Below are 115,343 nucleotides of genomic sequence, written 5' to 3'. Positions count from 1 at the left end.
CCGGGCACCGCCCCAGGAAGCGCCACGGAGCGCGGTCCCGGTAGCCCCGTCAGCGTGGCGGGTCTACCGTCGCGGCGGTGACCGCACTCGAACGACTGCCCGACTCCGACGGACGCCCGGAACTGCTCGTCCTCCGTGCCATCAAGCTCGGCGACCTGCTCGTCGCCGTCCCCGCACTGCACGCGCTCCGTCGTGCCTTCCCCGACCACCGCATCACACTGGCCACCACGGCGTGGCTGGCGCCGGTCGTCGAACTCGTCCCGGCGGTGGACGTGCACCTGGCCCAGCACGGTCTCGACCACCCGATCGGGGTGCCGCACGGAGCCGTCGACGTCGCCGTCAACCTGCACGGCGCCGGCCCGGAGTCCTCGGACCTCGTCGCCGCGCTCGGCCCGCGCCGGGTGATCGGACACGCCGACCCCACCCACGACTACGAGGGCCCGGAGTGGCCCGACGGCGTGCACGAGCGCGACCGCTGGGCGGACCTGCTCACGTGGCACGGCATCCCCGCGGACGCGACCGAGGTCCACATCGACCGCCCCGCCGCGCCGCCGGTGGTCGCCGACGCGGCCGTCGTGCACGTGGGGGCCTTCCACGGTGCGCGGCACTGGCCGACGGACCGCTTCGCCGACGTGGTGCGCGGGCTCCGGGCGCGCGGTGCCGACGTGGTCCTGACGGGAGGCTCGGACGACGTCGTGCGCGCCCGTGCCGTCGCCGACGCGGCCGGCCTGGCGCCGGAGGCGGTCCTGGCCGGCACGCTGGACCTGCAGGCGTTCGCCGCGGTGATCGCCGCGGCGCGGCTCGTCGTCACGGTCGACACCGGTGCTGCGCACCTGGCGACCGCGTACGGGGTGCCCTCGGTGGTGCTGTTCGGACCGGCACCGCCCGAGGCGTGGGGTCCGCCGGCAACCGGCCCGCACATCGTGCTCACCGACGCATCGGTGCGCCGCGGCGACGTCTTCGCCGAGGACCCGGACCCGGCCATCCTCGCCGTCACCGCGGACGACGTGCTCGGCGCAGTCGACCGGCTCCGGGTGACCGCTCAGGCGACCGAGCGGTAGCGTCGACCGAGAGCCACCCGGACCTGCCGGTTGCTCGGAGGGAGTCCTTCGTGTTCGAAGCCGCGAACATCCGTGACTGGATCGGTCTGCCCGTCGTCGACGAGGCCGACGACAAGGTCGGCACGCTCGAGAGCATCTACTACGACACCGCCACGTCCGAGCCGGCGTTCGGAGCACTCACGACCGGCATGGTCGGGTTCCACAAGCTCGTCTTCGTCCCGCTGTTCGGCGCGACCGTCGCCCCGAAGCACCTGCGCGTGACGTTCCCGAAGAAGCTCGTCAAGGACGCACCGTCGATCCCGACCGACGGGGAGCTCGACGCCGCCACCGAGCCGGTGCTGTTCCAGCACTACGGGCTGGAGTACCGCACCGGCAGCGGTGGCGAACGCCGACTCGGACGCCGCTGACACCGTCCCGCGCCACCGCCCGACCCGACCGACCGATCCGCCGCACCCGCCCGGAGGCCGCAACTGCTCCGCACCGCCCGTACGACGCTGCTCGCCGCCCTGGCAGCGGTGGCCGTCGTCGGGCTGGTGGTGGCGGGGGTCGCGGCTCCGGGCTCGGTGCAGCCCGCCTCGGCTGCCCCGATGTGGCCCGTCCCGCAGCCCTACCCGGTGCCGGACGACCCCGCCGAATCGCTCGCCGACCTGCCGCCCGGCAGCGAGTACGTCGCGCTCGGTGACTCGTACTCCGCCGGGTACGGGCTCGGCGATCGCACCCGGCTGCCCACGAGCGCGTGCGTGCAGTCGGCCCGCGACTACCCGCACCGGCTCGCGGCACGGTTCGGCCTCGACCTGACCGACGTCACGTGCGCCGGCGCCACGAGCGAGGACGTCACGACCGGGCACCAGTTCAACGGCGTCCCACCGCAGATCGAGTCACTGTCGTCGCGCACCCGGCTCGTGACCCTGACGATCGGCGGCAACGACGCCGACCTGTTCGGCACCGCCGCGTCGTGCCTGGCGATCTCGGCCGACGGCCCGGTGTTCTCCGGACGTGACGCGCCGTCGTGCGAGAGCACGCTCGTGCAGGACGGTGAGGACCAACTCAGCGCCAAGATCCAGTCCCGGGTCGCGCTCGGGATCGCCGACACCCTGGCAGCAGTGAAACGGGCCGCACCGAACGCCGTCGTGGTGTTCCTCGGGTACCCGGCGATCTTCCCGGACACCGAGCACACCCCGGCGAAGGGCTGCTTCCGCTCGGCGCTCGACCTCGGCACCCTCGCCGGGTCCTTCCCGTCGGACACCTTCCCCTTCACCGACGACGACGTCGCGTACCTGCACGGCGTGCAGGAGGAGCTCGACACCGTTTCCGCTTCCGCCGCGGACGCCGCCGGAGTCCGGTTCGTCGACGTCCTCGACCGCACCGAGGCCCATTCGGCCTGTGCCCCGGCGGACGAGCGGTACGTCGCGGGCGTCAGCCTGACCGGCTCGAGCGACCTGCGACGCATCGACCTGCAGGCCGGCGCCCTGCACCCGAACGGCCGCGGTGTCGCCTACCTCACCGACCAGATGGCCGACGCGATCCGGGAACTCGCCGGCTGACCCGTTCCGGCACCGCACTGTCCGGGTGCGCGGCCGGCGGGACGACGCAGACCGGTGCCGCCGTCTCACGCACCACGTCGTGCAGCAGTGCGCCGGACAGCACCCGCACGTGCCCCCTTCCGAGCACCACGAGCGACGCCCGCCGGGTGCGCGATGCGATGGCGTGCCCCGGGTGTCCCTCGACGAGCAGCGGCCGGATCCGCACCGCCGGGAACCGCGCGGTCAGGTCCTCGGTGACGCGCTGCAGCAGTTCGGCGTTCCGGGCGCGCCACCGCAGGGGGTCCTCGGCGAAGTCGGTGAGCCCGGTCCTGGTCAGCACGGGCATCTCCCACGCCCGCAGCAGCGTCAGTCGGCGGTGCAGCCGGACGGCCTCGCCGACGGCGATCGAGACGGCGCGTTCGTCGATCGGTTCCTCGACCGCCAGCACCACGTCGCCGTCGATCGGGTGCGGCCCCTCGGGGACGATCACCGTCGGCACGGCGGCCCGGACCGCCACGCGTGCCGGGTCGCCACCGGCGGTCGAACCCCGTCGGCTCCGGAACGTGCCGATGACCAGGAGGTCGCCCCCGTCCGACTCCTCGACCAGGGCGGTGGCGAACGGCCCCGCGTGCCGGTGCACCTCGACGGTGACCCCGGGCAGGGCGGCGCGGGCGGCCTCGGCCAGACGGTCGGCGACCGGTCGGGGTCCCTCGATCGCCGGGTCCGCACCGATGATCCGGATCCGCTCGATGCCGTTGCCCGCACGCGACGCGATCCACCGCAGGGCCTCGTCGTGCGGCATCGCGGCGTCCGCGGCCAGCGTCACCGTCGTCCATCGTTCGTCCATCCCGATCGGCCTCCTCCATCGCAGGTCCTCCGGGGGCGTCACACGGCGCTCCGTGCGCCACACGGTACTCCCGGCGCGGGCCGGTGAACCGGCGGTGGGCCCGGCCACGTCGGGTGGTGCGCGGCGCGGCGGCGGTGACCCGGGCCTCCCGGCACGTCCTTGCGTAGTCTCGGGCCGTGGTCGTGAGCGCCGGACTGTTGCTGCACCGGACCGGTCCGTCCGGGCCCGAGGTCTTCCTCGCCCACATGGGTGGGCCGTTCTGGCGGAACCGGCCGCGTGCCTGGTCGATCCCGAAGGGCCTGGTCGAGGTCGGTGAGCAGCCCGACGTGACCGCGTTGCGCGAGTTCGCCGAGGAGATCGGCGTGCCCGCACCGGTGGGCGCCGCAGACCTGACCGACCTGGGGGAGTTCCGGCAGGCATCCGGCAAGCGCGTGCGCGTCTTCGCGGCCGCGGCGTCGGGGTTCTCGGTCGACACCGTGCGGAGCAACACCGTGCGGCTCGAACTGCCGCGCGGGTCGGGGCGGTTCGTCGAGGTGCCCGAGGTGGACGACGCGCGGTGGGTCGGTGTCGACCAGGCGCGGGAGCTGGTGGTGGCCGGCCAGGTCGCTGCGCTCGACGCCCTCGTGGAGCTCGGTTCCTGACGCGCCGCTCGTGTTCGTCGAGGGGCCACGAACCGTCGTCCGGCGGGCCTCCAGCCGACACTTCTCGGCCACTCGACGATCGGCGCGCGGCATGTCGTGACCACTCGGCGGGACCTTCTTGCTTGTGTCGTGCCCCGGACACGAGCCGCGCCCGCTGGATAGTCTGAGGGGGTGTCGGGTTCTCCGGCGCCACAGCGGGGGAGCACACATGCGGCGCTGGCGCGCGGTCACGGCAGGGCTGACGGCCCTCGCACTCGGAGCAGGACTCGCGATCGGCGGCGCGACCAGTGCGTCGGCGGAGCCGGTCGGCAACTGGGGGACCTTCACCCTCAGCGGAGCGAGCCGGGCCTACACCGGCACGATGACGCTCGATGGGTTCCCGGAGACGACCTTCACGTCGGACTCCCGGCAGTCGACCGTCGTCAGCGGGGCATCGACCTGGCAGTCGGCGTCGACCCCGTCGGGCGCGGTCTACGGGACGAGCCGCGGCACGACCTACATGAACCAGCGGCCGAACGTCGACTCGCCCACGACCGGGGCATCGACGACCACCTACACGTTCGCCGAGCCGACGCCGGGTGCCCAGAGCTGGTCGTTCGTGCTCGGCGACGTCGACGCCGACCGGGCGACCATCTCGGCCACCGTCTCCGGGGGTGGCGCCGCGACCGCGGAGCAGCTCGGCTACGTGAGCTCCTACAACTCGTGCTCGGCCGCCGTCGCCGGAGGGCCGTCGTGCACCGCCGACCCCGACGGCACGACCGGCCAGGACCGGCCCACCTGGGACCCGGCCACCCGGACCCTGACGGGCAACACCGGCGCGGTCGACACCGCCGGTGCCACGGCCTGGTTCACGCCGACCGTGTCACTCACCAGCCTGACGATCACCTACCAGCAGCGCAGCGGGTTCCCCGTCTACCAGACCTGGTTCGCCAACCGCACCGCCGCGATCACCGGCACGGTGACCCTCGACGGCGCCCCCATCCCCGGGGCGGTCGTCCGCGTCACCGCTCCGCGCGGCACCGTCTCCACGACGACCACCGACCCCGACGGCACCTACGCGTTCCCGCAGCTGCCGGTCATCGCGAACTACCGCGTCGAGATCACCCCGCCGGACGGCGCCGAGGGCCCGGACCAGCCGACCAGGGTCTCCCTCGCCCAGGCAGGCTCGCCGGGCGGCGTGGACCAGCAGGCCGACTTCGCGTTCACGTCGCCGGAGGACACCGTGTCGGTCATCGGCACCGTGGTCGACGAGGACGGCCGACCGGTCTCGAACCTCGAGGTCGTCATCACCGACCCGGACTCCGGGGACGTCCTCGTCGACACCACGACGAACAGCGACGGCGTCTACACCGGCTCGGACCTGCCGGCGGACACCGACCTCGACGTGTCCGTCGCCGACGAGCCGCCCGTGACCATCACGACCGGCGACGTCGACGCGGCACCGGCAGTCCCCGACGAGATCGATGTGCCGGCCGCCGTCGTCGCGACGGTAGCGGGTGCGGTCTCGCTCGACGGTGCATCCGTGCCCGCCGGCGCGGTGGTCGAGCTCGTCGACGGCACGGGCGCCGTGGTCGCATCGACGGAGACCGATGCCGACGGTCGCTACGTCTTCGCCACCGCAGCGGGCACGTACACCGTCCGGACCGAACGTCCCGAGCCGGGGGCGACCGGGGCGACGTCGAACACCGGTGTGACGGCCGTCGCCGGCGAGCGTGCTTCGTCCGACCTGCCGTTCGCCGCCGCAGCAACCGCAGCCGAGGTCACGACCGACCAGCCCGGCACGGTCGTCGACACGAACGGCGAGCCCGTTCCGGACGTCGAGGTCGTCGCGGCTCCGACGGACACGCAGTCCGGCGATCCCGTGTCGGTCGTCACGGACGACGACGGTGCGTTCGACCTGACCGGCCTGGAGCCCACGACCGAGTACGTCGTCTCGGTCGACGTCGAGGGGGCCGAGGCGGCGACCGTCGTCACCCCGGAGTCCGGGGCCGCGACGCCGCTGGCGTTCGTCGTGCGGGCCGCGGTGGGTCCGGCTCCCGCTCCGTCGCCGTCACCGTCGCCGAGTGGCGCTCCTTCAGCGGCTCCGACCGGCCCCGCTGCCGGATCGGGCTCGGCACCGGTGTCGGGCCAGGGCGACGCGGGGGACGGTGGACCGTTGGCGTACACGGGGGCGGACCTCGGTCCGGGACTCATCGCCGCCGGGGTGCTGGTGCTGCTCGGTGCGGCGCTGCTGGTCTACCGCGCGGTGCGCAACCGCCGCCGCACGGACCACCTGCTGGACTGACCGCGCGGCGGGCGCAGTGGCGGTGGCGGTGGCGGTGGCCGCACAACACGCCGCCGGCGTCCGCCGAGGGGTCACAAACCGTCGCCCGCCGACCCGCCAGACGACAGTTCAAGCACCCCCGACGCCCCACCAACGGCATGTCGTGACCACTCGGCGGGCCGACACGCCGCTCGGGCGCCGACCGCCCGCCGCCCGCGCCAGCCCCTAACGCGTCCGCTGCCGCTGCACCGACCCGGTGACGACGCCGATCGATCCCGTGACCGTCTGGATCGCCCGCCCGACGACCGGCACCGACGTCGTGACGACCGCGAGCGACGACGTGATGGCCTCGATGGACGAGGTCGACAGGTGCTCCTGCGCGTGCGAGTGCACCGGGAACCCACGGCGCGCCAGCACGACGACCCCGAGCGCCCCGACGAGCACCGCGGCGCCGGCGAACGGCAGGTACTGCAGCCCGACGATCCCGAGCGCCTGCCCGCCGAACGCCGCACCACCGGCGATGCCGATGTTGGACGCGCCGTTGACCAGTGCGCCGGCGATGTCGGGGGAGACGCCTCCGGCGCGGATCGCCGCGGCCATGAAGAGCGTGCCCGTGGTGCCGTTCGCGGCCATCCAGACGCCCGCGACGACCATCGTCCCGATCAGGGAGCCGTGCACGAACGGCATCGTCGCGAAGGCCACGGCCATCACGGCGACCGAGGCGATCAGGGTCTGCCGGGGCGCACGGTCCACGAACATGCCGGCGAGCCAGAGCCCGACGACACCGGTGCCACCGAGCACGAGCAGCGCCCCGCTGACCATGCCGGCGTCGAGCCCGGCGTCGATCGCGTACGGCCCGATGTAGGTGTAGACGACGTAGTGCCCGGCGAAGAGCAGCATGTCGGCGATCACGACGGACAGCAGCCCGGTGCGTGCCCAGGCCTTCGGTGATCCGATGTGCGGCGACGAGGCACCGCGGACGGCGGGCAGGAACAGCAGGGCGACGATCGCGAGTGCCGCTGCGGCGACCCCGACGGAGAACACGGCCTGGCGCCAGCCGATGTGCTGCGCGACCCAGGTCGCGAGGGGCACGCCGAGCACGAACCCGAGCGAGCTGCCGGAGTACACGAACGCGATCGCGCGGCCGGCCAGCCGCGGCGGCACGATCCGGGTGGCGTACGCCGAGGCGACCGAGAAGAACAGCGCGTGCGCGATGCCGCCGACGACGCGTCCAGCGCACACCACGGCGAAGGACGGGGCGAGCGCGACCATCAGGTTCGACACCGTGTAGCCGACGAGCGTGGCGACGAGCACGGTCTTGCGCGGCAGCTTCGCGGTGAACGCGGTGAGCGGCAGCGCGAGGATCGCGACGGCGGCGGCGTACACGGTGATGACGATGCCCATGGTGGCCTCGGTGACGCCGAGGTCGGCGCTCATCGTGCCGAGCAGCCCGACGGGCATGAGCTCGGTGGTGATGGCGAAGAACGTGGCCAGTCCGAGGACGGCGATGCCGACGATCGACTGGCTGGTGACGGTGATCGGCCGCGTGTGGGTCGACACGGCCGAGGTGGTGGTGTTGGTGGACACGCTGCTGACCTCCTCCGAGGCACGGTGGAGCGCGCGACGATGCCGATCGTTCTGACGGCGGTGACCTGGAGGGTCTGCGGGGCGCGCTCGCTGGCGGATGTGGATGATGTGGGTACGACTCCACGACGAGTGCGCTCATCCAGTGTTGCACGATGGAACGTCTCTCGCGAGGGCATCCAGCACATTTGTCGGAGCGCTCCAACGAAACACTCAGCTCCCGACCGCTCGCTCAGTACTCGTTCGTCACCCGACCCTGGACCCCACCGCCGCGCAGCTCGATCGTCAGCGTGCCGCTCCTAGACTGCGCCGACATCGACACTGAACCGTGCAACGCCGCCTGTCGCGGGAAGCACGCCGTCGACGACTCGATGCGGTCCGCCGTCGCCACCAGGCAGATCGTCGACCGGTCCGTCCCGATGCCGGCCCAGACGTTCCATGGGGTCTCGGCGGTCCCGCCGTCGAGCGCCCGGTTCGTGAAGACCAGTCGCGTCGTGTGCAGGCTCACGGGCGCCGCGACCGGCCCCGGCAGCTGGTCGGCGTACGTCTGCGGCACGTCGAGCAGCTGCTCGAGCGTCACCGTCCCCGCCGTCGGCGTGACGCTCGGCGCGGCTGCGACGTCGGGCTGCGCGGTCCCGACGAGCGTCCCGGCCGCGAACGCCACGCCCACCGCCGCCGCCGCGCCGCCCGCGATCCAGGCGCGTGGTCGCTCCGTCCACAGCCACCGACGCCACCGGGTGCGAGCGGTCGGCACGGCCTGGAGGCCCGGCTCGCCTCCGCCGTCACCCCGCGCCTCGTCGACGTGGTCGCCCCCACCGCCGTCGGTCGGCTCCGGCGCGTCGGCTGCAGCGGGCACGGCCGCCGCGCCGGCGGGCGCGGGTACAGAAGCCGGCACTGGCCCGGCCACGGGCCCTGGACTCGACCGCGCTGCGGACGGGGCCGACGTGCGGGCCGGTCCCGGGCCTCCCGGCAGTGGATCCCGTGCCGTCGCGACCGGGCGCCTGCGCGGTCGCCGTCCGCGCTCCAGGTCCTGCAGCGCGATCCGGGCGCGCGCCGCGTCCGCCGGGCTCGACCCTGCTCCCCAGGCGACGGCTTCGAGCCGTGCCCGTTCCGCTGCCACGTCGTCGTGGGCCATGCGCACTCCCGCTCTGCCGGTCGCGTGGACAGGTCCATCGTGGCACCGCCCGGCCGTGCGCGCGCACCCAGAACGAGGGAGTAGGCGTGGTGCATGAGCACCGACCCCACGCCGCAGCACGACGCCGACGCCGACGCCGAGACCCTCGAGCCGCTGAGCCACGACACCCAGTCCGGCGAGGCCGACTACGTGGCGACCAGCCCCGGCGGGACCGGCACGGAACGCCACGTGCCGACCGCCGACGAGGAACAGGGTCGCGGCACCGAGTACGACCCGGTCGACCAGGGCCCGCAGCAGGAGGGCCAGGGCGGCTAGCGGACCACCCGGCGCAGCACGGCGCGTTCCCCGTACGTCCAGGCCGCACTCGTCACGACGGAGAGCGCGGCGGCGAGCGGTGCGATCGCCGCGAACACGACCGTGACGAACGGCACGTACCGGCCGACGGCGACCGTCGCGGCGGCCCCGGGCGTGCCGGGCTCCGGCGCCGCCACCGGGTTCCAGTGCAGGTTCGACCGGCGGCTCAGCTCGACGACGACCGCGAGCACCGCCAACAACACCAGCACCACCCAGGCGTGCACCCACAGCGGCGACGTGAGCGTGACGATCAGGGAGTGCCCGAGCGGGACCCCGACGAAGGTGGCGTCCAGCAGGGCGTTCGCGGTGCCGCCGATCGAGGCGTGCGTGAACAGGGCGTAGACGAGCGACACCACGGGTGCCTGCGCGAGGACCGGCAGGCAGCCGGCCAGCGGCGAGACCTTCTCGTCGGTGTAGAGCTGCTGCATCGCCCGCTGCAGGCGCTGGGTGTCGCGGCCGTACCGCTCCCGGAGCGCCGCGAGCTGTGGCGCGAGACGCCGGCGGTCCCGTTCGGCCCGCACCTGCAGCACGGACAGCGGCACGAGCACCAGGCGGGAGGCGAGGGTGAGGAGCACGACGGCGATCGCCGCGGCGAACGAGCCGGCGACGGGGGACAGCGCCGCGGTGAGCGCGGCGACGAGGTCCGCGCCGCCGTGCAGCAGCGGGCCGACGAGGGGCAGGGTGGACAGGTCCATGACGGTTCCGATCGGTGGTGGGTCAGCGGGGTGCGCGTGCGGCCCGGCCACCGGTCGGTGGTCAGGCCGGGGTCGCGACCCCCGGTGCCCGCGAGCGGACGTGTCCGTCGGCGTCGGGGTGGCTCCACCCGATGCGGGTGACCAGGTCGGGCACGGCGGTCGGATCGGACATCGACGTCGATCCGACGCCGATGACGGCCGCCAGCACCGCGACGAGCAGGCGCGCGACCACCACGGTCACGGCGACCGCGGTCAGTCCGAGCGCCGCCACCGCCAGCAGGGGCAGGACCCCCGCGGCGGGGTCACCGAGCACCAGCGCGGCGGTGGCGCGGAGCACGAGCAGGACGGCGGTCATGGTCCGTTCAGCGTAACGCCCGCGTGCCGTCGAGGACCGGAAGGTGCGGCGGGGGAGGATCACGGCATGACCGCAGGTTCGCCGAGCACCCCAGCGACCGTCGCGCTCGAGGCGGCCGGGGTCCCGTACACGCCGCACGTGTACGAGCACCTCGAGAGCGCCACCAACTTCGGCGAAGAGGCTGCCGCCGCCCTCGGCCTCCGCGAGGAGCAGGTCTTCAAGACCCTGGTCGTCTCGGTCGACGGCGCACTGGCGGTGGCGATCGTGCCGGTAGCGAACCGGCTCGACCTCAAGGCCATCGCCGCGGCGGTCGGGGGCAAGAAGGCGACGTTGGCCGATCCCGCCCTCGCCGAGAAGCGCACGGGCTACGTGGTCGGCGGCATCAGTCCGGTCGGCCAGAAGACCCGGCTCCGCACCGTGCTCGACGAGTCAGCACTGTCGTACGCGAGCATCTTCGTGTCCGGCGGACGTCGCGGCTTCGACGTCGAGGTGGCGCCGACGGACCTCGCGCGCATCACCGAGGCGGTCTCCGCACCCATCGCGCGGACCTGAGTCGAGTCGCCGCAAGTTCATTCCGGAACCGGGAATGACACGGTCCCTCCTGCGTTGCATTGAGTCGAAGGCACTCAAGTTCCCAGGAGGTCCCTTTGCCAGAGACGTTCGGCCCGACCGGCGGCAACGACTCGTTCGACGAGTTCCTCGCCCGCCTGCTCGCGGCACAACGCACCGGTGACCAGCAGCGCGTCCGCGCGTTCGGTCGACCGGTCGACATCACCCGGCTGCTCAGCCGCCGGACCCACGAGCTGCTCCAGCACACCGCCGAGTTCGCGCTCGCGCAGGGGCAGCGCGAGATCGACGCACTGCACATCCTGCACGTGCTCGTCCGCACCGAACCGTTCGACGCCGTCGTGCGTTCTGCCGGGGTCGACCCCCAGCGCCTCGCCGACGAGATCGAGCAGCGCCTGCCGATGGCGCACGGACCGCTCGCCGAGCAGACCGGCAGCCCTGCACTCACCGGCACCGCCCAGCGCATCCTCGTCGAGGCGACGCAGGCCGCGCGGGGCTTCGGCAGCACCTACACCGACCCCGAGCACGTCTTCTTCGCGCTCGTGATGGACCAGGAGACCGTGACCGGCCAGCTGCTCGCCAGCGCCGGGATCACCCCGCAGGTCATGCAGGACTACGCCCAGCAGGCCGCGGCAGCAGCACGAGAGGGGCGCTCCATGCCAGGAACCGCTGCGACGACCGGAACGGCCGAGTCCGGTTCCGACAGCGACACCCCGACGCTCGACCGGTTCGGCACCGACCTGACCGAGCGCGCCCGTGACGGGCACGTCGACCCGGTGATCGGCCGCGCCGACGAGATCGAGCAGACCGTCGAGATCCTGCTCCGCCGCACCAAGAACAACCCGGTGCTGATCGGTGCGCCCGGCGTCGGCAAGACCGCGATCGTCGAGGGCCTCGCCCAGCGCATCGTCGACGGCGACGTCCCCGCCCTGCTGCAGGGCAAGCGGGTCGTCGCGCTCGACCTGCCCGGCATGCTCTCCGGCACCCGGTACCGCGGCGACTTCGAGGAGCGCCTCACCACGGCGATGGACGAGATCGCGGCGTACGCCGACGAGCTCATCGTCTTCGTCGACGAACTCCACACCGTCGTCGGCGCCGGTGGCGGCGGCGAGGGCGGCTCGATGGACGCCGGCAACATCCTCAAGCCCCGGCTCGCCCGCGGCGACCTGCACCTGGTCGGCGCGACGACGCTCGACGAGTACCGCCGGATCGAGAAGGACGCCGCGCTCGAGCGCCGGTTCCAGCCCGTCACGGTGGGGGAGCCGAACGTCGAGGACGCCGTCGCGATCCTGACCGGCCTCGCCCCGCGCTACGAGGAGCACCACGGCGTCGCCTACACGCCCGAGGCACTCCGCGCCGCGGTCGAGCTCTCGCACCGCTACGTGACCGACCGGCACCTGCCGGACAAGGCCATCGACCTCGTCGACCAGGCCGGTGCACGCCGCCGCCTCGCCCTGTCGGGCGACGTCGACGTCGAGGCACTGCGGGCCCAGGTCGCCGACCTGACCGCCCGCAAGGACAGCGCGGTCGCGGAGGAGCACTACGAGGAAGCGTCCGACCTGCGTGACGAGATCGTCGGACTGGAGGCCCGGATCACCGCCGCCTCGTCGGCGGACGCCAGCCAGACCTCCCGTCCGGAATCCGCGGACACGTCGATCACGGAAGCCGACATCGCCGCCGTGGTGTCCCGTGCCACCGGGATCCCGGTGACCCGACTCGGCTCGGCCGACAAGACGCGGCTCGCCGCGCTCGAGTCCGAGCTGCACGACCGCGTCGTCGGCCAGGACGACGCCGTGCGGGCGATCGCCAAGGCGGTTCGGCGCAGCCGGACCGGCATGGGCGACCCGCGTCGTCCGGTGGGCAGCTTCCTGTTCCTCGGACCGACCGGCGTCGGCAAGACCGAACTCGCGAAGGCCCTGGCGTCGTCGCTGTTCGGTGACGAGTCCGCCATGCTCCGCTTCGACATGAGCGAGTTCGGCGAACGCCACACCGTGTCGCGCCTGGTCGGTGCCCCTCCCGGGTACGTCGGCCACGACGAGGCCGGCCAGCTCACCGAGCGTGTCCGTCGCAACCCGTACTCGGTGATCCTGCTCGACGAGGTCGAGAAGGCCCACCCGGACGTCTTCAACCTGCTGCTGCAGGTGCTCGACGACGGCCGGCTCACCGACGGGCAGGGACGGACGGTCGACTTCCGGAACACCGTCGTCATCATGACGTCGAACATCGGCTCGGAGTTCCTGGCCTCCCGCTCGGGAGCGCTCGGGTTCTCCCCGGTCGGTGCCACGGACGGCTTCGCCGAGGACGACCTGCGGGCCCGCGTCATGGGCAAGCTGCGCGAGGCGATGCGGCCCGAGTTCATCAACCGCATCGACGAGATCGTGCTGTTCCGCAAGCTCGACCGGTCCCAGATCGCGTCGATCGTGTCCCTGCTGCTGCAGGACACGGCGCTCCGGCTGGTCGCACAGGACATGGTCCTGTCGGTGTCCGACGCCGCGGTCGCCTGGCTCGCCGAGCACGGGTACGAGCCGGAGTACGGCGCCCGTCCGCTCCGTCGGCTCATCCAGCGCGAGGTCGACGACCGCATCGCGACACTCGTGGTCGAGGGCGGGGTGACCGCGGGTGACACCGTGCGGATCGACGTCGAGGGTGACTCCCTGACGGCGAGCGTCGCGGAGCACGCCGCGGTCTAGTCCGCTCGCACGCACGCCGGAGGCCCGGTACCGATTCGGTACCGGGCCTCCGGCGTGCACCGTGCGTGCACCGTGCGTGCTCCGTGCGTGCTCCGTCACACGGTGCGAGGTTGCCCGCACCGTGCAGGCCTGCGATCCCGCACCGAGCGCGCAGGCTGCCACCGGTCCGCCGAAAGCGCACGGTGCAGCCGGCAGGCCCGTCTCCGGTGCACGACGGGAACTCTGCACGCAGCCGGCGAGTCGCCACGAGAACACGAACCTCGCACCGTGATCGGCCTGTTCGGGAATGCAATTCCAGACGTTTTCCGAAAAAGGGGTTGCGCTCCGATTTGCGGTGCCGATAGTGTTCACTCGTCGCGAACGGTCGAACATTCGACCCGGACCACTCCACCAGCTCGAGACCGAAAGGGGGCCGACCATGATGATCGCAACGACCACTCCGTTCCGCGGAATCCGTGGACGCGTCGGTTCCCCGTCCCGCGTCCGCTGACCCGGAGCGTCCCGCTCTCCTGACATCTGTGCCTCCGGGCACCCTGCGCTGAGCCGATCTGGCTCGTGCAGCACCGGTTCGTTCGTCCACCGAACGGCTCGACGGCACGTCGATGCGTCCCGTCCGATCTGTACGGACGACGCCGGAAGAATGTCGGTGGGCAGTGCGACGCTCTCGGTGTCGACGCGCATTCCGCGATCGTTGTCCGAACATTTCCGGACCATCCCGGAGTGCATTCTCACGCATTCAATTCTCGCTGCCCGCGATCCGGGCGGTTTCGTCATGCCCGACACCCGGGCAGCTCTGCCATGCCCTGAAGGGGATCACCGTGTCCACGAAGACCACCACCCGTCCACCCGATACCCGCGCGGTGCGCCGCCGGGTCTCACTCGCCGACCGCATCGCACTCCGCGTCGGGATGTCGCTCATCATCTGGAGCCGACGCACCCGCAAGGAGCGGCCCGAGGTCGACCTCGCCACGCTGGCCCGCCTCGAGCGGGAACGCCGACAGCGCGAGACCGACTGGATCACCCAGGGCGCCGCGATGCGGATGTGGCGCTGACCGCAGGCGCTGTCGCCAGCACTGTCGTCGGCACTGTCGTCGGCCTCACGCACGCACGGTGCGTCCTTCCGGAGCCCGTGCGGCCTGGACGGCTCGGTGCGAGGAAACAACCTCGCACCGAGCCACCTTCGGTGAACCGTCCGACGGAACCCGCACCGTGCAGCGAACGGTGGGGCCCGCACGAGGCGACCAGCCTCGCACCGTGCGCCGACGTGTCGGACGCAGCCCGGGCCTCCCGTACCGTTGGCGGGTGACCGAAACCGCAGCTGCACTCGTCGAACGCCTCACCGCCCTCGTGCCGGACTTCCCGAAGCCGGGGGTGCTTTTCCGCGACGTGACGCCGGTGTTCTCGGACGCCGTCGCCTTCGGTCGGGTGTGTGAAGCACTCGCGGCACCGTTCGCGGTCGGGGCCGGCTTCGACGCCGTCGCCGGCATCGAGGCCCGTGGCTTCGCACTGGCCGGGGGCATCGCCGCCCAGCACCAGGTCGGTGTGCTCACGGTGCGCAAGGCGGGCAAGCTCCCCGGCGAGGTCCTGAGCGAGCAGTACGCGCTCGAGTACGGCGAGGCCGAACTCGAACTGCGACCGGGTCAGCTGCCCGCAGGCACGCGGGTGCTCGTCGTCGACGACGTCCTGGCCACCGGGGGGACCGGAGCCGCGACCATCACGCTGCTCGAGCGCGCCGGCTACCAGGCGATCGGCTTCGCAGCGCTGCTCGAGCTCGACGGCCTGAACGGACGCGAGCGCCTCGAGCCGCGGCTGCCCGTCGCGACGCTCGGCTCCGTCCCGGCCTGAGCGCCGACGACCGAGCAGCGCCCGCGGCCGTCCGCACGCGAGCACGTCTCGCACTAGTCTTGACGCACCATTTCGATCGAGGAGTCCCATCATCGTGACCGAGTCAGTCGCACCCGCGCCCGCCGAGCTTCCCCAGGCACCCGAGCCCCGGACCGCGACGACGACCACGACCGGCACCGAGCTCTTCGACGGTGCGCGCGGCATCGTCGCCATCCGCGTCGACGGCGTCCTGAAGGACCTCGCGGCGGACGTGCAGGCCGGTGAGACCGCTGAGCCCGTCACCCTGCAGGAGCAGGACGGGCTCGACATCCTCCGCCACTCGGCCGCCCACGTGCTGGCGCAGGCCGTGCAGCAGATCAACCCGGACGCCAAGCTCGGCATCGGTCCGCCCGTCACCGACGGCTTCTACTACGACTTCGACGTCGCCGAGCCGTTCACCCCCGAAGACCTCAAGGCGATCGAGAAGGGCATGGACCGCATCGTCAAGCAGGCCCAGCGCTTCCGTCGCGTCGTCGTCACCGACGAGCAGGCACGCGAGCTGATGGCGGGGGAGCCGTACAAGCAGGAGCTCATCGGCCTCAAGGGCGCAGCGAGCGACGGCGACTCCGGCGAGAGCGTCGAGGTCGGTGCCGGCGAGCTGACGGTGTACGAGAACGTCGACCCGAAGTCGGGCGAGGTGCTGTGGCAGGACCTCTGCCGCGGCCCGCACGTCCCGCACACCCGTTGGATCGGCAACGCCGCGAAGCTCATGCGCGTCGCCGCTGCCTACTGGCGCGGCTCCGAGAAGAACCCGCAGCTGCAGCGCATCTACGGCACCGCCTGGCCCGACAAGGACCAGCTCAAGGCGTACCTGGTGCGCCTCGAAGAAGCCGCCAAGCGTGACCACCGCAAGCTCGGCGCCGAACTCGACCTGTTCTCGTTCCCCGACGAGATCGGTTCCGGCCTGGCGATCTTCCACCCGAAGGGCGGCATCATCCGCCGCGAGATGGAGGACTACTCGCGCCGTCGGCACGAGGAGAACGGCTACTCGTTCGTCTACACGCCCCACATCACCAAGGGCGACCTGTTCGAGACCTCCGGGCACCTCGGCTGGTACAAGGACGGCATGTTCCCGGCCATGCACATGGACGAGGCACGCGACGAGGACGGCAACGTCACCCGCCAGGGCGCCGACTACTACCTCAAGCCGATGAACTGCCCGATGCACATCCTGGCGTACCGGTCGCAGCCCCGCTCCTACCGCGACCTGCCGCTCCGGATGTTCGAGTTCGGCACGGTGTACCGCAACGAGAAGTCCGGCGTCATCCACGGCCTCACCCGCGTGCGCGGCCTGACCCAGGACGACGCGCACATCTTCACCACGCAGGAGAAGATGAAGGAGGAGCTGACCACGACCCTCGCGTTCGTGCTCTCGCTCCTGCGCGACTACGGCCTCGACGACTTCTACCTCGAGCTCTCCACGAAGGACCCGGAGAAGTACGTCGGTGACGACGAGGTCTGGGACGTCGCGACGGAGACCCTGCGCCAGGTCGCCGAGGAGTCCGGGCTCGAGCTCGTGCCGGACCCGGCGGGTGCGGCGTTCTACGGCCCGAAGATCTCCGTGCAGGCGCGTGACGCCATCGGCCGCACCTGGCAGATGTCGACCGTGCAGCTCGACTTCAACCTGCCCGAGAGGTTCGGCATCGACTACACCGCCGCCGACGGCTCGCGCCAGCGTCCGGTGATGATCCACCGCGCGCTGTTCGGTTCGATCGAGCGCTTCTTCGGTGTCCTCACCGAGCACTACGCGGGTGCGTTCCCGGCGTGGCTGTCGCCCGTCCAGGTCGTCGGCATCCCGGTCGCGTCCGAGTACGGCGACTACCTCGACGAGGTCATCGCGAAGCTCCGCACGCACGGCGTCCGCGCCGAGGTCGACCACTCGGACGACCGCATGCAGAAGAAGATCCGCACGCACACCAAGGCGAAGGTGCCGTTCCAGCTCATCGCCGGTGGCGACGACCGCGACGCCGGCGCCGTCAGTTTCCGCTTCCGCGACGGTCGCCAGGACAACGCGGTGCCCGTCGACGAGGCCGTGGACCGCATCCTCACCGCGATCCGCGAGCGCTCGCAGGTCTGATGACGGACCAGCGGGACCAGTCGGATCTGCCGGGAGGCCCGGATCGCCTCGCGGGGACCGGTCACGTCGACGACGTGGCCGGCTCCTCGGGCCCGCTCGGGTCCGGTGCCGCGGGTTCCGGTGCCGCGGGTTCCGGGTCCGACGACGATCCGCTCGTCATCCGGGACGCCGCGACCGGCGCGGCCGTCCCGGACGCCTTCCAGCGGCTGTGGAACCCGCACCGGATGGCGTACATCGACGCCGGCCGCGAGGGCCGGGGTCGCGGGCACGACGACGACTGCCCGTTCTGCGAAGCACCACGGAAGTCCGACGAGGACGCCCTGATCGTCGCCCGGGGTGAGCACGCCTACGTGCTGCTCAACCTGTTCCCGTACAACAACGGGCACCTGCTGGTCTGCCCGTACCGGCACGTCCCGCTCTACGACGAGGCGACGCCGGACGAACTGCGCGAGATCGGCGAGCTGACCCAGACCGCGATGCGGGTCCTGCGCGAGGTCTCGCACTGCGACGGCTTCAACATCGGCATGAACCAGGGCGAGGTCGCCGGCGCCGGGGTGGCCGCACACCTGCACCAGCACATCGTTCCGCGGTGGCAGTCCGACGCGAACTTCTTCCCGATCATCGCCCGGACGAAGTCGATGTCGCAGATGCTCGGCGAGACCCGTCGACTCGTCGCCGACGGGTGGCCCGGGGCGCACTAGACTGGTCGGCATCATGAGCGACAGCACCAGCACCTCCGGCACCCCTGGCACCTCGATCACCGGCTCCGACCGCGTCAAGCGCGGCCTGGCCGAGATGCTCAAGGGCGGCGTGATCATGGACGTCGTCGACGCCGAGCAGGCCCGCATCGCGGAAGAAGCCGGTGCGACCGCCGTCATGGCCCTCGAGCGCGTCCCCGCGGACATCCGCGCGCAGGGCGGCGTCGCCCGCATGTCCGACCCCTCGATGATCGAGGAGATCATCGCCGCGGTGTCGATCCCCGTCATGGCGAAGGCCCGCATCGGCCACTTCGTCGAGGCGCAGGTGCTGCAGGAGCTCGGCGTCGACTACATCGACGAGTCCGAGGTGCTGTCCCCGGCCGACTACGTGAACCACATCGACAAGTGGAAGTTCACCACCCCCTTCGTCTGTGGTGCCACCAACCTGGGCGAAGCGCTCCGCCGCATCACCGAGGGCGCAGCCATGATCCGCTCCAAGGGCGAGGCCGGCACGGGTGACGTGTCCGAGGCCACCAAGCACATCCGCACCATCACCAAGGAGATCGCGGCGCTCCGCAACCTGCGCGACGACGAGCTCTACGTCGCCGCCAAGGAGCTCCAGGCCCCGATTGACGTCGTGCAGGAAGTCGCCCGCACCGGCAAGCTCCCCGTCGTCCTGTTCACCGCCGGTGGTGTCGCCACCCCGGCCGACGCCGCGATGATGATGCAGCTCGGCGCCGACGGCGTGTTCGTCGGTTCCGGCATCTTCAAGTCCGGCGACCCGGCGGCCCGTGCCGCTGCGATCGTCAAGGCCACGACCTTCCACGACGACCCGAAGGTCATCGCCGAGGTCTCCCGAGGTCTGGGCGAGGCGATGGTCGGCATCAACGTCGCCGACGTCCCCGCACCGCACCGCCTCGCCGAGCGTGGCTGGTAGTCCGACGAGCGGTGCTCGGCCCCGCGTCGGGGTCCTGGCGCTGCAGGGTGACTTCCGGGAGCACATCGCCTCGCTGACCGAGCTCGGCGCCGACGTGGTGCCACTCCGTCGTCCGGAGGAGATCGAGACCCTCGACGGTGTCGTGATCCCCGGCGGCGAGTCGAGCGTGATGGACAAGCTGTCCCGCGCCTTCGGGGTCGCCGAGCCCCTCGCCGACGCGATCCGTGCCGGGCTTCCCACCTACGGCACCTGCGCCGGGATGATCATGCTGTCGTCGCGGATCACCGACGGCATCAGCGGGCAGCAGACCCTCGACGTGCTCGACACCACGGTGCGGCGCAACGCGTTCGGTGCGCAGAACGACTCGTTCGAGATCGACATCCCGATGCCCGACCTGGGCGAGGCACCGGTGCACGCGGTGTTCATCCGCGCCCCGGTGGTCGAGCAGCGCGGTGACGACGTCCACGTCCTCGGCGCCCTGCCGGACGGCCAGGTCGTCGCGGTGCAGCAGGGCAACGTCATCGCGAGTGCGTTCCACCCCGAGGTCGCTGGCGAGGACCGCTTCCACCGCCGGTTCCTGGACCTGGTCCGCACCGCCTGACCGCGGGAGCACGGCGACGCCGAGCACCGACCACCGAGCGAAGACCCCTGCCCGTCGGTCAGACGACGCCGAGTGCCGTCGCGACCTGCAGGCCGACGGCGCCCACCGCCCCGGTGGCGAACACGCCCGCGAGCACGGCATCCACCACGGCCCGCGGTCGGCGTCGTCCGTCGTCCGCGCGCAGGAGCTCCGCCGAGTACCGGAACACGAACACCCGCGCGGCGAGCAGGAGCGGTACCGACCAGGCTGCCCAGGTGGCGACGGACGGCGCCGACAGTGCGACGTGGAGCCAGGCGGCGAGGGCAGCCAGGCCCCCGAGGAGCGCTCCGGTCCGGTCGCTGTCGTCTTCTCTGCGGCGTCCCCGATCGGCGACCGGTCCGGCCCACAGCCCCGATCGCACCTGCGTCCGCCGCAGGGCGATCGTGATCGCGCTCCGCGCGGCCGACTCGAGCAGGAGGGCGACGGCGAGGACCGCGACGAGCGCGGCGGCAGCGTCGCCGCCCGGTGGCACGGTGCCGGTGAGCAGCACCACCGCGACGACGGTGCCGACGATCCAGGTGACGGCCGTCAGCACGAGGACGACCGGGACGAGCGGGATGCGGCGCACGGTCCGGCGGAGGAGGCCGCGGGGGAACGCCACGAACGAGCCCACCTCGACCACCAGCACCCAGAGGGCCCCGACTCCGGTCACGCCCCAGCCGAGCGTCTTCGTCACGACGTTCGCGCCGCCGCCCGCCGCGACGTGGGCGCCGAGGACCGAGGCGAGCAGCAGCCAGGTGACGACCGCCACCGGGATGGACACGAGGTTCCAGACCCCGTGGTCCACGCGGCGGAGGGCCTCCCACGACCTCGGGTGCTGCGCGAGCACCTGCGCCGCGTTGGCGACCCGCCCCGGCGCAGACAGCACCGATCCCGCCGCGAGCATCACCCACTCGTTGTTCGGATCGAGTTCGAGGGCGCGATCCAGTGCGGCGGTCGCCCGCGCCCGGTAGGTCTCGTCCGTCCAGGCCAGGGCACGGTAACAACCGGCGGCGTCAGCGAGGAGAACGGCGTCGTGCGGGGCCAGTTCGAGTGCCCGGTCGAGGGCGGCCGCGGCCCGCGGCACGTCGGCGAGGGGCCAGATCTGCTCCTCGGTGATGGTGCGCTTGGCCCGGGACCACCGGGCGTACGCGAAGGCCCAGAGCAGGTGCGCCTGCGCCCAGTCGGGGCTGCGTTCGAGCAGGCGGTCGGCGGCGCGCTTGGCCTCGACCCGCTCCTTGGTCTCGAGGAGTGCGTTGATCCGGGTCCACATCGCGCCGGCGTGCTCGGGGTCGATGGCCAGCGCGCGTTCCGCCGCGACCCGGCTGGACGCGTGGTCGTGCCGCGCCCGTTCGGCTCGGGCGAGGCTCGCCCAGAGCCGCACGTCGTCCGGTGCGTCGGCGACCGCCGCCGTGAGCACCGTCCTCGCCTCGTCGGGACGCCCGAACCCGAGCAGGGCGTCCGCGCGTTCGACGACGACGTCGACGGCGTCCACCATCAGAGCTCGCGCTCCTCGCGCAACCACTCGGCCATGTCGTCGTACTCGCCGCTGCTGTTCGAGTACTCGGCCACGTTCCGGGCGGCCTGCACCCAGGGGCCGATGGAGGGCTTGACCTCCTTGAGGGCGTCGCGCAGGTCGGGCATCCGCACCGGTCGCACGGCACCGGACCGGATCGAGTCGGTCATCGCCTTCTCGGCAGCGGTCGTGACGAGGTGCTCGAGGTCGGCGCCGGAGAACCCACGGGTCCGTCGGACGAGGTCCTGGAGGTCGATGCCCTCGATCGGACGCTTCTGCAGGTGTCCTCGGAGGATCGCCTCACGGGCGTCCTCGTCCGGTGGGCGGACCAGGACCATCCGGTCGAACCGGCCCGGGCGCTTCAGCGCGGCGTCGACGTCCCACGGGTGGTTCGTCGCGGCGAGCACGTAGACGCCGTCGTTCTGCGAGTCGACGCCGTCCATCTCGACGAGGAGCTGGTTCACCACGTTCCGGAACGACGACGACGTGTTGCCGCTGCGCTTCCCGCCGATCGCGTCCATCTCGTCGAAGAACAGCACCGCGGGGGCGTGGCGCCGTGCCTCACGGAAGACGCGGTGCACGTTCTTCTCGCTCTCGCCGATGAACTTGTCGAGCACGTCCGTCAGCGTCACGGACAGGAAGTGCGCACCGAGCTCGCCGGCGATCGCGCGGGCCAGGAACGTCTTGCCGCACCCGGGCGGCCCGTACAGGAGCAGGCCCCCGCGGAGCTGCTTGCCGAACGCGGCCGCGATCTCCGGGTGCGCCATCGGCTGCAGGAAGGACTCGTCGATCCGGCGCTTCACGGCCTCGAGGCCACCGACGTCGGCGAGTCGGACGGTCTCGCGCCGGACCTCGACCACGGGGTCGGCGTCCTCGGGCACGGCTGCGACCGTCTCGCCGTCCTCGGTCACCGCCCGCTCGAGGAACGGCGCTTCGGTCGGGTCGGCGATCGACCGCTCCAGCGCCGACCAGTCGATCCCGTCGCCGTGCGTCGGCGTCGCCGGGGCCGCCGTCGGCTCGCCGCTGCCGTCCTCGCCCCCGCCGTCCTCGCCGCTCCCGTCCTCGCCGGGGCTCTGCGGACCGACAGCTGGTGAGGCCGCGGCGGCGAGGGCGGACGCCCGCACGATCCCGGCGGCCTGCTCGTCGTCCGGTGCCTGCTGCAGCACGGTGCTCGCCTGCTCGATCGCCTCGCCGTGCCGCCCGGCGTCGGCGAGCAGTTCGGCGTACCGCAGGCGCAGCGCGCGGTCCTCGGGCAGCGCGGTGACGGCCGCGGCGAGTGCGGACAACGGATCGGTCATGCGTCCCCCCCCTGGTGGTTCGTTCCCTGCCGGACCATCGTAGGGCGGTGGACGCGACCGCCCACCGGATCCGCGCCGGCATGACGGAGCCGCGCCGTGCCTCCAGGCCGGTGGACGGCCCGTGGGCCGCTAAACTGAGCGGGACTTTCCGCAATACGCAAGGAGAACCGTGTCCGGGCATTCCAAGTGGGCAACGACCAAGCACAAGAAGGCCGTCATCGACCAGCGCCGTGCCAAGTCGTTCGCCAAGCTGATCAAGAACATCGAGGTCGCCGCGAAGATGGGCGGTGCCGACATGTCCGGCAACCCGACCCTGGTCGACGCCGTGCAGAAGGCGAAGAAGACCTCGGTCCCCAACGACAACATCGACCGCGCCGTCAAGCGCGGTGCGGGTCTCACGGGCGAGACCATCGAGTACACGACGATCATGTACGAGGGCTACGGCCCGAACGGCGTCGCGATGCTGATCGAGTGCCTCACGGACAACAAGAACCGTGCGGCGGCCGAGGTCCGGACCGCGATGTCGCGCAACGGCGGCACCATGGCCGACCCGGGCAGCGTCGCCTACAACTTCTCGCGCAAGGGCGTCATCTCGGTCACGAAGACCGACGGCCTGGACGAGGACACCGTGATGACCGCGGTGCTGGACGCCGGCGTCGAGGACGTCATCGACCAGGGCGGTGGCTTCGAGATCATCACCGAGGCGAGCGACCTGGTCGCAGCCCGCACGGCGCTGCAGGACGCCGGGATCGACTACGACTCCGCCGACGCCGAGTTCGTGCCCGGCCTGAAGGTCCCGGTCGACGCCGAGACCGCCCGCAAGGTGTTCCGTCTGATCGACGCGCTCGAGGACTCGGACGACGTGCAGAACGTCTACTCGAACTTCGACATCCCCGCGGACGTCCAGGCCGAGCTCGACGAGGACGAGGGCGAGTAGCCGTGCTCCGTGTGCTCGGGGTGGACCCCGGGCTCACCCGGTGCGGCGTCGGCGTCGTCGAGGTCGCACCGAACCGGCGCGCACGACTCGTCCACGTGACGGTCGTGCGCACCCCGCCGGACATGCCGCTCGAGCAGCGGCTGCTCCGGATCGCCGACGGCATCGCCGCCGAGATCGACGAGCACCACCCCGACGCGGTCGCGGTCGAGCGGGTGTTCGCGCAGGCGAACGTCCGCACGGTGATGGGCACCGCGCAGGCGGCCGGCCTGGCGCTGCACGCCGCGGCGGCCCGCGGCCTGCCCGTCGGGCTGCACACCCCGTCCGAGGTCAAGGCCGCCGTCACCGGCTACGGCAACGCCGACAAGCGGCAGGTCCAGACGATGATCGCGCGCGTGCTCGGACTCGACGAGGCCCCGAAGCCGGCCGACGCCGCCGATGCGCTCGCGTTGGCCGTGTGCCATGCCTGGAGGCTCGGATCACCCGACGCCGCCGGCTCGCGTGCCACGAACCTCACCCCGGCACAGCGTGCCTGGCGGGACGCCCAGGGCGGCACCACCGACTCGCCGCTCGCCCGCGCGGCCGCAGCCGCGGCCCGCCCGCAGCGTGGCAGGTCCGCGTCGTCGGTGGGCGGCCCTAGGCTCGGAGCATGATCGCGAGTCTCCGGGGCACCTGCATCGACATCGCCGGCTCGGCCGTGGTGGTCGAGGTCGGGGGAGTCGGGTACGCCGTCACCGTGACCCCTGCGCACGCACTGACCATGCGCCACGGGTCCGAGGTGTTCGTGCGGACCGCGATGATCGTGCGCGAAGACGAGCACCTGCTCTTCGGCTTCGAGTCGACCGACGCGTTGCAGGTGTTCGACCTGCTCCGCGGGGTGTCCGGCGTCGGCCCGAAGTCCGCGATGGGCGTCCTGGCCCACATGGACCCGGCGCAGATCGCGAACGCCGTCGCGAACGAGGACGACGGCGCGTTCCGCAAGGTCTCCGGCATCGGCCCGAAGACCGCCAAGCTCATCATCGTCGCGCTCTCCGGCAAGCTCGTGGCCTTCGAACAGGCCGCCGTCGTCGCCGCGGCGCGAGGGACGGCAGTGCACCCCGCAGCGGTCGACGTCGTCTCGGCGCTCATCGGCCTCGGCTGGCGCGAAGACGCTGCACAGGCCGCCGTCGACGACGCCGTCGCCAACGAGCCAGGCGCCGCCGCGATGGGCACCCAGGCGCTGCTCCGCGCCGCACTCGGCGCCCTGCGACCCGCGGCAGCCGGCCGATGAGCGGCATCACGTCCGCCGGTGCCGAGTCGCAGGAGGAACTCGCGTTCGAAGGCGCGCTCCGTCCGCGCTCGCTCGACGAGTTCGTCGGGCAGCGCAAGGTCCGCGGGCAACTCGACCTGCTCCTCAAGGCCGCCGGCATGCAGGAGCGCACGCCCGACCACATCCTGATGGCGGGTCCTCCCGGCCTCGGCAAGACCACGCTCGCGATGATCGTCGCGCACGAGACGGGGCGCCCGCTGCGGATGTCGAGCGGCCCGGCGATCCAGCACGCCGGTGACCTGGCGGCCGTGCTCTCGTCGCTCGTCCCCGGCGAGGTCCTGTTCATCGACGAGATCCACCGGATGGCCCGCTCGGCAGAAGAGATGCTCTACCTGGCGATGGAGGACTTCCGCATCGACGTGATGGTGGGCAAGGGCGCGGGTGCCACGAGCATCCCGCTCGACCTCGCGCCCTTCACGCTCGTCGGGGCCACCACCCGGGCCGGCCTGCTGCCGAACCCGCTGCGGGACCGCTTCGGGTTCACCGCCCACCTGGAGTTCTACGAGAAGGACGAGCTCGAACAGGTCCTGATCCGCGCGGCGCACCTGCTCGAGCTCGACATCGACCGGACCGCCCTGCGCGAGATCGCCGGGCGTTCCCGCGGCACCCCGCGCATCGCGAACCGCCTGCTCCGTCGAGTGCGCGACTACGCGCTCGTGCACCGCACCACCGACGGCATGGCGGCGGTCAAGGGCGCCCTCGACCTGTACGACGTCGACGAACTCGGGCTCGACCGGCTCGACCGCGCCGTGGTCGAGACCATGCTGACCCGGTTCGACGGCGGACCGGTCGGTCTGAACACCCTCGCCGTCTCCGTCGGCGAGGAGTCCGAGACGATCGAGTCGGTCGTCGAACCGTTCCTGGTCCGGGTCGGTCTCGTGACCCGCACGCCCCGTGGGCGCATCGCCACACCACGTGCCTGGCGGCACCTCGGCCTCACCCCGGGGCAGGCCGACGGCGGGCAGCCGGGGCTCTTCGACGACCCGGACACCGACGACTGAACGCCGATCAGTCGAGTGACATGCCACGGACACCGGCGTGCCCTAGACTGCTACGGCCCGAAACCGAGCAACCAGAGAAGGCAACGCATCATGGGTCAAGAAGTCATCCTCATCGTCATCGTCGTGGCGTTCGCAGCCTTCATGTTCTACAACAGCCGCAAGCGCAAGAAGCAGCAGGCCGAGCTCGTGGACAAGATGGTCCCCGGCGCCAAGGTCATGCTGTCCTTCGGCCTGTACGGCACGCTCCTCTCCGTGAACGAGGAGAAGGTCACCGCTGACGTCGAGATCGCACCGGGGACCGTCGTCACCGTGCACCGTCAGACCCTGTCGCGCGTCGTCGACGACAACGCGTCGGACGTCGAGACCACCACGACCACCGAGGACGAGCCGAAGCCCGTGGCCGAACTCAACGGTGAGCCGGTCTACGGCGAGCGTGCCGACGAGACCGACGCCACGAAGCGCAAGTCCGACGACTGACGCCCTCGGCCGCCGGGTCGTCTGATCCGGCGGCTTCCTCTTGCCGTCGCACGGTGTGCCGACGGTCCTGAACAGAAAGACGAGACGACCGGTGGCACGATCGACACCCGTCAAGAAGGCGCTGCGCTCGCTCACCTGGTTGGTGATCCTGATGGCGATCCTCGCCGGCCTGAACACCGCCGCGTCGATCCTCGCCGGCTCTTCGAAGGACGACACCGACAAGTGGTACCAGGGCGCGAGCTGGGTACCCGAGCTGGCTCTGGACCTGCAGGGCGGCACGCAGCTGACCCTCGCGGCGCAGAACACCGAGGGCGACTCCGTCACCTCGCAGCAGCTGCAGCAGGCGGTGAACATCATCCGCCAGCGCATCGACGCCACCGGTGTCTCCGAGTCGGAGATCAACACGCAGGGCGCGAACAACATCGTCGTCTCGATCCCGGGTCGCCCCGACAAGGCCACCATCGACCGCATCGAGGCCGCGGCCAAGCTGACGTTCCGGCCCGTCCTGTACACCGAGGCTGCGACCAACTCCGCTGTCGGTGACGACGGCAAGGGCACCGCATCGCCGACGCCGTACTCGCCGCCCGCCTCGCTCGCGGCGACGCCCAGCGCGAAGCCCACGAACGCGAGCGACCTGAACTGGGTCACGCCGAAGCTGCAGGACCTTTACACCAACTACAACTGCGCAGCACCGGGCGACGTCACCACCGCGCCCGACGACGAGCCCCTGGTCACCTGCGACCAGGACGGCGCCGGCAAGTACATCCTCGGCCCGGTCGAGGTGTCCGGCGCCGACATCAGCAACGCCACCTCGGGGCTCGCCACCGACTCGCAGGGCACGTCGACCGGCCAGTGGGCCGTCAACCTGACCTTCAACGGCGAGGGCTCGAAGGACTTCCGCACGGTCACCAACCGTCTCGTCTCGCTCCAGCAGCCGCAGAACCAGTTCGCGATCGTGCTCGACGGTTCGGTCATCACCGCACCGACGACGAACTCCGCGATCACGAACGGCAAGGCGCAGATCAGCGGCAACTTCACCGCCGAGTCCGCCAAGACCCTCGCCGACCAGCTCAAGTACGGTGCGCTGCCGATCAACTTCCAGGTGCAGTCGAACGAGAACATCTCGGCGACACTCGGTACCGCGCAGCTCATCGGTGGCCTCGTCGCCGGTCTGATCGGTCTGATCCTCGTGATCATCTACTCCGTGATCCAGTACCGCGCCCTGGCGTTCGTCACCGTGCTGTCGCTCGGGATCGCCGCCGTGATCACGTACCTCGTGATCGCGATCATGTCGTGGCGCGTCGACTACCGTCTGTCGTTGGCAGGTGTGGCGGGCCTGATCGTCGCGATCGGCATCACGGCGGACTCGTTCATCGTCTACTTCGAGCGCATCCGTGACGAACTCCGTGACGGCCGTGCCCTCGAGAGCGCGGTCGAGTCCGGCTGGAAGCGCGCGCTGCGCACGATCCTGGCGTCCGACGCGGTGAACTTCCTCGCCGCCGTCACGCTGTACGTGCTCGCGGTCGCCGACGTGAAGGGCTTCGCGTTCACGCTGCTGCTCACGACCCTCATCGACATCGTGGTGGTCGCACTCTTCACCCACCCGATGATGCAGCTCATCGCCCGGACCCGGTTCTTCGGGGACGGCCACCGGTTCAGCGGGCTCGACCCGGCAGCACTCGGTGCCGTCTACCGGGGGCGTGCGCAGTTCCGCGCACCCGTCGTGGACGGCAAGCGCCAGCGCAGTGCCGGTGAGGCGCAGCGCCGACAGACGATCGCGGAGCGGAAGGCCCAGCAGGCCTCCGGCGACAACGGCTCGACGCCGGACGGGAAGGACGACTGATGGCCAGCTTCAGCCAGTTCGGCAGCGACCTCTACACGGGGAAGCGGTCGTACGACATCATCGGGCGCCGGAAGACCTGGTACCTCATCGCCCTGGCGATGATCGTGATCTCGCTCGTCACGCCGTGGCTGCGTGGCGGGTACCAGCTCGGCATCGAGTTCACCGGCGGCTCGGAGTTCACGATCTCCGACGTCAAGTCGCTCGACCAGAGCATCGCGACCGACACGGTCGAGAGCGTCGTCGCCGACACCATCCCTCGTGTCTCGCAGCTCGGCACGCACGGCATCCGCGTGCAGACCGGGCAGCTCACCGACGCCCAGACGACCGACGTGCAGGACGCCCTGGCCAAGGCCTACGACGTCCCGGAGCGCCAGGTCGCCGCGACCTTCATCGGCGCGACGTGGGGTGCCGACGTCCTCGCGCAGGCCATCCGTGGTCTGGTGATCTTCCTGGCCCTCGCCGCGGTCTTCATGACGCTGTACTTCCGCACCTGGAAGATGTCACTCTCCGCGATGGCGGCGCTGCTGCACGACCTGCTCATCACGGCGGGCGTGTACGGCATCGTCGGGCTCGAGGTGACGCCCGCGGCGGTGATCGGCTTCCTGACGATCCTCGGGTACTCGCTCTACGACACCGTGGTGGTCTTCGACAAGGTGCGCGAGAACACCGCGCAGGAGTCGATCCGCACCTTCAAGCAGTCGGTCAACCTCGCGGTCAACCAGACGCTCGTCCGATCGATCAACACCTCGGTCGTGGCACTGCTGCCGGTGGCGGCGATCCTCTTCATCGGATCGTACGTGCTCGGCGCCGGCACCCTGCGTGACATCTCGCTCGCACTGTTCATCGGCATCATCGTCGGCACCTACTCGACGATCTTCATCGCGTCGCCGATGTACGCGCAGCTGCGCGAGAACGAACCGAAGATCAAGGAGTCCGACGCCAAGAAGACCGCGGCGGCCGAGAAGCGCCGGCGCGAGGTCGACGCGGCAGAGGCGAGCGTCTGATGCCCATCGAGATCCAGCAGATCGACGTCGCCGAGGCCCAGCGCCGCATCGATGCCGGGGCCCGGCTCTACGACGTGCGTGAGCAAGGGGAATGGGACGAGGTCCACGCTCCGCAGGCCACGCTCGTGCCGATGTCCGAGTTCGTGGACCGCTGGCAGGAGATCGACGGCGGCGACCAGCCGGCCATCATCGTCTGCCACTCCGGCGGCCGGTCCTCGCGCATCGTCGCGGCGCTCGAGCAGTCGGGTGTCCCTGCCGTCAACCTGTCCGGCGGCATGCTCGCCTGGGAGCAGGCGGGGGCACCGGTGGAGCGCGACGCCCAGGGCGAACCGCGTCACGGGCACTGACCGGGGACGCGTAGTCTTGTCGGATCGAGCTCGGATCGAGCTCTCGGACCGAGTCCTGGGAGGCGCATCATGACGGACACCCGCGAAGAGCCGTCCGCGCCGAGCCGCCCGGGCTCCGCCCCGCAGCCCTCGAGCCCGATCGGTCCGAACACCACCGGCAACCTCGGTTCCCTCCGCTCGCTGCTGCCGCGCCTGTTCTCGCGTGCGCAGCCGGCCGGTGCGGTGGACACCCTGATCCGCACGGTCCGGTCGCACCACCCCAAGGCCGACGTGACCCTCATCGAGCGCGCCTACTCGGTCGCCGAGCGCGCGCACGACGGGCAGAAGCGCAAGTCCGGTGAGCCGTACATCACGCACCCCGTCGCGGTCGCGCAGATCCTGGCCGACCTCGGCATCGGGACGATCACCATCGCTGCAGCGCTCCTGCACGACACCGTCGAGGACACCGACTACCAGCTCGACCAGCTGCGGGTGGACTTCGGCGACGAGATCGCGATGCTCGTCGACGGCGTCACCAAGCTCGACAAGGTCAAGTACGGCGACAGCGCGCAGGCCGAGACCGTCCGCAAGATGGTCATCGCGATGTCGAAGGACATCCGAGTCCTCGTCATCAAGCTCGCCGACCGCCTGCACAACGCCCGCACCTGGGGCTTCGTCGAGTCCGCGTCTGCCACGCGCAAGGCGAAGGAGACGCTCGAGATCTACGCGCCCCTCGCGCACCGGCTCGGCATCCAGATGATCAAGCTCGAGCTCGAGGACCTGTCGTTCGCGGTCCTGCACCCGAAGCTCTACGTCGAGATCGACAGCCTGGTCAAGGAACGCCAACCGAAGCGCGAGCAGTTCGTCCAGAACGTCATCGGCACCCTCAAGAAGGACCTGAAGGCCGCCAAGGTCCGCGGTGACGTGATGGGTCGGCCGAAGCAGTACTACTCGATCTACCAGAAGATGATCGTGCGGGGTCGTGAATTCGACGAGATCTACGACCTCGTCGGCATCCGCGTCCTCGTGCCGACCGTCCGCGACTGCTACGCCATGCTCGGCTCGGTGCACGCGCGGTGGACCCCGCTGCCCGGTCGCTTCAAGGACTACATCGCGACCCCCAAGTTCAACCTGTACCAGTCGCTGCACACCACGGTGCTCGGACCGCAGGGCCGCGCGGTCGAGATCCAGATCCGCACGCACGAGATGCACCAGCGTGCCGAGTTCGGTGTCGCCGCCCACTGGAAGTACAAGCAGCGCGCTGCCGGCCGTGACGCCGGCACCTCGTCCACGACGGACGACCAGGACATGGCGTGGCTCGCCCACATCACCGACTGGCAGGCCGAGACCAGCGACCCGGGCGAGTTCCTCGATTCGCTCCGGTACGAGATCGGCGCCAAGGAGACGTACGTCTTCACGCCGCAGGGCAAGGTCATCGGTCTGCCCGCCGGCGCCACCCCGGTCGACTTCGCCTACGCCGTCCACACCGAGATCGGCCACCGCACGATGGGTGCGAAGGTCAACGGCCGCCTGGTCCCGCTCGAGAGCCAGCTCTCCAGCGGTGACGTGGTCGAGATCTTCACGTCGAAGAACCCCGACTCCGGCCCCTCGCAGGACTGGCTGCAGTTCGTCCGCAGCCCCCGCGCGCGCAACAAGATCAAGCAGTGGTTCACCAAGGAGCGCCGCGAAGAGGCGATCGAGCAGGGCCGCGACGCCATCGCGCGTGCGATGCGCAAGCAGAATCTGCCGCTCCAGCGCATCATGAGCCAGGACAGCATCGCCGAGGTCGCCTCGTCGATGCGCTACGAGGACGTCTCCGCACTGTACGCCGCCATCGGCGAGGGCCACGTCTCGACCCAGTCGGTGATCGAGAAGGTCCTCGGGAACGTCCAGACCGAGACCGAGGCCGACGAACCCGAACTCGCGTTCCCCCGCCAGGTCACCAGTCGCCAGCTGCGCACCAGCGACAGCGGCGTGCTGGTCCGCGGGGCGCCCGACATCCTCGTCAAGCTCGCGAAGTGCTGCACCCCGGTGCCGGGCGACCAGATCGTGGGCTTCATCACTCGTGGCCAGGGCGTCTCCGTGCACCAGTCGTCGTGCACCAACGTGAAGTCGCTCATGAACGAGCCCGACCGGATGATCGAGGTCGAGTGGGCCCCGTCGTCGAAGTCGGTGTTCCTGGTGCAGATCCAGATCGAGGCGCTCGATCGGTCGGGCCTGCTCAGCGACGTCACCCGAGTGCTGACGGATCACCACGTGAACATACTGTCCGCGACGGTGTCGACCTCGTCCGACCGCCTAGCGCTCAGCCGGTTCGTGTTCGAGATGGGTGACACCATCCACCTCGACCGTGTGCTCAACGCAGTGCGTCGTATCGACGCCGTCTACGACGTCTACCGCGTCAGCGCCGGCTAGTACCGGAGCAGGGCCCAGCGCCTCCCGGTCCGTTTCTCGGACGGTCACGACTCGTCGATTGCGGCCCCGCCGACCGACAGGTCGTGACCACTCGGCGGACGTGAGCGGGGTGTCCTGACCGCCCGCAGGCACCGGACCGGAGGCGCGCGGCGGCCCCGCCCCGCGCCTCCCGCGCGCGGACCGGTCACGACTCGTCGCGCGGGCACCGTCGACCGGTCACGAATCGTCGGCTGCGCCCCTGCCGACAGACAGATCGTGACCACTCGGCGGACGTGAGCGGGGTGCCCTGACCGCCCGCGCGCGCCGGACCGGAGGCCCGCGGCAGCCCCGACCCGCTCCTTCCGCCCATCGCCGGTCACGACTCGTCGCGCGGGCACCGTCGACAGGTCACGAACCGTCGATTGCGGCCCTGCCAACCGACGGCTCGAGACCACTCGGCGGACGTGAGCGGGGTGTCCTGACCGTGCGCACCCGCCGGACCGGAGGCCCGCGGCAGCCCCGGCCGGCGCCTCCCGCCCGCGGACCGGTCACGACTCGTCGCGCGGGCACCGTCGACCGGTCACGAACCGTCGACTGCGGCCCGGCCACCCGACAGTCCTTGTCCACTCGGCGGACGTGAGCGGGGTGTCCTGACCGCCCGCAGGCACCGGACCGGAGGCGCGCGGCGGCTCCGACCCGCTCCTCCCGCCCGTCACCGGTCACGACTCGTCGCGCGGGCACCGTCCACCGGTCACGAACCGTCGACTGCGGCCCGGCCACCCGACAGTCCGTGACCACTCGGCGGACGTGAGCGGGGTGTCCTGACCACCTGCACCCGCCACCGACGACCCCACCCCCACGCACTACCGGATCTCACCCCCAGCACCCCCGGCACCGTCCTGCACCGCACGCAACCGCCGCTCGGCCTGTCGCACCATGGGGATCGTGCCAAGAGCTGTCAGGCGCGTCCGCAGCTCCGCGGCGCTCACCGCTCCGATCGCGAGCAACCCGTGGACGGCCGACGCTTCAGCGGCCCCGAACGCACCCGCAGTCGGCCCCGGCATCCGCAGCAGGTCGATCGCGGTACGAGCCGGCAGTGCGACCCGGAGCCGCGCCAGGACGGCGGTGTCGTCGACGTCGATCCGGACCTCGCGCAGGCGCACCTCCGGGCCGACGTGCACGCGGACCTGCGGCGGGATGCACGCCTCGAGCGGCGCCGGCGGACGGGACACCGCACCCCAGATCCACGCGGCGGTCAGCGTGCAGGCGATCAAGCGTGCGTCGCGCAGCACCCAGCCAGCCGCGGCGGCACGCAACGACGGCGTCTGCGGTTCGGCGGGGGAGGCCCAGCACGGCCCGACCGCGACCAGTTCGCCGGCCAGGACCGCCGCCCGTAGTTCGGGTTCCGGCCAGTCGTCACTGGTCAGCAGTCGCGGGCGGGGCACCCGCACATCCTGCCCGACCTGCGGTCGCGACCGACAGGCCTGTGGACAAGCCCCGGACCGGCCGGGAGGCCCGTGGCGGGCCCGCACCGCGCCTCCAGGCGGTCACCGGTCACGTCAAGAGCGCGAAGCGCGTCGACGACGCTGCCACCTGACGGCAGCCTGCCGGGAGGCCGCGACGCGGCGTGTGCGCGCTCAGCGCAGGACGTCGGCGCGGTGGACGAGCGCCGCGGCGCCGATGAGCGGGCCGTCCTGCGACAGTCCCGTCGGCACGATCCGCACCTTCGTGACGAAGCCGAACTCGACACGCTCCGCCACGGCCTGCCGGGCGTACTCGAACAGGTCGGGCGTGACGTGCGAGAACCCGCCACCGATCGCGACGACCTCGAGGTCGACCAGGCTGGTGGCGGCGGCGATGGCCTGGCCCAGGGCTCGGCCGCTGCGCTTGACCGCGGCGACCGCGATGTCGTCGCCGGCGGCGTACGCGGCCGAGAGCTCTTCGCCGGTGGTGCCCGCGAAGCCCTGCCGACGAGCCCAGGCCACGGTCTTGGGGCCGCTGGCGATCGCCTCGAGGCAGCCGGTCCCGCCGCAGGCGCAGGGGTCGTCGTAGCCGCCACACTCGACGTGGCCGATGTGCCCGGCGTTCCCCGTCGGGCCGCTGACCGTGCGGCCGTGCAGGATGAGCCCGCCGCCGACACCGGTGGAGACGATCATGCCCATCACGTGGTCGGAGCCCTGGGCAGCCCCGACCCAGTGCTCGGCGAGCGTGATCGCCAGGCCGTCCATGCGGAGCGTCACCGGCACGTTCTCCGGCACGAGGGCCGCGATCCGGTCGCGCAGCGGGTGGCCCCGCCACACGGGCATGTTGAGCGGCGAGACCAGACCGTGTTCCTCGTCGACCGGGCCGGCGGAGCCGACGCCGACGCCGACGAGCGTCGTGTCCGCGGGCAGTGCGCCGAGCGCGGCCGTGACGACCTCGTCGACGGCGGCCTGCAGCTCGTCCGAGGTGCGCTGCGGCCCCGTGGGGCTGCGGAACCGCGTCGCGGGCAGCACGACCCCCTGGTCGGTGACGAGCGCGGCCTCGACCTTCGTGCCGCCGAGGTCGACGGCCAGGGCGAGGGCGGGGGACTGGGGTGCGGTGCTGGACATGCGCGCTCCGATGCGGCGGTCTGGAGGCCCGGTGCGCGTCACCGACGCGTCGTCGCGTCCGGTGGGCGCCGGCCTGGTCGTGGTGGGTCGGGCTGGGTGGGATGGACTCAGCCGGGTGGGCTCAGCCGTGTCCGCTCAGTAGGACGTCGTGTCGTCGCCGAGCGCCGACGCGGCGCCCGTCTCGGCGCGGTGCGCGACCTCGTCGAGGATGCGGGCCGAGGCGCTCGTGCCGATGCGGTTCGCGCCCGCCTCGACCATCTCGAGCAGGGTGTCGAGGCCGCGGACGCCGCCGGAGGCCTTCACGCCGGTGTCGGCACCGACCGTGCGGCGCATCAGGGCGATGTGCTCGGCGGTCGCGCCGCCGCCGGCGAACCCGGTCGAGGTCTTCACGAACGCGGCACCGGCGGTCTGCGCCGCACGCGAGGCAGCGACGATCTCGTCGTCGGTCAGGAAGGCGGTCTCGAGGATCACCTTGACGACGGTGTCCCCGGCGGCGTCGACGACCGCGCGGACGTCCTGCTCGACGCGCTGCCAGTCGCCCGACTTCGCGGCGCCGATGTTCTGCACCATGTCCAGCTCGAAGGCGCCGTCGGCCAGGGCCTGCAGCGACTCGGCGACCTTCGCCGCGGTCGACGTGGTGCCGTGCGGGAACCCGATCACGGTGCCGACACCGACGCCGGTGCCCGTCAGGCGCTCGACGGCGTGCGCGACGTCGCTCGGACGGACACAGACGCTGAAGACGCGGTGGGCGGCGGCTTCGTCGAGCTGGGCGTCGACGTCCGCGCGGGTGAGTTCGGGCTTCAGGATCGCGTGGTCGATGAGGCCGCGGACGGCATCGGCGGTGACGGGGAAGGCTGCGTTGTCCACCCGGCAAGCCTACCCGTCAGGCGTGCCGCGTAGCGTGCAGGGCATGCAGGTCCTCGTCACCGGCGCCACCGGGTACATCGGTGGTCGTCTCGTCCCTCGTCTCCTCGAAGCCGGCCACTCCGTCCGGGTGTTCGTGCGCAACCCCCGGAAGCTCCAGGACGTCCCGTGGAGCAGCGACGTGGACGTCGCGGAAGGCGACCTCCAGGACGCCGACGCGGTCCGCGCCGCCGTCGACGGGGTCGAGGCGGTCTACTACCTGGCCCACGCGATGGGCGCCGACGGCGACTTCGAGTCGGCCGAACACGAGGCCGCCGAGACCATGGCGCACGAGGCGAAGACGGCGGGGGTCAGCCGGTTCGTCTACCTGGGCGGGCTGCACCCCGACGGCGAGCTGTCCAAGCACCTCCGCAGCCGCAAGGAGGTGGGGGAGATCCTCCTCGGCTCCGGTGTGCCCACCGTGGCGTACCAGGCCGGCGTCGTGATCGGCTCGGGCAGCACCTCGTTCGAGATGATCCGGCACCTCACCGACGTCCTGCCGTGGATGCCTGCGCCGCGCTGGGTCCGCAACCGCATCCAGCCGATCGCGGTGCGCGACGTCCTGTACTACCTGGTGGCCGCCCTGGACGTCCCCGCCGACGTCAACCGCACCTTCGACATCGGTGGCCCCGACGTCCTGCGGTACGGCCAGATGCTGAACGGCTACGCGGTCGAGGCGAAGCTGCCGCAGCGCCCGATAACCGTGCTGCCGGTGCTCACCCCGCGGCTCGCCGCGCACTGGTTCAACGTCGTCACCCCGATCCCGCGCAAGCTCGCGACGCCCATCATCGAGTCGCTGCAGTTCGAGTGCGTCCAGCGCGAGCACGACATCGACGACGTCGTACCGAAGCCCGAGGGCGGGCTCACCTCCTACCGTCGGGCCGTCCGCCTCGCGCTCAACAAGATGCGCACCGGCCAGGTGCAGACCAGCTGGCGGAGCGCGACGCTCTCCAGCGCCTCCGCCGACCCGATGCCGAACGACCCCGACTGGGCCGGGCACACCGTCTACGTCGACGACCGAAAGCGGCACTCGAGTGCCTCCGCCGCGGACGTCTGGCGTGTCGTCGAGTCGATCGGTGGCGACAACGGATGGTACTCGTTCCCGCTCGCCTGGGTCGCCCGCGGCTGGATGGACAAGATCGCCGGTGGCGTCGGACTGAACCGTGGCCGTCGCGACCAACAGCGCCTCGAGCAGGGCGACGCGCTCGACTGGTGGCGCGTCGAACGGCTCGAGCGCGGCCGGTACCTGCGGCTCCGTGCCGAGTTCAAGTCGCCGGGCCGCGCGTGGCTCGAGATGACCGTCACGCCGAACCCCGAAGGCGGCAGCGACTACCGCCAGCGGGCGATCTACTTCCCGCAGGGACTCGCCGGACGCCTGTACTGGTACGGCATCCTGCCGTTCCACGGCATCATCTTCCCCGGTATGGTCGAGCGCATCACCGCCGCCGCCGAGCGGGAGTCCGACCAGACCGAGTCCACGCAGCGCAACCGGACGCAGCAGACCGGGACCCCCGAGCCGGCGCACGAGGAGGCAGCATGACCGACGACCGCAGCCCCGTCCTCTTCCTGGGGGACAGCATCACCGAACAGGGCGACTGGGACACCTGGCTCCCCGACGAGCACACGCTGAACCAGGGCATCGGTGGCGACACGACCGACGGCGTGCTGACGCGCCTCGACGCCGTCGTCGCCGAGCAGCCCGAGGTGATCGTGCTGCTCATCGGCACGAACGACTTCGGCGGCCACCGCGCCAGCGCCGAGCACGTGGTCCGCAACGTCGAGACCGCGCTCGTCACGCTCCGCCGTGAACTGCCGGGTGTCCGCCTGCTGCTCGTCTCGATCCTGCCGCGGCAGGCCGAGTACGCCGCGAAGATCGAGCAGGCGAACCGGCACCTGCGCCAGTTCGTCGCCACCTGCCACGCCCAGTACCTCGACGCCTGGCCCGCCCTGGCAGACGGCGACCACCTGGACGCCCGCTTCACCGAGGACGGCCTGCACCTGACCGAGGACGGCTACCGCGCGTTCGTCGGTGAACTCGTGCCGGCCCTCGAGCGGGTCCGTGAGCTGCCGCCGATGTCGCGGTCGATCCAGGCGATCACCATCGACGGCGACTCGGACTGATGGCCGCACGCAAGGGGCGGCCCCCGGTGGGGTCGTCGCAACACGGCGTGCCCGCGGGATCCTCGCGACCCGCGGCCGCCGCACCGGCCGCCCGCGCACGCGAGACGCCGCCGTTCACCCGGCCGGCGCTGGCGCCCGGGTTGATCGCTGCGATCGTGCTCCTGGCGTGCGTCGCCATCGTGGACTCGTCGGGGTTCGTCTTCGCCCGCTGGGGCGTCACTGTCATCGCGTTGATCGTGCTCGTCTTCACGGTGCGGGGGAAGGTCTGGTGGGCCGCGCTGCTCATGGCCGCGGTCGCGGTCTGCTGGAACCCGCTCGTCACGGTGCCGATCCCGGGGCAGGTGTGGGCGGGCCTGCAGCTGGTGGCCGCCGCGCTGTTCATCGTGGTGGGCATCGTGGTCAAGGTGCCCCGCGAGACCGACGGACGGTAGGATCGGCAGGTCGGGTACAGGACCCGGCCGCACGACCCGAAGGGCATGGATGAACGACGAGACCGAGCCGGTGACCGAGAGTCCTCTGCTGAACCCTCGACCGTCCTCCGGCGGTCTCGACCGATCCGACGTCGTCGTCCGCAAGGGACGACTGACCCTGATCAACGGACACCTCACGCCGCAGCAGTCGATGATCGAGGACCTGCTGTTCCTCGACGACGCACTCACCGCGGCTGACGTCGACCACCTGCTCATCCGCGGGAACGACCAGCGTCCGGTGATCGCGCTGGACGAGCGCGACCGCCAGCGAGCCGAGAGCGCCGTGATGTCGGCCGCCGTCAACGAGCCGTTCTACGCGAAGCCCCCGGGCAAGCCGGCAGTGCTCGTGCAGGACGACGGACTCGGCTCCGTCGAGGAACCCGTGCTCCGTGTGTTCCGCCCGCGCCTCGAGCCCCTCGGACGCCTGCGCTACGGCGCCGAGACCAGCGTCCAGCTCGAGTTCTGGCGCGTCACCGACACCGAGGTCCTCGCACCCGTCGAGAACGCCCTGATGCGTCGCAGCCTGCCGATCGACGAGTTCGTCCTCGTCGACATCGAGCGCTACGGCCGCACCTGGCGCACCGTCGAGCACATGTTCGACGACCACGTCTCGGACATCCGGTTCCCGATCGACATCGTCTTCTCGTGGGTCGACGGCAACGCCATCGAGTACCAGCGCGCTCGCCAGGCCGCACAGTCGAACGCCGTCCTGGGCGAGGGCGACGACGCTCCCGCCCGCTTCCGCCAGATCGACGAACTGAAGTACGCGCTGCGCTCGGTCCACACCTTCGCGCCGTGGATCCGCCAGATCTACATCGCCACGGACTCGCCTGCGCCGCACTGGCTCGCCGACCACCCGAAGGTCCGGATCGTCCGCAGCGAGGAGTTCTTCGCCGACCCGTCCGTGCTGCCGACGCACAACTCGCAGGCCGTCGAGTCGCAGCTGCACCACATCCCGGGCATCAGCGAGCACTTCATCTACTCGAACGACGACATGTTCTTCGGCCGGCTGGTCGACCCCTCGGTGTTCTACAGCCCGGGGTCGGTCACGAAGTTCATCCTCGCGTCGACCCGGATCGGCCTCGGTTCCAACAACCCGGCACGCAGCGGCTTCGAGAACTCCGCCCGGGTCAACCGCGGCCTCCTGCAGCAGCGCTTCGGCGCGGTGACGACCCGCCACCTCGAGCACGCGCCGACGCCCCTGCGTGCGTCGATCATGACCGAGATGGAGCACGAGTTCGCCGACGAGTTCGCGGCCACTGCAGCGTCACGCTTCCGCGCCGCCGACAACATCTCGGTGACGAACTCGCTCTACCACTACTACTCGCTGCTCACCGGCCGGGCGATCATCCAGGAGAACTCCTCCGTCGGGTACATCGACACGACCATGGTCTCCGGACTCAAGGCCCTCGACGACCTGCTGAAGAAGCGGAACGTGGACTTCTTCTGCCTCAACGACGGCAGCTTCCCGGAGGTCAGCGACGAGGAGCGCACGCAGCGCGTGACGGACTTCCTGGAGCGGTACTTCCCGTTCCCCGCGCCGTGGGAGCGCCCCAGCGCGTAGGACGCGCCAGCGGCCTGCTGGGGCGCTCCGGGCGAGCCTGCGAGCCGGGTCCCACGGTGCGCTTAGGACGCGCCAGCGGCCTGCTGGGGCGCTCCAGGCGAGCCTGCGAGCCCGGTCCCACGGTGGGCGTACGACGCGCCAGCGGCCTGCTGGGGCGCTCCGGGCGAGCCTGCGAGCCCGGAGCCGGAACCCGGCCACGCGTGTCGGCCGCAGCCGCACGCCGACCGGTCACGACACCCCGCGACCTGCGCGCCGACTGGTCACAAGCCGTCGGCCTCGCCGTTGGCAGACGACGGAACGTGACCACGCGACGCACCACGTGCGGTGGGTCGCGACCATCCCGCGAGCCTGGAGGCCCGTGGCGCGCCCGCCACGGGCCTCCAGTCCGTCCGTGGCGCGCGGTCAGGACACCCCGTCGGCCGCCCGCCCAACGGTCACGAACCGTCGCTTGCCGGGCCGCCAGACGACGGAACGTGACCACGCGACGCACCACCCGCGGGGAGTCATGACCGCCCACGCCCACCCACGCTTCGTGAGCAGAAGAGGTCGGGTCTGCGTGACGGACCCGACCTCTTCTGCACGCGAAGTGCGGAGTGCTACCGGTGCACGGGGGAGACGGGCACCGAGTCGAGCGTGAAGACCGGGATGCTCGAGGTGACCGGTGCGGGCTCCACGGCTGCGGGGATCGTCACGCCGTGTGCCGCGAGCTTCGCCTCGGTCTCGAGAGCGGAGACGGGCTGCCCGACGGTGGCGTAGTGCCCGATCGGCACGACGGAGTGGACGACGTTGTGGCCGTACACGTGCACGAGGTTGAACGACTGCGCGCCGTCCCGGCCGCGGGTGCCGCCCTGGTACTCCGTGAGGTCCTGCGTGTAGCAGGTCGCACTGGCGACGGACACCGGGATGCCGGCGAACACGGCGCTGGTCGAGTAGTGCAGGTGCCCGGCGATGATGGCGAGGACGTCACTGCCCTCGACGACCTCGGCCAGGGCCTGCTGGTCGCGCAGTTCGACGAGGACGGTGAGGTCCTGCACGCTCGGCACGGGCGGGTGGTGCATCGCCAGGATGGTGCCGTGCGGTGCCGCCTCGGACAGGACCTCGGCGAGCCAGTCGAGCTGCTCGGGGGAGACCTCGCCGTGGTGGTGACCGGGCACACTCGTGTCGAGTGTGATCACACGGAGACCGTTGACGTCGTACACGAAGTCGACCGGGCGGTCGGTGGGCTGCAGGCCGAAGAGCTCCTGGCGGAAGGCGCCGCGCTCGTCGTGGTTGCCCATCGCCCAGATCACCTGCGCACCGATGCGCTCGGCCGCCGGCTCCAGGATCGCGCGGACGCGGGCGTACGCACCCGGCTCGCCCTTGTCGGCGACGTCGCCGGTGACGACGATCGCTTCGGGACGCGTGCCCGAGGCTTCGATGTCCGCGACGATCTGCGTGAGCCGCGCGGCGGAGTCGACATCGCCGTAGAGATCACGATCCCCGGATACGAGGTGCGTGTCGCTGAGGTGGAGGAGGAAGTGGTTCGGCCTGGGGTGTTCGGCCGTCCGGCTGTCCATCGGGGTCTCATTCCGTTGGCGGATGCGTGGTGCAACACGTTGCCACACCGTCCTGGACGAGTCCAGCACGTGACGGTGAACCAGCCGTGAACTGGGGGCGGCGTGTTGCCCTGTGCACGAAGAAACCCCCGCCACTTGGTGACGGGGGTTGCTTCGTGTGCCTCGGATCAGTGATCCCCGGCGCCGATCTGAGGAGCCTGGTGGCCACCCTCGAGGTTCGGGCCGTGGTGCGCGGCGTGCGCTGCCTCGAGCTCGGCCTTCGAGACCGGCTCGATGCGGTCCTCGAAGAAGAAGCGGGAGACGCCGGCGCGGACCTTCTGCAGACCCGTGATCTTGCCCTTGGCGTTCGGGCGGATCATCAGCGGCTTGTACTCGTTGAACTGCAGGAGCTTCCACCGCTCGTACTCGTCGAGCTGCTCGTGCACCTCGATGTACTCACCGTGGGGGAGTCGGACGATGCGGCCCGACTCGTACCCGTGCAGGACGATCTCGCGGTCCTTCTTCTGGAGGGCGAGGCAGACACGCTTCGTGATCCAGAAGGCGATGAACGGACCGAGGACCGTCGTCGCCTGGATCACGTGGATCACGTGTTCGATCGACACCAGGAAGTGCGTCGCGATGATGTCCGAAGAGGCTGCTGCCCAGAGGCTCGCGTAGAGCGTGATGCCAGCGGCACCGAACGCGGTGCGCGTCGGGGCGTTGCGCGGACGATCGAGGATGTGGTGCTCACGCTTGTCGCCCGTGACCCACGCCTCGATGAAGGGGTAGAGCAGGATCGCCAGGATGAGCAGCACCAGGACCGCGATCGGCGCCAGGATGTTGAACGACACCGTGTAGCCGAACCACACGACCTCCCAGTGCGGCGGCACCAGACGCAGCGCGCCGTCGGCGAAGCCGATGTACCAGTCGGGCTGGGTACCGGCGGACACCGGGGAGGGGTCGTACGGGCCGTAGTTCCAGATCGGGTTGATCGTGAACAGCGACGCGATGAGGGCCAGGATGCCCGCGACGATGAAGAAGAAGCCACCGGCCTTCGCGGCGAACGCCGGGAGGATCGGGACGCCGACGACGTTCTCGTTGGTCTTGCCCGGACCGGCGAACTGGGTGTGCTTGTTGATCACGACGAGCACGAGGTGGACACCGAGCACCGCGACGAGGATCGCCGGCAGCAGCAGGATGTGCAGCGTGTACAGGCGGCCGACGATGTCGGTACCCGGGAACTCGCCACCGAAGAGCAGGTAGGCGATCCACACGCCGATGACCGGGACACCCTCGATCATGCCGACGATGATCCGCAGGCCGTTTCCGGAGAGCAGGTCGTCGGGGAGCGAGTATCCGGTGAAGCCCTCGGCCATGGCGAGGACCCAGAGCAGGAAGCCGAAGACCCAGTTGAGCTCACGCGGCTTGCGGAAGGCACCGGTGAAGAACACGCGGGCCATGTGCAGCATGATCGACGCCACGAACAGCAGGGCTGCCCAGTGGTGGACCTGACGGACGAAGAGCCCGCCACGGATGTCGAACGAGATGTCGAGCGTGGACTGCAGCGCCGTCGACATCGCAACACCCTTGAGCGGGACGTACGAGCCGTTGTAGATGACCTCGGTCATGGACGCCTGGAAGAAGAACGTCAGGAAGGTCCCGGAGAGCAGCACGACGACGAAGCTGTACAGCGCCACCTCGCCGAGCATGAAGCTCCAGTGGTCCGGGAAGATCTTCCGGCCGACTTCCTTGACGAGGCCCGAGATGCTGGTGCGCTCGTCGATGTAGTTCGAGACCCCGCCGATGATGCGGGATCCGCGCTCCGGTGCCGGCTTGTTCGTCGACGTGTTCGGTGCGGTGGTGGTGGTGCTGGTCATCAGCGTTCACGCTCCCAGAAGGACGGTCCGACCGGCTCGTGGAAGTCGCTCTGGGCAACCAGGTAGCCGTCGTCGTCGATCGCGATAGGAAGTTGGGGGAGGGGGCGTGCTGCCGGACCGAAGATGACCTCGCAGTTGTTCGAGACATCGAAGGTGGACTGGTGGCACGGGCACAGCAGGTGGTGCGTCTGCTGTTCGTAGAGCGCGACAGGGCACCCGACGTGGGTGCAGATCTTGGAGTACGCGACGATGCCGTCGTAGCCCCAGTTCTCGTGGCCCTTGGACGGGTTGAGGTCCTTCGGGTCGAGACGCATCAGGAGGACGGAGGCCTTCGCCTTCTCCTCGAGCATGTGCTCGGACTCGAGCATGCCCTCGGGGATGACGTGGAACACCGAACCGATGGTGACGTCGGAGGCCTTGATCGGAAGACCCGTCGGGTCCTTCGTCAGGCGCAGGCCCTGCTTCCAGAAGGTGTGACGGAGCAGCTCGTTCGGGTCCTCGGCCGGAGCGAGGTCACGGACCAGGACGATGCCGGGGAGCGGGAACGCGGCCAGAGCACCGATCATCGAGTTGCGGATCAGCTTGCGACGGCTGAAGCCCGACTCCTTGTCGGCGAGCTGGAACGCCTCGACCGCCTTGGCGCGGGTCTCGTCGGTGCCGCGGGTGCCGTGGCGGAGCTCCGTGATCTCACGGTCGACGACGAGCGACTTCGACCAGTAGACGGCTCCGAGACCGAGGGCGAGGAGCGCGAGGGCGATCGACAGGCCAAGGAAGAGGTTCGCGGTGCGGACCGTCCCGAAGTCGCTCGGGTCGATCGGGAAGGCGATGTACGCGGCGATCGACAGGACGCTGCCGACGATCGACAGGTAGAAGTAGGCGGCGACCTGGCGCTCGGCCAGACGCTGCTTCTTCGGGTCGACGTCGGTGCGACGCGGACGGTGCGGCGGCTCGCCCGGGTTCTCGAACGGGTCGACGGGGAGGACCGCGATCCCGGGGGAGGTGGTCGTGCCGTGCTTCTCGACAGCCGAGGACGAGTTCAGCGTCTCGTCGTCGTGCTCTGCCATGGTGTTCCCTTCAGTGTCGTTCGACACGGACGATCAGTTGGACTTCGCGGTCAGCCAGACGGTCATCGCGACGACCGCCCCGAGTCCGAAGATCCAGATGAACAGACCCTCGGCGACCGGCCCCAGGGAGCCGAGTGCGAAGCCACCGGGGGACTTGTTGTCCTGCACGTACTTGAGGTACGTGATGATGTCGGCCTTCTGCTCCGGCGTCAGGTTCAGGTCGTTGAAGACCGGCATGTTCTGCGGGCCGGTGAGCATGGCCTCGTAGATGTGCTTGCCGGAGACCGTCTCGAGGTTCGGGGCGTACTTGCCCTCGGTCAGGGCACCGCCGGCGCCGGCCACGTTGTGGCACATGGCGCAGTTGATACGGAACAGCTCGGCACCTTCGGCGGCGTCGCCGTCCTCACCGTTGGTGAGTTCGGTGGACGGGACCGACGGGCCGGGGCCGAGGGAAGCGACGTACTGCGCGAGCGCGTCGACCTGCTCGTCCGTGAACTGCGCGGGCTTCTCTTCTGCCTGCGGACCCTGTGCGGCCATCGGCATGCGGCCGGTGCCGACCTGGAAGTCGACCGACGCGGCGCCGACACCGATGAGGGACGGACCCTCGCTCGTGCCCTGCGCGGAGAGACCGTGGCAGGTGGCGCAGTTCGACGCGAAGAGCTTCTCGCCCTCGTTCACCTGCGACTGGCTCGAGGTGGCGAGGGTGCTCGTGCTGTCGTCGGCGTTCGCCGTGGAGCTGAACAGTGCGTACGCGCCACCGGTGGTCATGAGGCCAACGACGATGAGCGACACGGTCGCCATCGGTGAACGGCGGCCCTTCTTGGACTTGGTTCTGTTGAACATGTGCTGGGGGGTGTCCAGTTCCTACTTGAGAAGGTAGATGACGGCGAAGAGGAAGATCCACACGACGTCGACGAAGTGCCAGTAGTACGACACGACGATGGCGGTGGTCGCTTCCTTGTGGCCAAAGTTCTTGGCGGCGAAGCCGCGGCCGAGCGTCAGCAGGAAGGCGATGAGGCCACCGGTCACGTGGAGGCCGTGGAACCCGGTGGTCATGTAGAACGCCGAGCCGTACGCGCTGGAGGAGAGCGTGACGCCCTCGTGCCACAGGTTGGCGTACTCGAAGATCTGGCCGCAGACGAAGATCGCACCCATCGCGTAGGTGACGAAGAACCACTCCGTCATGCCCCAGTGGCGCGGGTTCCAGCTCGTCCGGTGCACCTGGAAGCGCTCCGCGGCGAACACGGCGAACTGGCAGGCGAAGCTGGACAGCACCAGGATGATCGTGTTCACGGAGGCGAAGGGCACCTCGAGCTTCGTGGTCTCGGTCGCCCAGAGCTCAGGGGACGTGCTGCGGAGCGTGAAGTAGATCGCGAACAGGCCGGCGAAGAACATGACCTCGCTGCCCAGCCACACGATCGTCCCCACGGCCACGGCGTTCGGCCTGTTGAGGGCCGGACCGCTGGCTGATCTGGAGAGAGAGGTGCTAGTCACGTCCTCCATTATGGCCGAAACCCCCGACAGTGTTTTCGCAGGAGACTGGCGGGTCTCTCGAATTCACTACGATCGATCCATGCCTGACGCACTTTCTTGGCCAGCGGTGATCAGCGCGCTCATGGCGCGCGAGGACCTGACGATCAGGCAATCCACATGGGCCATGGAGGAGATCGTCCACGGGCGTGCCACCCAGGCCCAGATCGCGGCCTTCGCCGTGACGCTCCGCGCGAAGGGCGAGACCGTCGACGAGGTCGTCGGTTTCCGTGACGCGATCCTCGACGCCGCGGTTCCGCTCGACGTCGACCCGATGGCGCTCGACATCGTCGGTACCGGCGGCGACGTGGTCGGCACCGTGAACGTCTCGACGATGGCGGCGATCGTGATCGCCGCTGCCGGGGTCCCCGTCGTCAAGCACGGCAACAAGGCCAGCTCGTCGAAGTCCGGGTCGAGCGACGTGCTCGCCGCCCTCGGACTCGATCTCACGATGGACGCCGCGCGTGTCGCGGACACGTTCCGGCGTGTCGGGCTGACCTTCGCCTTCGCCAACGCGTTCCACCCCGGTTTCGCCCACGCAGGCCCCGTCCGGCGGGAGATCGGCGTCCCGACGGTGTTCAACTTCCTCGGTCCGCTCGTCAACCCCGCACGGTGCGAGGCCAACGCTGTCGGCGTCGCTCAGCTCGAACTCGTGCCGATCATCACGGGCGTGTTCCAGACGCGCGGGGCGACCGCACTCGTGTTCCGCGGCGACGACGGACTCGACGAGCTGACCACCACCGGGCACAGCCACATCTGGGAGGTCACCGGCGGCCGTGTCACCGAACACGACCTCGACCCGCGGGACCTCGGCATCGCCCGCGCCCGGACGGAGGACCTGCTCGGTGGCGACCCCGAGCACAACGCCGCCGTCGTCCACCGACTGCTGGCGGGGGAGACCGGACCCGTCCGCGACATCGTCCTGCTGAACGCCGCGGCCGGGCTCGTCTCGTTCCGACTGGCACAGGACCCGAACGAGGCCGACCGCCCGATCCTGCAGCGCTTCCGCGAGCAGCTCGTCGTCGCCGCCGAGGCGATCGACTCCGGCGCCGGTGCGCGCAAACTGGCTGATTGGGTCGGCGCAGCTCCCGCCGCGTAGTCCACGCCGCCCCGCGCACCGTGCGCGGTGCGTCACCCGGTGCGAGCCTGGCGGCTCGGTGCTGCGCTACGAGCGCGCACCAAACAGTCACCGTCGCACCCGGTGAACAAACCCGCACCGTGCCGTACTGGCGACCCCACGCCGGGCCGGAGGGCCGTGGTGAGCCAGCCCCGCGCCTCCAGTCCGCACCGTGCGCGGTCCGCGATCCCGTGCCGCTTCCGCGAGAGCCGCACCGTGCGCGGTGCGTCAGCCGGTGCGAGCCTGGCGGCTCGGTGCTGCGCTACGAGCGCGCACCCGGCGGTCACCGCCGCACCCGGTGAACAAACCCGCACCGTGCCGTGCCGGCAACCACCCGACGACGCGCCGACGGGCGGGCAGACCGACGACCGACCCGCAGGAGACGCAACGCACAGGAGGCCCGGTGCCGGTTCCTGGAACCGGCACCGGGCCTCCCGTCGGTGCGCTCAGTGCACGCGATCAGCGCGCGCGTGCGGTGTTACTGCACGTCCTCGTCGACCCAGTCGAAGGTCTTCGTGACGGCCTTCTTCCACAGGCGGAGCGTCCGCTCGCGCTCGGCGGCGTCGAGCTGCGGCTCCCAGCGCTTGTCCTCCTGCCAGTTGGCACGGAGCTCGTCGAGGTTGGCCCAGAAGCCGACCGCGAGACCGGCGGCGTAGGCCGCACCGAGCGCCGTCGTCTCCGCGACGACCGGGCGGACGACCGGCACGTTGAGCATGTCGGCCTGGAACTGCATGAGCTCGCTGTTCGCGGTCATGCCGCCGTCGACCTTGAGCTCGGTCAGGTCCACACCGGAGTCGGCGTTGACCGCGTCGAGCACCTCGCGGGTCTGCAGCGCCGTCGCCTCGAGGGCGGCACGCGCGATGTGGCCCTTGTTGACGAAGCGGGTCAGGCCGACGATCGCGCCGCGGGCATCGGGACGCCAGTACGGCGCGAAGAGCCCGGAGAACGCGGGCACGAAGTACACGCCGCCGTTGTCCTCGACGGTCTTGGCCAGGGCCTCGACCTCCGGGGCGCTGCCGATCAGGCCGAGGTTGTCGCGGAGCCACTGGATGAGCGAGCCCGTGACGGCGATCGAGCCCTCGAGGGCGTAGTGCGTCTCCTGGTCGCCGAGCTTGTAGCCGACGGTGGTGAGCAGGCCGTTCTCGGAGCGGACGATCTCGGTACCGGTGTTGAAGATCAGGAAGTTGCCGGTGCCGTAGGTGTTCTTCGACTCGCCCTGGTCGAACGCGGCCTGGCCGAAGGTCGCGGCCTGCTGGTCGCCGAGGATGCCGGCGATCGGGACCTCGCGCAGCAGGCTCGAGGACTCGACGTGACCGTAGACCTCGGAGGAGCTGACGATCTCGGGGAGCATCGACTTCGGCACACCGAAGTCGGCGAGGATGTCGTCGCGCCACTGGAGCGTCTCGAGGTCCATGAACAGCGTGCGGGACGCGTTCGTGACGTCGGTCTTGTGGACGCCGCCGTCGACGCCACCGGTCAGGTTCCAGAGGACCCAGGTGTCGGTGGTGCCGAAGAGCAGGTCGCCCGCCTCGGCTTTCTCACGCGCACCCTCGACGTTCTCGAGGATCCACATGATCTTGGTGCCGGCGAAGTAGGTCGCGAGCGGCAGGCCGACGATGGCCTTGTACTTGTCCGTGTCGCCGTCGGCGAGCTTGTCGACGAGGGCCTGCGTGCGGGTGTCCTGCCAGACGATCGCGTTGTAGATCGGCTTGCCGGTGGTCTTGTCCCAGACGACGGCGGTCTCGCGCTGGTTGGTGATGCCGACGGCTGCGACGTCGTGGCGCGTGATGTCGGCACGCGACAGTGCCTGACCGATCACCTCGCGGGTGTTGTCCCAGATCTCGGCGGGGTCGTGCTCGACCCACCCGGCGCGCGGGAAGATCTGCTCGTGTTCCTTCTGCCCGGTCGAGATGATCGAACCGGAGTGGTCGAACACGATTGCTCGGGTCGAGGTCGTGCCCTGGTCGATGGCGACGATGTAGTCGGCCATTGGTGCTCCTTACGGGTGTGTTCGGTGCGGTTGCGTGGTCGGTCGTGCGGAACGGCCGCCCACGCCTTCGGGGTGGGGGTGGGTCAGCTGACGACGGGCAGCAGGGCGACGGACAGGCCGGCAGCGAGGGCGCCACCGATCAGGGGTCCGACGACCGGCACCCAGGCGTAGGCCCAGTCGCTCGAGCCCTTGCCCTTGATGGGCAGGAAGGCGTGCGCGATGCGCGGGCCGAGGTCACGGGCCGGGTTGATGGCGTAGCCGGTGGGACCACCGAGGCTGACACCGATCGCGATCACGAGGAAGGCGACGGGGATGGCGCCGAGGTCCGTGGGGGTCCCGCCGTTGGTGAAGGCGAGGACGACGAAGACCAGGACGAAGGTGCCGATGATCTCGGTGACGAGGTTCCAGCCGTACGAGCGGATCGCGGGGCCGGTCGAGAAGACACCGAGCTTGGCGGCCGCGTCGGGCTCCTCGTCGAAGTGCTGCTTGTACGCGAGCCAGACGATGACCGCACCGATGACCGCACCGATCACCTGGGCGATCCAGAAGAGGAACATCTCGCCGACGGTGATCTTGCCGAGGATCGCCTGCGCGAGGCTGACGGCCGGGTTGAGCTGGCCACCGGACTTGTAGGCCACGGTGGCACCGGCGAAGACCGCGAAGCCCCAGCCGATCGTGACCATGAGGAAGCCGGCTCCGAAGCCCTTGGACTTCGCCAGCGAGACGGCGGCGACGACGCCGCCACCCAGGATGATGAGCATCGCCGTACCGACGAGCTCGGACAGGAACTTGACGCCGATGTCGTCCATCGGTGACCTCCAGTGCGTGAGGTGGGGGTCCGGCCGTGGTGCGCCGCACTCCCCGTTGAGTGATTGAGGCCAACCATAGTGACGACGCTCACGGCCGGGTGGTGAATTCGTGAGCGGAGAGCGGGATCGTGCACGAACGTGCAGGGCGAGTGTCCCCAGCACGATCCGGAGCCGGTGACGCGTCCTCGGTGTGCTGCACGAACGTGCATCCCCGCCGGACGGCTGGCCGTGCCGCCGATGTAGATTGGGCGTACTCCGGTCGACGACGCGCGGTGTGACCGCCACGGCTCGACCCCGTACCCGTGGAGGCACCGCATGAAGAAGCTCATCAACGACCCGCAGGCCGTGGTCGAGGAGACCGTCCGGGGGTTCGCCCGGGCACACGCCGGACACGTCGTGCTGGTCGAGGACCCGATCCACCTGCACCGCGCCGACGCCCCCGTGGCCGGCAAGGTCGGCATCGTCAGCGGTGGTGGCAGCGGGCACGAGCCACTGCACGCCGGCTTCGTCGGGTACGGCATGCTCGACGCCGCCGTCCCCGGTCCGGTGTTCACGAGCCCGACCCCCGACCCGATCGTCGCCGCGACGAAGGCCGTCGACGGCGGTGCCGGCGTGCTGCACATCGTGAAGAACTACACCGGCGACGTGCTGAACTTCGAGACCGCCGCAGAGCTGGCCGCGATGGACGACGTCCGGGTCGAGTCCGTCGTGGTGGACGACGACGTCGCCGTGCAGGACTCCCTGTTCACCGCCGGTCGTCGCGGTGTCGCCGGGACCGTCGTGGTGGAGAAGTGCGCCGGTGCCGCCGCGGAACGCGGGGACGATCTGGACGCGGTCGCCGCCGTGGCCCGGCACGTCAACGACGTCACGCGCTCGATGGGGCTCGCGCTCGCCTCGGGCACCGTCCCGCACGCGGGGGAGCCGTCCTTCGTACTCGCTGACGACGAGGTCGAGCTCGGCATCGGCATCCACGGCGAGCCGGGCCGCGAGCGGATCGCGATGGCGCCGGCGGACCAGCTGGTCGACCGCGTGCTCGAACCGATCCTGACGGACCTGGACGCCCCGGCCGGATCGGCACTGCTGCTGCTGGTCAACGGCATGGGCGGCACACCGCTCTCCGAGCTGTACATCGCCTACCGACGCGCCGCCGAGGTGCTCTCCGACCGCGGCTACCGGGTCACGCGTAGTTTGGTCGGCGACTACGTCACGTCCCTCGAGATGCAGGGGTTCTCGCTCACCGTCACGGTGCTCGACGACGAACTCACGGCCCTCTGGGACGCCCCGGTGGAGACCCCGGCCCTGCGCTGGGGACGCTGAGCGACCGCGCCTGCGACCGCAACCGCAACCGCAACCGCAACCGCAACCGCAACGGCAACCGCAACCGCAACGGACGCTCGACCACCGGACCACGACACCGGACCCCACCGGGCCGGACACACGAAGGGAACCGCATTGGCGCTCGACACCGCATGGGCCATCGACTGGGTCCGTCGCACCGCCGCGACGATCGACGAACACCGTGCCGAGCTGGTCACGCTCGACCGCGAGATCGGGGACGGTGACCACGGCGAGAACCTCGACCGAGGCTTCCGCGCCGTGCTCGAATCCGTCGACGCCGGCTCCTTCGACACCCCGGGCGCCGTCCTCAAGGCCGTCGCGACGAAGCTCATCTCGACGGTGGGCGGCGCGGCCGGTCCGCTGTTCGGCACCGCCTACCTGAAGGCCGCGCAGGCTGCAGGGGACGCGTCCGAGCTCGACGCGGACACGCTGGTCGCGGTCCTGACCGCCGCGCGTGACGGTGTGGTGTCCCGCGGCAAGGCCGCCGTCGGCGACAAGACGATGGTCGACGCGTGGAGCCCCGCGGTCGACGCCGCCGCAGCGGCTGCCGGCGCCGGCGCCGACCCGGAGGCCGTGCTCGCCGCCGCAGCCGACGCCGCAGCGCAGGGGGCCGCCGACACCGAGCCGCTCGTGGCGCACAAGGGCCGCGCGAGCTACCTCGGCGACCGCGCGATCGGGTACCGAGACCCCGGTGCGCAGTCGACCGCGTACATCCTGCGCGCAGCTGTGGACGCCGCGTGACCGTCGGCATCCTCGTCGTCTCGCACAGCGCTGCGATCGCGACGGGCACCGTCGAGCTCGCCCGGCAGATGGCCGCGGACGTGCCACTCGTCGCCGCGGGCGGCACCGACGACGGCGGCATCGGCACCTCGTTCGAGGCGATCACCGCCGGCATCGAGGAACTCGCCGGCGCCGACGGCGTCGTGGTGCTGTGCGACCTCGGCTCCGCCTACCTGACGACCGACACCGCGCTCGACTTCCTCGACGACGACGTCCGCGCACGGGTGCACGTGTCGCCGGCCCCGCTGGTCGAGGGCACGGTCGCCGCGGCGGTCGCCGCCCAGACGGGCGGGGACGCCGACGCGGTCCTGGCCGCTGCGGCGTCAGCCGCGGGTTCCGAGGCGGACGCGAGCACCGCCTCCCGTCCGTCCGGTGACCAGCCTGGAGGCACGGGGCCGGCCGACGGGGCAGGTCCCGTCGGCGACGCAGCCGGCGCAGACCGCGTCAGCGCGTCGGTCGAGCTGGTGAACGAGACCGGGCTGCACGCCCGGCCCGCCGCGGAGTTCGTCAAGACGGCGGCGAAGTACGACGCGAGCGTGCACGTCAACGGTGTGGACGCGAAGAGCCTGCTCGCGATCATGGCCCTGGCGCTGCCGAAGGGCGCGACGGTGTCGATCGACGCGACCGGTCAGGACGCGCAGGCCGCGGTCGACGCCCTGGTCGAACTGGTCCGGTCCGGCTTCGGCGAGTGACACCGCCGCCGGGGGAGTCCCCGGCGGCGGTGCGCGCCCCGGTCACCGGATCGAGACCGTGCCGGCCAGGTCGAGGTCCGAGGGACCGCCGGTGACCCCGGCGTCGGCGAGCAGGGTGGCACCGAACACGGCGCTCCAGAACGTGCGGGCGTCACGGGCGACGCCGCCGGGGCTCGTCCATCCCTGGTCGGCGACGACGCGCTCCAGGTAGCGTTCGGACTGCCGGAACAGCACCGCGAGCAGCAGTCGGACGCGCTCCCGCTGGGCGGTGTCGTCACCCGCAGCCGCCAGCGCGCGGACCACGAGGGGTGTCGACGGCATCGCGAGGGCGGTGCGGGCGAGGACCTGGCGGAACGACTCCGACGACCGAGCGCGACGACCGGCCACCTGCAGCCGAGTCGTGTCGCGGAGGAACAGCGCGAACGCGGCGTCGAGCACCAGGCGGTCCTTCGAGCCGTAGTGGTGCGTGATCTGGTTCGGGTACACGCCCGCGGCCCGAGCGACCTCGCTGACGGTGACGGTGCGTGCGCCCGCGCTGAGCAGTCCGGCCGTCGCCGCGAGGATCCTCGCCCGCGTCGCCGCGCCGCGTGCCGTGCCGGAGCCGTCCACAGTGGTTGCCATGTCCGAATTGTACGTGGTACAACTCAACTTGTTCAACGTACAAGAGGAGTTCCCGTGGACATCGTCATCACCGGCTACGGCACGGTCTCACCCTTCGGCCACGGCGTCGCACCGCTCTGGGACGCCCTGGTGGCCGGTCGCTCCGGCGTCCGCTCCCTGCACCGCGACGGAGCGCTCTGGGGACAGGTGCCGATCCGGGTCGGTGCCGAGGCGGCACTCGACGCCGACGGGGCACTGGGCCGGGTCCGCGCGAACCGCCTCGACCGCAGTCAGCAGCTCGCGCTCGTCGCCGCGGAGGAAGCATGGACGGACGCGGGTGCCCCCGCGGTCGAGGGCGACCGCCTCGCCGTGGTGATCGGCACCGGGATCGGGGGCGTGGAGACGCTCCTCGACGCGCACGACGTGCTCGGAGCATCCGGTGCCCGACGGGTCTCCCCGCGCACGGTGCCGATGCTCATGGCGAACGGTGCCGCCGCGCAGATCAGCATCGCGTACGGGGCGCGGGGCGGTGCATACACGACGGTGTCGGCGTGCGCCTCCGGTGCCGAGGCCATCGCGACCGCCGCGCGACTCATCGTGACCGGTGAGGCCGACGTCGTCATCACGGGCGGCACCGAGGCCGCGGTGACCCCGGTGACCATGGCGTCGTTCGCGCAGTCGCAGGCGCTCGCGAAACCCGACGGCGACGACCCGACGACCCTGTCCAGGCCGTTCGACGCCGACCGCCGCGGCTTCGTCCTCGGCGAGGGCGCCGGCATCGTCGTGCTCGAGCGTGCCGACCACGCCGCCGCACGCGGGCAGCGGTCGCACGGCACGCTCGCCGGGTGGGGGATCACCTCGGACGCGCACCACATCACCGCGCCGCGCACCGACGGCAGCGAGCAGGAACGGGCCATGCGGTCCGCGATCCGGATGGCGGGACTCACCGGGGGCGACATCGACCACGTGAACGCGCACGCGACCGGCACCCCGGTCGGCGACGTCGGCGAGGCGACCGCGATCAGCCGTGCGGTGGGCACCGGAGCGCTGGTCACCGCACCGAAGAGCGCGATCGGGCACATGTTCGGCGCGGCCGGGGCGGTCGAGGCGATCCTGACCCTGCGGGCACTCGAGACCGGGACCGTGCCGCCGACCCTGAACCTCGACCAGCTCGACCCCGCGGTGGACCTCGACGTCGTCTCCGGCACCGCGCGGACGGCTCCGCTCGGTGCGGCGTTGAACAACTCGTTCGGGTTCGGCGGTCAGAACGCGTCGCTGGTGTTCACCGCGGCGTGAGCTCCTGCAGGCCGGTGACCCGGAGCAGGTCGAGCTTCGCGGCCGACTCGGAGCCCGGTACGACCGTGTAGACGACGATGCGCAGGTCGCCACCCGGCACGGTCAGCACGTCGCAGTCGATCTCCACCGGACCGACCGGCGTGTGCACGACCTTGCGGCTCGCACGGTGCTCGGCGATCCGGCCGGTCTCCCACCGGCGGGCGAACTCCGGCGACTCCCGCAGCAGCCGGTCGACGAGTGCTGCCAGGTCACGGTCGCCGGGGTAGCGCCCGTACGCCTGCCGCAGATCGGCGGCGAGGTCGCTCGAGAACTCCTCCTGGTGCTCCTCGTCCCAGTCCACCCCGTCGCGCGCCTTGGTGAAGTGCCGCCAGACCAGGTTGCGGTCGAGGCCGACGTACCGCGTCGGATCGCCGTTCACCGCGGCCCACAGGTCGTTCCAGAGCACGATGTCGTGCGTCGCCGTGAACACCGCGAGCGGCACGTCGCCGAGTCGGTCCACCAGACGCTGCACGCCGGGCGTGACGTGCCGCGGCACCACCTGACGGGACGGCGGGGCGACGCCGGCCACCCGGCACAGGTGGTCCCGCTCCTCGGACGACAGCCGGAGCGCCGTCGCGAGCGACGCGAGCAGCTGCGGCGACGGGTTCGTCGCCCGGCCTTGCTCGAGGCGGACGACGTAGTCCACGCTCACGCCCGCCAGGGCGGCGAGTTCCTCGCGGCGGAGGCCCGGGGTCCGTCTGCCGGGGCCGGCCGGCAGGCCGACCGCCTCGGGACGCACCCGGTCACGCCAGGAACGCAACACGTTCGCGAACTCGCTCATGTCCACCATCATCGCCCCGCGCCTCCAGTCCGTCCTGGTACTGCCGGTCCCACCGTCGCACCGTGCCTGGGGCAGCCGGGCCGGCGGGGGCAGGCTGGGCACATGACGACGACACTGATCACCGGGGCCAACCGCAGCCTCGGACTCGAGACCGCACGCCGACTGATCGAAGCCGGCCACACCGTCCACGCCGGCATGCGCGACCCGGCCAGCGGCGACGACGCCCGGGCGCTCGGCGCCCACGTCGTGCAGCTGGACGTGACCGACCAGGCCAGCATCGACGAGGCGATCGCCACGATCCCGTCCTTGGACGTGCTGGTGAACAACGCCGGGATCCTCGGCGACTCGTTCGGGGTCGACGACCTCGACGCGGACGCGATGGCGACCGTCCTCGACACCAACGTCACCGGCATCGTCCGGGTGACCCAGGCCGCGCTGCCCCTGCTGCGACGCTCGGCAGCACCCGTCATCGTGAACGTCGCGTCGGGGGTCGGCTTCCCACGCTGGCTCACCACGCCCGGGCACGACGAGTACGGAGTGCCGGCCGTGCCGTACGCGGCGTCGAAGGCGGCCGTGATCGCGTTGACCGTGCAGTACGCGAAGAACCTGCCCGGGTTCCGGGTGAACGCGAGCGACCCGGGCTACACCGCGACGGCGTTCAACGGGTTCGGCGGGCACCAGACGATCACCGAGGGCACCGACGCCACGGTCGCGCTCGCGACGATCGGCACTGAGGGGCCGACGGGGGAGTTCCACAACCGCGAGGGACGCATCGAGTACTGAGGGCGGCGCTCCGTCAGTCGTGCACGTCGTCGCCGAAGCCCGGGCCGGGCCGCATCATCCACCCCTCCGGATCGGGCAGCGGCCGGAACCCGAACCGCTCGTACAGGCCGTGGGCGTCCGCGGTGAACAGGGCGAAGCGCTTCAGTCCGAGGGCCTCGACCGCCTCGGTCACCCCGCGCACCAGGGCGACCCCGACACCCCGACCCCGGGCCCCTGGGGCGACGAAGACGTCCGAGAGCCAGCCGAACGTGACACCGTCGGTGACCACCCGCGCGTAGCCGAGCTGCTCGCCGGTCACCGCGTCGTAGACGCCGAAGTTCCGGGAACCGGCGATGATCGCGTCCTGGGTCGCCCGGTCGCGCCCGCGCGCCCAGTACGACTCCTCGCTGAGCCAGCGGTGCACGCGGTCCACGTCGAGGTCGGCAGGGTCGGTGGAGAAGCGCAGATCCGTCATCGTCCCAGTCAACCGGAGACGCGGCCGGGGGGCGACGTCCGATCGGGATCCGGTGCACCGGTCCTCGATGCCGACCGAGGCGTGGCGTCAGAGCGAATACGAAATATTAATTGCAGCATTCCAGATGGATTCCTACACTCCTGGGCAGTGGGTGCACCCTGCACCCGCCCGCACGAGGAGTCCCATGCGAACACGCATCCCGATCCGAACTGTCGTCGCCACGGCGTTGTCGCTGACGCTCCCGCTCACCGCCGCCGCCCCCGCGGGCGCGACCCCGGCCGGGGGAGCGGTGGGCACGGCCACGACGGACCCTGCGACGTCGACCGTCCGTCCGGCAGGGACGGTCGGTCTCGCTGCGAAGGTCGCCAAGGACGGCAACGGCCCGTTCACTGCGGACGACCGGCCCGGGGGCGACTCGAGCGGAACGAACGGCATCGTGCGGACACTCGACGCGATCACGTACAGCGTCGAGATGAGCGTGAACGACGGCGACAGCGTCAACCAACGGTTCGTCGTGACCGCTCCGGCCGGCACGACCTGGGCGGGGCTGCCGAAGCCGTGCACCGGGGCCGCATCGCGCATCGACGGGCAGCGACTCACCTGCTCGGTCGGTGACCTGACCGAGGGCAACCTCGTCGAGGTCCCCGTCGTGCTCGACGTCTCCGGCACCATGCGGCACGGCGACGAGATCGAGGTCACGGTCGAAGCCACGGCGGACAACGCGGACAACGGCGTCGTGACGGCAGTCGCGCCGACCGTGACGGTCTCGGCAGCCGCGCGCTACAACCTGAGCAAGGACGTCGTCGGGTCCTCGCTCACCCCTGACGTCATCGGTCCCGACGGCGAGCGAGGCCTGCGTCTCGTCTACCCGATCGCGGTCAACTGGGAGCCCGTCGTCGCCGGACAGGGCCTGCTCGGGTTCGAAGCGAGCACCGGCCCGATGACCTTCACCGACGACGTGTCCGAGATCCTCGGCGACCTGCCGTCGACCGCCGTGCTGTGGAACGGGACCGCGCCTGCCTGCGGCGTGAACGCAACGAACGCCTGGCGCTTCGACGGCCTGCCGGGCGGACGGGGTGGCGGGCCGCGCAGCGTGGTCGACTCGGGGACCATCGTCTGCGCGCAGTCCTCGCCCGGCGCGGACGTCGACGTGACGATCACGGACACCGTCACCGACCCGGGCCGCATCCCCACCCAGTCGCTCAGCGGCGGCCCGGTCACGGGTGGCACCAGGGCGTACTTCGTCTCGGGCTACCTGAGCCTCTGGCTGCCCTACCCGCCGGGCTCGGTCCTGTCGACCAACCGGTACTCGGCTCTGCAGACCACGTCGGCGAGTGGCGCACAGAACTACCCCGGCAGCGAGGAGCCCCTCGCCGACAACAGCACGTCGCGCAACCTGGTGGGTGTCGGGTCCGGCACCGCCGGCAAGCGACTCTGGCGCGTGATCGACAGCGCCGGCACCACCGTCGAGGGTTCCGCCCGCGCGGGCGATCCATGGGTGACGCAGGGGCAGGTCCTGCGGAGCGACGTCACCGTCCTCAACGACGGGTACAGCCGCTGGACCGGCACGATCCTCTGCGACACCTTCGATCGCGGGACCCAGCGCCTCACCCGCGGGGGCACCCCGGGCGCGACGGCGTGGACCAGCGGGTTGAGCAGGCCGCGCATCGAGTACGCGGCCTACGACATGACGAACCCCGCGGCCGGGCAGGGCCACACGTGCGGCGATGACGACGGACCGTGGTTCGCCAGCCCAGACGAGGTTCCGGGCGGTCGCGCCGCGGTCGGCGCCGTGCGCGCGCTCGGCGACGTCGACGGTGGGGCGAGAGCGGTGCTGCACACGTACGTCGCAGTGGCCGACGCACCCTCGGGGACCCGCGCGTACGACTTCGGACACGCCCTGCTCGGCGAACACACCGACGTCTGGACCCACGACACGGCCCGGCCGGAGAACGGTGCCGGAGCGATGGCCGACAGCGTCGTGATCACGGAGAACCTGGCACGCATCAGGAAGAAGATCGTCGACCCGGGCACGACCGCGGAGGACACACCGGACAAGACGAGCTTCGTCGGGTCCGGGAGCACCCTCGAGTACGCCCTCTACCCGACACTCACCAACGGCCACTCCGGTGGGCAAGCGACCACCGTGACGGTCCGCGACGTGCTGCCGATGCACACCGACTACATCCCCGAGAGTGCGTCCAGGCCGGCCGAGCTCGACACGATCACGGACAACGCCGGCAACCTCCGCCAGCGCCTCACGTGGACGCTCGACGACCAGCAGCCGAACACGAGGATCCCGCCGATCACCTACGAGCTGCAGGTGTCGAGTCTCGCGCCAGCCGGGCCGGTGCAGAACTACGCGACCATCGCCTCGCCGACGGACCGCTCCGAAGCGTTCCGCCGCGACACCCAACGAGCGGTGCAGGTCGTCGCCGCAGTCGGTGTCGGCGTGGAGAAGGTGGCGACCGAACCGGTCGTCGCGACGGGGGACCAGCTCGAGTGGGACCTGCTCTACACGAACCGCGACGCCCGGAGCATCAGCGGGCTCGACGTCATCGACGTCCTGCCGCACCGAGGCGACCCCCAGGGCTCCGCCTTCCACGGGACCGTCTCGCTGGCCGACCGCGTCGACGTCGCGCCCGGCGCCGGTGAGACCGTGCGCTACACCACGAGCGATCCGGCCTCGATCTCGCTCGACGGGACGGCAGCGTCCAACCAGCCGGGCGGCAGCACGCTCTGGTGCGCGGCGGCAGACCTCGGCGACCCCGCGTGCGGGTCCGCGGAACTCGCCGACGTCACCGCCGTGCGGATCGAACGGACCGGCGGTGTCGCGCCGGGACAGACGGTCCGACACCACGTCGTGCTGCGGACCCACGGGGAGCGGGACGGCGACACCTACACGAACCGCTTCGGGCTCCGCGCCTCGAACCTCGAACTCGCCGCGCTGTCGAACCGTGCCACCGTGCGGGTGGTCGCCGGCAGCATCGGAAACCGGGTGTGGACGGACAGCAACGACGACGGCCTCCAGGGTTCCGACGAACCGGGCATCGACCGCGTGCCGATCCGACTGTCCGGCGTCGACGACCGCGGTACCGACGTCGCACGCGCCACCAGGTCCGGACCCGATGGGCAGTACTCCTTCGACGGACTCCGGCCGGGGGACTACGTCGTGGCCTTCACGGCTCCGGACGGCCGTCGGTTCACGAAGGAGCACGTCGGCACCGACGGCACCATCGACTCGGACGCCGGCCAGGACGGCGAGACGCCCGCGGTCTCGATCGCGTGGGAACGCTCCGACGAAGGCGCGAAGGAATCGATCACCCGCGACCGCACCGTCGATGCCGGACTGCTGCTCGGTGACTCGCCGTCGGATCCCGAACCTGAACCCGGGCCAGACCCCGGAACGGTTCCCGGCGCCGGCACGGTCCCCGGCTCCGGGCCCGGGGGCGGGTCCGGATCGACGGCCGTTCCGACTGTGGCGCCGTCGCCCGGAGCGCGCGGGGGCGTCCAGGGGCTCGCCTTCACCGGCACGTCGGGGACGCCGCTCGTCCTCGGCGTCGCACTCCTGCTGCTGGCGCTCGGGGCCGCGATGCTCGGAACGAACCGGAACCAGCGTCGACAGCGCTGATCCGTCACCGGCAGCACGGCGATGCGGCGGAGTCCTGACCTCCGGGGTCGGGGCTCCGTCGTCCTTCGACGCCGTCTGTCAGGATGGCGGCATGCGCGCCGTCCAGTACGCCCAGTTCGGTTCCGTCCCCTCGATCGTCGACCTGCCGGAGCCCGTCGCCCCGGACCACGGTGTCGTCGTGCGGGTGGCTGCCACCGGTGTCTGCCGAAGTGACTGGCACGCGTGGAAGGGCCACGACGACTCGGTCCGGCTGCCGCACGTGCCCGGCCACGAGTTCGCCGGCGTCGTCGCGACGATCGGCACCGACGTGCAGCGCTTCGCCGTCGGCGACCGGGTCACGGCACCGTTCGTGTTCGCCTGCGGCACCTGTGCCGAGTGCCTCGACGGCGCGACCCAGGTGTGCACCGCCCAGCAGCAGCCCGGCTTCGACCTGCAGGGGTCCTACGCGGAGTCGCTGGTGGTCCCGCACGCCGATCTGAACCTCGTCGCCCTGCCCGACGCCGTGGAGTACACGGTGGCAGCGGCACTGGGCTGCCGCTTCGGCACCGCGTTCCACGCCCTGCACGCCCGCGGGCGGGTGAGCGCAGGGGAGTGGGTCGTGGTCTACGGCTCCGGGGGAGTCGGGCTGTCGGCGATCATGGTCGCCGTGGCCGCCGGTGCGCACGTGCTCGCTGTGGACGTCTCCGCGGCGGCGCTCGAACGGGCCGCAGCACTGGGTGCCGACACGGTGCTGATGGACGCCGGTGCGGTGACCACGGTTCGCTCCCGCACCGCCGGGGGAGCGCACCTGTCGATCGACGCCTACGGCAGCCGTGCCACCTCGGTCGCGGCGGTTGCATCCCTGCGTCCGCGCGGCCGACACGTGCAGGTCGGGCTGCTGCTCGACGACGAAGCAGCGCCGGCGATCCCGATGGGACGGGTCATCGCCGACGAGCTCGAACTGCTCGGCAGTCACGGCGCAGCGGTCGGGGAGTACGGCGCGATGCTCGACGCCGTCGTCAGTGGGCGACTCCGGCCGGAGGAGACGATCGGCCGCACCATCGGCTTCGAGGACCTGCCCGAGGCGCTCGTCGCGATGGACCGGCCAGCCACTTCTCCGGGGATGACCGTCGCGACGTTCTGACGGTGCGCCGGCCCCGCGTCCTGTCTGGCATGCTGAACCGCGGGGGAAGGGGCGCCATGGAAGACGACACGCTCGAGGGACGCGCCGCTCGTCGTCGACGGACCGTGAAGAACCTGGTGATCGGTACGGTCTTCATGACGGTGTTCGTGCTCATCGTTGCCGCCTGCCAAGGCCACCGGCCGTACATCGCGTCCGATGCCGTCGCCACCCAGCAGGACGAACGGACCGTCGCCGTCGTGAACGCGTTCATGGAGGCGAACGGTGGCTTGTCGCAGTGGAAGGACTACTACGACGAGGGGGAGTCCCGGCCTGCGCCGTTCGGGGAACTGACCGGCGACTCCGTCTGCTCGAACACCGACGTCCTCGGCTTCACCACCGGTGATGCTGGGATCCGCCGGGAAGTGAACCTGTCGAGCACGTCTGCAGTGACGCCACGGACAGTGCTCGACAACGCCGAGCGGGTTTGGACGCGGTACGACATCAGCCGCCGTGGCGACGACCGGGGCCGGAGCACGTGGACCCAGGTGCGGTTCTCAGGAGGCCGGACCTCGCCGACCGTGTACGTCAGCTACGCCGGTGACGACCCGGATGCGAAGGTCAACATGCTGGTCCTTGCCGCATCCGTCTGTCGGGAACTGTGACCGGTGGAGGCGGGGCGTTCCGGAGTCCGGTCCACCTGAGTTGACATAATATGCATTATCGGCGCCCACATGGACACCCGATCGGCGCTGAGTGAGCAGAAGAGGTCGGGTCCGTTCTCCGGACTCGACCTCTTCTGCTCACTGGATGACGACGGCGTCAGTCGGCGGGCTTCGTCGGGACGTCGTCGGCGTCGATCTCGAGCGCTGCCGGCTCGCCGCCCTGTTCCTCCAGGTTCCCCTGGTCGGTGTCGGGCTGCTCCGGCGACTCGCTCTGGGTGGTCTCTTCGGCTGGGTCAGGCTGGCTGTAGCTCATGCGCCGGACGGTACGCCCGGGTTCCTGGACACGTACCAGCGGCGCCGGAGATCGACAGCGGGCGCGTGGCGACTCCGCCACGCGCCCGCTGTCATGCGGCGATCAGCCTCAGTTGTTCATCGCGGGAACGACGATCGTCAGAGCGACGATGATGAAGATGATCGAGAGCACGAGGCCGATGACACTCAGGATGATGCCGGCGAGCACCATGCCTCGGGTACCGGCGTTGCGACGACGGGCGACGAAGCCCAGGACCAGGCCGATGATGCTGGCGATGAGTCCGACCCACACGAAGAGGAACGAGAAGACGACGCCGACGATGCCGAGGACGAGCGAACCGACGGCGATTCCGTTGCCGCTGTTGGTCGCGGGTGCGTTGCCGGGGTTGGACATGGTGGAGCTCCTTCTGGTCAGGACGCTGATCAAGGCCGGGTAGCCGATCGTGAGCGTCGGTCAGAACAGTAGTCCTCGCACACGGCTGGTGCCCAGATTCACCGTCCGAGCCTGTCCCCCGGCTCAGGCTCCGACGTACGCCGCCAGGTGCTGCCCGGTCAGCGTCGACCGGGCCGCCACGAGTGCAGCGGGCGTCCCCTCGAACACGATGCGCCCGCCGTCGTGCCCGGCGCCCGGCCCGAGGTCGATGATCCAGTCAGCGTGCGCCATCACGGCCTGGTGGTGCTCGATCACGACGACCGTCCGGCCGGCGTCGACGAGCCGGTCGAGCAGGCCGAGCAGCTGCTCGACGTCGGCCAGGTGCAGGCCCGCGGTCGGCTCGTCGAGCACCACCACACCGCCCCGGTCACCGAGGTGCGTCGCGAGCTTGAGCCGCTGCCGCTCTCCCCCGGACAACGTGGTGAGCGGCTGTCCGATCGTCAGGTAACCGAGCCCCACGTCTGCGAGCCGGGCGAGGATCGTGTGGGCCGCCGGCAGTGCGGACGCCCCCGCCGCGAAGAACGCCAACGCGTCGGCGACGGACATGCCGAGCACCTCGCTGATGTCCTTCCCGCCCAGGTGGTAGCCGAGCACGGCCTGGTCGAACCGCTTGCCGTCGCACTCGACGCAGGGGCTCGCGACGCCCGCCATCATGCCGAGGTCGGTGTACACGACACCGGCACCGTTGCACGCCGGGCAGGCGCCCTCGGAGTTGGCGCTGAACAGTGCGGGCTTGACGCCGTTGGCCTTCGCGAACGCCTTGCGGATCGGTTCGAGCAGGCCGGTGTAGGTCGCGGGGTTGCTCCGCCGTGACCCACGGATACCGCTCTGGTCGATGGCGACCACGTCGTCGCGCCGAGCCAGCGACCCGTGGATGAGCGTGCTCTTGCCGGAACCGGCGACCCCCGTGACGACGGTGAGCACCCCGGTGGGGACGTCCACGTCGACGTCGTGCAGGTTGTGGGCCGACGCGCCGCGGATCGCGATCGCTCCGTCCGGACGACGGACGTCGGACTTCACGGTGACGCGGTCGTCCAAGTGCTGACCGGTCACGGTCCCGCTGGCGCGCAGCCCGTCGACGGACCCCTGGTAGCAGAGCGTCCCACCGCCGGAACCGGCACCGGGTCCGAGGTCGACGACGTGGTCGGCGATCGCGATGACCTCGGGCTTGTGCTCGACGACCAGGACGGTGTTGCCCTTGTCGCGCAACCGGACGAGCAGCTCGTTCATCCGCTCGATGTCGTGCGGGTGCAGCCCCGTGCTCGGCTCGTCGAAGACGTACGTGACGTCGCTGAGTGAGGAGCCGAGGTGCTTCACCATCTTCACGCGCTGCCCTTCTCCCCCGGACAACGTGCCGGTCGGACGGTCGAGCGACAGGTAGCCGAGTCCGATCTCGACGAAGGACTCGAGCAGGTCACGGAGCCCCTCGAGCAACGGCCCGACCCCCGGGTCGTCCAGACCCCGCAGCCAGGTGACGGTGTCGGTGACCTGCATCGCGCAGACGTCGGCGATGCTGCGGCCCGCGACCTTCGACGAGCGGGCGGTGTCGTTCAACCGGGTGCCGTCGCAGGCCGGACACGTCGTGAAGGTCACCGCACGGTCGACGAAGGCCCGGATGTGCGGCTGCATCGCCTCGCGGTCCTTCTGCAGGAACGATCTGCGGACCCGGTGCACGAGCCCCTCGTAGGTCATGTTGATGCCGGCGATCTTCTGCTTCGTCGGCTCGCGGTACAGGAAGTCCTGCCGCTCCTGCTCGGTGAAGTCGCGGATCGGGGTGTCCCGGTCGAAGTAGCCCGACTCGGCGTACAGCCGCACGTTCCACCCGTCGGTCCCGTACCCGGGGATCGTGAGCGCGCCGTCCCCGAGCGACTTCGTCTCGTCGAACAGCTGCGTCAGGTCGATGTCGTTCACCAGGCCCCGACCCTCGCAGTCCGCGCACATGCCGCCGAGCCGCGTGAACGAGACCTTCTGGGCCTTCGCGTCCGCACCCTTCTGCACCGTGATCGCTCCCCCGGCCGTCACGGTGGCGAGGTTGAACGAGAACGCGTTCGGTCCGCCGACGTGCGGCTGACCGAGTCGGCTGAACAGCACGCGCAGCATCGCGTTCGCGTCCGTCGCGGTGCCGACGGTGGAGCGCGGGTCGGCGCCGATGCGCTCCTGGTCGACGACGATCGCGGTGGTCAGGCCGTCGAGCAGGTCGACGTCGGGACGCGCGAGCGAGGGCATGAACCCCTGCACGAACGCGCTGTAGGTCTCGTTGATCATCCGCTGCGACTCGGCGGCGACGGTGCCGAACACGAGCGAGCTCTTGCCCGAGCCGGAGACCCCGGTGAACACCGTGAGCCGGCGCTTCGGCAGGTCCACGTCGACGTCGCGCAGGTTGTTGGCGCGCGCTCCGCGCACGCGGATCCGGTCGTGCCGGTCGGCAGGGTGCACGACGGCACCGGCGGGGTCGTCGTCGACCGGATCGGTGTCCATGCGGGTCAGCGTACCGACGGGAGGCCCGTGGCGGGGCCGCCACGGGCCTCCCGTCCGCTGGTGGGTCGGCCGTCAGGCCGTGGTGGGGTGCTCAGGCGCCGTGACGGCGCACCAGGTCCGGCAGCTCTGCGGGTTCGAACGCCTCGTCGGTCGCTTCGAGCTCCTCCGCCGTCCACCAGCGCGAGGCGAGGATGTCGACGCGTTCGTCGTCGGTCCACTCGGCGTCGGACAACTCGAAGCCCGGCGTGCGGACGACGTAGAACTCGGCGTGCCCACGGTCGTGGTCAGCGAGGTCCCACTCGACGGTGAAGTCCCACGACCAGACCGGTTCGCCGGGTTCGTCGATGACGATCCCGGTCTCCTCGCGCAGCTCGCGGATCGCGGCGTCGCGGTGGGACTCCCCCGGGTCGACGCCACCACCCGGCGTGATCCAGCGGTGGGCGCCGTCGGACGAGGGCGACTTCGTGTCCATCAGGAACACGCGACCACGGGGGTCGAGCAGCAGGATGCGGGAGGTGCGGCGCAGGCCGGGCTTGGCGGTCACCCGCCCGACGTTAGCCGACGAACCCGCTGACGTCGCCGACCAGCTTGGTGTGGTCGGCGGGGATCGGCTCGACGGCGGCCAGGGCGATCTCGGCCGCGAACTCGGACACGCTGTAGAGCTTGCCGACCTCTTGCCGACGGCCCTCGATCGCGCCGGGGTTCAGGCGGTTCAGGAGCGTCGCGGTGATCGTGCCCTCGATCATGTCGCCGGAGACGACGACGAACTCGATGCCCGCGGCCTCGAGCTGCGGGATGAGCGCACGGAGGGCGAGTTCCCCGGCACGCTTGCTCTTGGCGACCGGGACGTACTCGTCCATCGTCTCGGCGGTCTCGACGAAGTGTGCCTGGTGGCTCGTGACGAAGACCACGCGCGACCCGGCAGGCATGTGCGGCACGGCGGTCTGCAGCATGTCGACCTGGGCGTCGCGGTTCAGACGGAGCGCGTAGTCCTCGCCGACACCGGACTCCATGCCGCCCGAAGCGTTGAGCACGAGCAGGTCGATGCCGCCCCACTCCTGCACGACCGTGTCGACCAGGGCCTGCACGGAGTCGTGCTCGGTGAGGTCGGCGCCGACGGCCAGGGCGGAGCCACCGGACTCGACGATCTTCTCGGCGATCTGCTCGGCCCGCCTGGCCTTGTTGCGGTAGTTCACGACGACCTTCGCGCCGGCCTCGGCCAGGTACCCGACGGTGTCGGCGCCGATGCCACGGGACGAACCGGTGACGACGGCGCGCTTGTCGGTGAGGGATCCGGGGGCGAGGGGGTTGCTCACAGTCGTGTTCTCCAGGTCTGGTTCCGGCCGGTCGGGCGCACCGAGCCTACCAATCGCCTGCACGGTCGTCGGACGTCCTTGATATGTTGAACGGAGTTGTACCGGCTGTCGCGACGCAGCGAGCCGCCGCGCGCGACCGAGGGAGGGAGATCGCGTGAACGGAATCGATTGGATCCAGAGCATCGTCTGGATCGGCCTGGTGTTGCTCCTGGGCGTGGTCGAGATCTTCACTCTCGACTTCATCTTCATCATGCTCGCGGCGGGCGCCGCCGGCGGGTTGGTCGCCGCGCTCCTGGGCGCACCGTGGTGGTTGTCCGCCATCGTCGCCGCGGTGGCCGCCCTCGTGCTGCTGTCGCTCGTCCGACCGCGACTGCTCGTCGCGCTCGGCCGTGGCGCCGACCCGCACCGCACCAACGTCGAGGGCCTCATCGGGCTCGCCGGCACGGTCGCGGTCGCCTTCACCGCTTCCAGCCCTGGCCAGGTCCGCCTGGCCAACGGCGAGACCTGGAGCGCGCGGTTCGCCGCGGACTCCGTCGACCGCACACCGCCACTCGGGACCCCTGTGGTCGTCGAGTCGATCGAGGGGTCGACCGCGGTCGTACGCCTCGCAGAAAGGGCCACCTCGTGACCAGCATCTCCCCGGGGACGATCGCACTGCTCGTCCTCATCCTCGTCGTCGTCATCTTCGTGATCGTCGTCCTGGCGAAGGCGATCCGCATCGTCCCCCAGGCCACCGCGGGCGTCGTCGAACGTCTCGGCAAGTACCACAAGACCCTCAACCCGGGCTTGAACCTCCTGGTGCCGTTCATCGACCGTCTGCGGCCGCTGCTCGACATGCGCGAGCAGGTCGTCTCGTTCCCGCCGCAGCCCGTGATCACCGAGGACAACCTGGTGGTCTCGATCGACACGGTCGTCTACTTCCAGGTGACCGACGCCCGTGCGGCGACCTACGAGATCGCGAACTACCTCGGCGCCGTCGAGCAGCTCACCACCACGACGCTCCGCAACGTGGTCGGTGGCCTGAACCTCGAAGAGGCCCTGACCAGCCGCGACAACATCAACGGCCAGCTGCGCGTCGTCCTCGACGAAGCGACCGGCAAGTGGGGCATCCGGGTCGGCCGAGTCGAGCTCAAGGCGATCGAGCCGCCCGTGTCCATCCAGGACGCCATGGAACAGCAGCTCCGTGCCGAGCGCAGCCGTCGTGCCGCGATCCTGCAGGCCGAGGGCACCAAGCAGTCCCAGATCCTCGAGGCCGAGGGCCAGCGGCAGGCCGCGATCCTGGCGGCCGAGGGTGACGCCAAGGCGCAGGTCCTGCGTGCCGAAGGTGAAGCCCAGGCCATCGCGACCGTGTTCGAGGCGATCCACACCGGTGACCCCGACGAGAAGCTGCTGTCCTACCAGTACCTGCAGACCCTGCCGAAGATCGCGGAGGGCACGTCGAACAAGCTCTGGATGATCCCGAGCGAGTTCACCGAGGCCCTGTCCGGCATCGCCAAGGGCTTCAGCGCCAGCCGCGGTGGTGGCGGCGCCGGACCGGTCGCCGGTGCTGCAGGTGCTGCCGGTGGCGCGGACTTCCTGTCCCGTATCTCGAAGCTCGCGAACGAGAGCCTGGCGAACACCGCCGCGGGCGGATCCGCCGACACGACGATGCCGCGCGCGGACGCCACCGCCGCCGACATCGTCCCCGAGTCCGAGCTCGACGCGCGTCTGGCCGAGTCGAACCGCAGCGTCGACGCCCACATCGCGGCCGCCGATGACGCGACCGCCGAGCAGGTCGAGGACACTCCGACGACGCCGGGCGACGACGCTTCCGGTCACCGGACGAGCGACGGCTCCGGTCGGCGCTGACACGTCGGCACGAACGAACGACGACGCCCGCCCCGGAGAACCGAGGCGGGCGTCGTCGTTCGTGCGTGGGGTGTCAGGCGCCGCGTCGTGCGCGGAGGACCTGCAGGCGCTCTTCGAGGAGCTCCTCGAGTTCCTCGCGCGAGCGGCGCTCGAGCAGCATGTCCCAGTGGGTGCGGGGTGCCTTCACGTCCTCTTCGGCGACCTCGACGGGGATCCCGTCGTCGCCGAGCAGTCGGCCCTCGCGGCCGGAGCGGGGCTCCGACCAGGTCTGGGGGACGTCCGCATCAGCCGAGAAGACGATGTCGAACGTCTCACCCGAATCCGTCTGGTAGACCGCGCGCTTGCGATCCGAGAGCTCGACGCCCTCTTCGCTCTGGAGACTCTGACTCCCGAGCCGCATGCCGCGGAGACTCCGATCAGCCATGTGTGTGCTCCTCTCGCTCGTCTGCCCTCCACAACACTGTCCCACGCCCCATCAATCCCGTACCGGCGCATTCACAGTTCGTTCCCAGTGGCTGGGCGCGGCGGGTCGGATCAGGAGCGAGCGCGACGACCCCAGGGGGCGCAGGCCAGGAGCACGAGCAGCCCGCCGAGGGCGAGCAGGAGTGTGATCGACCCGGACAGGATCGACGCCGGGGTGGTGGACGTCCCGAGCGGCACGTCGGTCACCATCGAGGTCGCGGTGTACTCAGGAACCCGGTCGATCGTGCGGCCGCTCGGGTCGATGACCTGCGACGCTCCGACGGTCGAGATGTTCACGAGCGAGCGTCCGGTCTCGATGGCCCGCATCCGCGCGATCTCGAGCTGCTGCAGGTTCTCGTCGGTGCCCGAGAAGTCGGCGTTGTTCGTCTGCGCGAGGATCACCTGCGCTCCCCCGCGCACCATGTCGGCGGTCAGAGAGTCGTCGACGATGTCGAAGCAGATCGAGATGCCGGCACGGACCCCCGCCACGGACAGCACGTTCGGCTTCGTCCCCGGCGTGTAGTCGCGCTGCAGCAGACCGATGAGCGACGGCGCGAGCTTCGAGAAGAACCAGCGATCGGGCACGTACTCACCGAACGGCACCGGGCGCTTCTTGTCGTACGAGGACTGCCAACCGTCCGCGGTCCACACGAACGACGTGTTGTGCAGGACCCCCGACGGCGTCTGCGTGATGGCGCCCGCCACGATCGGAGCGTGGAGCGAGTCGACCACGGAGTCGAGCGCCGAGGCGATGACGGGCTGCTGGCGCGGGTCGTACTCCGCACCTGCCTCGGGCCAGACGACCAGGTCCACACCCTTCGCGTCCACGTCCGTCGCCGCGACCTGCGCCGCCAGGACGTCACCGGGCTCCGCGCGGTCGAAGTAGCCCGCGGGACCGTTGCCCTGCACCGCCTCGACCCGGATGGTGCCGCTCGTCGCCGTCGGCCACGCCGGCACGGCAAGGACCGCCGCGACGAGCAGGCCCGCCGTCGCCACCCGCACGGGCAGGCGGAGGGTGACGCCCGGCGCGCGGGGCGCCACGAGCGCGAGCGACACGACGACCGCGACGCAGTACACGACGACGAAGGTGAGTCCGAGGACGCCGACGTACGCGGCCAGGTGCGCGAACGGCCCCTGCGACTGCGACAGCCCGACCCGCCCCCAGGCGAACCCGCCGTACGGCCAGCTCCCCGAGAACCACTCGCGTCCGGTCCAGAGTGCAGCGACGACGGCCGGGAGGCCCCACACGCGTCCGGCGGTCGACGGCACCACGCGCGCGACCCAGCGGTACGCCAGGGCGATGGCCACGCTGCCGAGGGCGAAGAACGCGGCCTCCAACAGCGCCAGCGCGAACCACGGGACCGGGCCCAGGTAGCGGCCGGCCCACGAGATCGCGGGGATCCAGAACGCCGCACCGGCGAGGTAGCCGATCCACGCCGCGCGCCGTGCACGCTGCCCCATCACCGCGAGCAGCATGCAGGCGAGCGCCGGGTAGGCCAGGAACCACCACCCGGGCGACGGGAACGCGAGGGCGAACAGGATCCCGCCGATGACGGCCAGTGGTAGCGCGGTGCCCAGCGGCAACGCGGCGAACGGGCCGATCGCGGCCGCCCCGCGGCCGACGCGCGTGGGCAGCCCGCGCACAGTCGTCTCCGGAACCCGCACCGTGCCTCCTGTCAGACCGCTGCGTAGGCGACGATGCCGCGGCGGACCGCGTCCGTCGCACGTCTCGCGGTCTGGGCCAGGTCGTCGTCGCCGGCGTTCCGGATCTGGTCGAGCAGGTCGATGACTTGCTTCGACCAGCGCACGAAGTCGCCGGCGGGCAGGTCGAGGGTCCGGAGGACGTCGTCGAGCGCCGAGCCCGAGGCCCAGCGGAACATGCCGACCGCCATCGCCGGGGTGGGCGGCTGCGAGCCGGCCAGACGTGCCGCACGCTCGATGTCGTCGAGGCGTGACCAGATCGTCAGGGTCTCGTCGAGCGCCGGGCGGAACGCACCACGGGGCAGCGCGTGCTCGGTGCCGGGCGCGTCCTCGCGACGGGGCTGGTAGATGATCGTCGCGGCCATGGCGGCGAGCTGCGCCGGGGTGAGGTCCTTCCAGACACCCGCCTCGAGGCACTCGGCCACGAGCAGGTCGCGGTCGCCGTAGATCCGCTGCAGACGACGGCCACCGGCTGCCACGGTGGCTTCACCGTTGCCGCCGTCCACCAGGTAGCCGAGCTCGAGCAGGACCTCGGTGACCCGGTCGAACGTCGTCGCGACGGCGCCCGTGCGGGACCGGATCTGCTGGACGAGCTTGTCGTTGGCGCGCTTGAGCTTCCACCAGCGCTCGGACCAGCGGGCGTGGGCCTCGCGTTCCGGGCAGGTGTGACAGGGGTGGCGCTGCAGCTGACGGCGGACCGCGGTGATCGCGGCCTGGCGTTCCTGGCGGGCGCCGTGCGATGCCTCTCGACCCCCGGGGACGTTCGTGCGCTCGAGGTCGGAGAGTTCTCGGCGGAGCGCCGAGTACTCGGTGAAGTCGCCGAGGTGGCACTGCATCGCCTGCTGGTAGCCGTCGAGCGACTCCTGCTGCGAGCGGACCTTGCGGGCGAGGTCGACCACCGACCGGTCGGCCTGGAACTGGGCGAACGACGTCTCGAGGACCTCGCGCGTGCGCTGCCGGCCGAACTGGTCGATCAGGTTGACCGCCATGTTGTAGGTCGGCTTGAACGACGAGTTGAGCGGGTACGTGCGACGGCTGGCCAGCGACGCCACGGCCTGCGGGTCGAGTCCGTCGGTCCACTGGATGACCGAGTGCCCCTCGACGTCGATCCCGCGACGACCGGCACGACCGGTGAGCTGGGTGTACTCCCCCGGGGTGATCGGCACACGCGCTTCGCCGTTGAACTTCTCGAGCTTCTCGAGCACGACGGTGCGCGCCGGCATGTTCACGCCGAGCGCCAGGGTCTCGGTGGCGAAGACGACCTTCAGCAGCTTGCGCTGGAAGAGGTTCTCCACGACCTCCTTGAACGCGGGGAGCATGCCGGCGTGGTGCGCCGCGACCCCGCGCTCGAGGCCTTCCAAGAACTCCCAGTAGCCGAGCACTGCGAGGTCCTCGTCCGGCAGGGTGCGGCAGTGGTACTCCGCGGTCTCGCGGATCTCGTTGCGCTCCGGCACCGTCGTCAGCGACAGCCCTGACCGCAGGACGTTCCGGACGCCCTGGTCGCAGCCGTTGCGGCTGAACACGAAGAAGATCGCGGGCAGCAGCATCCGCTCGTCGAGCATGTGCGCGATCTGCTCGCGGTGCACCTTCTCGGTGCGCGGCCCACGGCGCTCGGGGTAGCCCCCGCGACCACGACGACCGCGGTGTCCGCCGCCGTTCCGCTCGCTCCGTGCGCCGCCGCCGACCATGCGGAGCAGTTCGGGGTTGACACGGTTCGTCGCCGCCGCGCCACTCGAGTCGAACAGGTCGACCATCTTCGAGCCGACCAGGACGTGCTGCTCGAGCGGGACCGGGCGGTCTTCGGAGACGATGACGTCGGTGTCGCCACGGACGGTCTGCAGCCAGTCGCCGAACTCCTCGGCGTTGGACACCGTGGCACTGAGCGAGACCAGGCGGACCTCGGTCGGCAGGTGCAGGATCACTTCTTCCCACACGGCACCGCGGAACCGGTCGGCCAGGTAGTGCACCTCGTCGAGGACCACCCAGGCGAGGTCGTCGAGCAGGTCCGAATCGGCGTAGATCATGTTCCGCAGCACCTCGGTCGTCATCACGACGACGCGGGCGCGGGGGTTGACGTTGGTGTCGCCGGTGAGCAGGCCGACCTCGGACTCGCCGTAGACGTCGACGAGCTCGGCGTACTTCTGGTTGCTGAGCGCCTTCATCGGGGTCGTGTAGAACACCTTCGCCGTCGGCTGCCGCATGGCGAGCCAGATGGCGAACTCGGCGATGATCGTCTTGCCCGCACCGGTCGGGGCGGCGACCAACACGCTACGGCCCTGGTCGAGCGCGTCACAGGCCGCGAACTGGAACGGGTCGAGGTCGAACCGCAGGTCGGTCCGGAAGAGCTCGAGGTTGCGCGACCGGTTGCGCACCTTGGCCGCGGCGAAGCGCTCGGCTGCGCTCGTGCCGCTCACAGGCCGTACTCCTCGTCGAGCTTCGCCTGCCGCTTGGCCACGCGGCGGTCGTGGATCCAGGCGACGAAGCACGCTGCGATGTAGAGCACCACCATCGGGACGGCGAGCAGGAACATCGAGATGACGTCGGCGCTCGGGGTCACGATGGCGCAGAAGACCAGGATGCAGAGGATCGCGACGCGCCAGCTCTTGATGATCGCGGCGGCCGACAGAACGCCGACGAAGTTCAGCAGGACGATGAACACCGGCAGGACGAAGGCGATGCCCACCGCGACGATGAGCTTGATGACGAAGTCGTAGTACGCCTTCGCATCGACGATCGAGGTGTCCTGGCTGGACACGAAGCTGCCGAGGATGCCGACCACGTGCGGCAGGATGTACCACCCGAAGTAGCACCCGGCGAAGAACAGCGGGATGGCGGTGCCGAGGAAGCCCCACACGTACTGGCGCTCACGCCGGATCAGCGCCGGCACGATGAACGCCCAGATCTGGTACAGCCAGACGGGGCTCGCGATGACGACACCGATGGTGATCGCGATCTGCAGCTTGAGGTCGAACGCCCCGGTGATCATCGGGAAGTTCAGCTCGGCGGTGTGCCCGCCGACCTTGGCGAGCTCGGTCACCGGTGCCCGCAGCGAGTCGAGCACCCACGGGGTGAGGAACCATCCACCGACCGCGCCGATGACGATCGCCACCACTGCGCGGAAGAGGCGGTTGCGCAGCTCGATGAGGTGCTGCCCGAGCGACATGCGGCCTTCGGCGTCGGTCTTCTGGCGCCCCTGCCGCTTCGCTCGCCCGCGCGCGGTCGTCGAAGCCATGTGGTCGATCTTACGGGGTCGGGACCGACAGTCCGCCGGGGGTCGGCGTGGGCGGGGTGCGGGCGGGCCGAGCGGGTTCGGCGGGTGGCCGGTTGGGCGGGCGCAACGGGGCGTACCTGGCGAGATCGGACGTACCTGGTCGGATCAACGCACCAGGTACGCCCGGAACGACCAGGCACCCGCGGCCCACCGAGCGGGAACGGGCACACCTGGCGAGAACGGGCGAGAAGCGACCGACGGAGTCCCGCGGCGGACGTCAGCCGGCGGCGAGGGCCGCGGCGGCGAAGTCGCGCACGGCGTCACGGGCAGCGGGCGGGTCGAGCACCACCGCGCGGCCGGGCAACCCCGCGACGAGCCGGACCACCCCGTCGAACCCGTGCGACGCCGCGAGCCGGATGCGCACACGCCCGTCGGTGTCGGGCGCGTCGGCGGTGTCGGCCAGGAAGTCGGCGACCAACGGCAGCGACGTGGAGTCGAGTTCCACCGTGACGATGACGTCGTCGGCGGCCTGCTGGAACAGCGTGTCCGGGATGACGACCTGGTCGATCGTCTTCTCGGCGGGACGGTCGTCGACCCGGGCCCCGGACATCCGGTCGAGCCGGAACGTCCGGAGCGCCTGTCGATCCAGGTCCCACGCGCGCAGGTACCAGTCGGTGTCGATCGACTCGACGCGGAGCGGGTCGACCCGTCGGGTGCTGCCCTGCGTGCGCGGTCCGGCGTACTCGAAGACCAGGCCGCGGCCGTCCGACATGGCCCGGCGGATGGTGGCGAGGGCGACGTCGTGCAGGTCCTGCCCGACGGCGACGGTCGACGCCGCTCCCCCGGCACCGCGGGACAGCTTGGCCATGAGCGCGCGGATGGCGTCGCGGTCGGCGGCCTCGGGCAGCGCGGACAGGTACTGCAAGCCGGCGATGAGTGCCGAGGCCTCGCGAGCGGACAGTCGGGGCGAGTCGTCGATCGCCACCAGGTTGGTCAGGACGATCATGTCGTTCTGGTCGAAGTCGTCCCACGCGATGTCGAACAGGTCACCGTGCTGGTACTGCATCGTCTCGCCCGGGACCCCCGACACCGCGATGAGTTCGACGGCGCGGCGGATGCGGGCCTCTGGCACCCCGAAGTGCCGAGCGGCCTCGGCCACCGAGACACGCTCGCGGTCGATGAGGTACGGCACCAGGGCGAGCAGGAAGGCGAGCTTGTCCTGCGCCTGCAGGGGTTGGGCGTCAGCCACGAACGGGGTCCTCTCCGGGGGCTGCGGCACGGTCGTCGTCGGTGTGGTCGCGCACGAGCGCGCGGAGGCGCTCTTCGACCCGTGCCCGCAGGTCGGCCGGCTCGAGCACCCGGACCTCTGGACCGAATGCGGCGAGCTCCTCGGCCAGGATCTGCGGGTCGACGTGGTGCAGCACAAGCCCGCCGTCGGCGTCGGTCTCGGTGTCGCGGCGACGGGTGAGTCGGCGTTCGGCGTCCGACCCGGGTGCCACGGCGATGCGTGCGGTGCGCTCGGCCCAGATCCGCTCGAGCTCGGCGAGGGTGCGCTCCCCCGCGCCGACGGGCGCGGTGTGCTGTCCGACCGCGTACTGGGTGACGGGTCCGACGATCCGGGACAGCAGGTAGTTCTTGTCGGAGTCGGTCGCGAACTCGTGGGCGGCGAGCATCCACCGACCGCCGTGCTGCACGAGGGCGAGCGGGGCGACCTCACGCCGGCGGGCGTCGTGCTGCCCGGGCGTGATGTAGTCGAAGCGGACGGCTGCGCCGCGGTCGAGCGCGGAGCGGAGCGGTTCGAACGAGGCGTCCCGGGCGCGGAGCCGCGGGGCGTAGGCGTCGACCCCGAGCTGCAGGGCACCGTCGTCGTCCTCGGCACCCGCCGAGCGCACCTTCAGCAGGCCGCGGCGGGAGTCGGCGGACAGTGCGCCCTCGCGCCACGCCATCGCGGCCAGGGACAGCAGCGCGGATTCGTCCGGGGTGAACCGGACGTCGACGGGCAGGTCGTACTCGCCCTTCGGGATCCGGTAGCGGAGCGTCTGGTTGTTGCCCGCGGCACCCGGCGTCTCGATGGTCTCGAGCGGGATGCCGAGCTCGCGGACGTCGTCCTTGTCGCGTTCGAACTGACGCTCGAGCGAGGCGTTGTCGCCACCGGTCGAGAACCGCTGCCGGTACCCCTGCACGTTGGCCAGGATCTCGGCCTTGGTCAGCCCGGACTCCGTCGAGAGCAGCGCGAGCACGAGGCTGAACAGCCGCTCCTCGGCGGGCACACGGGGCACACGGGTCGCTGGCACGAGCCGATCCTACGGCAGCGCGGGTGCACCGGAGTGCACCCGCGCCGCGGTCCGTGGACGGTCGGAGGAGGTCAGTTCGAGATCGCTCCGAGGACGTCGATCACGTAGGCGTTCGCGGTCCCCTGCTGGTTGACGATCGCCAGGACCTGGTCACCGACGCGGTGCCCGACGATCGCGTTCCGGACGCCCTCGTCGACCTGGCCCTTGGTGAGCGGGACCGCCTGCGCGCCGGAACCGTCGGTCCAGCTGGAGCCGACGACGGACGGGTCGGCACCCCAGGTGACGGCGGTGTACTTGATGACCGCGGTGTCCTTCGCGGTGAGCTCGCGGCCGTCGCCCTTGCGGAGCAGGTGCGTCTCGTTCGACTTCGGGGCACTCCACGACGGGATCGTGATGCCGGGGGCACCGGACGGTGCGAGCACGACGGCGGGCATCTTGTCGCCGGCGAGCTGCGGGGTGCCGGTGGCTCGGGCGTCGAACGCACGCTTGACGTCGATGACGGCGATCACGGCGTCCTCGGTCTTCTTGGACGAGTCGGTACCAGCGGCGCCGCCGGTGCTGCTCAGGGCGCTCTTCGGCAGGGCCACCGCCAGGCGGTCGCCGACGTGGGCGCACTGCAGCGAGTCGCCGAGGGCCCCGTAGTTGCTCGCGCCCGCGGTGATCGGCGCGGTCTGGCCCGAGTAGCCGCTCGTCTGGGCGACCTGGCCGGTGGAACCGTCGACCAGGGTGTACTCGACCAGGACGGGGGTGCCGTCGTCGATGGTGCGACCGGTGCCCTGCTTCAGCACGGACACCTGGGTGCCCTTGGTGGTGAGGCCCTTCGGCACGGTGACCTTCGGCTCCGAGCCGAACTTGCCGGTGGCGGTCACCGCTTCGGAAGCGGCACCGGGAGCGGCACAGCTCGCGGGCGTGGTGCCGGCACCGTTCGAGGCGCAGGCGGTGAGTGACACCGCGAGACCGATGGTGACCAGGAGTGCGGGGATGGTGCGCACGGACCCTCTTTCCGTTCGATGCAGGACGGGCACGCCGTCAGCCTACCGTTCGTCCTCGGCGGCCCCGGACAGAGCCCCAGCGGCATCCGACGGAACCCCGTCGGCCCCCGACGGAGCCACGGCGGCATCCGATGGAACCACCGCCGACGATGCCTCGGCCGCCGCGACCTTGCGCGCCTGCGCCGCCGACTGCCGGGCCACCTTGCGGAGCTTCTTGTCGCTCGTCGCCCGCTCGCCCACGGCTCCCGGGGTCCACGCCTCGATGTCCTCGTCCGAGAACTCGGCCTTGCCCGCTCGGCGCTTCAGGTTCGGCAGGACCGTGCCGTCGGCCAGGCGTCGTGCCGTGATCAGGAACCCGGTGTGCCCGACCATGCGGTGGTCCGGGCGGACGGCGAGCCCCTCGACGTGCCAGGTGCGCACCAGGGTCTCGCTCGGCATCGGGTCGGTGAAGCGTCCGGTGTCGCGCAGCGCCTCGGCCGTGCGGGACAGCTGCGTGACGGTCGCGACGTAGCAGACGATGAGTCCGCCGGGCACGAGGGCGTCGGCTGCGGCGTCCACGCACTCCCACGGCGCGAGCATGTCGAGCACGACGCGGTCGACGCTCTGCGGCTCGGTCGCGTCGGGCAGCGACTCGACCAGGTCACCGACGGTGACGGACCAGTTGTCCGGGACAGCACCCAGGAAGGTGCCGACGTTGCCCTTGGCGATCGCGGCGAACTCCTCGCGGCGCTCGAACGACTGCAGCTGCCCGGTCGGGCCGATCGCGCGGAGCAGGAACAGCGACAGCGCCCCCGAGCCGACACCGGCCTCGACCACCCGGGCCCCGGGGAAGACGTCCGCGAAGGCCACGATCTGCGCCGCGTCCTTCGGGTAGACGATCGCCGCACCACGCGGCATCGACATCACGTAGTCGTTGAGCAGCGGACGGAGCGCGAGGTACTCGTCGCCGGTGCTCGCCCGGATGACCGAGCCGTCGGGCTGGCCGATGACGTCGTCGTGCCGGAGCACCCCGCGGTGCGTGTGGTACTCACCGGCGGTCTCGAGGGACAGCGTCGTGAGCTTGCCCTTCGGACCGGTGAGCTGCACGCGGTCGCCGGCCCGGAACGGGCCGCGCGGCGGCGTGTGTGGTGCCCCGCCCGCGGTGTGCGGGAGGGCTGCGGTCGGGTCCGCGGTCGGACTGGAGGCGCTGCTCGCGTCCGCTAAGTCGCGTGCGTCGTCGGTGTGGCTCATCGGGTGACCCCTTCGGTGTCCGCAGCGTGCGCCGGGTCCGGCACCGCGCCTCCAGCCCGTGCGGCCAGTGCCGGCGTCGTCAACTCGACCAGCCGGTCGACGTCGACGCCCGCCAGGGTGGTCAGGTGCACGTCGCCGCCGGCGATCTCGGACAGCGGGACGATGTGCTCGACGGCGACCGTGACGGCGCCGGAGGCGACGGCCGACGCGACTCCGGTGGCGGAGTCCTCGATCGCGACGCACGCGGTGGGCTCGACGCCGAGCTGCGCGGCGGCGGACAGGTAGGCGTCCGGGAACGGCTTCGGGCGGTCGACGTCGTCACCGGCCACGACGACGCGGAAGCCGCGCTCGCCCAGGGCCTCGGCGGCGACGAGCGCCATCTTGCGCCGGGACATCGTCACCAGCGCGGTGGGGATGCCGCGGGCGTGCAGCTCCTCGATGAGCTCACGGGCACCCGGACGCCACGGCAGCTCGCCGTCGCGCAGGTGCTCCATCACGTAGTCGGTCATCCACTGGATGATCTCCTCGACCTCCATGTCGACGCCCTTGGCGCGCAGGAGCTCGCCGGAGCGCTCGAGGCCGCTGCCCACCAGGGACAGGCCGTCCGCTTCCGTCCACTCGGCGCCGTACCGGGTCGTCAGGTCCACCTGGGACCGCTGCCAGATCGGCTCGGTGTCGATGATCGTGCCGTCCATGTCCCACAGCACGGCTGCGGGCGGGACGAGGGCAGGAGGATGCGCGGTCACGGGCGACGAGTCTACCGGGGCCGTTCCGCTGGGCGCGGACGCGCACGTCCGCCGGCACCCCCTGGGCCTACAGTGGATGCCTGAATCGTGTCCGGCCGGGGGCATCGCTCCCGCCCCGCTCCGCTCCACCACCAGGAGGTCCGCTCCGTGCCACAGCACTCCCCCTTCAGCGACGGCCGCTTGCTCGTCGTCGCCTTCGAGGGCTGGAACGACGCCGGCGAGGCCGCGAGCGGTCTGGCGCGTCGCATCGTCGAGTCGCTCGGCCTCGACGAACTCCGCGAGCTCGACGGCGAGCGGTACGTCGACTACCAGTTCAACCGGCCCACCGTCGGCACCGACGACGACGGCAACCGCGGCGTGCAGTGGCCCCGGATCGTGCTGCACGGCCCCGGAGCCGAGGGGCGTCCGGTCATCGGCGCCACCGGCTCCCCCACCGACCGCGACGTGTTCGTGCTGGTCGGCCCCGAGCCCTCGCGCACCTGGCGTGGCTTCTGCTCGGAGATCATCGACCTGGCGGACGTCTACTCCATCGACGCCGTCGTCTTCGTCGGTGCGATGCTCGCCGACGTCCCGCACACCCGGCCGATCTCGGTGTTCGTGTCGAGTGAGAACGCCGGCGTCCGCGCTGCCTTCGACGTCGACAAGTCCTCGTACGAGGGGCCGACCGGCATCCTCGGTGTCCTCGCCGACGCGATGGACAAGGCGGGGCTGACCACGCTCTCGCTCTGGGCGTCCGTGCCGCACTACGTGCACAACTCCCCTTCGCCGAAGGCCACGCTCTCGCTGCTCGACAAGATCGAGGAGCTCACGGACGTCACGGTGCCCCGCGGGTCGCTGCTCGACGACGCCACCGAGTGGGAGGAGGGCATCGACGCCCTCGCCGCCGACGACGAGGACATGGCGTCGTACATCGGGCAGCTCGAGCAGGCACGCGACACCGTCGACTCCCCCGAGGCCTCCGGCGACGCCATCGCGCAGGAGTTCGAGCAGTACCTCCGTCGCCGGGAGCGCAAGGACGGCAAGGACGGCGGCACCGCCGGTGGCGAGGGGCCGTGGCGACCCCAGCAGTAGCCGTCACCCACTGACGGACAGGAGGCACGGTGCCGGCTGGCACCGTGCCTCCTGTCCGTCGTGGGGTGTGCGGTCACGACACGCCGCTCGCGTCCGCCGGGTGGTCGCGAACTGTCGGCTGCGGCCCGCCTGGGCGACGGTTCCTGACCCCTCGGCGGCGCGCACGCGACGCGTCGCGACCACTCCGCGGACGGGAGGCACGGGGCTGACCCGCCATGGGCCTCCCGCCCGGCGGCCGCGAACGGTCACGACACACCACTCACCTCCGGCGACTGGTCGCGAACTGTCGGCTGCGGCCCGCCTCGGCGACGGTTCCTGACCCCTCGGCGGCGCGCACGCGACGCGTCGCGTCGCGACCACGCGCCGCAGGCCGACGGCCGGCCAGCCGACCGAGCTCAGGCCAGGCGGATGCCGAGCAGCGCGTCGATCAGGTCGACGAGCTCGGGAGTGCACGCCGTGCCGCCCGCGATCGCCGTGTCCACCGCTGCGACCGCCCCCGGCGTGTCGAGGTCGTCCGACACCCGCGCACGGATGCGCGTGGCGACGTCGGCCGCGTCGTCGGCGTGCCCGGCCGAGGCGCCGGAGGCCCAGGCGTCCCAGCCCGCGAGCCGCGTCTCGGCACTCGTCAGCTCGGTGGCGAACCACTCCCAGTCGTCGGAGTACTTGTGCGACAGCAGCGCCAGCCGGATCGCCCGGGGGTCGGCGCCGTCGTCGAGCAGGCCACGCACGGTGACCAGGTTGCCGAGCGACTTCGAGATCTTCGTACCCTGGTAGGCGATCATCCCCGTGTGCACGAACGCGTTCGCGAGGGGCTGGTGGGCGAGGGCCGCAGCGTGCCCGGCACTCATCTCGTGGTGCGGGAACACGAGGTCGCTCCCGCCGCCCTGCACGCTGATCGGCAGCCCGAGGCGGTCGCCGGCGATGACGCTGCACTCGATGTGCCAGCCGGGGCGTCCGGGGCCGATCTCGGTGTCCCAGGCCGGCTCGCCGTCCCGCGCGGCGCGCCACAGCAACGGGTCGAGCGGGTCGCGCTTGCCCGGACGGTCGGGGTCACCGCCGCGTTCGGCGGCGAGGGTCAGCATGGTCTCGCGGTCGAGGCCGCTCTCGTCGCCGAGGGTCCACGCGTCGGTGGGCCGGCTGACGTCGAAGTACAGGTCGTCGCCCTCGGCGTCGTCGGTCGGGACCTCGTACGCGTAGCCGGTCTCCTGCAGGAACGACACGGCCTCGGCGACCCGCTCGACCTCGTCGGTCACGGCCACGAAGTCGTCCGGCGGCAGGATCCGCAGCGACTCCATGTCGCGACGGAACAGGTCGACCTGGGACGCAGCGAGCTCGCGCCAGTCGATCCCGTCGCGAGCGGCGCGCTCGAGCAGCGGGTCGTCGACGTCGGTGACGTTCTGCGCGTACTCGACGTCGAGCCCGGCGTCGCGCCAGGCGCGGCCGAGGGTGTCGAACGCCAGGTACGTCGCCGCGTGACCGAGGTGCGTGGCGTCGTACGGTGTGATGCCGCAGACGTACAGCGCGGCACGGTCCTCGTCGCGGGCGGGGTCCACCGGCTTGCCCGTGGCGGTGTCGTGGACGACCGGTCGGGGCGCGGCGCCGGGGACGTCGGGGACGGATGGGGCCTGCCAGGCCCTCACGGCTGGATCACTCCGAGCGACAACAACACGATGAGCACGATACCGAGTGCGATCCGGTAAACGACGAAGGGCATGAAGCTGCGCTTGCTGATGTAGTTCATGAACGCTGCGATCACGACGAACCCGACCACGAACGCGACGACCGTGGCGATGAGCGTGTCGGCGAGTCCGAACGGCGATCCGTGGTCACCGAGGCTCGTCGCGGCCTCGTAGAACCCGGACAGGAACACCGCCGGGATCGCCAGCAGGAACGCGAACCGAGCGGCCGCCGGACGGGTGTAGCCGAGGGCGAGCCCCATCGACACCGTCGCACCGGAACGGGACACCCCGGGCACCAGGGCGAGCATCTGCGCCAGGCCGATGAGCAGACCGCCGCGGAACGTCATCTGCTCGATCCGGCGCTCCTTGCGGCCGACCCGGTCGAGCACCCCGAGGACGACACCGAACACGATGAGGACGATCGCGACGATCCAGAGCGACCGGAACGTCGTCTCGATGGAGTCCTTGAGCAGGAGCCCGGCGACCCCGATCGGGATCGTTCCGAGGATCACCAGCCAGCCGACGCGGACGTCGGGGTCGCCCTTCGGCACGTCACGCTTGACCACCGACCGGAACCACCGCCCGATGATCCGGGTGATGTCCTTCCAGAAGTAGATGAGCACCGCGGTCTCGGTGCCGAGCTGCGTCACGGCGGTGAAGGCCGCACCCGGGTCCTTCGCGTCGGGCAGGAACAGCCCGACGATGCGCAGGTGCGCGCTGGAGGACACGGGCAGGAACTCGGTGAGCCCCTGGACGAAGCCGAGGAAGATCGCCTCGAGGATGTGCATCGCACGGGCCTTTCGGGGGGAGGTCGGTCAGGGCACCGCCACGACGGCGACCACGAACAATATCAGTACGTCGCGAGCAGGTCGCCCAGCACCCGCCGGCCGAACGCGAGCGAGTCGAGCGGCACCCGCTCGTCGACCCCGTGGAACATCGCCGGGAAGTCCACACCGGCGGGCAGCTGCAACGGCACGAACCCGTACCCGGCGATGCCGAGCGTCGAGAGCGCCTTGTTGTCGGTGCCGCCGGACAGCAGGTACGGCAGGACCGGGGCGCCCGGGTCGTGCCGCCCCAGGACATCGCGGACCGCGTCGACCAGGGGGCCGCCGAAGTCCTGCTCGAGGCCGATGTCGCGGAACGACATGACCACCTCGACCTCGGGTCCGGCGAGCTCCCGCACCCGTTCCAGCACGGACTCCTCATCGCCCGGCAGGCAACGGATGTCGACCAGCGCCTCGGCGGTGTCGGGGATGACGTTGTGCTTGTAGCCCGCGGTCAGCACCGTCGGGTTCGACGTGGTGTGCAGCGCGGCGTGGATGAACCGCGACGCCGACCCGGTGGCCAGCGCGACCTCGTCCGGACCGGTCACCGTCGGGTCGACGCCGAGGAACCGCGCCACCTCGGCGACCATCGCGTCCGTCGTGGCCGAGAGCCGAACGGGCCACTCCTCGCTGCCGATCCGGGCGACCGCCGCTGCGAGCTTCGTGACGGCGTTGTCGCGGATCACGTGCGAGCCGTGGGCAGCGGTGCCGCGCGCGATCAGCTTCACCCACATGAGCGCCTTCTCGCCGGTCTGCAGCAGGTAGGCGCGACGGTCACCGAGCGTGATCGAGTACCCGCCGACCTCGCTGATCGCCGCCGACGCTCCCGCGAAGACCTCCGGATGCTGGTCGACCACGTGGTGCGAACCCAGGACTCCCCCGGCCTCTTCGTCGGCGAAGTACGCGATGACCAGGTCACGCTCGGGCGCACCGTGCTGCTCGATGACGTCGGCCAGCGACGTCAGCATCATCGCGTCCATGTTCTTCATGTCCACGGCACCGCGGCCCCACAGCGAACCGTCCTTGACGACGCCGCCGAACGGGTCGACCGACCAGTTCGCCGGATCCGCCGGCACCACGTCGAGGTGCCCGTGCACCACGAGCGCCGGCTTGTCACGGTTCCGCCCGGGGACACGCGCAACCACGCTCACCCGGTCCGGCTCCGACTCGAACAACTGCGGCTCGAGACCCAGCGCTCGGAGCCTGTCCTCGACGTAGTGGGCCGCCTCGGCCTCGCCGCGCGACTTCCCCTCGCCCCAGTTCGTCGTGTCGATGCGGATGAGGTCGCGGGCGATCGCCGCGGTCGCCTCGAGCTCGGACGCGGACTGGTGCTCGGACGGCTCCGGGTTCGTCATGGCTCCACGGTATCGGTCGACACCGACCCCGACGCCGGGACGGCACACCGAGGACTCGCCCGGGATGCGCTCCCGTGTTCATCGCGCGTTCAGACCCGTGCTAGTGTCTTCTCTCGGCAGGAACGCCGGGTTCGCCCCGGGAAACAGACACCAGACACCCTGTCCGGGTGGCGGAATTGGTAGACGCGCTAGCTTGAGGTGCTAGTGCCCGTATTAGGGCGTAGGGGTTCAAGTCCCCTCTCGGACACAGGAAATGCATGCCCCCTGACCTTTCGGTCGGGGGGCATTTTCTGTTGTGTCTTCCCGGCGAGTGTCGCCATCGCTGCGCTCAGGGCGTCCTCCGCGCACACCTCCCCAACCCGTGCGAGGTTCCGCGCTCCGTGCGGCGCTGCAAGCGCGCACCGAACACGCAACACCGCACCAGATCGTGAACACAGCACGGTGCGAACGCAGCACGTACGGACGGGAGGCGCGGTGCCAGCTGGCACCGCGCCTCCCGTCCGATCTGTGGGTACGTCTAGCTCTTCGACGCCTCGACGAAGTTGCGTCGCGGGTCGGTCTCCTTGATCAGGGAGGTCGCGTCGCGACCGGACACGGCGCCCGTGATCCAGCCGATGACGATGCGCGCCTTCCGGTTCAGGGTCGGCATCGCGTACACGTGGTAGGCGCGGTGCGCGAGCCATGCGAACAGGTTGGTCATCTTGATGCCCTTGATGTTCGCGGCACCCTTGCCCACACCGTACGACGCGACGGTGCCGATGGAGGGGTGGCGGTACTCCTCGAGCGGCTTGCCGGTGATTGTCGCGACGATGTTGTCGGCGGCGACCACGGCCTGACGGACGGCGTTCTGCGCATTCGGCGGGTAGAACGCCGGCTGCTTGTCGGCGGTCAGGTCGGGCACCTGCGCGACGTCGCCCAGGCCCCAGACGCCCTCGACGACCTGGTGGGTGTCCTCGGCCTCGACCTGGAGCTTCGCGTTCGCGGCGAGGTGGCCCTTCGGCCCGCGCGGCAGGTCGGAGGCGTCGAGGAGCGGGTTCGGCTTGACGCCTGCGGTCCAGACGAGCAGTCCGGTGGCGAACTCGTCGCCGTCGGAGAACTTGACGACACCACCCTCGGCGCTCGGCATGGTGGTCTTCAGGCGGACGTCGATCCCGCGGGCACGGAGCGACTCGAGCGTCCACTTGGACAGCTCCGGGCCGACCTCGGGCGCGACGCGGTCGAGCGCGTCGATGAGCACCCAGCGGGGCTGCTCGCCGGCGAGCGACGGGTAGGTCTTGATGGCGGCCTGCGACACGTCGAACAGCTCACCGATCGCCTCGACGCCGGTGTAGCCACCGCCGACGAACACGCTGGTCAGCAGACGACGGCGCTCGTCCTCGTCCCGCGTGGCAGCAGCCTTCGCGATGTTGTCGAGGAGCTTGGCGCGCACGTAGGCGGCCTCTTCGACGCTCTTGAAGCCGACGCCGTACTCCTCGAGTCCGGGGGTGGGGAACGTGCGGGTGACGGAGCCGAGGGCGACGACGAGCTGGTCGTAGCCGAGGGTGCGGTCGTCGCCGCCGGCGGTCGCGATCGACACGGTCTTGTCGGCCGAGGAGATCGCGGTGACCTTGCCCTGGATCACGCGGGTCTTGCGCAGCGCACGGCGCAGCTCGACGGTGACGTCCTTCGGCGCGATGTGGCCACCGGCGACCTCGGGCAGGAACGGCAGGTACGTGTAGTAGGTGTTCTGGTCCACCAGCGTGATCCGCATGGGCACCGTGGCCGCGTGCTTCTGGAGCTGCTTGACCGTGGCGTAGCCAGCGGAGCCGCCGCCGAGGACGAGGACGTGAGGGATCGAGTCTGCCATTCCTCCGGTCTACCGGACTTTGGCTTGGCGCGTCATGAGTTCCGCGGCCTGTCGCGGAGCCGCCACCACGCGGTCTCGGCGAGTTCTGGGCCCGTGAACACCCCGTGCGGGGTGCGGCGGGACTCGGTGAGCGAGAAGCGGCGCAGCCGGTAGCCGCCGCCGAAGCGGTCGATGATCGCCTCGGGCGACGCCTCGGGATCCCGTTTGACGTACCAGGTGCGATCGTCGACCGGCTCGATCACGCGGCCGTCACCGACGTCCGCCGATGCGGGAGCGCAGGATGTCGATGCGCTTCTGGATCTGCTCGATGCTCGCCTGTGCCACGGCCGGACCGCCGCTGATGCGCCGGAGTTCGGCGTGGATCGATCCGTGCGGCTCGTTCGAGTGACGGGACCAGATCGACACGAGCCGGGCGAGCTCGGTCCGCTGTTCCTTGATCGTCATGTACATCGGGCGGTCGGGCTCGGGCGCCTTGGGCAGGCCGTCCTTGGCCGTCCGGCCCTTGGACCGCTTGGCCTGGGTCGCCTGCCGGGCGCGCAGGAGGTCGCGCACCTGATCGGGTTCGAGGAGCCCCGGGATGCCGATGAAGTCGAGCTCCTCGAGGGAACCGACCTCGCCGCCGGTACCGAACTCGCCGCCGTCGTAGAGGACGCGGTCGAAGGACGCCTGCGAGTCGAGCGCCTCGAACGGCTGGACCTCGAGCAGGCTCTCGGACGCACGGTCTTCCTTGTTGGCCTCGGCGACCATGGCGTCTTCGGGGTTGTACATCCCGTCGTCGGCGTCCTTCGGGCGGTCGAGGGCGTGGTCGCGCTCGAGCTCGAGGGTGGCGGCGAGGGCCATCAGGCCGGGGACGCTCGGCAGGAAGACACTCGCGGTCTCACCACGACGACGGGCACGGACGAAGCGGCCGATGACCTGTGCGAAGAACAGCGGCGTGCTCGCGCTCGTGGCGTAGACGCCGACGCAGAGCCGTGGGACGTCGACGCCTTCGGAGACCATGCGGACGGCGACCATCCAGCGCGAGGTGTCCTCGGCGAAGGCGCTGATGCGGCTCGACCCCGCGGCTTCGTCGGACAGCACCACGGTCGGGCGCTCCCCCGTGATCTGCTGCAGGATCCGGGCGTAGGCGCGGGCCGTGGTGGTGTCCGTGGCGATGACCAGACCGCCGGCGTCGGGCACACCACGGCGGACCTCGGTCAGGCGCTTGTCGGCGGCGGAGAGCACGGCCGGCATCCACTCGCCCTCGGGCGACAGTGCGGTGCGCCAGGCCTGGGCCGTGATGTCCTTCGTGACCTGCTCACCCAACGAGGCCGACATCTCGTCGCCCATCCGGGTCTTCCAGCGCATCTGGCCGGCGTAGGCCATGAACAGCACCGGGCGGACGACGCCGTCCTTGAGTGCGCGGCCGTAGCCGTAGTTGTAGTCGGAGATCGAGGTGCGGATGCCCTGCTCGTCGGGGGCGTACTGCACGAACGGGATCGGTGCGGTGTCGGACCGGAACGGGGTCCCCGACAGCGAGAGCCGTCGGGTGGCACCGGAGAACGCTTCCCTGATGCCGTCGCCCCACGTCAGGGCGTCGCCGCCGTGGTGGACCTCGTCGAGGACGACCAGGGTGCGCCCGCCCTCGGTGATGCGCTTGTGCACTTCGGGGTTCATGCCGACCTGGGCGTAGGTGATCGCGACGCCCTGGTAGTGCCGGCCGAACATGCCGTCGCCGTTCTTGAACATCGGGTCGATCCGGATGCCCACGCGGTCGGCGGAGTCGGCCCACTGGCGCTTCAGGTGCTCGGTCGGTGCGACGACGACGATGCGGTCGACGGTGCCGCGGGCCAGGAGCTCGGTCGCCAGTCGGAGCGCGAAGGTGGTCTTGCCGGCACCCGGGGTCGCTGCCGTCAGGAAGTCGCGGGGTTCCTTCTCGAAGTACTTCGTGAGCGCTTCGATCTGCCAGGCACGGAGCTTCGATGCCGTGCCCCATGCGGCCCGGTCCGGGAACGCCGGCGACAGGTGCTGGACCGCCGAGTTGCCGGCCGCTTCGGCCAGGGCCGCGGCGTCGGCTTCGTCACGGGCGGCGTCACCGTCGGCCTGCGCCGTGTCGAGCGTCGGCGATTTGCCGCCGGCGCCGGACTGGTCGTCACCCGACTCCGCCCACAGCGTGGCGGGCTGCTGGTCTTCGTACTCCGCTGCGCTCACTGAACCCGATTCTACCGCCACCGTCAGTCCTGCCGAGCGTGCGGGACGCCCCCGTCAGGGGTCCGACGGACCAGGGATGCCGGTCGCAGGACGCCGGCGCCGAAGCGAGCGGCGACCGCGTCCACGGTGGTCTCGGTGTCACGCCACGGCGCGTCGTCGTCCCACAGGGCGTTGCTGGCAGCCGTGGGCACGAGGTTCTCGCCGCGCACGCCGATCAGCCGGATCTGGTTGCCGGGTCGGTGCAGCACGTCGTACAGCTCGACGGCTTCGCGGTGCAGGCGCTTCGCGACGTCGGTCGGTTCCGCCAGGGTGCGCGACCGGGTCAGCGTGGTGAAGTCGGTGTAGCGGACCTTGAGCGCCACCGTCCGGGCCTGCACGTCGGCCTGGCGCAGGCGGACCGCGACCTTGTCGGCCAGGCGGAGGAGTTCGCGAGCGACGTCGTCGCGCTCGGTCAGGTCGCGGCCGAAGGTGACCTCGTGCCCGATCGACTTCTCGCCGACGCCGGTGTCGACCACGCGCGGGTCGCGACCCCAGGACAGGTCGTGCAGCCGCTGCCCGCCGGCCGGGCCGAGTGCCGAGACGAGCGAGCCGAGCGGGGTGTTCGCCAGGTCGCCGACGGTGCGGATGCCCCGGCGTTCGAGCGTCTCCTGCGTCTTGCCGCCCACGCCCCAGAGCGCGGAGACGGGCTGCGGGTGCAGGAACGCCACGGTGTCCGCTCCGGGCACCACGAGCAGGCCGTCCGGCTTCGACCGGCTGGAGGCGAGCTTCGCCACGAACTTGGTCGATGCCGCACCGACCGAGCAGTGCAGCCCGGTCTCGGCGAAGACCGTGCGGCGGATCGCCTGGCCGATCTGCCACGGCGTGCCGTAGAGCCGGAGCGCGCCGGCGACGTCGAGGAACGCCTCGTCGATGCCGAGCCGCTCGACCCGTGGGGTGAACCGGTCGAAGATCGCCATCACGGACGCGGACTTCGCCCGGTACTTCTCGAAGTGCGGTTCGACGATCACGGCGTTCGGGCAGCGGCGTTTGGCGACGGCCATCGGCATGGCGGAGTTCACGCCGTACCGACGGGCTTCGTAGGTGGCCGCCGTGACGACGGAGCGGTCGGAGTCGTGGCCCACGATGACCGGCAGGCCCTGCAGGTCGGGGCGGTCGAGCAGTTCGACGGAGGCGAAGAAGGCGTCCATGTCGACGTGCAGCACGGTCGCCGAGACGTCGTCCACCGGTGCGTCGGAGACGAGGCGGTTCCGTCCGTCCTGCTTGCTCACACCGAGATGATGCCAGGCGCCACCGACATCGCCGTGCCGGGCGTGCCGACGGCCGCACGGTGCGAGGTTCGTCCCGTCGTGCGCGGTTGCTCGCCCGTCATCGCACCGTGCGCCCTTCGCAACTCGGTGCCGGGTTGGTTGCACGGTGCGACGCCACAAGGCAGCACCGAGCGGCCAACCTCGCACCTGCCGACGGACCCCGCACGGTGCGCCGCCACGCCATCGCCCGCGGCACCGCGCGCCCTTCGCAACTCGGTGCCGGGTCGGTCGCACGGTGCGGCGCCGCAAGGCAACACCGATCGGCCAACCTCGCACCTGCCGACGGACCCCGCACGGTGCGCGGCCACGCCACCCTCGCACGGGAAGCGCCCCGGAGCGCAGCGCTCAGCCGAGCGGGCCGAGCACCGACGCGGCGATCGTCCGCGCCGCGGAGTCGCGCGACGACGGGTGGTACTGCCCCGCCCGGACGTCACGCGCCAGCCGCGCCAGCTCACTCGACGCCCGGAACGCCGAGCCGCCGACGACGCGCATGGCCTCGTCCACGACGTGCTGCGCCGCGTCCACGGCCCGCGCCTTCGTGCCGACGAGCAGCGGGAACCACCGGGCTCCGAGGTCGTCGACCTCGTCGACCGACCGCGCCAACGAGTGGACCTGCAGCGTGATCGCGTCGACCGCGCCGCGCAGGTCGGCGATCGCCCGGCGCACGTCGGGGTCCTCCGACCGCCGAGTACCGTCGGCCGCGGTCCGCCCCGCCACGGCGGTCGCCGCGAGCGCGATCGCCCGCTCGGCGATCCCGGCGTACACCGACGCGATGAGGAGCTCGAACGAGGCGAAGATCCCGAACACGAGTGGGTCCTGGTTCGGCCCGACCGGCAGTGACCGGACGATGCGGCCAGCCGGGACGTGCACGCCGTGCAGCTTCGTGGTGCGGCTCTGCGTCGCGCGCATCCCGAGCGTGTCCCAGTCGTCCAGGTGTTCGACGTCGCCGTCCGACCGCAGCACGAAGCCGTGCACGAGCCGGGGTTCCGCCCCCGAGGTGTCCTTGCCGAAGACGCTCATGACGTCCCACGCCGGAGCGAGGGAGGTGAACACCTTCGTGCCGGTGAACCGGTACCCGCCGTCGCCGTCCGGCTCCGCCGTCGTCGACGAGTCGAACAGCACGGCGTCGTTGCCGGGTTCGCTCACCCCGAAGGCGAGCAGCTGGTCGTCCGCCGCGTGGTCGGTGACGGCCTGGAGGAACGACTCACCTCGCGCACGGACGGCGCGCGCCGCCTGCACCCACACCTGGTGCATGCCGAGGCCGAGCGCCGTCGCCGGCGCGGCCTGGGCGAGGGCGCGCTGCACGTCGGCGGTGGCGCGGAGGCCGAGGCCCGCCCCGCCTTGCTCGACGGGGACACCGATCCGCAGGTAGCCGGCGGCGCGGAGCTCGTCGAGGTCCTCGGTGCAGAACGCGTTCGCGGCGTCGTACCCGGAGGCGCGCCCGGCGATGCGGTCGAGCAGTTCGTCGGGCACCGACCAGCCGACGGCGTCCGTGTTGGCCTTCGTCATGCCACGAGACTAGGGTCCGGGACGTGTCAGATCGTCATCCTTGGACCAGGTACGTCGCGATCGGTGACTCGTTCACCGAGGGGATCGGGGACCCCGACCCGACCGTCCCGGGCGGCAACCGCGGCTGGGCGGACCGCGTCGCCGAGGTGCTGGCACACCAGACGGACGACTTCGCGTACGCGAACCTCGCGATCCGCGGGCGGCTGCTCCAGCAGATCATCGACGAGCAGGCCGAGGCCGCCGTCGCCCTGCACCCGGACCTCATCACGGTGTCGGCCGGCGGCAACGACATCATCCGCCCCGGCTCGGACCCGGACGAACTCGCCGAACGGGTGGACCGGCTCGTCGCGGACCTGCGGCGCGACGGTGCCACCGTCGTGCTGTTCACCGGCCCGGACGTCGGGATGACCCCGGTGCTCGGCATGGTCCGCGGCAAGACGGCGATCTACAACGAGAACCTGCACGCCATCGCCCTGAAGCACGGCGCCCTGGTGGCCAACATGTGGGCACTCCGCGTGCTCCGGGACCCGCGGATGTGGGCTCCGGACCGGCTGCACCACTCCCCGATGGGCCACTCCACGATCGCCGCCGCGGTGCTCGACACCCTCGGTGTGCCGCACGGACTCGAACCGTTCAACCCGGACCCGCTCGAGGCACGCCCGTGGCGCGAGGCCCGCGCCGAGGACCTCGGGTGGGCCAGGGAGTACCTGGTGCCGTGGGTGGTCCGCCGCATCAAGCACACCTCGTCCGGCGACGGGGTGACGGCGAAGCGGCCCGAGCTGCAGATCGTCACCGAGCACCCCTCCGACACCCCGTAGCCGACGACGCCCCTTCGAGTCCGCACGCCTCCGCAGCCGCGCCCCACCACGGTCATCGCGCCCCGGCTCACCAGGGCGCGATGACGCTACGGGGGCGCGAACCGTGTCGTGCGCGCCGCGAACGGGGTCGTGCGCACCCCGTGGTCGGCACAGGTCAGTCCGCGGGGCGACGGAGCGTCATCGGACCGTCGTGCAGCGGCTCGGTCTTCCACTTCGCCCCGACCGTGCCCGCGTCGAGGTCGATGCGCAGGTGCAGCAGGTGCGGGGTCTCCAGGAAGCGGACCGCGACGAGCACGGTGCCCTCCGGCTCGGTCGCCGCACTCGCCGCGAGGGCACCCTCGACGGCCCACAGTCCTTCGCCGAGCGGCACGGACTCCGACCGGCCGTCGTCGGTGATCGTCAGGCGGATCCCGTCTGCACCGCGCGTGAACGTGGCGGCATCGAGGATCCCGCCGGGACGCGACCGCAGCTCGACGTCGGCGAGGTGCTCCGGAAGGCGACCACCCTGCACCGGTGGCAGCCCGAGGGAGGCGAGCCGGGCCTCCAGTGCGGTGTCCGCATCCGTGTCGGTCGTGCCGTCGACGGCGGGCAGGAGGTGCTGCCAGGCCGCGTCGAGGACCGCCTGCATGTCGACGGTCTGACCGGTGATCGCGAGCACGACGTCCTGCTCCGGCAGGACGACGCAGAACTGACCGTAGGCGCCGTCGCCGCGGAAACCGTGGCGGGCCATCCAGAACTGGAAGCCGTACCCCTTCGACCAGTCCGGGTTGGCCTCGTCCGGGTTGGCGACCTGCGTGCTCGTGGCCTGTTCGACCCAGTCGGCGTCGAGGATCCGCTCGCCGTTCCAGACGCCGTCCTGCAGGTACAGCTGGCCGAGCTTCGCGACCGCGTCGGTCGTGGCGTAGCACCCGCTGAACCCGAACTCCGCGCCGGTGTCGTCGCGGCGCCACGCGAGGTCGTCGATGCCGAGCGGGTCGAGCAGGTGCGGGCGGAGCCAGGCCACGAGCGACCCGCCGGTCACGCGCCGGACGATGCTCGCGAGCGTGTACGTGCACGGCTGGTTGTACGCGAAGACCGAGCCGGGCTCCTCGTCCGGCGGGAGCAGCAGGAACCCGCGCACCGTGTTCGTCGGATCGAGGGCCTCCGCCCGTTCGAGCGTCTCCTCGCGGTGCCCGCTCGCCATCGCGAGCAGGTGCCGCACCCGCATCCGGCGGCTGCGCTCATCGGTGACGTCGGCGTCGAGCTCCGGGAAGTACGACAGCACGGTCGCGTCGAGGTCGACCAGGCCCTGTCGCACGGCGATGCCGACGGCCGCTGCGGTGAAGCTCTTGCTCAGCGAGTAGAGCAGGTGCACGCGGTCGGCCGAGTACGGCTGCCACCACCCCTCGGCAGCGACCTGGCCGTGCCGGAGCAGCATGAAGCTGTGCGGCTCGACGCCGGGTGTCGACTCGAGGGCGTCGACGAACGCGAGGACTCCGCGGGCGTCGACGTCGAGGGCGGAGGGGGTGGTCCGGGGGAACGTCGTCATCGTCGTCACCCGACCGACTCTACGGTCGGGCACCGACGAGCGTCACGCCCCCTGGAACGGGTTCGTCCAACGCCACCAGACGCCGGGGTCGTCGATCGTCCGCGCGAGCGCGAGCGGCACCGTGACCGGGTCGTGGTCGGAGATGCGGAACCGGACCTGCCCGACCCGCTCGCCCTTCGTGCCGAAGGTCACCCGCTCGAGCGTCGCCTTCGCGGTGACCGTGGTCTTCCCCCACACGAGCACCTCGGCGGCCTTCGTCGTGACCGCGTCCGCCTCGTCCTGCCACGGGGTCGAGAAGGTGCCGAAGGTCTGCCCCTGGTGGGTGAGCGTCACCACCTGGAAGTTGTCCGCGACGGACCGCAGCAACCGCTGCACGTCGTTGTCGAGGGAGTCGTGGTCCACGCCACCGAGCATCACGCCGACGACGGTGACCTGCCTGCCGCCACGCTCGTACGTCGCCGCGAACAGCAGGCAGGCCCCGGCCTCGTCGAGCGTGCCGGTCTTGATCCCCTCGACGCCGTCGAGCCCGAGGAGCTTGTTCGAGTTCTCGATCGCGCCGACCGTCGGGATCGTGACGTCCTGCGTGCCGACGATGTCCTTGACGACCGGGTTCGCGAGCGCCAGCTGCCCGAGCTCGACCAGGTCGGTCGCGGTCGAGGTGTTGTCCGGGTCGAGGCCGGTCGGCTCGTGGATCGTCGTGTCGTCGAGGCCCTGCTCGTCGAGCCACTTCGCGGCCGCTCGCTCGTAGGCGTCGAGGGATCCGAAGGCCCAGATGGCGAGCGCGCCGGCGTAGTTGTTGGCCGACTTCATGAGCATCACCTGGAACGCCTGGTGCTCGGTGAGCTTCAGGCCGGCCGGCATCGGGGCGACCTCGCCGTTCTGCGCCGCGTACTTCGCGTACAGGCCCTCCATCTGCTTCGTGAAGCGGATGGCCGGGCCCGACTGTCCGAGCGCCATCGGCTTCTCGTCGAGCACCACGAGCGCCGTGACGACCTTCGTGATGCTCGCGATGGACCGGGGCTTCGTGTCGCCGCTGGTACGCAGGCTCTCGGGGAAGTCCGTCGCTTCGACCGCGGTCGCGCCGTAGCCCGGGAAGCTCAGTGCCGGGGCAGTCGTCCTCGGTGCCGAGTAGGTGGTGGTGCTGGCGCTCGCCGGACCGAACGGCACGACGGCCGCGGCGACGAGGTACCCGGCCACCAGGAGCAGCACGGCGACCACCGAGATCGTGACCGGCCTCCGGACAGCGGAGCGGGGGCGGCGGACGACTCGTGACACGGGACCCGAGCGTACCGGTCCGCTCCTAGGCCGAGGCTGCGACCGGCTGGTCGGGCTGCCGTTCCGGAGCAGGGGCCTGGGCGGCCGGGCTGGCGGGGTGCGCACCCACGGCCGGGTCGGCCACATCGGCCGCGCCGGTCGTCTCGGGCCGCGCGAAGGTCAGGCGACGGGACAGGTACGCGAACACCGGGCCGAGCGCGTTCATCAGCACGACCGAGACCCAGGCGGCCCAGGCGTTCCCCGGGTCGAAGCCGAACCCGCCGAAGCACGTCGCGAAGAACGAGGCGAACCCGAGGAACATCCCGGGGACCAGCCCGAACAGCTTCGTGCGACCGGTGTACATCAGCGCGCAGTTCACGACGAGGATGAGCAGCGCCAGCACGGTGTTCTGCGCCGCCTGCCCCTCGCCGAAGAGCGTGCCGAACCGCTGGTCGAGCAGGACGATGACCAGACCGAACGCCGACCCGATCGGCATCGCGGCCCAGAGCCGGGTGGCGTTCCGCAGCGTCGGCTTGCTGCCGAGCAGGAACATCCCCGCCCAGCTGATGAAGATCGCCCAGGTCGGCAGGTGCAGGGCGTTGCCCCCGATGAACGCCGTGGCACCGGCCAGGACGGAGGCGACGATCTCGTGCGGGATCCGTTCACGCATGGCTGAGTTCCTTCGATCGGTTCGTGGTGCGGCTGGTGGTGAGTCGGGTGGTCCTGGTGGTCTCGGCGACGACCCGGCCGCGCTTGACGACGAGGGCGCGGTCCGGCCGGTCGAGCAGCACGCCGTCCGGGTCCGTGGTGGAGAGCACGACGAGGTCGGCGGCGGCACCGGGCCGGATGCCGTGGGTGTCCGCGACGCCGACGACCTGCGCGGCACCGGTGGTGGCCATCGCGAGCACCCGTCGCAGGTCGTCCGGTCCGGACAGGTGCCCGGTCTGGGCCAGCAGGAGCCCGACGTCGAGCAGGTCGGCGTTCCCGAACGGGGTGAAGGCGTTCCGGACGTTGTTCGACGCGTACGCGCTCGTGACGCCGGCGTCCCAGAGCTCACGGACCGGCACGACCCCGCGGCGGACGTCGTGGTCGTCGGACCGGCCGCCGAGGTGCAGGTCGGTCGCGGGCAGCGGCACGACGGCGACCCCGGCGGCGGCCAGGCGGTCGAACAGCACCCTGCGCTCGCCGCGGGGCAGGCTGGCGACCGAGGTCACGTGGCCGAGCGCCACCCGCCCCTGCAGCCCGCGGGCGGCCACACGGTCGGCGATGTGCCCGGCGAGCGCGTACCGCGGGTCGGAGGTGTCGTCGGCGAAGTCGGCGTGCAGGTCCGCCGGCACGCCGAACTCCTCGGCGAGGTCCAGGACGGTCTCGACGTGCTCGTGGCACGCGGCGAGGGTGCGCTCGTTGTAGGTGCAGCCGCCGATGACGTCTGCCCCTGCGGCGAGCGCCCGGCGGAGCAGGGCCAGCGTGCCCGGTGCCTTCGCGATGCCCTCCTGGGGGAAGGCGACGATCTGCAGGTCGAGGGCGTCCCGGTACTCGTCGCGCAGGTCGAGCAGGACCTCGACGCCGGTGAGCCCGACGATCGGGTCGACGTCGGGGTGTGCGCGGACGAGGGTCGTGCCGTTCGTGATGGCCTGGTCGAGCAGGGTGCGGGCGCGGTCGCGGACGGTGGCGTGGGTGAAGCCGCGCTTGAGCTCGCCCGTGACGGCGATGGCTCCGGCGAGGGTGCCGTCGGGGTTCGGGCGTTCCCGGTCGAGCAGGGCCTTGTCGACGTGCAGGTGCGCTTCGATGAGTCCGGGGATGACGACGCGGCCGGCGCAGTCGACCACGCGGGTGGGAGCAGCACCGGTGCCGGTGCCGTGCGCCGAGCCCGGACCGGGCAGCGCGTCGGCCACGCTGACGATCACGCCGTCGGCGATGGTGACGTCGACGGAACGGCCGTCGGTCAGCCGTGCGTTGGTGAGGACCAGGTCCACGTCGGACCTCTCTTCCGGTCGGTGCTGGCGGGGTGTGCTCCACCATTCGCCCACCGTGTTTCGGGTTCCGACGCCGGATGTGACGGCCGTGTAAAAGTTGGTCGTACCAATGAACCAAGCAGACCAACGGGCCCTACGGTCGATGGCATGCACCGTGGACGGACCCTGAGTGCGGCGACCGCCGCCCACCTCGGCACGCTCGTGCTCGACGACCTGCAGCCCGGCGACAAGCTGCCGCCGGAACGCACCCTCGCCGAGGACCTCGCCGTGTCCCGCACGACGATCCGCGAGGCGTTGCAGGAGCTGGAGCGCCGTCGCCTGGTCTCCCGGACCCCTGGTCGTGGCACCGTCGTGCTGCCGAGGCCGGAGGAGGCGTCGGCCCTGCTCGACCACCACCGCGACGACCTGGACCACCGGGCCGAGCACGTCGCCGAGTTCCGGACGGTCGTGGAGCCGCAGGTCGCGGGACTCGCGGCGGCGCGGGCGGGTGCGGCCGACCTGCTCACCCTGGAACGCATCCTCGCCGCCACGCACGCGGGCCTCAGTCCGGAGGAGTCGCTCGCGCAGGACGTCGCCTTCCACGTGCAGGTCGCCCGCACCTCGGGCAACCCCCTGCTCGTGTCGCTGTGCGAGCTCAGCAGCGGATGGGTGCAGGACGTCCGTGCCCGGTCGCACAGCACCAGCGAGGGGCGGCGGTCGTCGTTCGAGTGGCACGAGCGGATCCTCGAGCGGATCCGGCAGCACGACGTCGACGGCGCGGCCCGGGCGATGGCCGACCACCTCGCCGACGTGGCCCACCTGGTCGAACGGAGGACGGACCGATGACCACCGCACACCACACCAGCGCACACCGCACCACCGCACACCAGAACACCGCCCCCGCGGTCCCGACCCTGCAGCCCGGCTCCGGGCCCGTCCGCGGCGACCACTCCCTGCCCGTCGACCCGGAGACCGTCCTGTGGGGTCGGCTGCCGAGCGACGGTGACGTCCCCGCCCTGACGATCGGTGCCGGGGAGTCCGTCACCATCGACACCGTCAGCCACGAGGGGATCCTGCCCGACCAGGGCAGCGACCCCGTCGCCTGGTTCGGCGACCACGGTGTCGCCCCGGAGCACGTCCTCGCCGACGCCGTCGCGATCGCCCGCTCCGGACACCGCGACCCCACGGCGGACGGCCCCCACGTGGTGTCCGGTCCGATCGCGGTGCGCGGCGCCCGCCCCGGTGACGTCCTGACCATGACGGTGCTCGAGACCCTGCCCCGGGTGCACTACGGCGTGGTCTCGAACCGGCACGGCCGCGGTGCCCTGCACGGCGAGTTCCCGGTCGACGGCACGACGGTGAGCGTCTTCGCCGACGTCGTCGACACCGCCCAGGGGCGACGGGGCCGCATCCCGCTCACCGCCGCGGGCGACCGCTTCGCGCACTTCCCCCTGGCACCGTTCCTCGGGATCATGGGCGTCGCGACCCCCGGCGAGCGGCTGCACTCCGTCCCGCCCGGTCGTCACGGCGGGAACATCGACGTCAACCTGCTGCAGGTCGGTTCGCAGCTGCACCTGCCGGTGCTCGTTCCCGGTGCGCTGGCCCACGTCGGCGACCCGCACTTCGCCCAGGGCGACGGGGAGGTGGCGCTCACCGCGATGGAGGCCTCGCTCCGCGCCACGATCCGCTTCGACCTGACCCCGGCAGCCGAGGCCGCCGCCCGCTTCGGCGACCTGGTCTGGCCCGTCGCCGAGACGCAGGAGTTCCTGGTGCCCACCGGCATGGACCCCGACCTCGACGAGGCCGTCCGGCAGTGCGTCCGGCACGCCGTCGCGATCCTCGGTGCCCGCTGGGGCATGGATCGTCACCTGGCGTACGCGTACCTGTCCGCCGCGACCGACTTCAACATCTCGCAGGTGGTGGACCTGGTGACCGGTGTCCACGCCCGCATCCGCAAGGCCGACTTCGAGGAGCCTGCCCGATGACCATGCCCGGAACGTCGACCAAGACGCACACCCCGGCCACGCCGGACGCGCCCGAGGCCCCGGCCGGCCTGCTCGCAGCCATCCACGCCTACGAGACGGCACTGCTGGCGAACGACCTCGACGCCCTCGACGCCGCCTTCGTCGACTCCCCCGGCACGATGCGCGGCGACGACCGCGGCCTGCTCGTCGGGCACGACGCGATCAGCGCGTTCCGCGGGGCACGGGGTGGGGTCGCGACCCGGTCGCTGACGCACGTCGAGGTCCGCCCCCTGACCGAGGACCGCGCCCTCGTCGTGTCGGTGTCCCGGTTCGCCGCGGGTGGGCAGGGCCTCCAGACCCAGCTCTGGCGCCGCGACGGCGAAGGCGACACCGACACCGACCCCGGCGCCGGACCCCGCTGGCGCATCGAAGCGGCCCACGTCACCGGCCGCCCGAAAGCCGTCGACACCACCGTCTGGCGGGCCGTCGGCGACCCGCTCGTCGCACCCACCGCCGTGGGGCCGCTCGACGGCCTGACCATCGCCGTCAAGGACCTCTACGCCGTGCCCGGCCAGCCGGTCGGCGCGGGCAACCCGACGTACCTGCACGAGGCACCGGTCGAGACGACGGCCGCCCCCGCGGTCGCCGCGCTCCTCGCCGCCGGCGCGTCGATCCGCGGGATCGCACGCACCGACGAGTTCGCCTACAACCTGACCGGCCGGAACGCGCACCACGGCACACCGCCGAACAGCGCGGCCCCCACCCGACTGCCGGGAGGCTCGTCCAGCGGATCCGCATCGGCCGTCGGCCTCGGGATGGTCGAGATCGGGATCGGCACGGACACCGCGGGCTCGGTGCGGGTCCCCGCCTCGTACCAGGGACTCTGGGGCCTCCGGACGACCCACGGCACGGTGTCCCGCGACGGGCTGCTCCCCCTGGCGCCGTCGTTCGACACCGTCGGGTGGCTCACCCGCAGCCCTGAGGTGCTGCTCGCCGCCCTCGACGCCACCGTCCCGCCGATGCCCGGGCCGGACGAGGCGGTCGACGCGACGGTGCTCGTCGTCCCCGAGGAACTCGTCGCGCTCGTCGAACCGGACACCGCCCGGGCCTTCACGGCCTTCGTCGAGACCCTCGACGAACCCGTCGCCACCGTCCGACTGCGCGACCTCGGCATGCCGGAGCCCCGAGCCCTGCAGGAGCAGCTGCGGCTCGTCCAGGCCGCCGAGGCCCTGGCAGCACACGGCCCCTGGATCGACGCGCACCCCGGAGCGCTGAGCGCCGTGGTCGGTGACCGGTTCCGCGCGGCCGGGGCGAACGACCCCGACGCGACCGCCGACGCCGTCACCGCCCTGGACGCCGTGCGCACGACGATCCGCGGTGCCCTCGCCGGTCGGACCCTGCTGTTCCCGACCGTCCCCGGGCCCGCACCGCTGCTGGACGCGGACGCCCGAGCGCTCGAGCGCACCCGGACCGCCACCACGGCGATGACCGCGCTCGCGAGCGTCGGCGGGCTCCCCGCGGTGAGCGCACCGGCGATGACCGTGGCCGGCGCTCCCGTCGGTGTGTGCCTGGTCGGCGGACCGGACACCGACCGTGCCCTGGTGATCCGTGCCGGGCGCATGCTGCCGGACCAGCCCGCCACGGGCCTCCCGACGGTCTCGGTGGTGCGCTAGGAGGCGAGCCGCCGGGCGTGGGTGACCGCCCACAGACCGACGGCGCTCGCCGCGGCCACGTTGAGCGAGTCGACGCCGTGTGCCATCGGGATGCGGACGGTCGTGTCAGCCGACGCGATCGCGGCCGGCGTCAGTCCCTGCCCCTCGGTCCCCATCACGAGCGCGACCCTGTCGGGCAGGTCCGCCACGAAGGCGTCGAGGTCGACGGACTCGTCCGTCAGTGCCATCGCGGCCAGGTGGAAGCCCTGTGCGCGGAGTTCCTCACCCGCCGCGGGCCAGTCGCCGATGCGGGTCCACGGCACCTGCAGGACGGTGCCCATGCTCACCCGGACGCTCCGGCGGTACAGCGGGTCGGCGCAGCGCGGGCTGACGAGCACGGCGTCGGCGCCGAGACCGGCGACGCTGCGGAACACCGCGCCGACGTTCGTGTGGTCGACGATGTCCTCGAGCACGACGACGACCTTCGCGTCCCGCACCACGTCGGCGACGCTCGGCAGCTCGGGACGCTGCATCGCCGCGATCGCACCGCGGTGCATGCGGAAACCGGTGAGCTCCTCGAGCAGGGCGTCCGCACCGACGAAGACGGGACCGTCGTGCTCCGCGACCAGCGGCAGGACGGTGTCGAGCCACTTCTCCTGCACCAGGATGCTGCGCGGCACGTGACCGGCGCGGACCGCCCGCTCGATGACCGTGTTCGACTCGGCGATGTACAGGCCGCCCTCGGGCTCCGAGACCCGACGGAGCGCCACGTCGGTGAGCCGGGCGAAGTCGTCGAGGCGGGGATCGTCGAGGGAGTCGATGCGGACGGGGTGCACGGGGCTCGTTTCGGTGTGGTGCGGCGATGGCGTCCCCGGTGCTCCGCTCGGGAAGTGACCGGGACGGTCGGGTGTTGAGGGTACCGTGAACAGGGTGCTGGATGATGCTGCGTCGACGACCGGACCGACCACCGGAGCGGCCTCCGGGGCCACCTCCGGGTCGGTGAGCGCCGACGACCTCGACCGTGTCGTCGAGCTGCTCGCGGGCAAGCGCGTCGCCGTGCTCTCCGGCGCCGGTCTCAGCACCGACTCCGGCATCCCCGACTACCGCGGAGCCGGACGCGTCGTGCGGAAGCCCATGACGTTCCAGGAGTTCCTCGCCGACCCCGCGAAGCGCCAGCGGTACTGGGCCGGATCGCACCTGGGCTGGCGGAGCTTCGCGGCCGCCACGCCGAACGACGGGCACCGGGCGCTCGCCGCGCTCGAGGACGCCGGGATCGTCGCCGGCGTCATCACGCAGAACGTCGACGGCCTGCACCTGCGCGCCGGGTCCCGTCGCGTCGTCGAGATCCACGGGTCGATGGACCGCGCCGTGTGCCTGCGGTGCGGGCAGGTGTTCTCCCGCTCCGACCTCGCCACCACCATCGACCGGGCGAACCCCTGGATCGACGAGCCGGGGTCCGTGCAGCTGCAGCCCGACGGCGACGTCGAGATCACCGAGGTCGAACGGTTCGTCGTGCCCGCGTGCTCCGTCTGCGGCGGCGACCTGAAGCCCGACGTCGTCTTCTTCGGCGAGTTCGTGCCGGCCGAGAAGTTCCGCGAGGCCGTGTCGATCGTCGCCGACGCCGACGCGCTGCTCGTGGTCGGGTCCTCCCTCACCGTGAACTCGGGCGTGCGGCTGGTCGACCACGCGGCACGCCGGAAGAACCCGGTGGTCATCGTGAACCGCGGTGAGACCCGCAGCGACCGCCGGGCGGCCGTGAAGCTCGACGCCGGCACCACCGAGACGCTCGTGCACCTGGCGGAGCGGCTCAGTGCGGCGGGGGCGTCGCGCGCGGCGTCGCCCGCGGCGTCACCCGCAGCGTCGCGCGAGGACTCGCGCTCGTCCGAGTAGCCGGACGGGTCCGCCGGTCGCGTCTGCGAAGATCGACGAGTGACGACCCTCCTGTACCTCGTCCGCCACGGCGAGACCGACTGGAACGCGCAGCGCCGCATCCAGGGCTCCACCGACATCCCGCTCAACGACACCGGACGACGGCAGGCCGCCGAGGCCGCCGAACTCCTGACCCGCCGGCCGTTCGACGCCGTGGTCGCCTCCCCGCTGTCCCGCGCCGCCGAGACGGGTGCGATCATCGCCGATCACCTGGGACTCGACGCCCCGACGACGTACCCGGGCCTGGCCGAGCGGTCCTACGGCGAGGCCGAGGGTCTGACCGACGACGAGGTGTCCGCCCGGTACCCGCACGACGACATCCCCGGTCGGGAGTCCCGCTCCGCCCTGCTCGCGCGGATCACCGAGACCCTCGGCGAGATCGCGGTGCGCTTCGACGGAGGCGTCGTGGTGGTCGCGACGCACGGCGCGGTGATCCGCAGCGTCGTCAACGCCGCAGCCCCCGGGACGGCCGACCGCGGCCACACCCCGATCCGGAACGGGTCCATCCACTCGTTCCGGTGGGACCCGGAGCGCTTCCACGCCGAACTCGTCCGGTTAGACGACCCGATCGACGACGTCTCCGACGCCACCGGCGGCTCGGCGTTCGAGTACCAGAACCCCTTGGAACGCCGGGGCTGACCGGGGACTACGCTCCGACGCACCCGCACACCGGGGACCACCCGCGACCCAGGGTGACGGGAGCCAGATGTCCGACGACGGAACCAGCCGACACGGCCGGCATGCCCCCGATCCGTCCGACGACGACCTCGACCGCGTGTTCGGCCCGGAGACGGCGAGCATCCCCACGCGCCCCCGCGCCCGCACCTGGTTCGTCATCGGCGGGAGCGTCTTCGTCGTGGCCGCGGTCATCGCCGTGGTGCTCGGGTCGATCATCGGCTCCGTGCAGAACGGCATCGGCGGGGTGTTCCCACGGCCGGACATCGCGCTCGACCGGTTCGACACGCGGGTGGACGACCTGCCCGGCGTCATCGAGGTGCGGCACCACGCCCCGGCCAAGACCGGGTTCGCGAGCTACGACGCGGTCGCGACGGTCCGCGCCGACCCCTCGCTCGACCGCGCTGCCAGACGTGACCTGGTCGCCGCCATCAGCCGTGCAGCCGACGAGTCCGGTGGCAACGGCGTCCGCGTCGTCGTGATCGCCGACCTCGGCAGCCTGCAGATCGGCGTCACAGGAGCCGGGGAGGTCGCGGCGAAGCGACTCGCGCTGGCGGACACGCTCGACCGCATCGGCGGGGTCACCGCGGTCCGCTGCTCGTGGGAGCGCGGCGGCGACCCGTCCGACACCGCACGGGACCAGTCGATCGTCGTGCGGACCCCGGGGAGGGGTGCAGCGGTGCCGCCCATCGTGTCGCGGGTGACCGAGGAGACGCAGAAGGTGTTCCCCGGGGCGGACGTGCAGGTGATCGCGCGGAAGTAGCGGAAGGAGGCGTGATGTGGTGGGCGTGGACGGGCGACGTGGAACCACACGGTCGACGTCGTACGACATCGGCAGCGTCGTTCCGCATCGCCACGAAGCGCGAGACCGCGCGCAGCGCCCCGAGCCCGCGCCGGCGCCCGCCCGCGCCCGCCCTCAGGCCCGCCGGTCCCCCACGGCCCGCTCGACGGCCCGGACGACCTGCTCCGCCGAGTCCTGCCACCGGAACCGCCGAGCACGCTCGATCGACCGCAGCGAAGCCTCGTCCCACCGGTCCTCGACCCGCCGGACGGCCGCGGCGACGGCGGACGGCGACGCCGGGTCGAAGTACTCGGCCGCATCGCCACCGATCTCGCGGAAGATCGGGATGTCGCTGACGACGACCGGGGTCCCGACGCCCATCGCCTCGACGAGCGGGATGCCGAACCCCTCGTCGTACGACGCGGTCGCCAGCGCCGTGGCCGAACGGAGCACGGACAGGTACTCCTCGTCCGTCGCGCCGTCGTGGAAGACGATCGTCCCCGCGGGAGCGAGCCCCTCGAGTCGCGCCCGGTCGGCACCGGACACCCGCGACATGCAGTGCAGCGTCCAGTCCGCCCCGAGCAGCGGCAGCGCCGCCGCCAGGGTCTCGACGTTCTTGTACGGCATGAACGACCCCATGTAGACGAGGGAGCGCTCGCGCGGCGCTCCGGTCGCCCGTGGCGTCGCCGGGTCGGCCGCGTTGTACGCGACCGTCACGGGTCGTCTCGTCAACCGGTGCTCGGCGATCAGCCCGGCGGTCGTCTCCGACACCGTCACCACCCCGTCCGCACCGTTCAGCAGGAACCGCTGTGGCGCCCACGACAGGTGGAACGCCCGCCAGCCGAGCCGCAGCGGCCACGAGAACTCCCGCGGGGGCGTGCGGTTGCGGTAGTAGATCAGGTCGTGCAGCGTCAGGACGAGCGCGTACCGGCGCCCGCGCGACCCCATCGTCTGCATCGGTGAGAACACCGCGTCGAGCCCCAGACGGTTGACCCGCCGGGCGACGAGCGGCTCCCCCGCGTCCGTCGGTGCCGGCAGCAGCTCCCACGGCAGGTCCGGCGGCAGCGACTCGAGCTGGCGCTCGTCGTGGACGAGCAGCACGAAGTCGTGTCGGTCCGGCAGGTTCGCGACCACTCCGGCGGTGAACCGGCTGATGCCGTCGTGCCGACCGATCCGCACGTACCGGCAGTCGATCCCGATGCGCAGGCGCGTCACGCGTCGGTCTCCTTCGTGTCGCTCGCCGTCGCCTCGGTCGCCTTCGTGGCGTTCGGCTTCGTGGTGTTCGACTTCGCCGGAGCCGTCTTCGCCTCGGTCGCCTTCCCGGCGGTCGTGCGGGAGGCCCGCCCCGCCCCCGACGGTCGGCCCGCCCTGGTGCCGCGGCCCCGTCCAGGGCGCGCGGCCGTGTCCGCCATCCGGCGCAGCACCGCGGCGGCGGCCGGAGCCGGTGTCTCGTAGTGCACCAGGTGCCCGACACCCGGGATCACGACGAGCTCGGCGTCCCGCAGGCGTTCGGCGAGTGCACGCTGTTCGGGCACGGCGGTGATGTCGTCGTGCTCCGCCGCGACGAGCAACACGGGCACGTCGATCCGGTCGGCGTACTCGGACACGTCGTGGGTGACCGAGGTGCGGAACGCCTCGAGCACGCTCGTACGGTTCGCGAAGGCCGAGAAGTACCGGTCGTGCTGATCGTGGACCCACCGGCGGACGACGGGGTCGTGCGACTTCAGCATCGCGATGCTCATCGCCCGGACGATCGCACCGTTCCGCAGGATCCCGAGCCCGATCGGCTTCGGCAGCACCGCGCCGGCACGGTAGTACCCGATCGCGATCGCGGTCCCGACGGCACGCGGACCCTGCAGTGCCGGGGCGGCGATGGGGTTGACGAGCACGAGCAGCCGGGTGTCGAGACCGGCGGCGACGGTGGCCGACACCACGATCGACCCGAACGAGTGCCCGAGCACGACGGTGTCGCGCCCGAGCCCGAGCGCGGCGTGGAACCCGGTCAGCCAGGTGACGTACGCGTCGATGTCGGACACCGGCAGCGGATCGGACACGCCGAAGCCGGGCAGGTCGGGCACGATCACGCGGACACCTTCCAGGTGCGCGGCGATCGTCTCGAGGCCGTGGTGGTCCCCGCGGAACCCGTGCACGGCGAGCACGGTGCGATCCGCGTCCTCGGGCCCGTAGACCCAGTAGTGCGTGGTCCGGCCGTCGACCTGGACGGCCCGGTGCACGACCGGTGTGGCGGCCATCAACGACTGGTACGGGGAGAGCACGGGCGGTTGCATCGGCGTCAGTCTAGGGAGCGAACCGCACGAATCCCCGGACACCCGCAGCATCTCGCGCCTATCGTGTCCGGGGCGGGCCGTCGAGCGGTCCGTCGACGACGACGAGGAGCACGGTGACCTTCACAGCCCCGATCCAGCTGCCCGGCCTGACGCTCGACCCGCAGTGGTACAAGCGCTCGGTCTTCTACGAGTGCATGATCCGGTCGTTCGTCGACTCCAACGGGGACGGCATCGGCGACATCCAGGGCGTGATCGGCAAGCTCGACTACCTGCAGTGGCTCGGCGTCGACGCGCTGTGGCTGCCGCCGTTCTTCCAGTCGCCGATGCGTGACGGTGGCTACGACATCGCCGACTACCGGGCGATCCTGCCGGAGTTCGGCACCCTCGACGACTTCCGCGAGCTCGTCACGAAGTCGCACGAGCGGAACATGCGCATCGTGATCGACATGGTGATCAACCACACCAGCGACCAGCACGAGTGGTTCCAGCAGTCCCGCGAGGACCCGGACGGCCCCTACGGCGACTTCTACGTCTGGCGCGACACCGACGAGGACTACTCGAACATCCGCATCATCTTCGTCGACACCGAGGAGTCCAACTGGACCTTCGACCCGGTCCGACGCCAGTTCTTCTTCCACCGCTTCTTCTCGCACCAGCCCGACCTGAACTTCGAGAACCCCGCCGTCATCGAGGCCATCTACGACGTCGTCCGGCACTGGCTCGACATGGGCGTCGACGGCCTCCGGCTCGACGCGATCCCGTACCTGTTCGAGTCGGAGGAGGGCAACGGCGAGGGCGAGCCGGAGACGCACGAGTTCATCAAGAAGCTCCGCGCGATGGTCGACGACGAGTACCCCGGCCGGGTGCTCCTGGCCGAGGCGAACCAGTGGCCGCGCGAGACCGCAGCCTTCTTCGGCACCGACGAGGAGCCCGAGTGCCACATGGCGTTCGACTTCCCGGTGATGCCGCGCATCTTCTACTCGCTCCGCGCCCAGCACGCCGCCGAGCTCAAGGCGATCCTGTCCGAGACCCTCGACGTGCCGGCCAGCGCCGCGTGGGGCGTCTTCCTCCGCAACCACGACGAGCTCACGCTCGAGATGGTGAGCGAGGAGTACCGGCAGGCGATGTACGGCTGGTACGGCTACGACCCGCGGATGCGCTCGAACATCGGTATCCGCCGACGTCTCGCTCCCCTGCTCGACAACTCGCGCGCCGAGCTCGAGCTCATCCACGCGCTGCTCTTCTCGCTGCCCGGTTCACCGTTCCTGTACTACGGCGACGAGATCGGGATGGGCGACAACATCTGGCTGCCGGACCGCGACTCGTCCCGCACGCCGATGCAGTGGACGCCGGACCGCAACGCCGGCTTCTCCACCGCAGACCCGGGCAAGCTCTACCTGCCCGTCGTGCAGTCGCTCGTGTACAACTACGCGCAGGTCAACGTCGAGGCGCAGCTGGCCCAGTCGCGCTCGCTGCTGCACTGGGTCCGCAACGTCATCCACACCCGCAAGGCCCACCCGGTGTTCGGCCTCGGCTCCCTGAACGTGCAGGAGACCTCCAACGACTCGGTGCTCGCCTTCGTCCGCTCGTGGGAGGGCTCCGGGCAGCAGTTCGGGCCGTCCGCCGAGGACGTCCTGTGCGTGTTCTCGTTCGCGACGAACCCGACCTCGGTCACGATCTCCGCGCCGGAGTTCGCGGGTCGCCCGCTCTACGACCTGTTCGGCGGCAGCTCGTTCCCGTCGTTCGACGAGGACGGCACCGTCACGCTCACCATGGGCACGCAGTCGTTCTACTGGCTGCACGTCGGCGCGCCGACCCGGTAGTCGGGGGTGTCGGTGCGTCCCGTTAGCCTGACCGCGTGACGTTCCCCACAGCACAGCTCGACGCACCCGCTCCGTCCCAGGACCTCACGGGTCGCCCCTGGTGGCACGCGCTGGGCGTCTTCGACCTCGAGACCACCGGGGTCGACGTCGAGACGGCCCGCATCGTCACGGCCCACGTCGGACTCATCGACATGACCGGGGCCTCCATCGTCGAGGGCGCGTGGATCGCCGACCCGGGCGTCCCCATCCCCGAGGGCGCCGCGGCCGTGCACGGGTACACGACCGAACGTGCCCAGGCCGAGGGGCGTCCCGCGGCCGAGGTCGTCGGCGAGATCATCGCCGCGATCGAAGCCGTGTTCGCCCGGGGCATCCCGCTCGTGATCTACAACGCCCCCTACGACCTCACCGTCCTCGACCGCGAAGCGAAGCGGCACGGGTTCGCCTCCCCCGTCGTCGGCAACGTCGTCGACCCGCTCGTGATCGACAAGGCGCTCGACACCTTCCGCAAGGGCAAGCGCACGCTCGAAGCCGCGTCCGAGCTCTACGGTGTCACCCTCGACGACGCCCACGACGCCGGCGCGGACGCCATCGCTGCCGGGCGTGTCGCCCAGGCCATCGCGGGCAAGTACCCGGACGAACTCGGCATCTCCGCCGAAGCACTCCACCGCAAGCAGGTCGGCTGGTGCGCCGAGCAGGCCGCGTCGTTCCAGGACTACATGCGCAAGAAGCGCGACCCGTCGTTCACCGCCGACGGCCGCTGGCCGCACCGCAACGGCGCCTGACCCCGCACAGCCCGCGCGGGACACCGGTGTTCGTGCGCCGAACACCCGCACAACCCGGTGTGACGCGCGAACACCGGTGTCTTGCGGGCCCGGGCCAGCGGCAGCCGGAGCCACCGCACAACGCGAACGGGCGGCCCTCCTGCAGGAGGACCGCCCGTCGACGTTGCGTGGGGGCTGCTTACTTGCTGAAGCCCTTGAAGCGCTGGTTGAACTTCTCGACGCGGCCGGCCGAGTCGAGGATGCGCTGCTTGCCCGTGTAGAACGGGTGCGAAGCGGACGAGATCTCGACGTCGATGACCGGGTAGGTCGCACCGTCGAGCTCGATGGTCTTGTCGCTGTTCGCGGTCGAACGCGTCAGGAACGTCTCACCGGAGGCCAGGTCGCGGAAGACGATGGCGCGGTACTCGGGGTGGGTGTCGGTCTTCATGGAGATTCCTCGATAGCGGTGGTGGGATTGCGCGAACTGCGCGGGAAGTCGTCGGCTTGCGCCAGCCGTCCACGATACCAGAGAGACGGCGGGATCGCAGCGCTACGCGGCGCGTGCCGTGTAGCGACCGGCGTCCTTGGTGACCGAGAGGTCGATGCCGAACGCCTCGGTCAGGGTCTGGTCGGTCAGGACCTCGTCGATGGGGCCGGCGGCCTGCACGTGGCCGTCGGCGAGGACCAGTGCGTGGGTGAACCCGGCCGGGATCTCCTCGACGTGGTGGGTCACGATGACGATGGCGGGCGAGTCGGCGCTCTGGGCGTAGCCGCCGAGGGTGCGGACGAGGCTCTCACGGGCGCCGAGGTCGAGCGACGCGGCCGGTTCGTCGAGGAACAGGATCTCCGGGTCGGTCATCACGGCCCGGGCGATCTGCACGCGCTTCTGCTCGCCGTCGCTCAGGTCGCCGAACGTGCGGTCGGTGAAGGACCCCAGGCCCCACTCCTCGAGCACGCGCTGCGCACGACGGACGTCGAGCTCCTCGTACTCCTCGTTCCAGCGCCCCGTCACCGAGTACGCCGCGGTGAGCACGACGTCGATGACCTTCTCGGTGACGGGGATGCGACGCGCCAGGGCGGTCGACGCGAAGCCGATGCGCGGGCGGAGCTCGAACAGGTCCGCACCACCGAGCTCGGTGCCGAGCACCTCGACGTCGCCCGAGGTCGGGAACGTCTGGGCACCGGCGACCTGCAGCAGCGTCGTCTTGCCGGCGCCGTTCGCGCCGAGCACGACCCAGCGTTCGTCGTCCTGCACCTCCCACGAGATCGCGTCGAGGATGGTGGCCCCGTTGCGGACCACGGAGACGTCTGACAAGCGCACGACCGAGGGCATGCCACCAGCCTACGGGTTCTGGCCGAGCACCTGGTCGTAGACCTGCCGTGTCCTGGTGGCGATCGCGTCCCAGGTGAACTCGGTCTCGACACGGAGCCGTCCGGCGCGTCCCATGAGCTTCGCCAGCCCCTCGTCGGCGAGCACCTCGGCCAGGGTCGCGGCGAGGTCGGCCACGAAGCGGTCGGGGTCGGTCGGGGTGCCGGTGCCGTCCTGCACCTGGTCGATCGGGACGATGCGACCGGTGAGCCCGTCGGCGACGACCTCGGGGATGCCCCCGGTGCCGGTGCCGACGACGGGGATCCCGCACGCCATCGCCTCGAGGTTCACGATCCCGAGCGGCTCGTACACCGACGGGCAGACGAACACGGTGCCCGAGGACAGCACGTTCACGATCTCCTCGTGCGCGAGCATCCGGTCGATCCAGACGACGCCCTCGCGTTCGGCGCGGAGCCCCTCGACGAGCGCGGTGACCTCGGCCAGGATCTCGGGGGTGTCCGGCGCGCCGGCGCACAGCACGATCTGCACGTCCGACGGCAGCGACGCCACGGCGCGGAGCAGGTACGGCAGGCCCTTCTGCCGGGTGATGCGTCCGACGAACACGACGCTCGGGCGCGTCGGGTCGATGCCGAGGGCACGCACGGCGTCCTCGTCGACGGTCGGCTTCCACGCGTCGATGTCGATGCCGTTGTAGACGACATGCACCTTCGCCGGGTCGATCGAGGGGTAGGAACGCAGGATGTCCGCACGCATGGCCTTCGAGACCGCGATGACGCCGTCGGCGTTCTCGAACGCCTCGCGCTCCATCCAGCTGGACAGGCGGTAGCCGCCGCCGAGCTGCTCGGCCTTCCACGGGCGCAGGGGCTCGAGGCTGTGGGCGGTGACGACGTGCGGGATGCCGTAGGTCAGCTGCGCGATCCGGCCCGCGGAGTTCGCGTACCAGGTGTGCGAGTGCACGAGGTCGGCGCCCTCGACGTCGGCTGCGATGGCCACGTCGGTACCCAGGGCCTGCAGTGCGCCGTTGGCCTGGCCGAGGCCGTCCGGGGTCCGGTAGCCCCACACGTCGGGTTCGTCACGGAAGGCCCCGAAGGCCCGGACACGGACTTCCGTCTCCGTTCCCGACCGCAACGCGGCGGTGAGTTCGGACACGTGGACACCGGCTCCGCCGTAGACCTCCGGCGGATACTCCCTGGTCAGCAGATCGACTCGCACTGGTTCAAGGTAACCGGTTCCCAGTGCTGACGCCTACTGTGAGCGGCATGGCTCCAAAGAAGGTCTTCGGCATCGTGCTCGCCGGTGGCGAAGGCAAACGACTCATGCCGCTCACCGCCGATCGCGCGAAGCCCGCCGTCCCGTTCGGCGGCAACTTCCGTCTCATCGACTTCGCACTGTCGAACCTGGTGAACTCCGGTCTCAACAAGATCGTGGTCCTGACCCAGTACAAGTCGCACAGTCTCGACCGACACGTCGCGGAGACCTGGCGGATGGAGGGGCTGCTCAGCTCCTACGTCGCGTCGGTCCCCGCGCAGCAGCGGCTCGGCAAGCGCTGGTTCGCCGGGTCGGCCGACGCGATCCTGCAGTCGCTCAACCTGCTCCGCGACGAACGCCCCGACATCGTGGTCGTCGTCGGCGCGGACCACGTGTACCGGATGGACTTCCACCAGATGGTCGAGGCGCACATCGCCTCCGGCCGCAGTGTCACCGTCGCGGCGATCCGCCAGCCGATCGGCCTCGCCGACCAGTTCGGCGTGATCCAGGTGGCCGAGGACGACCCGACCAAGATCGACGCGTTCCTCGAGAAGCCGAAGGACGCGATCGGCCTGGCCGACTCCCCCGGCGAGATCCTGGCCTCGATGGGCAACTACGTGTTCAACGCGGACGCCCTGGTCGACGCGGTCCTGCGCGACGGCCAGCTCGAGACCTCGGCGCACGACATGGGCGGCGACATCGTGCCCGACTTCGTCAACCGCGGCGACGCCGGCGTGTACGACCTGCAGCGCAACGAGGTCCCCGGGTCCACCGACCGCGACAAGTACTACTGGCGCGACGTGGGCACGATCGACTCGTTCTTCGACGCCCACATGGACCTCATCGCCCCGGTCCCGGTCTTCAACCTGTACAACCAGGACTGGCCGATCTTCAACCAGCAGACGAACCTGCCGCCGGCGAAGTTCGTCCGCGACGCGAACGGCAACACCGGCTCCACGGTCGACTCGCTCGTGTCGCTCGGCTGCCTGGTGTCGGGCGCCCAGGTCGAGCGCAGCATGATCGGGCCGTGGTGCTCGATCGACTCCGGTGCGAAGGTCCTCGACTCGATCGTGTTCGAGCGCGCCACCATCGGCGCCGGCGCGATCGTCAACCGCGCCATCCTCGACAAGGACGTCGTCCTCGCACCGGGTGCGCAGGTCGGCGTCGACCGCGAGACCGACGAGGCACGCGGCTTCACCGTCACCGCATCCGGCATCACCGTGGTGGGCAAGGGCGTCCGCGTCGACGCGTGACGACGCACCCGGGGCGCAGCCCCGGACGGACGGTCTGGAGGCACGGCTCGCGTCACCGACGCGGCCGTGCCTCCGCCAGTCGGTACCGTTGGTGCGTGCCCCGCTTCCTCGTCGTCCTCGATGCCGATTCCACCCTCCTCGAGGACGAGGTGATCGAACTGCTCGCCGACAGCGCCGGGACCCGGCCACAGGTGGCGGCGATCACGGAGCGCGCCATGCGCGGGGAACTCGACTTCGCCGAGAGCCTCCGGGAGCGTGTCGCGACCCTGGCGGGCCTCCAGGCGGACGTCTTCGTCCGCGCGCAGCAGGCGGTCCGTGTGACGCGGGGCGCCGACCAGCTCGTCCGCGGCGTGCACGCCGCCGGCGGCACCGTCGGCGTGGTGTCGGGCGGGTTCCACGAGGTCCTCGACCCCTTCGCCGAGCAGCTGGGCCTCGACCACTGCCGGGCGAACCGGCTCGAGGTCAGCGGCGGCGTGCTGACCGGCCGCGTGCTCGGCGACGTCGTCGACGCGCACGCGAAGGCCGTCGCGCTCCGCGAGTGGGCGGACGCCGACGGTGTCGACCCGGCACGGACGATCGCGATCGGGGACGGCGCGAACGACCTCGAGATGATGCGCGTCGCGGCGCTGTCGGTCGCGTTCGATGCGAAGCCGCGCGTGCGGGAGCAGGCGGACGTCGCGGTCGTCGACCGTGACCTGTCCGCCGTGCTCGCGACGCTCGGTCTGCGCGGCTGAGCGGACCGTCCGGTCTTCGCGCTCAGCGACACGTCACGCGCGCGAGCACCCGTGGACTGTCGCTGGGCACGAAACGTCGCGCAGGTGGTGGCTAGTGCCCCATCCCGAGGCCGCCGTCGACCGGGATGATCGCTCCGGAGACGTACCCGGCGCCGTCGCTCGCCAGGAACAGCGTGGCGTCGGCGACGTCGTCGACCGTGCCGTAGCGGGCGGCGGGGATCGCCTTCTTGAACTCGGCCTGCAGCTCGTCGGAGAGCGCGGCGGTCATGTCGGTCTGGATGAAGCCGGGCGCGACGACGTTGGCGGTGATGCCACGCGACCCGAGTTCACGGGTGATCGAGCGGGCCATGCCGACCAGGGCGGCCTTCGAGGACGCGTAGTTGACCTGGCCGATCTGGCCGTAGGCACCCACGACGCTCGACATCAGCACGATGCGCCCGAACTTGGCCTTCATCATGCCCTTCGTGGCGCGCTTGACGACGCGGAAGGTGCCGGTGAGGTTCGTGTCGACGACGCTGGTGAAGTCGTCCTCGGACATGCGGAGGAGCAGCTGGTCGTTCGTGATGCCGGCGTTCGCGACGAGGACCTCGATCGGACCGAACTCGGCCTCGACCTGCGTGAACGCGGCGTCGACGGAGGCCGTGTCGGTGATGTCGGCCTGCACCGTCAGCGCGCCCTCGGGACCACCCTGACCGCTGCGCGACGTCACGGCGACCCGGTGGCCGGCTGCGACGAACCGCTCGGCCAGCGCGCGGCCGATGCCGCGGTTGCCGCCGGTGATGAGGACGGTACGGGGGGTGCTCATGGTCGCTCCGTTCGGTGGGTTCTGCTCGGCACGCGGTGCCGGGGACCCGGCGGACACGCCCGGACGAGCGTACCGGAGCCGACCACCCTGCCGGTTCGCGCGCGGCGCACCCATGATCGGCCCGGCGGGATTAGGCTTGACCACGGGTAGACGGAGACCATCTGTATGAAGAGCACGCACACGAGCATCACCTCGCTGCCGGACACACCGGAGCAGGACCGGGCGCACCGCCTGTCCCGCTACGTCTGGCAGATGGCCATCCGAGTGGTCCTCTTCATCTCCGCCGTGCTCGTGTACTCGACCTGGCACTCGTGGCTTGCCGTCATCCCGATCGTCCTCGCCGCGGTGATCCCCTGGGTCGCCGTCGTCATCGCGAACGCCGGCAGCCGGACCGAGAGCGACATGATCTCCCCCGCCGGGTCCATCGAGCTGTACGACGCCGTCGACCCGCGCCTCCGCGAACAGCAGGAGGATGCACGGGCCCAGGCCTACCGCGACGAACAGGACCGCCTCCGCCAGCAGGCGCAGCACGCCCAGGACGAGTGGCAGCGCAACGGCGACCGATCGAAGATGTGGGGGCCCCGCTGATGGGTGCGACGTTCGACCTGCAGACCGAGCCCGGATCGACCCCGGTGTGCTCGCGAGCGGGTTGCACCTCGACGGCCGGCTGGCGCGTGAACTGGCGCAACCCCCGCATCCACGCGATCGACCGCGTGAAGATCTGGGCGGCGTGCGACGAGCACCGTGACTTCCTGGCCGACTACCTGCGGTCCCGCTCGTTCCCGGTGCGCGTCACCGGCATGCACGAGGACGTCGACCGCCTCGACGACGAGCGCGACCCGGTGGCAGCGCCGAAGAACGACGTCGGGGTGCGCGCCACCGGCACCTCGCGATGACCGACGGCTTCGACCCGCAGTCCCGGTACGGCCGCAAGCACGCCGCCAAGCTGCAGCGTGCCGCCGCTGGATCGAGCTCCGGCTTTGGCTCGGACTCGGGGTCGGGCTCGGACTCGGGTTCGATCAGCCGCTCCGACGAGCCCTTCGTCGGCTGGCGCTTCGTCCGGAGCCGCCGCTGGCTCGGCTACTTCGCGATCGCCGTCGCCTTCGCCATCGTCTGCACGCTGTTCGGCATGTGGCAGTGGGACCGCCGCAACGAGGCCGTCCGGCAGAACGAGCAGGTCGCGCAGAACTACGACCACACTCCCGTCCCCCTCGACCGGGCGCTGCCGAGGGCGTCGAGCTGGCAGGACGAGCAGGAGTGGCTCCGGGTCTCCGTCACCGGCCGGTACGACGTCGACTCCCAGCTGCTCGTCCGCAACCGCGTGCACAACGGGCAGCCCGGGTTCGAGGTCCTCACCCCGCTCGTCACGTCCGAGGGCCGCGCCTTCATCGTCGACCGAGGCTGGGTCCCGACCGGCAACGCGCAGGACGCCCCCGACCACGTTCCCGCTCCCCCGTCCGGCGAGGTCACCGCCGTCGTCCGGCTGCAGCAGAGCGAACCCCGCATCCCCGGCCGCTCCGACCCGAAGGACACCGACCAGGTGCAGTCGGTCACCCTGGCCGACGTGGCGAACAAGGTCGACGACCCCATCTGGACCGGTGCGTACGGGCAGCTCGCCTCGGAGTCCCCCGCCCCGACCGAGGCCCGCCCGCTCGGCTCGGATCGCCCGAACGCCGACACCGGGCTGCACCTGAGTTACTTCATCCAGTGGTTCCTGTTCGCCGCCGGGGGCTTCGGGTTCCTGGCGTACGTGATGGTGCAGGAGTACCGGAACCTCAACCAGGACGACCCCGAGGAGCGCGAGCGTGCCCTCGAGCGCGAACGCCGCAAGAACCTCAAGCCGAAGACCGACGCCGAGATCGAGGACGAGCTCATCGCGTCCCGTCGCTGACGCGCTGGCGTGTGTGTGCGTGTGTGCGTGTCAGCGCACCGTGCGCACCTCGCAACCCCGTGCGCGCTTCCCCGCACCGTGCAGCACCA

Annotated in this window: 106 protein-coding genes and 1 tRNA gene; 54 read left to right on the top strand and 53 right to left on the bottom strand. The window is 71.2% G+C overall.

Annotated elements, in window-relative coordinates; genetic code table 11:
* Positions 1–77 precede the first annotated feature (77 nt).
* From QRN30_RS15355 to QRN30_RS15345, 3 genes are all read left to right on the top strand, one after another.
* On the top strand, positions 78–1,061 hold the full coding sequence (locus QRN30_RS15355; RefSeq protein WP_284761316.1) for a glycosyltransferase family 9 protein: 984 nt from the start codon (positions 78–80) through the stop codon (positions 1,059–1,061).
* A 50-nt stretch (positions 1,062–1,111) separates the two neighbouring features.
* On the top strand, positions 1,112–1,468 hold the full coding sequence (locus tag QRN30_RS15350) for a PRC-barrel domain-containing protein (RefSeq protein WP_042537177.1): 357 nt from the start codon (positions 1,112–1,114) through the stop codon (positions 1,466–1,468).
* Positions 1,469–1,576: 108 nt separating this feature from the next.
* On the top strand, positions 1,577–2,605 hold the full coding sequence (locus tag QRN30_RS15345) for an SGNH/GDSL hydrolase family protein (protein WP_042537179.1): 1,029 nt from the start codon (positions 1,577–1,579) through the stop codon (positions 2,603–2,605).
* Here the strand turns inward: QRN30_RS15345 and QRN30_RS15340 are convergent.
* Positions 2,562–3,431: a universal stress protein gene (locus QRN30_RS15340; protein ID WP_042537181.1), complete on the bottom strand. Its 870-nt coding sequence runs from the start codon at positions 3,429–3,431 to the stop codon at positions 2,562–2,564. The genes QRN30_RS15345 and QRN30_RS15340 overlap by 44 nt on opposite strands.
* Before the next feature lie 176 nt (positions 3,432–3,607).
* On the opposite strand from QRN30_RS15340, the gene QRN30_RS15335 reads away from it, so the two are divergent.
* Both QRN30_RS15335 and QRN30_RS15330 read left to right on the top strand, forming a co-directional pair.
* Positions 3,608–4,072, top strand: a complete 465-nt coding sequence (locus QRN30_RS15335) for an NUDIX hydrolase (RefSeq protein ID WP_284761313.1) — start codon at positions 3,608–3,610, stop codon at positions 4,070–4,072.
* A gap of 208 nt (positions 4,073–4,280) precedes the next feature.
* Positions 4,281–6,356 (top strand): MSCRAMM family protein, encoded by a 2,076-nt coding sequence (locus QRN30_RS15330; protein ID WP_284761311.1) that lies wholly within the window; start codon positions 4,281–4,283, stop codon positions 6,354–6,356.
* 204 nt (positions 6,357–6,560) lie between these two features.
* Here QRN30_RS15330 and QRN30_RS15325 read toward each other — a convergent pair whose 3' ends face one another.
* A complete protein-coding gene (locus QRN30_RS15325) occupies positions 6,561–7,922 on the bottom strand; it encodes an MFS transporter (protein WP_156463749.1) in 1,362 nt (453 codons plus the stop codon).
* Between the two features lie 229 nt (positions 7,923–8,151).
* Complete coding sequence (locus QRN30_RS15320) at positions 8,152–8,775, bottom strand: hypothetical protein (protein WP_017887372.1); 624 nt, start codon at positions 8,773–8,775, stop codon at positions 8,152–8,154.
* A gap of 372 nt (positions 8,776–9,147) precedes the next feature.
* Between QRN30_RS15320 and QRN30_RS15315 the strand changes: the two genes are divergently transcribed.
* Positions 9,148–9,369, top strand: coding sequence for a hypothetical protein (locus tag QRN30_RS15315; protein WP_042537189.1), 222 nt, complete (start codon positions 9,148–9,150; stop codon positions 9,367–9,369).
* Here QRN30_RS15315 and QRN30_RS15310 read toward each other — a convergent pair.
* Positions 9,366–10,103: a YidC/Oxa1 family membrane protein insertase gene (locus tag QRN30_RS15310; RefSeq protein WP_284761309.1), complete on the bottom strand. Its 738-nt coding sequence runs from the start codon at positions 10,101–10,103 to the stop codon at positions 9,366–9,368. The genes QRN30_RS15315 and QRN30_RS15310 overlap by 4 nt on opposite strands.
* 61 nt (positions 10,104–10,164) lie before the next feature.
* Positions 10,165–10,458 carry a DUF6412 domain-containing protein gene (locus tag QRN30_RS15305; RefSeq protein ID WP_194590922.1) on the bottom strand — a complete coding sequence of 98 codons (294 nt, stop codon included), beginning with the start codon at positions 10,456–10,458 and terminating at the stop codon, positions 10,165–10,167.
* Positions 10,459–10,524: 66 nt separating this feature from the next.
* Here QRN30_RS15305 and ybaK point away from each other — a divergent pair, with 66 nt between their 5' ends.
* The 8 genes from ybaK to pdxT all read left to right on the top strand — a co-directional run bounded on the left by ybaK (position 10,525) and on the right by pdxT (position 19,912).
* Positions 10,525–11,010, top strand: coding sequence for a Cys-tRNA(Pro) deacylase (gene ybaK / locus QRN30_RS15300; RefSeq protein ID WP_284761307.1), 486 nt, complete (start codon positions 10,525–10,527; stop codon positions 11,008–11,010).
* Positions 11,011–11,105: 95 nt separating this feature from the next.
* Positions 11,106–13,715, top strand: coding sequence for an ATP-dependent Clp protease ATP-binding subunit (locus QRN30_RS15295; protein WP_284761305.1), 2,610 nt, complete (start codon positions 11,106–11,108; stop codon positions 13,713–13,715).
* An 818-nt stretch (positions 13,716–14,533) separates the two neighbouring features.
* On the top strand, positions 14,534–14,767 hold the full coding sequence (locus QRN30_RS15290) for a hypothetical protein (protein ID WP_156155268.1): 234 nt from the start codon (positions 14,534–14,536) through the stop codon (positions 14,765–14,767).
* A 250-nt stretch (positions 14,768–15,017) separates the two neighbouring features.
* On the top strand, positions 15,018–15,560 hold the full coding sequence (locus tag QRN30_RS15285) for an adenine phosphoribosyltransferase (protein ID WP_284761303.1): 543 nt from the start codon (positions 15,018–15,020) through the stop codon (positions 15,558–15,560).
* Positions 15,561–15,654: 94 nt separating this feature from the next.
* Positions 15,655–17,676: a threonine--tRNA ligase gene (gene thrS / locus QRN30_RS15280; RefSeq protein WP_502869542.1), complete on the top strand. Its 2,022-nt coding sequence runs from the start codon at positions 15,655–15,657 to the stop codon at positions 17,674–17,676.
* Positions 17,676–18,377, top strand: a complete 702-nt coding sequence (locus QRN30_RS15275) for an HIT family protein (protein ID WP_228500334.1) — start codon at positions 17,676–17,678, stop codon at positions 18,375–18,377. Before thrS ends, QRN30_RS15275 begins: the two co-directional genes overlap by 1 nt.
* Before the next feature lie 13 nt (positions 18,378–18,390).
* Positions 18,391–19,311 (top strand): pyridoxal 5'-phosphate synthase lyase subunit PdxS, encoded by a 921-nt coding sequence (gene pdxS / locus QRN30_RS15270; RefSeq protein WP_017887361.1) that lies wholly within the window; start codon positions 18,391–18,393, stop codon positions 19,309–19,311.
* Positions 19,301–19,912: a pyridoxal 5'-phosphate synthase glutaminase subunit PdxT gene (gene pdxT, locus QRN30_RS15265; RefSeq protein ID WP_017887360.1), complete on the top strand. Its 612-nt coding sequence runs from the start codon at positions 19,301–19,303 to the stop codon at positions 19,910–19,912. Before pdxS ends, pdxT begins: the two co-directional genes overlap by 11 nt.
* A 58-nt stretch (positions 19,913–19,970) precedes the next feature.
* Here the strand turns inward: pdxT and QRN30_RS15260 are convergent, their stop codons facing one another.
* Together QRN30_RS15260 and QRN30_RS15255 are read right to left on the bottom strand one after the other, a co-directional pair.
* Positions 19,971–21,428, bottom strand: coding sequence for a tetratricopeptide repeat protein (locus QRN30_RS15260; protein WP_284761302.1), 1,458 nt, complete (start codon positions 21,426–21,428; stop codon positions 19,971–19,973).
* The gene (locus QRN30_RS15255) at positions 21,428–22,744 is read right to left on the bottom strand and encodes an AAA family ATPase (RefSeq protein ID WP_056068651.1); all 1,317 of its coding nucleotides are present in this window, start codon (positions 22,742–22,744) and stop codon (positions 21,428–21,430) included. The genes QRN30_RS15260 and QRN30_RS15255 overlap by 1 nt, the downstream gene beginning before the upstream one ends.
* 169 nt (positions 22,745–22,913) lie before the next feature.
* On the opposite strand from QRN30_RS15255, the gene QRN30_RS15250 reads away from it, so the two are divergent.
* The 9 genes from QRN30_RS15250 to QRN30_RS15210 all read left to right on the top strand — a co-directional run bounded on the left by QRN30_RS15250 (position 22,914) and on the right by QRN30_RS15210 (position 32,053).
* Positions 22,914–23,681: a YebC/PmpR family DNA-binding transcriptional regulator gene (locus QRN30_RS15250; protein ID WP_017887357.1), complete on the top strand. Its 768-nt coding sequence runs from the start codon at positions 22,914–22,916 to the stop codon at positions 23,679–23,681.
* Between the two features lie 2 nt (positions 23,682–23,683).
* Positions 23,684–24,331 (top strand): crossover junction endodeoxyribonuclease RuvC, encoded by a 648-nt coding sequence (gene ruvC, locus QRN30_RS15245; protein ID WP_017887356.1) that lies wholly within the window; start codon positions 23,684–23,686, stop codon positions 24,329–24,331.
* Positions 24,328–24,948, top strand: a complete 621-nt coding sequence (gene ruvA / locus QRN30_RS15240) for a Holliday junction branch migration protein RuvA (RefSeq protein ID WP_017887355.1) — start codon at positions 24,328–24,330, stop codon at positions 24,946–24,948. Before ruvC ends, ruvA begins: the two co-directional genes overlap by 4 nt.
* Positions 24,945–25,988, top strand: a complete 1,044-nt coding sequence (gene ruvB, locus QRN30_RS15235) for a Holliday junction branch migration DNA helicase RuvB (RefSeq protein ID WP_214533018.1) — start codon at positions 24,945–24,947, stop codon at positions 25,986–25,988. The genes ruvA and ruvB overlap by 4 nt, the downstream gene beginning before the upstream one ends.
* Positions 25,989–26,078: 90 nt before the next feature.
* Entirely contained in the window at positions 26,079–26,465 is a 387-nt protein-coding gene (locus QRN30_RS15230; RefSeq protein ID WP_071250717.1) for a preprotein translocase subunit YajC, read from the top strand.
* A gap of 91 nt (positions 26,466–26,556) precedes the next feature.
* Positions 26,557–28,308 (top strand): protein translocase subunit SecD, encoded by a 1,752-nt coding sequence (gene secD / locus QRN30_RS15225; protein ID WP_017887352.1) that lies wholly within the window; start codon positions 26,557–26,559, stop codon positions 28,306–28,308.
* Positions 28,308–29,312: a protein translocase subunit SecF gene (gene secF, locus QRN30_RS15220; RefSeq protein WP_056068655.1), complete on the top strand. Its 1,005-nt coding sequence runs from the start codon at positions 28,308–28,310 to the stop codon at positions 29,310–29,312. The genes secD and secF overlap by 1 nt, the downstream gene beginning before the upstream one ends.
* A complete protein-coding gene (locus QRN30_RS15215; RefSeq protein ID WP_017887350.1) occupies positions 29,312–29,659 on the top strand; it encodes a rhodanese-like domain-containing protein in 348 nt (115 codons plus the stop codon). Before secF ends, QRN30_RS15215 begins: the two co-directional genes overlap by 1 nt.
* A gap of 69 nt (positions 29,660–29,728) precedes the next feature.
* Entirely contained in the window at positions 29,729–32,053 is a 2,325-nt protein-coding gene (locus QRN30_RS15210; RefSeq protein ID WP_228500332.1) for a RelA/SpoT family protein, read from the top strand.
* A gap of 842 nt (positions 32,054–32,895) precedes the next feature.
* Here the strand turns inward: QRN30_RS15210 and QRN30_RS15205 are convergent.
* The 3 genes from QRN30_RS15205 to deoC all read right to left on the bottom strand — a co-directional run bounded on the left by QRN30_RS15205 (position 32,896) and on the right by deoC (position 35,490).
* On the bottom strand, positions 32,896–33,477 hold the full coding sequence (locus tag QRN30_RS15205) for a type IV toxin-antitoxin system AbiEi family antitoxin (RefSeq protein ID WP_284761297.1): 582 nt from the start codon (positions 33,475–33,477) through the stop codon (positions 32,896–32,898).
* Between the two features lie 192 nt (positions 33,478–33,669).
* Positions 33,670–34,623: an ROK family protein gene (locus QRN30_RS15200; protein WP_017887346.1), complete on the bottom strand. Its 954-nt coding sequence runs from the start codon at positions 34,621–34,623 to the stop codon at positions 33,670–33,672.
* A 135-nt stretch (positions 34,624–34,758) separates the two neighbouring features.
* Entirely contained in the window at positions 34,759–35,490 is a 732-nt protein-coding gene (gene deoC / locus QRN30_RS15195; RefSeq protein ID WP_082046801.1) for a deoxyribose-phosphate aldolase, read from the bottom strand.
* Positions 35,491–35,533: 43 nt separating this feature from the next.
* Here deoC and QRN30_RS15190 point away from each other — a divergent pair, with 43 nt between their 5' ends.
* Genes QRN30_RS15190 through QRN30_RS15175 form a run of 4 tightly spaced genes read left to right on the top strand, consistent with a single transcriptional unit; the run spans position 35,534 to position 39,681 of the window.
* A complete protein-coding gene (locus QRN30_RS15190) occupies positions 35,534–37,066 on the top strand; it encodes an SDR family oxidoreductase (protein ID WP_031259825.1) in 1,533 nt (510 codons plus the stop codon).
* Positions 37,063–37,647 (top strand): GDSL-type esterase/lipase family protein, encoded by a 585-nt coding sequence (locus QRN30_RS15185; RefSeq protein WP_042537205.1) that lies wholly within the window; start codon positions 37,063–37,065, stop codon positions 37,645–37,647. Before QRN30_RS15190 ends, QRN30_RS15185 begins: the two co-directional genes overlap by 4 nt.
* Positions 37,648–37,694: 47 nt before the next feature.
* Entirely contained in the window at positions 37,695–38,078 is a 384-nt protein-coding gene (locus QRN30_RS15180) for a DUF6804 family protein (RefSeq protein ID WP_284761294.1), read from the top strand.
* Between the two features lie 49 nt (positions 38,079–38,127).
* Positions 38,128–39,681 (top strand): stealth family protein, encoded by a 1,554-nt coding sequence (locus QRN30_RS15175; RefSeq protein ID WP_017887341.1) that lies wholly within the window; start codon positions 38,128–38,130, stop codon positions 39,679–39,681.
* Between the two features lie 596 nt (positions 39,682–40,277).
* Here QRN30_RS15175 and QRN30_RS15170 read toward each other — a convergent pair.
* From QRN30_RS15170 to ctaE, 5 genes are all read right to left on the bottom strand, one after another.
* Positions 40,278–41,237 (bottom strand): phosphodiesterase, encoded by a 960-nt coding sequence (locus tag QRN30_RS15170; RefSeq protein ID WP_017887340.1) that lies wholly within the window; start codon positions 41,235–41,237, stop codon positions 40,278–40,280.
* 167 nt (positions 41,238–41,404) lie between these two features.
* The gene (gene qcrB, locus QRN30_RS15165) at positions 41,405–43,093 is read right to left on the bottom strand and encodes a cytochrome bc1 complex cytochrome b subunit (RefSeq protein ID WP_017887339.1); all 1,689 of its coding nucleotides are present in this window, start codon (positions 43,091–43,093) and stop codon (positions 41,405–41,407) included.
* A complete protein-coding gene (qcrA, locus tag QRN30_RS15160; protein WP_017887338.1) occupies positions 43,093–44,157 on the bottom strand; it encodes a cytochrome bc1 complex Rieske iron-sulfur subunit in 1,065 nt (354 codons plus the stop codon). Before qcrA ends, qcrB begins: the two co-directional genes overlap by 1 nt.
* A gap of 33 nt (positions 44,158–44,190) precedes the next feature.
* Positions 44,191–45,000: a cytochrome bc1 complex diheme cytochrome c subunit gene (gene qcrC / locus QRN30_RS15155; RefSeq protein ID WP_042537210.1), complete on the bottom strand. Its 810-nt coding sequence runs from the start codon at positions 44,998–45,000 to the stop codon at positions 44,191–44,193.
* Positions 45,001–45,021: 21 nt separating this feature from the next.
* Positions 45,022–45,660, bottom strand: coding sequence for an aa3-type cytochrome oxidase subunit III (ctaE, locus tag QRN30_RS15150; RefSeq protein WP_031259820.1), 639 nt, complete (start codon positions 45,658–45,660; stop codon positions 45,022–45,024).
* A gap of 70 nt (positions 45,661–45,730) precedes the next feature.
* Between ctaE and trpD the strand changes: the two genes are divergently transcribed.
* The gene (trpD, locus tag QRN30_RS15145; protein ID WP_031259819.1) at positions 45,731–46,786 is read left to right on the top strand and encodes an anthranilate phosphoribosyltransferase; all 1,056 of its coding nucleotides are present in this window, start codon (positions 45,731–45,733) and stop codon (positions 46,784–46,786) included.
* Between the two features lie 496 nt (positions 46,787–47,282).
* Here trpD and glpK read toward each other — a convergent pair whose 3' ends face one another.
* The gene (gene glpK / locus QRN30_RS15140; RefSeq protein ID WP_017887334.1) at positions 47,283–48,794 is read right to left on the bottom strand and encodes a glycerol kinase GlpK; all 1,512 of its coding nucleotides are present in this window, start codon (positions 48,792–48,794) and stop codon (positions 47,283–47,285) included.
* An 83-nt stretch (positions 48,795–48,877) separates the two neighbouring features.
* On the bottom strand, positions 48,878–49,603 hold the full coding sequence (locus tag QRN30_RS15135; protein WP_017887333.1) for an MIP/aquaporin family protein: 726 nt from the start codon (positions 49,601–49,603) through the stop codon (positions 48,878–48,880).
* Between the two features lie 315 nt (positions 49,604–49,918).
* Here QRN30_RS15135 and dhaK point away from each other — a divergent pair, with 315 nt between their 5' ends.
* From dhaK to dhaM, 3 genes are all read left to right on the top strand, one after another.
* Entirely contained in the window at positions 49,919–50,920 is a 1,002-nt protein-coding gene (dhaK, locus tag QRN30_RS15130) for a dihydroxyacetone kinase subunit DhaK (protein WP_071251603.1), read from the top strand.
* Between the two features lie 135 nt (positions 50,921–51,055).
* Positions 51,056–51,682 (top strand): dihydroxyacetone kinase subunit DhaL, encoded by a 627-nt coding sequence (gene dhaL, locus QRN30_RS15125; protein WP_017887331.1) that lies wholly within the window; start codon positions 51,056–51,058, stop codon positions 51,680–51,682.
* Positions 51,679–52,413, top strand: a complete 735-nt coding sequence (gene dhaM, locus QRN30_RS15120; protein WP_017887330.1) for a dihydroxyacetone kinase phosphoryl donor subunit DhaM — start codon at positions 51,679–51,681, stop codon at positions 52,411–52,413. Before dhaL ends, dhaM begins: the two co-directional genes overlap by 4 nt.
* 42 nt (positions 52,414–52,455) lie before the next feature.
* On the opposite strand, the gene QRN30_RS15115 is transcribed toward dhaM, so the two are convergent.
* Positions 52,456–53,034, bottom strand: coding sequence for a TetR/AcrR family transcriptional regulator C-terminal domain-containing protein (locus QRN30_RS15115; RefSeq protein ID WP_042537217.1), 579 nt, complete (start codon positions 53,032–53,034; stop codon positions 52,456–52,458).
* Positions 53,035–53,088: 54 nt separating this feature from the next.
* On the opposite strand from QRN30_RS15115, the gene QRN30_RS15110 reads away from it, so the two are divergent.
* Positions 53,089–54,309, top strand: a complete 1,221-nt coding sequence (locus QRN30_RS15110; protein WP_274007133.1) for a beta-ketoacyl-[acyl-carrier-protein] synthase family protein — start codon at positions 53,089–53,091, stop codon at positions 54,307–54,309.
* Here the strand turns inward: QRN30_RS15110 and QRN30_RS15105 are convergent.
* Positions 54,296–55,129: a helix-turn-helix domain-containing protein gene (locus QRN30_RS15105; protein WP_197068614.1), complete on the bottom strand. Its 834-nt coding sequence runs from the start codon at positions 55,127–55,129 to the stop codon at positions 54,296–54,298. The genes QRN30_RS15110 and QRN30_RS15105 overlap by 14 nt on opposite strands.
* A 102-nt stretch (positions 55,130–55,231) precedes the next feature.
* Between QRN30_RS15105 and QRN30_RS15100 the strand changes: the two genes are divergently transcribed.
* Entirely contained in the window at positions 55,232–55,912 is a 681-nt protein-coding gene (locus QRN30_RS15100) for an SDR family NAD(P)-dependent oxidoreductase (RefSeq protein ID WP_017887326.1), read from the top strand.
* Between the two features lie 13 nt (positions 55,913–55,925).
* Here the strand turns inward: QRN30_RS15100 and QRN30_RS15095 are convergent, their stop codons facing one another.
* On the bottom strand, positions 55,926–56,366 hold the full coding sequence (locus QRN30_RS15095) for a GNAT family N-acetyltransferase (protein WP_017887325.1): 441 nt from the start codon (positions 56,364–56,366) through the stop codon (positions 55,926–55,928).
* 184 nt (positions 56,367–56,550) lie between these two features.
* On the opposite strand from QRN30_RS15095, the gene QRN30_RS15090 reads away from it, so the two are divergent.
* The 3 genes from QRN30_RS15090 to QRN30_RS15080 all read left to right on the top strand — a co-directional run bounded on the left by QRN30_RS15090 (position 56,551) and on the right by QRN30_RS15080 (position 61,761).
* The gene (locus tag QRN30_RS15090; protein WP_284761292.1) at positions 56,551–59,997 is read left to right on the top strand and encodes an SdrD B-like domain-containing protein; all 3,447 of its coding nucleotides are present in this window, start codon (positions 56,551–56,553) and stop codon (positions 59,995–59,997) included.
* 91 nt (positions 59,998–60,088) lie between these two features.
* Positions 60,089–61,120, top strand: coding sequence for an alcohol dehydrogenase catalytic domain-containing protein (locus QRN30_RS15085; protein ID WP_284761291.1), 1,032 nt, complete (start codon positions 60,089–60,091; stop codon positions 61,118–61,120).
* 56 nt (positions 61,121–61,176) lie between these two features.
* Positions 61,177–61,761, top strand: a complete 585-nt coding sequence (locus tag QRN30_RS15080) for a hypothetical protein (protein ID WP_017887323.1) — start codon at positions 61,177–61,179, stop codon at positions 61,759–61,761.
* Positions 61,762–61,918: 157 nt separating this feature from the next.
* Here the strand turns inward: QRN30_RS15080 and QRN30_RS15075 are convergent, their stop codons facing one another.
* The 5 genes from QRN30_RS15075 to QRN30_RS15055 form a co-directional block, all read right to left on the bottom strand.
* Complete coding sequence (locus tag QRN30_RS15075; RefSeq protein WP_017887322.1) at positions 61,919–62,074, bottom strand: hypothetical protein; 156 nt, start codon at positions 62,072–62,074, stop codon at positions 61,919–61,921.
* A gap of 108 nt (positions 62,075–62,182) precedes the next feature.
* Positions 62,183–62,467 (bottom strand): DUF4190 domain-containing protein, encoded by a 285-nt coding sequence (locus QRN30_RS15070; RefSeq protein ID WP_017887321.1) that lies wholly within the window; start codon positions 62,465–62,467, stop codon positions 62,183–62,185.
* A gap of 123 nt (positions 62,468–62,590) precedes the next feature.
* A complete protein-coding gene (locus QRN30_RS15065; RefSeq protein ID WP_284761290.1) occupies positions 62,591–64,984 on the bottom strand; it encodes an ATP-binding cassette domain-containing protein in 2,394 nt (797 codons plus the stop codon).
* Positions 64,985–65,075: 91 nt separating this feature from the next.
* Positions 65,076–65,528, bottom strand: a complete 453-nt coding sequence (locus QRN30_RS15060) for an NUDIX hydrolase (RefSeq protein ID WP_017887319.1) — start codon at positions 65,526–65,528, stop codon at positions 65,076–65,078.
* A gap of 10 nt (positions 65,529–65,538) precedes the next feature.
* Positions 65,539–66,300, bottom strand: coding sequence for an SDR family oxidoreductase (locus tag QRN30_RS15055; RefSeq protein WP_017887318.1), 762 nt, complete (start codon positions 66,298–66,300; stop codon positions 65,539–65,541).
* A gap of 154 nt (positions 66,301–66,454) precedes the next feature.
* Between QRN30_RS15055 and QRN30_RS15050 the strand changes: the two genes are divergently transcribed.
* Positions 66,455–66,928 carry an NfeD family protein gene (locus QRN30_RS15050; protein WP_017887317.1) on the top strand — a complete coding sequence of 158 codons (474 nt, stop codon included), beginning with the start codon at positions 66,455–66,457 and terminating at the stop codon, positions 66,926–66,928.
* A complete protein-coding gene (locus QRN30_RS15045) occupies positions 66,925–68,148 on the top strand; it encodes an SPFH domain-containing protein (RefSeq protein ID WP_017887316.1) in 1,224 nt (407 codons plus the stop codon). Before QRN30_RS15050 ends, QRN30_RS15045 begins: the two co-directional genes overlap by 4 nt.
* 73 nt (positions 68,149–68,221) lie before the next feature.
* Here the strand turns inward: QRN30_RS15045 and QRN30_RS15040 are convergent, their stop codons facing one another.
* From QRN30_RS15040 to QRN30_RS15000, 9 genes are all read right to left on the bottom strand, one after another.
* Positions 68,222–68,572: an RNA polymerase-binding protein RbpA gene (locus QRN30_RS15040; protein WP_027465636.1), complete on the bottom strand. Its 351-nt coding sequence runs from the start codon at positions 68,570–68,572 to the stop codon at positions 68,222–68,224.
* A gap of 110 nt (positions 68,573–68,682) precedes the next feature.
* On the bottom strand, positions 68,683–70,275 hold the full coding sequence (gene lnt / locus QRN30_RS15035; RefSeq protein ID WP_284761289.1) for an apolipoprotein N-acyltransferase: 1,593 nt from the start codon (positions 70,273–70,275) through the stop codon (positions 68,683–68,685).
* An 11-nt stretch (positions 70,276–70,286) separates the two neighbouring features.
* Positions 70,287–72,725: a DEAD/DEAH box helicase gene (locus tag QRN30_RS15030; RefSeq protein WP_042537229.1), complete on the bottom strand. Its 2,439-nt coding sequence runs from the start codon at positions 72,723–72,725 to the stop codon at positions 70,287–70,289.
* Complete coding sequence (gene tatC / locus QRN30_RS15025) at positions 72,722–73,474, bottom strand: twin-arginine translocase subunit TatC (RefSeq protein WP_031259811.1); 753 nt, start codon at positions 73,472–73,474, stop codon at positions 72,722–72,724. Before tatC ends, QRN30_RS15030 begins: the two co-directional genes overlap by 4 nt.
* 325 nt (positions 73,475–73,799) lie before the next feature.
* Complete coding sequence (locus QRN30_RS15020; protein ID WP_017887311.1) at positions 73,800–74,771, bottom strand: helix-turn-helix transcriptional regulator; 972 nt, start codon at positions 74,769–74,771, stop codon at positions 73,800–73,802.
* Positions 74,764–75,816, bottom strand: coding sequence for a helix-turn-helix transcriptional regulator (locus QRN30_RS15015; RefSeq protein ID WP_042537231.1), 1,053 nt, complete (start codon positions 75,814–75,816; stop codon positions 74,764–74,766). Before QRN30_RS15015 ends, QRN30_RS15020 begins: the two co-directional genes overlap by 8 nt.
* Before the next feature lie 71 nt (positions 75,817–75,887).
* Positions 75,888–76,808 carry an FKBP-type peptidyl-prolyl cis-trans isomerase gene (locus QRN30_RS15010; protein ID WP_052481627.1) on the bottom strand — a complete coding sequence of 307 codons (921 nt, stop codon included), beginning with the start codon at positions 76,806–76,808 and terminating at the stop codon, positions 75,888–75,890.
* 42 nt (positions 76,809–76,850) lie between these two features.
* Positions 76,851–78,038: a tRNA (adenine-N1)-methyltransferase gene (locus QRN30_RS15005; RefSeq protein ID WP_284761288.1), complete on the bottom strand. Its 1,188-nt coding sequence runs from the start codon at positions 78,036–78,038 to the stop codon at positions 76,851–76,853.
* Entirely contained in the window at positions 78,035–78,784 is a 750-nt protein-coding gene (locus QRN30_RS15000; protein WP_159556241.1) for an HAD family hydrolase, read from the bottom strand. The genes QRN30_RS15005 and QRN30_RS15000 overlap by 4 nt, the downstream gene beginning before the upstream one ends.
* A gap of 147 nt (positions 78,785–78,931) precedes the next feature.
* On the opposite strand from QRN30_RS15000, the gene QRN30_RS14995 reads away from it, so the two are divergent.
* On the top strand, positions 78,932–79,855 hold the full coding sequence (locus QRN30_RS14995) for a proteasome assembly chaperone family protein (RefSeq protein WP_017887306.1): 924 nt from the start codon (positions 78,932–78,934) through the stop codon (positions 79,853–79,855).
* A 395-nt stretch (positions 79,856–80,250) separates the two neighbouring features.
* On the opposite strand, the gene mshC is transcribed toward QRN30_RS14995, so the two are convergent.
* The 3 genes from mshC to QRN30_RS14980 all read right to left on the bottom strand — a co-directional run bounded on the left by mshC (position 80,251) and on the right by QRN30_RS14980 (position 83,713).
* A complete protein-coding gene (gene mshC / locus QRN30_RS14990) occupies positions 80,251–81,495 on the bottom strand; it encodes a cysteine--1-D-myo-inosityl 2-amino-2-deoxy-alpha-D-glucopyranoside ligase (RefSeq protein ID WP_017887305.1) in 1,245 nt (414 codons plus the stop codon).
* On the bottom strand, positions 81,492–82,322 hold the full coding sequence (locus tag QRN30_RS14985) for an undecaprenyl-diphosphate phosphatase (protein ID WP_017887304.1): 831 nt from the start codon (positions 82,320–82,322) through the stop codon (positions 81,492–81,494). Before QRN30_RS14985 ends, mshC begins: the two co-directional genes overlap by 4 nt.
* Positions 82,323–82,384: 62 nt before the next feature.
* A complete protein-coding gene (locus QRN30_RS14980; RefSeq protein WP_284761287.1) occupies positions 82,385–83,713 on the bottom strand; it encodes a M20/M25/M40 family metallo-hydrolase in 1,329 nt (442 codons plus the stop codon).
* Between the two features lie 161 nt (positions 83,714–83,874).
* Here QRN30_RS14980 and QRN30_RS14975 point away from each other — a divergent pair.
* Positions 83,875–83,960, top strand: a tRNA-Leu gene (locus tag QRN30_RS14975).
* Between the two features lie 270 nt (positions 83,961–84,230).
* Here the strand turns inward: QRN30_RS14975 and QRN30_RS14970 are convergent.
* The 5 genes from QRN30_RS14970 to QRN30_RS14950 all read right to left on the bottom strand — a co-directional run bounded on the left by QRN30_RS14970 (position 84,231) and on the right by QRN30_RS14950 (position 90,565).
* Entirely contained in the window at positions 84,231–85,559 is a 1,329-nt protein-coding gene (locus QRN30_RS14970) for an NAD(P)/FAD-dependent oxidoreductase (protein WP_017887302.1), read from the bottom strand.
* A 32-nt stretch (positions 85,560–85,591) separates the two neighbouring features.
* Positions 85,592–85,801 carry a hypothetical protein gene (locus tag QRN30_RS14965; protein ID WP_017887301.1) on the bottom strand — a complete coding sequence of 70 codons (210 nt, stop codon included), beginning with the start codon at positions 85,799–85,801 and terminating at the stop codon, positions 85,592–85,594.
* 7 nt (positions 85,802–85,808) lie between these two features.
* The gene (locus QRN30_RS14960) at positions 85,809–87,599 is read right to left on the bottom strand and encodes a DEAD/DEAH box helicase (RefSeq protein ID WP_042540322.1); all 1,791 of its coding nucleotides are present in this window, start codon (positions 87,597–87,599) and stop codon (positions 85,809–85,811) included.
* Between the two features lie 173 nt (positions 87,600–87,772).
* Positions 87,773–89,017: a DNA polymerase IV gene (gene dinB, locus QRN30_RS14955; RefSeq protein ID WP_259575263.1), complete on the bottom strand. Its 1,245-nt coding sequence runs from the start codon at positions 89,015–89,017 to the stop codon at positions 87,773–87,775.
* A 384-nt stretch (positions 89,018–89,401) separates the two neighbouring features.
* Positions 89,402–90,565 carry an acyl-CoA dehydrogenase family protein gene (locus tag QRN30_RS14950; RefSeq protein WP_284761286.1) on the bottom strand — a complete coding sequence of 388 codons (1,164 nt, stop codon included), beginning with the start codon at positions 90,563–90,565 and terminating at the stop codon, positions 89,402–89,404.
* 23 nt (positions 90,566–90,588) lie between these two features.
* Here QRN30_RS14950 and QRN30_RS14945 point away from each other — a divergent pair, with 23 nt between their 5' ends.
* Positions 90,589–91,383, top strand: a complete 795-nt coding sequence (locus QRN30_RS14945) for an SGNH/GDSL hydrolase family protein (RefSeq protein ID WP_056068694.1) — start codon at positions 90,589–90,591, stop codon at positions 91,381–91,383.
* A gap of 154 nt (positions 91,384–91,537) precedes the next feature.
* Here the strand turns inward: QRN30_RS14945 and QRN30_RS14940 are convergent, their stop codons facing one another.
* The 4 genes from QRN30_RS14940 to QRN30_RS14925 are packed head-to-tail and all read right to left on the bottom strand — an operon-like array spanning position 91,538 to position 96,141.
* The gene (locus tag QRN30_RS14940; protein ID WP_284761344.1) at positions 91,538–92,911 is read right to left on the bottom strand and encodes a serine hydrolase domain-containing protein; all 1,374 of its coding nucleotides are present in this window, start codon (positions 92,909–92,911) and stop codon (positions 91,538–91,540) included.
* 42 nt (positions 92,912–92,953) lie between these two features.
* Complete coding sequence (locus QRN30_RS14935; protein ID WP_284761285.1) at positions 92,954–94,186, bottom strand: D-alanyl-D-alanine carboxypeptidase family protein; 1,233 nt, start codon at positions 94,184–94,186, stop codon at positions 92,954–92,956.
* A 25-nt stretch (positions 94,187–94,211) separates the two neighbouring features.
* The gene (locus QRN30_RS14930) at positions 94,212–94,835 is read right to left on the bottom strand and encodes a DUF1097 domain-containing protein (protein ID WP_056068696.1); all 624 of its coding nucleotides are present in this window, start codon (positions 94,833–94,835) and stop codon (positions 94,212–94,214) included.
* Positions 94,828–96,141: an amidohydrolase family protein gene (locus QRN30_RS14925; RefSeq protein WP_214563539.1), complete on the bottom strand. Its 1,314-nt coding sequence runs from the start codon at positions 96,139–96,141 to the stop codon at positions 94,828–94,830. The genes QRN30_RS14930 and QRN30_RS14925 overlap by 8 nt, the downstream gene beginning before the upstream one ends.
* Before the next feature lie 147 nt (positions 96,142–96,288).
* On the opposite strand from QRN30_RS14925, the gene QRN30_RS14920 reads away from it, so the two are divergent.
* The 3 genes from QRN30_RS14920 to QRN30_RS14910 are packed head-to-tail and all read left to right on the top strand — an operon-like array spanning position 96,289 to position 99,757.
* Positions 96,289–96,966, top strand: coding sequence for a FadR/GntR family transcriptional regulator (locus tag QRN30_RS14920; RefSeq protein ID WP_042540895.1), 678 nt, complete (start codon positions 96,289–96,291; stop codon positions 96,964–96,966).
* Positions 96,963–98,105, top strand: a complete 1,143-nt coding sequence (locus QRN30_RS14915; RefSeq protein ID WP_284761284.1) for an acetamidase/formamidase family protein — start codon at positions 96,963–96,965, stop codon at positions 98,103–98,105. The genes QRN30_RS14920 and QRN30_RS14915 overlap by 4 nt, the downstream gene beginning before the upstream one ends.
* Complete coding sequence (locus QRN30_RS14910) at positions 98,102–99,757, top strand: AtzH-like domain-containing protein (RefSeq protein ID WP_284761283.1); 1,656 nt, start codon at positions 98,102–98,104, stop codon at positions 99,755–99,757. The genes QRN30_RS14915 and QRN30_RS14910 overlap by 4 nt, the downstream gene beginning before the upstream one ends.
* Here the strand turns inward: QRN30_RS14910 and QRN30_RS14905 are convergent.
* Positions 99,754–100,572 carry a TrmH family RNA methyltransferase gene (locus tag QRN30_RS14905; RefSeq protein ID WP_017887288.1) on the bottom strand — a complete coding sequence of 273 codons (819 nt, stop codon included), beginning with the start codon at positions 100,570–100,572 and terminating at the stop codon, positions 99,754–99,756. The genes QRN30_RS14910 and QRN30_RS14905 overlap by 4 nt on opposite strands.
* A gap of 163 nt (positions 100,573–100,735) precedes the next feature.
* Here QRN30_RS14905 and QRN30_RS14900 point away from each other — a divergent pair, with 163 nt between their 5' ends.
* From QRN30_RS14900 to QRN30_RS14890, 3 genes are all read left to right on the top strand, one after another.
* On the top strand, positions 100,736–101,626 hold the full coding sequence (locus QRN30_RS14900) for a Sir2 family NAD-dependent protein deacetylase (protein WP_284761343.1): 891 nt from the start codon (positions 100,736–100,738) through the stop codon (positions 101,624–101,626).
* Between the two features lie 39 nt (positions 101,627–101,665).
* Positions 101,666–102,304, top strand: a complete 639-nt coding sequence (locus QRN30_RS14895) for a histidine phosphatase family protein (protein WP_284761282.1) — start codon at positions 101,666–101,668, stop codon at positions 102,302–102,304.
* A gap of 67 nt (positions 102,305–102,371) precedes the next feature.
* On the top strand, positions 102,372–103,103 hold the full coding sequence (locus QRN30_RS14890) for a hypothetical protein (RefSeq protein WP_284761281.1): 732 nt from the start codon (positions 102,372–102,374) through the stop codon (positions 103,101–103,103).
* Between the two features lie 153 nt (positions 103,104–103,256).
* Here the strand turns inward: QRN30_RS14890 and QRN30_RS14885 are convergent, their stop codons facing one another.
* Positions 103,257–104,327 (bottom strand): glycosyltransferase family 4 protein, encoded by a 1,071-nt coding sequence (locus QRN30_RS14885; protein ID WP_042540929.1) that lies wholly within the window; start codon positions 104,325–104,327, stop codon positions 103,257–103,259.
* Positions 104,328–104,332: 5 nt separating this feature from the next.
* Positions 104,333–105,409 carry an alpha/beta fold hydrolase gene (locus tag QRN30_RS14880; protein ID WP_350225054.1) on the bottom strand — a complete coding sequence of 359 codons (1,077 nt, stop codon included), beginning with the start codon at positions 105,407–105,409 and terminating at the stop codon, positions 104,333–104,335.
* A 113-nt stretch (positions 105,410–105,522) separates the two neighbouring features.
* Here QRN30_RS14880 and treS point away from each other — a divergent pair, with 113 nt between their 5' ends.
* Complete coding sequence (treS, locus tag QRN30_RS14875; RefSeq protein ID WP_017887282.1) at positions 105,523–107,232, top strand: maltose alpha-D-glucosyltransferase; 1,710 nt, start codon at positions 105,523–105,525, stop codon at positions 107,230–107,232.
* 35 nt (positions 107,233–107,267) lie between these two features.
* Positions 107,268–108,014, top strand: a complete 747-nt coding sequence (locus QRN30_RS14870; RefSeq protein ID WP_017887281.1) for a 3'-5' exonuclease — start codon at positions 107,268–107,270, stop codon at positions 108,012–108,014.
* A 178-nt stretch (positions 108,015–108,192) separates the two neighbouring features.
* Here the strand turns inward: QRN30_RS14870 and QRN30_RS14865 are convergent, their stop codons facing one another.
* The 3 genes from QRN30_RS14865 to glgA form a co-directional block, all read right to left on the bottom strand.
* Positions 108,193–108,441 (bottom strand): type B 50S ribosomal protein L31, encoded by a 249-nt coding sequence (locus tag QRN30_RS14865; RefSeq protein WP_017887280.1) that lies wholly within the window; start codon positions 108,439–108,441, stop codon positions 108,193–108,195.
* 102 nt (positions 108,442–108,543) lie between these two features.
* The gene (locus QRN30_RS14860; protein WP_017887279.1) at positions 108,544–109,326 is read right to left on the bottom strand and encodes an ABC transporter ATP-binding protein; all 783 of its coding nucleotides are present in this window, start codon (positions 109,324–109,326) and stop codon (positions 108,544–108,546) included.
* Positions 109,327–109,335: 9 nt separating this feature from the next.
* Positions 109,336–110,535 (bottom strand): glycogen synthase, encoded by a 1,200-nt coding sequence (gene glgA / locus QRN30_RS14855; RefSeq protein ID WP_284761280.1) that lies wholly within the window; start codon positions 110,533–110,535, stop codon positions 109,336–109,338.
* A gap of 47 nt (positions 110,536–110,582) precedes the next feature.
* Between glgA and QRN30_RS14850 the strand changes: the two genes are divergently transcribed.
* Both QRN30_RS14850 and serB read left to right on the top strand, forming a co-directional pair.
* Positions 110,583–111,824, top strand: a complete 1,242-nt coding sequence (locus QRN30_RS14850; RefSeq protein WP_031259790.1) for a glucose-1-phosphate adenylyltransferase — start codon at positions 110,583–110,585, stop codon at positions 111,822–111,824.
* A 95-nt stretch (positions 111,825–111,919) separates the two neighbouring features.
* A complete protein-coding gene (gene serB, locus QRN30_RS14845; protein WP_017887276.1) occupies positions 111,920–112,558 on the top strand; it encodes a phosphoserine phosphatase SerB in 639 nt (212 codons plus the stop codon).
* Between the two features lie 91 nt (positions 112,559–112,649).
* Here the strand turns inward: serB and fabG are convergent, their stop codons facing one another.
* Complete coding sequence (fabG, locus tag QRN30_RS14840) at positions 112,650–113,363, bottom strand: 3-oxoacyl-ACP reductase FabG (RefSeq protein ID WP_031259788.1); 714 nt, start codon at positions 113,361–113,363, stop codon at positions 112,650–112,652.
* A gap of 165 nt (positions 113,364–113,528) precedes the next feature.
* Between fabG and QRN30_RS14835 the strand changes: the two genes are divergently transcribed.
* From QRN30_RS14835 to QRN30_RS14825, 3 genes are read left to right on the top strand one after another with little or no spacing between them, the layout of a single operon-like run.
* On the top strand, positions 113,529–113,951 hold the full coding sequence (locus tag QRN30_RS14835) for a DUF3099 domain-containing protein (protein ID WP_052481935.1): 423 nt from the start codon (positions 113,529–113,531) through the stop codon (positions 113,949–113,951).
* On the top strand, positions 113,951–114,259 hold the full coding sequence (locus QRN30_RS14830) for a hypothetical protein (RefSeq protein ID WP_081612300.1): 309 nt from the start codon (positions 113,951–113,953) through the stop codon (positions 114,257–114,259). Before QRN30_RS14835 ends, QRN30_RS14830 begins: the two co-directional genes overlap by 1 nt.
* Positions 114,256–115,254, top strand: coding sequence for an SURF1 family cytochrome oxidase biogenesis protein (locus QRN30_RS14825; protein ID WP_284761279.1), 999 nt, complete (start codon positions 114,256–114,258; stop codon positions 115,252–115,254). The genes QRN30_RS14830 and QRN30_RS14825 overlap by 4 nt, the downstream gene beginning before the upstream one ends.
* The last annotated feature ends 89 nt before the right edge of the window (positions 115,255–115,343 follow it).

This window comes from Curtobacterium sp. MEB011 (assembly GCF_030209655.1).
Lineage (GTDB): Bacteria > Actinomycetota > Actinomycetes > Actinomycetales > Microbacteriaceae > Curtobacterium > Curtobacterium poinsettiae.
Note: the sequence above shows the minus strand (reverse complement) of the source record. Positions and strands in the feature narration are given on the sequence as shown.

What these genes read in the sequence shown, in the direction of transcription:
- QRN30_RS15175 (WP_017887341.1), top strand. Translation starts at nt 38,128, where the DNA reads ATGAACGACGAGACCGAGCCGGTGACCGAGAGTCCTCTGCTGAACCCT.
- qcrC (WP_042537210.1), bottom strand. Translation starts at nt 45,000, where the DNA reads ATGTTCAACAGAACCAAGTCCAAGAAGGGCCGCCGTTCACCGATGGCG.
- QRN30_RS15200 (WP_017887346.1), bottom strand. Translation starts at nt 34,623, where the DNA reads ATGTCCAGCACCGCACCCCAGTCCCCCGCCCTCGCCCTGGCCGTCGAC.
- QRN30_RS15260 (WP_284761302.1), bottom strand. Translation starts at nt 21,428, where the DNA reads ATGGTGGACGCCGTCGACGTCGTCGTCGAACGCGCGGACGCCCTGCTC.
- QRN30_RS14860 (WP_017887279.1), bottom strand. Translation starts at nt 109,326, where the DNA reads ATGCCCTCGGTCGTGCGCTTGTCAGACGTCTCCGTGGTCCGCAACGGG.
- QRN30_RS14980 (WP_284761287.1), bottom strand. Translation starts at nt 83,713, where the DNA reads ATGACGAACCCGGAGCCGTCCGAGCACCAGTCCGCGTCCGAGCTCGAG.
- QRN30_RS15080 (WP_017887323.1), top strand. Translation starts at nt 61,177, where the DNA reads ATGGAAGACGACACGCTCGAGGGACGCGCCGCTCGTCGTCGACGGACC.
- ctaE (WP_031259820.1), bottom strand. Translation starts at nt 45,660, where the DNA reads ATGGAGGACGTGACTAGCACCTCTCTCTCCAGATCAGCCAGCGGTCCG.
- QRN30_RS14915 (WP_284761284.1), top strand. Translation starts at nt 96,963, where the DNA reads ATGACCACCGCACACCACACCAGCGCACACCGCACCACCGCACACCAG.
- QRN30_RS14950 (WP_284761286.1), bottom strand. Translation starts at nt 90,565, where the DNA reads ATGACGAAGGCCAACACGGACGCCGTCGGCTGGTCGGTGCCCGACGAA.
- QRN30_RS15135 (WP_017887333.1), bottom strand. Translation starts at nt 49,603, where the DNA reads ATGGACGACATCGGCGTCAAGTTCCTGTCCGAGCTCGTCGGTACGGCG.
- QRN30_RS15315 (WP_042537189.1), top strand. Translation starts at nt 9,148, where the DNA reads ATGAGCACCGACCCCACGCCGCAGCACGACGCCGACGCCGACGCCGAG.
- tatC (WP_031259811.1), bottom strand. Translation starts at nt 73,474, where the DNA reads ATGTCGCTCGGGCAGCACCTCATCGAGCTGCGCAACCGCCTCTTCCGC.
- QRN30_RS15095 (WP_017887325.1), bottom strand. Translation starts at nt 56,366, where the DNA reads ATGACGGATCTGCGCTTCTCCACCGACCCTGCCGACCTCGACGTGGAC.
- QRN30_RS15105 (WP_197068614.1), bottom strand. Translation starts at nt 55,129, where the DNA reads ATGAGCGAGTTCGCGAACGTGTTGCGTTCCTGGCGTGACCGGGTGCGT.
- QRN30_RS15040 (WP_027465636.1), bottom strand. Translation starts at nt 68,572, where the DNA reads ATGGCTGATCGGAGTCTCCGCGGCATGCGGCTCGGGAGTCAGAGTCTC.
- QRN30_RS15115 (WP_042537217.1), bottom strand. Translation starts at nt 53,034, where the DNA reads ATGGCAACCACTGTGGACGGCTCCGGCACGGCACGCGGCGCGGCGACG.
- QRN30_RS14850 (WP_031259790.1), top strand. Translation starts at nt 110,583, where the DNA reads ATGGCTCCAAAGAAGGTCTTCGGCATCGTGCTCGCCGGTGGCGAAGGC.
- QRN30_RS15065 (WP_284761290.1), bottom strand. Translation starts at nt 64,984, where the DNA reads ATGGACACCGATCCGGTCGACGACGACCCCGCCGGTGCCGTCGTGCAC.
- glpK (WP_017887334.1), bottom strand. Translation starts at nt 48,794, where the DNA reads ATGGCCGACTACATCGTCGCCATCGACCAGGGCACGACCTCGACCCGA.
- QRN30_RS14890 (WP_284761281.1), top strand. Translation starts at nt 102,372, where the DNA reads ATGTCCGACGACGGAACCAGCCGACACGGCCGGCATGCCCCCGATCCG.
- qcrB (WP_017887339.1), bottom strand. Translation starts at nt 43,093, where the DNA reads ATGACCAGCACCACCACCACCGCACCGAACACGTCGACGAACAAGCCG.
- trpD (WP_031259819.1), top strand. Translation starts at nt 45,731, where the DNA reads ATGCCTGACGCACTTTCTTGGCCAGCGGTGATCAGCGCGCTCATGGCG.
- ybaK (WP_284761307.1), top strand. Translation starts at nt 10,525, where the DNA reads ATGACCGCAGGTTCGCCGAGCACCCCAGCGACCGTCGCGCTCGAGGCG.
- QRN30_RS15085 (WP_284761291.1), top strand. Translation starts at nt 60,089, where the DNA reads ATGCGCGCCGTCCAGTACGCCCAGTTCGGTTCCGTCCCCTCGATCGTC.
- QRN30_RS14985 (WP_017887304.1), bottom strand. Translation starts at nt 82,322, where the DNA reads ATGCACATCCTCGAGGCGATCTTCCTCGGCTTCGTCCAGGGGCTCACC.
- QRN30_RS15230 (WP_071250717.1), top strand. Translation starts at nt 26,079, where the DNA reads ATGGGTCAAGAAGTCATCCTCATCGTCATCGTCGTGGCGTTCGCAGCC.
- ruvB (WP_214533018.1), top strand. Translation starts at nt 24,945, where the DNA reads ATGAGCGGCATCACGTCCGCCGGTGCCGAGTCGCAGGAGGAACTCGCG.
- QRN30_RS15100 (WP_017887326.1), top strand. Translation starts at nt 55,232, where the DNA reads ATGACGACGACACTGATCACCGGGGCCAACCGCAGCCTCGGACTCGAG.
- QRN30_RS15275 (WP_228500334.1), top strand. Translation starts at nt 17,676, where the DNA reads ATGACGGACCAGCGGGACCAGTCGGATCTGCCGGGAGGCCCGGATCGC.
- QRN30_RS15170 (WP_017887340.1), bottom strand. Translation starts at nt 41,237, where the DNA reads ATGGACAGCCGGACGGCCGAACACCCCAGGCCGAACCACTTCCTCCTC.
- secF (WP_056068655.1), top strand. Translation starts at nt 28,308, where the DNA reads ATGGCCAGCTTCAGCCAGTTCGGCAGCGACCTCTACACGGGGAAGCGG.
- QRN30_RS15330 (WP_284761311.1), top strand. Translation starts at nt 4,281, where the DNA reads ATGCGGCGCTGGCGCGCGGTCACGGCAGGGCTGACGGCCCTCGCACTC.
- qcrA (WP_017887338.1), bottom strand. Translation starts at nt 44,157, where the DNA reads ATGGCAGAGCACGACGACGAGACGCTGAACTCGTCCTCGGCTGTCGAG.
- fabG (WP_031259788.1), bottom strand. Translation starts at nt 113,363, where the DNA reads ATGAGCACCCCCCGTACCGTCCTCATCACCGGCGGCAACCGCGGCATC.
- QRN30_RS14865 (WP_017887280.1), bottom strand. Translation starts at nt 108,441, where the DNA reads ATGAAGACCGACACCCACCCCGAGTACCGCGCCATCGTCTTCCGCGAC.
- QRN30_RS14920 (WP_042540895.1), top strand. Translation starts at nt 96,289, where the DNA reads ATGCACCGTGGACGGACCCTGAGTGCGGCGACCGCCGCCCACCTCGGC.
- QRN30_RS14825 (WP_284761279.1), top strand. Translation starts at nt 114,256, where the DNA reads ATGACCGACGGCTTCGACCCGCAGTCCCGGTACGGCCGCAAGCACGCC.
- QRN30_RS15305 (WP_194590922.1), bottom strand. Translation starts at nt 10,458, where the DNA reads ATGACCGCCGTCCTGCTCGTGCTCCGCGCCACCGCCGCGCTGGTGCTC.
- QRN30_RS15310 (WP_284761309.1), bottom strand. Translation starts at nt 10,103, where the DNA reads ATGGACCTGTCCACCCTGCCCCTCGTCGGCCCGCTGCTGCACGGCGGC.
- QRN30_RS15075 (WP_017887322.1), bottom strand. Translation starts at nt 62,074, where the DNA reads ATGAGCTACAGCCAGCCTGACCCAGCCGAAGAGACCACCCAGAGCGAG.
- QRN30_RS14880 (WP_350225054.1), bottom strand. Translation starts at nt 105,409, where the DNA reads ATGCAACCGCCCGTGCTCTCCCCGTACCAGTCGTTGATGGCCGCCACA.
- QRN30_RS15190 (WP_031259825.1), top strand. Translation starts at nt 35,534, where the DNA reads ATGCAGGTCCTCGTCACCGGCGCCACCGGGTACATCGGTGGTCGTCTC.
- QRN30_RS14930 (WP_056068696.1), bottom strand. Translation starts at nt 94,835, where the DNA reads ATGCGTGAACGGATCCCGCACGAGATCGTCGCCTCCGTCCTGGCCGGT.
- QRN30_RS15005 (WP_284761288.1), bottom strand. Translation starts at nt 78,038, where the DNA reads ATGAGCCACACCGACGACGCACGCGACTTAGCGGACGCGAGCAGCGCC.
- QRN30_RS14970 (WP_017887302.1), bottom strand. Translation starts at nt 85,559, where the DNA reads ATGGCAGACTCGATCCCTCACGTCCTCGTCCTCGGCGGCGGCTCCGCT.
- ruvA (WP_017887355.1), top strand. Translation starts at nt 24,328, where the DNA reads ATGATCGCGAGTCTCCGGGGCACCTGCATCGACATCGCCGGCTCGGCC.
- pdxS (WP_017887361.1), top strand. Translation starts at nt 18,391, where the DNA reads ATGAGCGACAGCACCAGCACCTCCGGCACCCCTGGCACCTCGATCACC.
- QRN30_RS15210 (WP_228500332.1), top strand. Translation starts at nt 29,729, where the DNA reads ATGACGGACACCCGCGAAGAGCCGTCCGCGCCGAGCCGCCCGGGCTCC.
- QRN30_RS15255 (WP_056068651.1), bottom strand. Translation starts at nt 22,744, where the DNA reads ATGACCGATCCGTTGTCCGCACTCGCCGCGGCCGTCACCGCGCTGCCC.
- QRN30_RS15340 (WP_042537181.1), bottom strand. Translation starts at nt 3,431, where the DNA reads ATGGACGAACGATGGACGACGGTGACGCTGGCCGCGGACGCCGCGATG.
- QRN30_RS15185 (WP_042537205.1), top strand. Translation starts at nt 37,063, where the DNA reads ATGACCGACGACCGCAGCCCCGTCCTCTTCCTGGGGGACAGCATCACC.
- dhaK (WP_071251603.1), top strand. Translation starts at nt 49,919, where the DNA reads ATGAAGAAGCTCATCAACGACCCGCAGGCCGTGGTCGAGGAGACCGTC.
- QRN30_RS15090 (WP_284761292.1), top strand. Translation starts at nt 56,551, where the DNA reads ATGCGAACACGCATCCCGATCCGAACTGTCGTCGCCACGGCGTTGTCG.
- QRN30_RS15070 (WP_017887321.1), bottom strand. Translation starts at nt 62,467, where the DNA reads ATGTCCAACCCCGGCAACGCACCCGCGACCAACAGCGGCAACGGAATC.
- QRN30_RS15215 (WP_017887350.1), top strand. Translation starts at nt 29,312, where the DNA reads ATGCCCATCGAGATCCAGCAGATCGACGTCGCCGAGGCCCAGCGCCGC.
- QRN30_RS14940 (WP_284761344.1), bottom strand. Translation starts at nt 92,911, where the DNA reads ATGACGACGTTCCCCCGGACCACCCCCTCCGCCCTCGACGTCGACGCC.
- QRN30_RS14910 (WP_284761283.1), top strand. Translation starts at nt 98,102, where the DNA reads ATGACCATGCCCGGAACGTCGACCAAGACGCACACCCCGGCCACGCCG.
- QRN30_RS14835 (WP_052481935.1), top strand. Translation starts at nt 113,529, where the DNA reads ATGAAGAGCACGCACACGAGCATCACCTCGCTGCCGGACACACCGGAG.
- QRN30_RS14830 (WP_081612300.1), top strand. Translation starts at nt 113,951, where the DNA reads ATGGGTGCGACGTTCGACCTGCAGACCGAGCCCGGATCGACCCCGGTG.